Annotated in this window: 96 protein-coding genes (1 of these 96 running past the window's edge); 56 read left to right on the top strand and 40 right to left on the bottom strand. The window is 72.5% G+C overall.

Going from position 1 to position 115,343, the window contains the following annotated elements:
- The 3 genes from ACTG9Q_RS14005 to ACTG9Q_RS13995 form a co-directional block, all read left to right on the top strand.
- A protein-coding gene (locus ACTG9Q_RS14005; RefSeq protein WP_455573182.1) for an LVIVD repeat-containing protein crosses the window boundary here: on the top strand, window positions 1-1,270 show its 3' portion. The gene continues 101 nt to the left of window position 1, outside the view; 1,270 of the gene's 1,371 nt are visible here — the last part of the coding sequence; its start codon lies off the left edge, out of view; its stop codon occupies window positions 1,268-1,270.
- Between the two features lie 172 nt (window positions 1,271-1,442).
- Window positions 1,443-2,087, top strand: a complete 645-nt coding sequence (locus ACTG9Q_RS14000; protein WP_455573181.1) for an FMN-dependent NADH-azoreductase — start codon at window positions 1,443-1,445, stop codon at window positions 2,085-2,087.
- 222 nt (window positions 2,088-2,309) lie between these two features.
- Window positions 2,310-3,689: a helix-turn-helix transcriptional regulator gene (locus ACTG9Q_RS13995; RefSeq protein WP_455573180.1), complete on the top strand. Its 1,380-nt coding sequence runs from the start codon at window positions 2,310-2,312 to the stop codon at window positions 3,687-3,689.
- Window positions 3,690-3,750: 61 nt separating this feature from the next.
- Here ACTG9Q_RS13995 and ACTG9Q_RS13990 read toward each other — a convergent pair whose 3' ends face one another.
- Window positions 3,751-4,284: a hypothetical protein gene (locus ACTG9Q_RS13990; protein WP_455573179.1), complete on the bottom strand. Its 534-nt coding sequence runs from the start codon at window positions 4,282-4,284 to the stop codon at window positions 3,751-3,753.
- Window positions 4,285-4,298: 14 nt separating this feature from the next.
- A complete protein-coding gene (locus ACTG9Q_RS13985) occupies window positions 4,299-12,749 on the bottom strand; it encodes a SpvB/TcaC N-terminal domain-containing protein (RefSeq protein ID WP_455573178.1) in 8,451 nt (2,816 codons plus the stop codon).
- Window positions 12,750-13,066: 317 nt separating this feature from the next.
- Between ACTG9Q_RS13985 and ACTG9Q_RS13980 the strand changes: the two genes are divergently transcribed.
- The 4 genes from ACTG9Q_RS13980 (at window position 13,067) to ACTG9Q_RS13965 (ending at window position 16,771) form a co-directional block, all read left to right on the top strand.
- Window positions 13,067-13,996 carry a DUF5996 family protein gene (locus tag ACTG9Q_RS13980; RefSeq protein ID WP_455573177.1) on the top strand — a complete coding sequence of 310 codons (930 nt, stop codon included), beginning with the start codon at window positions 13,067-13,069 and terminating at the stop codon, window positions 13,994-13,996.
- Window positions 13,997-14,180: 184 nt separating this feature from the next.
- On the top strand, window positions 14,181-15,305 hold the full coding sequence (locus ACTG9Q_RS13975) for a sensor histidine kinase (protein WP_455573176.1): 1,125 nt from the start codon (window positions 14,181-14,183) through the stop codon (window positions 15,303-15,305).
- Complete coding sequence (locus ACTG9Q_RS13970; RefSeq protein WP_455573175.1) at window positions 15,302-15,961, top strand: response regulator transcription factor; 660 nt, start codon at window positions 15,302-15,304, stop codon at window positions 15,959-15,961. The genes ACTG9Q_RS13975 and ACTG9Q_RS13970 overlap by 4 nt, the downstream gene beginning before the upstream one ends.
- 96 nt (window positions 15,962-16,057) lie before the next feature.
- On the top strand, window positions 16,058-16,771 hold the full coding sequence (locus tag ACTG9Q_RS13965) for a DUF2306 domain-containing protein (RefSeq protein WP_455573174.1): 714 nt from the start codon (window positions 16,058-16,060) through the stop codon (window positions 16,769-16,771).
- Between the two features lie 26 nt (window positions 16,772-16,797).
- Here ACTG9Q_RS13965 and ACTG9Q_RS13960 read toward each other — a convergent pair whose 3' ends face one another.
- The 4 genes from ACTG9Q_RS13960 to ACTG9Q_RS13945 all read right to left on the bottom strand — a co-directional run bounded on the left by ACTG9Q_RS13960 (window position 16,798) and on the right by ACTG9Q_RS13945 (window position 25,097).
- Window positions 16,798-19,992: a hypothetical protein gene (locus ACTG9Q_RS13960; protein WP_455573173.1), complete on the bottom strand. Its 3,195-nt coding sequence runs from the start codon at window positions 19,990-19,992 to the stop codon at window positions 16,798-16,800.
- Between the two features lie 65 nt (window positions 19,993-20,057).
- Window positions 20,058-21,395, bottom strand: coding sequence for a hypothetical protein (locus tag ACTG9Q_RS13955; RefSeq protein ID WP_455573172.1), 1,338 nt, complete (start codon window positions 21,393-21,395; stop codon window positions 20,058-20,060).
- Between the two features lie 190 nt (window positions 21,396-21,585).
- A complete protein-coding gene (locus ACTG9Q_RS13950) occupies window positions 21,586-24,444 on the bottom strand; it encodes a hypothetical protein (protein ID WP_455573171.1) in 2,859 nt (952 codons plus the stop codon).
- Between the two features lie 14 nt (window positions 24,445-24,458).
- Window positions 24,459-25,097, bottom strand: coding sequence for a Pvc16 family protein (locus tag ACTG9Q_RS13945; RefSeq protein ID WP_455573170.1), 639 nt, complete (start codon window positions 25,095-25,097; stop codon window positions 24,459-24,461).
- Window positions 25,098-25,282: 185 nt separating this feature from the next.
- Between ACTG9Q_RS13945 and ACTG9Q_RS13940 the strand changes: the two genes are divergently transcribed.
- The 14 genes from ACTG9Q_RS13940 to ACTG9Q_RS13875 are packed head-to-tail and all read left to right on the top strand — an operon-like array spanning window position 25,283 to window position 42,119.
- The gene (locus ACTG9Q_RS13940) at window positions 25,283-26,815 is read left to right on the top strand and encodes a phage tail sheath family protein (RefSeq protein ID WP_455573169.1); all 1,533 of its coding nucleotides are present in this window, start codon (window positions 25,283-25,285) and stop codon (window positions 26,813-26,815) included.
- Between the two features lie 32 nt (window positions 26,816-26,847).
- Window positions 26,848-27,330 carry a phage tail protein gene (locus tag ACTG9Q_RS13935; protein WP_455573168.1) on the top strand — a complete coding sequence of 161 codons (483 nt, stop codon included), beginning with the start codon at window positions 26,848-26,850 and terminating at the stop codon, window positions 27,328-27,330.
- The gene (locus tag ACTG9Q_RS13930) at window positions 27,330-27,725 is read left to right on the top strand and encodes a phage tail assembly protein (RefSeq protein ID WP_455573167.1); all 396 of its coding nucleotides are present in this window, start codon (window positions 27,330-27,332) and stop codon (window positions 27,723-27,725) included. Before ACTG9Q_RS13935 ends, ACTG9Q_RS13930 begins: the two co-directional genes overlap by 1 nt.
- Window positions 27,722-27,892 (top strand): DUF6760 family protein, encoded by a 171-nt coding sequence (locus tag ACTG9Q_RS13925; protein WP_455573166.1) that lies wholly within the window; start codon window positions 27,722-27,724, stop codon window positions 27,890-27,892. Before ACTG9Q_RS13930 ends, ACTG9Q_RS13925 begins: the two co-directional genes overlap by 4 nt.
- Window positions 27,893-27,911: 19 nt before the next feature.
- Window positions 27,912-32,078 carry an eCIS core domain-containing protein gene (locus tag ACTG9Q_RS13920; protein WP_455573165.1) on the top strand — a complete coding sequence of 1,389 codons (4,167 nt, stop codon included), beginning with the start codon at window positions 27,912-27,914 and terminating at the stop codon, window positions 32,076-32,078.
- 11 nt (window positions 32,079-32,089) lie between these two features.
- Complete coding sequence (locus tag ACTG9Q_RS13915) at window positions 32,090-32,554, top strand: phage tail protein (RefSeq protein ID WP_455573164.1); 465 nt, start codon at window positions 32,090-32,092, stop codon at window positions 32,552-32,554.
- Between the two features lie 19 nt (window positions 32,555-32,573).
- A complete protein-coding gene (locus tag ACTG9Q_RS13910; protein WP_455573163.1) occupies window positions 32,574-33,056 on the top strand; it encodes a phage tail protein in 483 nt (160 codons plus the stop codon).
- A 20-nt stretch (window positions 33,057-33,076) separates the two neighbouring features.
- Window positions 33,077-33,973 carry a LysM peptidoglycan-binding domain-containing protein gene (locus ACTG9Q_RS13905; protein ID WP_455573162.1) on the top strand — a complete coding sequence of 299 codons (897 nt, stop codon included), beginning with the start codon at window positions 33,077-33,079 and terminating at the stop codon, window positions 33,971-33,973.
- Window positions 33,970-36,285, top strand: coding sequence for a phage baseplate assembly protein V (locus tag ACTG9Q_RS13900; protein WP_455573161.1), 2,316 nt, complete (start codon window positions 33,970-33,972; stop codon window positions 36,283-36,285). The genes ACTG9Q_RS13905 and ACTG9Q_RS13900 overlap by 4 nt, the downstream gene beginning before the upstream one ends.
- Window positions 36,286-36,295: 10 nt before the next feature.
- Complete coding sequence (locus ACTG9Q_RS13895) at window positions 36,296-36,703, top strand: GPW/gp25 family protein (protein WP_455573160.1); 408 nt, start codon at window positions 36,296-36,298, stop codon at window positions 36,701-36,703.
- Window positions 36,703-38,655, top strand: coding sequence for a putative baseplate assembly protein (locus ACTG9Q_RS13890; RefSeq protein WP_455573159.1), 1,953 nt, complete (start codon window positions 36,703-36,705; stop codon window positions 38,653-38,655). Before ACTG9Q_RS13895 ends, ACTG9Q_RS13890 begins: the two co-directional genes overlap by 1 nt.
- Entirely contained in the window at window positions 38,652-39,185 is a 534-nt protein-coding gene (locus ACTG9Q_RS13885) for a phage tail protein (RefSeq protein ID WP_455573158.1), read from the top strand. The genes ACTG9Q_RS13890 and ACTG9Q_RS13885 overlap by 4 nt, the downstream gene beginning before the upstream one ends.
- Entirely contained in the window at window positions 39,182-40,849 is a 1,668-nt protein-coding gene (locus tag ACTG9Q_RS13880; protein ID WP_455573157.1) for an NADase-type glycan-binding domain-containing protein, read from the top strand. The genes ACTG9Q_RS13885 and ACTG9Q_RS13880 overlap by 4 nt, the downstream gene beginning before the upstream one ends.
- 46 nt (window positions 40,850-40,895) lie before the next feature.
- Entirely contained in the window at window positions 40,896-42,119 is a 1,224-nt protein-coding gene (locus ACTG9Q_RS13875) for a lytic murein transglycosylase (protein ID WP_455573156.1), read from the top strand.
- A gap of 136 nt (window positions 42,120-42,255) precedes the next feature.
- Here the strand turns inward: ACTG9Q_RS13875 and ACTG9Q_RS13870 are convergent, their stop codons facing one another.
- The 3 genes from ACTG9Q_RS13870 to ACTG9Q_RS13860 form a co-directional block, all read right to left on the bottom strand.
- Window positions 42,256-43,866 (bottom strand): PucR family transcriptional regulator, encoded by a 1,611-nt coding sequence (locus ACTG9Q_RS13870; RefSeq protein WP_455573155.1) that lies wholly within the window; start codon window positions 43,864-43,866, stop codon window positions 42,256-42,258.
- A 150-nt stretch (window positions 43,867-44,016) separates the two neighbouring features.
- A complete protein-coding gene (locus tag ACTG9Q_RS13865; RefSeq protein WP_455573154.1) occupies window positions 44,017-44,625 on the bottom strand; it encodes a LuxR C-terminal-related transcriptional regulator in 609 nt (202 codons plus the stop codon).
- A gap of 129 nt (window positions 44,626-44,754) precedes the next feature.
- Window positions 44,755-46,035: a COG1470 family protein gene (locus tag ACTG9Q_RS13860; protein WP_455573153.1), complete on the bottom strand. Its 1,281-nt coding sequence runs from the start codon at window positions 46,033-46,035 to the stop codon at window positions 44,755-44,757.
- Window positions 46,036-46,279: 244 nt separating this feature from the next.
- Between ACTG9Q_RS13860 and ACTG9Q_RS13855 the strand changes: the two genes are divergently transcribed.
- Entirely contained in the window at window positions 46,280-48,988 is a 2,709-nt protein-coding gene (locus ACTG9Q_RS13855) for a BTAD domain-containing putative transcriptional regulator (RefSeq protein WP_455573152.1), read from the top strand.
- An 11-nt stretch (window positions 48,989-48,999) separates the two neighbouring features.
- Here ACTG9Q_RS13855 and ACTG9Q_RS13850 read toward each other — a convergent pair whose 3' ends face one another.
- The gene (locus ACTG9Q_RS13850) at window positions 49,000-49,671 is read right to left on the bottom strand and encodes a thiaminase II/PqqC family protein (protein ID WP_455573151.1); all 672 of its coding nucleotides are present in this window, start codon (window positions 49,669-49,671) and stop codon (window positions 49,000-49,002) included.
- A 355-nt stretch (window positions 49,672-50,026) separates the two neighbouring features.
- Between ACTG9Q_RS13850 and ACTG9Q_RS13845 the strand changes: the two genes are divergently transcribed.
- Together ACTG9Q_RS13845 and ACTG9Q_RS13840 are read left to right on the top strand one after the other, a co-directional pair.
- A complete protein-coding gene (locus ACTG9Q_RS13845) occupies window positions 50,027-52,132 on the top strand; it encodes a diguanylate cyclase (RefSeq protein ID WP_455573150.1) in 2,106 nt (701 codons plus the stop codon).
- A 105-nt stretch (window positions 52,133-52,237) separates the two neighbouring features.
- The gene (locus tag ACTG9Q_RS13840; RefSeq protein ID WP_455573149.1) at window positions 52,238-52,789 is read left to right on the top strand and encodes a C40 family peptidase; all 552 of its coding nucleotides are present in this window, start codon (window positions 52,238-52,240) and stop codon (window positions 52,787-52,789) included.
- Here ACTG9Q_RS13840 and ACTG9Q_RS13835 read toward each other — a convergent pair.
- On the bottom strand, window positions 52,783-53,157 hold the full coding sequence (locus ACTG9Q_RS13835; protein ID WP_455573148.1) for a transcriptional regulator: 375 nt from the start codon (window positions 53,155-53,157) through the stop codon (window positions 52,783-52,785). The two genes, ACTG9Q_RS13840 and ACTG9Q_RS13835, sit on opposite strands and share 7 nt — an antisense overlap.
- A 67-nt stretch (window positions 53,158-53,224) precedes the next feature.
- Between ACTG9Q_RS13835 and ACTG9Q_RS13830 the strand changes: the two genes are divergently transcribed.
- On the top strand, window positions 53,225-53,815 hold the full coding sequence (locus tag ACTG9Q_RS13830; RefSeq protein ID WP_455573147.1) for a hypothetical protein: 591 nt from the start codon (window positions 53,225-53,227) through the stop codon (window positions 53,813-53,815).
- Between the two features lie 51 nt (window positions 53,816-53,866).
- On the opposite strand, the gene ACTG9Q_RS13825 is transcribed toward ACTG9Q_RS13830, so the two are convergent.
- The gene (locus ACTG9Q_RS13825) at window positions 53,867-55,093 is read right to left on the bottom strand and encodes a peptidoglycan DD-metalloendopeptidase family protein (RefSeq protein ID WP_455573146.1); all 1,227 of its coding nucleotides are present in this window, start codon (window positions 55,091-55,093) and stop codon (window positions 53,867-53,869) included.
- 234 nt (window positions 55,094-55,327) lie between these two features.
- Between ACTG9Q_RS13825 and ACTG9Q_RS13820 the strand changes: the two genes are divergently transcribed.
- Entirely contained in the window at window positions 55,328-56,452 is a 1,125-nt protein-coding gene (locus tag ACTG9Q_RS13820; protein ID WP_455573145.1) for an oxygenase MpaB family protein, read from the top strand.
- 183 nt (window positions 56,453-56,635) lie between these two features.
- Window positions 56,636-57,508 carry an NAD(P)-dependent oxidoreductase gene (locus ACTG9Q_RS13815; protein WP_455573144.1) on the top strand — a complete coding sequence of 291 codons (873 nt, stop codon included), beginning with the start codon at window positions 56,636-56,638 and terminating at the stop codon, window positions 57,506-57,508.
- Here the strand turns inward: ACTG9Q_RS13815 and ACTG9Q_RS13810 are convergent.
- Window positions 57,392-58,288, bottom strand: a complete 897-nt coding sequence (locus ACTG9Q_RS13810; RefSeq protein WP_455573143.1) for an AraC family transcriptional regulator — start codon at window positions 58,286-58,288, stop codon at window positions 57,392-57,394. The genes ACTG9Q_RS13815 and ACTG9Q_RS13810 overlap by 117 nt on opposite strands.
- 184 nt (window positions 58,289-58,472) lie before the next feature.
- Between ACTG9Q_RS13810 and ACTG9Q_RS13805 the strand changes: the two genes are divergently transcribed.
- Window positions 58,473-59,912 (top strand): ricin-type beta-trefoil lectin domain protein, encoded by a 1,440-nt coding sequence (locus ACTG9Q_RS13805; protein WP_455573142.1) that lies wholly within the window; start codon window positions 58,473-58,475, stop codon window positions 59,910-59,912.
- Between the two features lie 46 nt (window positions 59,913-59,958).
- Here the strand turns inward: ACTG9Q_RS13805 and ACTG9Q_RS13800 are convergent, their stop codons facing one another.
- The 5 genes from ACTG9Q_RS13800 to ACTG9Q_RS13780 all read right to left on the bottom strand — a co-directional run bounded on the left by ACTG9Q_RS13800 (window position 59,959) and on the right by ACTG9Q_RS13780 (window position 66,244).
- Window positions 59,959-60,834, bottom strand: a complete 876-nt coding sequence (locus ACTG9Q_RS13800; RefSeq protein WP_455573141.1) for a carbohydrate ABC transporter permease — start codon at window positions 60,832-60,834, stop codon at window positions 59,959-59,961.
- Window positions 60,831-61,835, bottom strand: coding sequence for an ABC transporter ATP-binding protein (locus ACTG9Q_RS13795; protein WP_455573140.1), 1,005 nt, complete (start codon window positions 61,833-61,835; stop codon window positions 60,831-60,833). The genes ACTG9Q_RS13800 and ACTG9Q_RS13795 overlap by 4 nt, the downstream gene beginning before the upstream one ends.
- The gene (locus ACTG9Q_RS13790) at window positions 61,832-63,097 is read right to left on the bottom strand and encodes an ABC transporter substrate-binding protein (protein ID WP_455573139.1); all 1,266 of its coding nucleotides are present in this window, start codon (window positions 63,095-63,097) and stop codon (window positions 61,832-61,834) included. The genes ACTG9Q_RS13795 and ACTG9Q_RS13790 overlap by 4 nt, the downstream gene beginning before the upstream one ends.
- The gene (locus ACTG9Q_RS13785) at window positions 63,094-63,870 is read right to left on the bottom strand and encodes a carbohydrate ABC transporter permease (RefSeq protein WP_455573138.1); all 777 of its coding nucleotides are present in this window, start codon (window positions 63,868-63,870) and stop codon (window positions 63,094-63,096) included. The genes ACTG9Q_RS13790 and ACTG9Q_RS13785 overlap by 4 nt, the downstream gene beginning before the upstream one ends.
- Before the next feature lie 73 nt (window positions 63,871-63,943).
- On the bottom strand, window positions 63,944-66,244 hold the full coding sequence (locus ACTG9Q_RS13780; RefSeq protein WP_455573137.1) for a WD40/YVTN/BNR-like repeat-containing protein: 2,301 nt from the start codon (window positions 66,242-66,244) through the stop codon (window positions 63,944-63,946).
- A 228-nt stretch (window positions 66,245-66,472) separates the two neighbouring features.
- Between ACTG9Q_RS13780 and ACTG9Q_RS13775 the strand changes: the two genes are divergently transcribed.
- On the top strand, window positions 66,473-66,940 hold the full coding sequence (locus ACTG9Q_RS13775; RefSeq protein ID WP_455573136.1) for a hypothetical protein: 468 nt from the start codon (window positions 66,473-66,475) through the stop codon (window positions 66,938-66,940).
- A 69-nt stretch (window positions 66,941-67,009) separates the two neighbouring features.
- Here the strand turns inward: ACTG9Q_RS13775 and ACTG9Q_RS13770 are convergent, their stop codons facing one another.
- Window positions 67,010-68,416, bottom strand: coding sequence for a cellulase family glycosylhydrolase (locus ACTG9Q_RS13770; RefSeq protein ID WP_455573135.1), 1,407 nt, complete (start codon window positions 68,414-68,416; stop codon window positions 67,010-67,012).
- A gap of 781 nt (window positions 68,417-69,197) precedes the next feature.
- On the opposite strand from ACTG9Q_RS13770, the gene ACTG9Q_RS13765 reads away from it, so the two are divergent.
- From ACTG9Q_RS13765 to ACTG9Q_RS13755, 3 genes are all read left to right on the top strand, one after another.
- Window positions 69,198-69,842, top strand: coding sequence for a hypothetical protein (locus tag ACTG9Q_RS13765; protein ID WP_455573134.1), 645 nt, complete (start codon window positions 69,198-69,200; stop codon window positions 69,840-69,842).
- Window positions 69,843-69,942: 100 nt separating this feature from the next.
- Entirely contained in the window at window positions 69,943-70,866 is a 924-nt protein-coding gene (locus ACTG9Q_RS13760) for a hypothetical protein (RefSeq protein ID WP_455573133.1), read from the top strand.
- A 157-nt stretch (window positions 70,867-71,023) separates the two neighbouring features.
- On the top strand, window positions 71,024-71,557 hold the full coding sequence (locus tag ACTG9Q_RS13755; RefSeq protein WP_455573132.1) for a hypothetical protein: 534 nt from the start codon (window positions 71,024-71,026) through the stop codon (window positions 71,555-71,557).
- A gap of 108 nt (window positions 71,558-71,665) precedes the next feature.
- Here the strand turns inward: ACTG9Q_RS13755 and ACTG9Q_RS13750 are convergent, their stop codons facing one another.
- From ACTG9Q_RS13750 to ACTG9Q_RS13740, 3 genes are read right to left on the bottom strand one after another with little or no spacing between them, the layout of a single operon-like run.
- Entirely contained in the window at window positions 71,666-72,712 is a 1,047-nt protein-coding gene (locus tag ACTG9Q_RS13750; RefSeq protein WP_455573131.1) for a zinc-dependent alcohol dehydrogenase, read from the bottom strand.
- Window positions 72,700-74,067: an MGH1-like glycoside hydrolase domain-containing protein gene (locus ACTG9Q_RS13745; protein WP_455573130.1), complete on the bottom strand. Its 1,368-nt coding sequence runs from the start codon at window positions 74,065-74,067 to the stop codon at window positions 72,700-72,702. The genes ACTG9Q_RS13750 and ACTG9Q_RS13745 overlap by 13 nt, the downstream gene beginning before the upstream one ends.
- Window positions 74,068-74,811, bottom strand: coding sequence for a TIM barrel protein (locus ACTG9Q_RS13740; protein ID WP_455573129.1), 744 nt, complete (start codon window positions 74,809-74,811; stop codon window positions 74,068-74,070). It abuts the gene before it with no gap.
- Window positions 74,812-75,000: 189 nt separating this feature from the next.
- Between ACTG9Q_RS13740 and ACTG9Q_RS13735 the strand changes: the two genes are divergently transcribed.
- The 6 genes from ACTG9Q_RS13735 to ACTG9Q_RS13710 are packed head-to-tail and all read left to right on the top strand — an operon-like array spanning window position 75,001 to window position 82,673.
- Complete coding sequence (locus tag ACTG9Q_RS13735; RefSeq protein ID WP_455573128.1) at window positions 75,001-76,392, top strand: ABC transporter substrate-binding protein; 1,392 nt, start codon at window positions 75,001-75,003, stop codon at window positions 76,390-76,392.
- Between the two features lie 50 nt (window positions 76,393-76,442).
- Window positions 76,443-77,414 (top strand): carbohydrate ABC transporter permease, encoded by a 972-nt coding sequence (locus ACTG9Q_RS13730; protein WP_455573127.1) that lies wholly within the window; start codon window positions 76,443-76,445, stop codon window positions 77,412-77,414.
- A complete protein-coding gene (locus ACTG9Q_RS13725) occupies window positions 77,411-78,331 on the top strand; it encodes a carbohydrate ABC transporter permease (protein WP_455573126.1) in 921 nt (306 codons plus the stop codon). The genes ACTG9Q_RS13730 and ACTG9Q_RS13725 overlap by 4 nt, the downstream gene beginning before the upstream one ends.
- A gap of 49 nt (window positions 78,332-78,380) precedes the next feature.
- Window positions 78,381-79,574 (top strand): ROK family protein, encoded by a 1,194-nt coding sequence (locus ACTG9Q_RS13720; protein WP_455573125.1) that lies wholly within the window; start codon window positions 78,381-78,383, stop codon window positions 79,572-79,574.
- 37 nt (window positions 79,575-79,611) lie between these two features.
- Window positions 79,612-81,747: an alpha-galactosidase gene (locus ACTG9Q_RS13715; RefSeq protein WP_455573124.1), complete on the top strand. Its 2,136-nt coding sequence runs from the start codon at window positions 79,612-79,614 to the stop codon at window positions 81,745-81,747.
- Window positions 81,744-82,673, top strand: a complete 930-nt coding sequence (locus ACTG9Q_RS13710) for a Gfo/Idh/MocA family protein (RefSeq protein WP_455573123.1) — start codon at window positions 81,744-81,746, stop codon at window positions 82,671-82,673. The genes ACTG9Q_RS13715 and ACTG9Q_RS13710 overlap by 4 nt, the downstream gene beginning before the upstream one ends.
- 108 nt (window positions 82,674-82,781) lie before the next feature.
- Here ACTG9Q_RS13710 and ACTG9Q_RS13705 read toward each other — a convergent pair whose 3' ends face one another.
- Together ACTG9Q_RS13705 and ACTG9Q_RS13700 are read right to left on the bottom strand one after the other, a co-directional pair.
- On the bottom strand, window positions 82,782-84,185 hold the full coding sequence (locus ACTG9Q_RS13705) for a GGDEF domain-containing protein (RefSeq protein ID WP_455573122.1): 1,404 nt from the start codon (window positions 84,183-84,185) through the stop codon (window positions 82,782-82,784).
- 107 nt (window positions 84,186-84,292) lie between these two features.
- A complete protein-coding gene (locus tag ACTG9Q_RS13700; protein WP_455573121.1) occupies window positions 84,293-85,492 on the bottom strand; it encodes an MFS transporter in 1,200 nt (399 codons plus the stop codon).
- A 173-nt stretch (window positions 85,493-85,665) separates the two neighbouring features.
- On the opposite strand from ACTG9Q_RS13700, the gene ACTG9Q_RS13695 reads away from it, so the two are divergent.
- From ACTG9Q_RS13695 to ACTG9Q_RS13670, 6 genes are all read left to right on the top strand, one after another.
- Window positions 85,666-86,097, top strand: coding sequence for a helix-turn-helix domain-containing protein (locus ACTG9Q_RS13695; RefSeq protein ID WP_455573120.1), 432 nt, complete (start codon window positions 85,666-85,668; stop codon window positions 86,095-86,097).
- Entirely contained in the window at window positions 86,090-86,734 is a 645-nt protein-coding gene (locus ACTG9Q_RS13690) for a hypothetical protein (protein ID WP_455573119.1), read from the top strand. The genes ACTG9Q_RS13695 and ACTG9Q_RS13690 overlap by 8 nt, the downstream gene beginning before the upstream one ends.
- Window positions 86,735-86,955: 221 nt before the next feature.
- Complete coding sequence (locus ACTG9Q_RS13685) at window positions 86,956-87,099, top strand: hypothetical protein (protein ID WP_455573118.1); 144 nt, start codon at window positions 86,956-86,958, stop codon at window positions 87,097-87,099.
- Window positions 87,099-87,323, top strand: coding sequence for a hypothetical protein (locus ACTG9Q_RS13680; RefSeq protein WP_455573117.1), 225 nt, complete (start codon window positions 87,099-87,101; stop codon window positions 87,321-87,323). The genes ACTG9Q_RS13685 and ACTG9Q_RS13680 overlap by 1 nt, the downstream gene beginning before the upstream one ends.
- On the top strand, window positions 87,320-88,573 hold the full coding sequence (locus ACTG9Q_RS13675) for an MAB_1171c family putative transporter (protein WP_455573116.1): 1,254 nt from the start codon (window positions 87,320-87,322) through the stop codon (window positions 88,571-88,573). Before ACTG9Q_RS13680 ends, ACTG9Q_RS13675 begins: the two co-directional genes overlap by 4 nt.
- Complete coding sequence (locus ACTG9Q_RS13670) at window positions 88,566-89,411, top strand: oxygenase MpaB family protein (RefSeq protein WP_455573115.1); 846 nt, start codon at window positions 88,566-88,568, stop codon at window positions 89,409-89,411. Before ACTG9Q_RS13675 ends, ACTG9Q_RS13670 begins: the two co-directional genes overlap by 8 nt.
- Here ACTG9Q_RS13670 and ACTG9Q_RS13665 read toward each other — a convergent pair.
- The 8 genes from ACTG9Q_RS13665 to ACTG9Q_RS13630 all read right to left on the bottom strand — a co-directional run bounded on the left by ACTG9Q_RS13665 (window position 89,375) and on the right by ACTG9Q_RS13630 (window position 95,252).
- Window positions 89,375-90,754 (bottom strand): DUF2867 domain-containing protein, encoded by a 1,380-nt coding sequence (locus ACTG9Q_RS13665; RefSeq protein ID WP_455573114.1) that lies wholly within the window; start codon window positions 90,752-90,754, stop codon window positions 89,375-89,377. The genes ACTG9Q_RS13670 and ACTG9Q_RS13665 overlap by 37 nt on opposite strands.
- Window positions 90,755-90,815: 61 nt before the next feature.
- Entirely contained in the window at window positions 90,816-91,361 is a 546-nt protein-coding gene (locus ACTG9Q_RS13660) for a carboxymuconolactone decarboxylase family protein (RefSeq protein WP_455573113.1), read from the bottom strand.
- Between the two features lie 17 nt (window positions 91,362-91,378).
- The gene (locus ACTG9Q_RS13655) at window positions 91,379-91,969 is read right to left on the bottom strand and encodes a DUF6187 family protein (RefSeq protein WP_455573112.1); all 591 of its coding nucleotides are present in this window, start codon (window positions 91,967-91,969) and stop codon (window positions 91,379-91,381) included.
- Window positions 91,966-93,222: an FAD/NAD(P)-binding protein gene (locus tag ACTG9Q_RS13650; protein WP_455573549.1), complete on the bottom strand. Its 1,257-nt coding sequence runs from the start codon at window positions 93,220-93,222 to the stop codon at window positions 91,966-91,968. The genes ACTG9Q_RS13655 and ACTG9Q_RS13650 overlap by 4 nt, the downstream gene beginning before the upstream one ends.
- 106 nt (window positions 93,223-93,328) lie before the next feature.
- Window positions 93,329-93,877 (bottom strand): DUF6423 family protein, encoded by a 549-nt coding sequence (locus tag ACTG9Q_RS13645; RefSeq protein ID WP_455573111.1) that lies wholly within the window; start codon window positions 93,875-93,877, stop codon window positions 93,329-93,331.
- A 158-nt stretch (window positions 93,878-94,035) separates the two neighbouring features.
- A complete protein-coding gene (locus ACTG9Q_RS13640) occupies window positions 94,036-94,335 on the bottom strand; it encodes a DUF6235 family protein (RefSeq protein ID WP_455573110.1) in 300 nt (99 codons plus the stop codon).
- Window positions 94,319-94,645, bottom strand: a complete 327-nt coding sequence (locus tag ACTG9Q_RS13635; protein ID WP_455573109.1) for a hypothetical protein — start codon at window positions 94,643-94,645, stop codon at window positions 94,319-94,321. The genes ACTG9Q_RS13640 and ACTG9Q_RS13635 overlap by 17 nt, the downstream gene beginning before the upstream one ends.
- A gap of 181 nt (window positions 94,646-94,826) precedes the next feature.
- Complete coding sequence (locus ACTG9Q_RS13630; protein ID WP_455573108.1) at window positions 94,827-95,252, bottom strand: hypothetical protein; 426 nt, start codon at window positions 95,250-95,252, stop codon at window positions 94,827-94,829.
- Window positions 95,253-95,331: 79 nt separating this feature from the next.
- Here ACTG9Q_RS13630 and ACTG9Q_RS13625 point away from each other — a divergent pair, with 79 nt between their 5' ends.
- From ACTG9Q_RS13625 to ACTG9Q_RS13615, 3 genes are all read left to right on the top strand, one after another.
- A complete protein-coding gene (locus tag ACTG9Q_RS13625) occupies window positions 95,332-95,718 on the top strand; it encodes a hypothetical protein (RefSeq protein ID WP_455573107.1) in 387 nt (128 codons plus the stop codon).
- Window positions 95,719-96,002: 284 nt separating this feature from the next.
- The gene (locus ACTG9Q_RS13620) at window positions 96,003-96,734 is read left to right on the top strand and encodes an HAD family hydrolase (RefSeq protein WP_455573106.1); all 732 of its coding nucleotides are present in this window, start codon (window positions 96,003-96,005) and stop codon (window positions 96,732-96,734) included.
- Entirely contained in the window at window positions 96,731-99,064 is a 2,334-nt protein-coding gene (locus ACTG9Q_RS13615; protein ID WP_455573105.1) for a glycoside hydrolase family 65 protein, read from the top strand. The genes ACTG9Q_RS13620 and ACTG9Q_RS13615 overlap by 4 nt, the downstream gene beginning before the upstream one ends.
- A 64-nt stretch (window positions 99,065-99,128) precedes the next feature.
- Here ACTG9Q_RS13615 and ACTG9Q_RS13610 read toward each other — a convergent pair whose 3' ends face one another.
- A complete protein-coding gene (locus tag ACTG9Q_RS13610) occupies window positions 99,129-99,425 on the bottom strand; it encodes a hypothetical protein (RefSeq protein ID WP_455573104.1) in 297 nt (98 codons plus the stop codon).
- A gap of 125 nt (window positions 99,426-99,550) precedes the next feature.
- Window positions 99,551-99,898 (bottom strand): hypothetical protein, encoded by a 348-nt coding sequence (locus tag ACTG9Q_RS13605; RefSeq protein ID WP_455573103.1) that lies wholly within the window; start codon window positions 99,896-99,898, stop codon window positions 99,551-99,553.
- Between the two features lie 615 nt (window positions 99,899-100,513).
- Here ACTG9Q_RS13605 and ACTG9Q_RS13600 point away from each other — a divergent pair.
- A complete protein-coding gene (locus ACTG9Q_RS13600) occupies window positions 100,514-100,801 on the top strand; it encodes a hypothetical protein (protein WP_455573102.1) in 288 nt (95 codons plus the stop codon).
- A 160-nt stretch (window positions 100,802-100,961) separates the two neighbouring features.
- Complete coding sequence (locus tag ACTG9Q_RS13595) at window positions 100,962-101,240, top strand: STAS domain-containing protein (RefSeq protein WP_455573101.1); 279 nt, start codon at window positions 100,962-100,964, stop codon at window positions 101,238-101,240.
- Here the strand turns inward: ACTG9Q_RS13595 and ACTG9Q_RS13590 are convergent.
- Window positions 101,229-101,849 (bottom strand): phosphoribosyltransferase, encoded by a 621-nt coding sequence (locus ACTG9Q_RS13590; protein ID WP_455573100.1) that lies wholly within the window; start codon window positions 101,847-101,849, stop codon window positions 101,229-101,231. The genes ACTG9Q_RS13595 and ACTG9Q_RS13590 overlap by 12 nt on opposite strands.
- A 65-nt stretch (window positions 101,850-101,914) precedes the next feature.
- Between ACTG9Q_RS13590 and ACTG9Q_RS13585 the strand changes: the two genes are divergently transcribed.
- On the top strand, window positions 101,915-102,685 hold the full coding sequence (locus ACTG9Q_RS13585) for a helix-turn-helix domain-containing protein (RefSeq protein ID WP_455573099.1): 771 nt from the start codon (window positions 101,915-101,917) through the stop codon (window positions 102,683-102,685).
- A gap of 65 nt (window positions 102,686-102,750) precedes the next feature.
- Here the strand turns inward: ACTG9Q_RS13585 and nudC are convergent, their stop codons facing one another.
- Entirely contained in the window at window positions 102,751-103,572 is an 822-nt protein-coding gene (nudC, locus tag ACTG9Q_RS13580) for an NAD(+) diphosphatase (protein ID WP_455573098.1), read from the bottom strand.
- A gap of 126 nt (window positions 103,573-103,698) precedes the next feature.
- Between nudC and fabG the strand changes: the two genes are divergently transcribed.
- The 5 genes from fabG to ACTG9Q_RS13555 are packed head-to-tail and all read left to right on the top strand — an operon-like array spanning window position 103,699 to window position 107,794.
- Entirely contained in the window at window positions 103,699-104,454 is a 756-nt protein-coding gene (gene fabG / locus ACTG9Q_RS13575) for a 3-oxoacyl-ACP reductase FabG (protein ID WP_455573097.1), read from the top strand.
- On the top strand, window positions 104,454-104,906 hold the full coding sequence (locus tag ACTG9Q_RS13570) for a MaoC family dehydratase (RefSeq protein WP_455573096.1): 453 nt from the start codon (window positions 104,454-104,456) through the stop codon (window positions 104,904-104,906). The genes fabG and ACTG9Q_RS13570 overlap by 1 nt, the downstream gene beginning before the upstream one ends.
- 10 nt (window positions 104,907-104,916) lie before the next feature.
- Window positions 104,917-106,101: an acyl-CoA dehydrogenase family protein gene (locus ACTG9Q_RS13565; RefSeq protein WP_455573095.1), complete on the top strand. Its 1,185-nt coding sequence runs from the start codon at window positions 104,917-104,919 to the stop codon at window positions 106,099-106,101.
- The gene (locus ACTG9Q_RS13560; RefSeq protein WP_455573094.1) at window positions 106,098-107,186 is read left to right on the top strand and encodes an acyl-CoA dehydrogenase family protein; all 1,089 of its coding nucleotides are present in this window, start codon (window positions 106,098-106,100) and stop codon (window positions 107,184-107,186) included. Before ACTG9Q_RS13565 ends, ACTG9Q_RS13560 begins: the two co-directional genes overlap by 4 nt.
- A complete protein-coding gene (locus ACTG9Q_RS13555) occupies window positions 107,183-107,794 on the top strand; it encodes a TetR/AcrR family transcriptional regulator (protein WP_455573093.1) in 612 nt (203 codons plus the stop codon). Before ACTG9Q_RS13560 ends, ACTG9Q_RS13555 begins: the two co-directional genes overlap by 4 nt.
- Window positions 107,795-107,943: 149 nt before the next feature.
- Here the strand turns inward: ACTG9Q_RS13555 and ACTG9Q_RS13550 are convergent, their stop codons facing one another.
- The 4 genes from ACTG9Q_RS13550 to ACTG9Q_RS13535 all read right to left on the bottom strand — a co-directional run bounded on the left by ACTG9Q_RS13550 (window position 107,944) and on the right by ACTG9Q_RS13535 (window position 113,941).
- Complete coding sequence (locus tag ACTG9Q_RS13550) at window positions 107,944-111,708, bottom strand: NPCBM/NEW2 domain-containing protein (protein ID WP_455573092.1); 3,765 nt, start codon at window positions 111,706-111,708, stop codon at window positions 107,944-107,946.
- Window positions 111,709-111,839: 131 nt separating this feature from the next.
- Complete coding sequence (locus tag ACTG9Q_RS13545) at window positions 111,840-112,592, bottom strand: pirin family protein (RefSeq protein WP_455573091.1); 753 nt, start codon at window positions 112,590-112,592, stop codon at window positions 111,840-111,842.
- Entirely contained in the window at window positions 112,589-113,092 is a 504-nt protein-coding gene (locus ACTG9Q_RS13540; protein ID WP_455573090.1) for a VOC family protein, read from the bottom strand. The genes ACTG9Q_RS13545 and ACTG9Q_RS13540 overlap by 4 nt, the downstream gene beginning before the upstream one ends.
- Window positions 113,093-113,158: 66 nt before the next feature.
- Window positions 113,159-113,941 (bottom strand): DeoR/GlpR family DNA-binding transcription regulator, encoded by a 783-nt coding sequence (locus ACTG9Q_RS13535; RefSeq protein WP_455573089.1) that lies wholly within the window; start codon window positions 113,939-113,941, stop codon window positions 113,159-113,161.
- A gap of 171 nt (window positions 113,942-114,112) precedes the next feature.
- On the opposite strand from ACTG9Q_RS13535, the gene ACTG9Q_RS13530 reads away from it, so the two are divergent.
- Window positions 114,113-115,012: an ROK family protein gene (locus tag ACTG9Q_RS13530; RefSeq protein WP_455573088.1), complete on the top strand. Its 900-nt coding sequence runs from the start codon at window positions 114,113-114,115 to the stop codon at window positions 115,010-115,012.
- The last annotated feature ends 331 nt before the right edge of the window (window positions 115,013-115,343 follow it).

Below are 115,343 nucleotides of genomic sequence, written 5' to 3'. Positions count from 1 at the left end.
GGTGGCCACCGTGCCACACGCGGCGCCGCTGCCCGAGAACGGGGGGCGCGGCAGCGATCTCGCGTTCTCCGGCGACTACGCGATCGGGGGCAACTACGCCGGTTTCACGATCTACGACATCGCCAAGCCCCGCGAGCCGCGGATGGTCAGCCAGGTGCTGTGCCCCGGCTCGCAGGGCGACGTCTCGGTGCACGGTGACCTGCTGTTCTACTCCGTCGACGCCCGGCGCAGCGACGACAGCTGCGCCTCGACGGCCCAGAACGACGGGACCCAGGCGTACTGGGAGGGCATCCGGATCTTCGACATCAGCGACAAGGCCAACCCGCGCTACATCAAGTCGGTCGAGACCGACTGCGGCTCGCACACCCACACCCTGGTCCCCGACAAGGCGGGCAAGGACGTCTACCTCTACATCTCCTCCTACGGCCCCTCCACCACCATCGCGCGCTGCCGGCCCCCGCACGACAAGATCTCCATCGTCAAGGTGCCGCTGGCCGACCCGACCTCGGCGGCGGTGATCGCCACGCCCGTGGTGTTCCCCGGCGGCGGCAACGCGGGCAGGCCGGGCAGCGTCGAGAGCGGGTACGTGACCGCGACCGCGGGCTGCCACGACATCACCGCCTTCCCGGAGAAGGACATCGCGGCGGGCGCGTGCATGGGCGACGGCGTGCTGTTCGACATCACCGACCGCGAGCGGCCGACCGTGATCACCACGGTCCAGGACGACGCGAACTTCGCCTTCTGGCACTCGGCGACCTTCAGCAACGACGCGAGCAAGATCGTCTTCACCGACGAGCTCGGCGGCGGCTCGGCGGCCACCTGCCGCCCCGACATCGCCAACACCCGCGGCGCCGACGGCACCTACGACGTCGTCGGGTCCGGCGCTGGCGCCACCCTGCAGTTCCGCTCGTACTTCAAGATCCCCCGCTTCGACACCGAGCGCTGCGTCGCGCACAACGGCTCGTTGATCCCGGTCAAGGGCCGCGACATCATGGTCCAGTCCTGGTACAAGGGCGGGGTGTCCATCTGGGACTTCACCGACTCGGCGAACCCCACCGAGATCGGCTTCTTCAACCCGCTGCCGGAGCGGGAAGGGCCCTCGGGCACCTGGTCGGCCTACTGGTACAACGGCTACATCTTCTCCCTGGACGGCCAGCAGGGCCTTGACGTGCTGGAGATCAAGGACCCGCGCACCAACCAGGCGAAGTCGGTGCACCAGGACGTGTTCAACGCCCAGACGCAGTACAGCCTGAAGCCCGGCAAGAACTGACATCACCACGGCTCTGACCTGACACCGCCGGGGTACCCGCGCCAACGGGTGCCCCGGCGCGTGTAACGCCGCGGGCCCGATCAGCGAACCACTACCCGAGCGGAGCCATCCTCATGATCGCCGGGGCGGCCTGACCCTGGGGACACTCAAACGGCGGCAAGAGGAGAGCGCAATGCGGCTACTGCACATCTCGTGTACCCCCCGTGCCGGCACGTCCAACACGCTGCGCGTTTCCAGCGCGTTCCTGGACACGGTGCGCCGACAGGGTGACGTCGAGATCGACACCCTGGACCTGTTCGACCACGACCTGCCCGCCGTCGCGGGCCAGAACATCGAGTCCAAGTACCAGCTCATGGTCGGCAACCAGATCGATCCGCGCCACGCCGAGTCCTGGGGGCGCGTGGAGCAGCTGATCGCCCAGTTCCTCATCGCCGACGCCTACCTCATCTCCGCGCCCATGTGGAACTTCCACGTCCCGTACGCGCTGAAGTACTACATCGACGCGATCGTGCAGCCCGGCTACCTGTTCAAGTACGACGAGTTCGGCGCTCCCGTGGGCCTGTGCCACGACAAGAGGATGGTCTGCGTGAGCACCCGCGGCGGCGACTACTCCCCCGAGGGCCCCATGGCCGCCTACGACCTGCAGACGCCCTACCTGCGGACGATCTTCGGCTTCGTCGGCATCACCGACATCGAGTTCGTCACCGCCCAGCCCATGGACGTCACGCCCGAACTCCGCGAGTCCGCCATCGCCACCGCGATCGACTCGGCCCGCACCCTGGCGGCCCGGTTCGCGGTGCCGCAGCCCACGGCCTGAGATCAGCCCGACCGGCAAATCGCTCCTCGCACTCGCTGACATAGGCAGCACGATCCACCATGTTGCGGACATAGCCGACCATGGCCGTGGCAGATGGTTGACCCAGCTCACTTCTGTCTCACCTCTGACGCACCACCCACACAACGAAGCCACAGACCCATAACAACGCGCTAGTGTGTGCGTACTGTCCGTATCGCTCGCTGTTGAAGGAGTGCATGAGGAATGCCAGCCCGGCGAGGTGCCTTCACAGCTGCTCGGAAGGCGGCCGGCTACAGCCAAGAGGCATTGGCCGAACGGATGGGTGTTGACCGTTCGACCATCGCCCGCTGGGAGGCGAACGGAGCGGCTCCGCAACCGTGGCATCGGCCGAAGCTCGCCGAGGCGCTTGGCGTGTCGCGTGAGGAATTGGCGGGCTTGATCGAACCAGGGCCACCAATGACCGGCGCGCTCGTGGACAGGCGGCAAGAGGAAATCACGGCCAGTCAGGAGGCGTGGCTGCGGACAAGGCTCGCACCGGGAGTGCGCGGCCGGGAGCTGACCGAGTTGGCGGCGTGGCTTTATCCAGAGGCCCACCGCGCGCCTGGTGGCCATGTGCTGACCGGCCCGGATTGGCTCAAAGGAACACCGGTCGAGCTGGACGCTGTCCGGCTGCACTGGCAAAGCGACGCGCCCGCGTTCACCCCGCCGGAATCAAGGTTGCTGGACGAACTGCTTCCGTTGACAGACACAGGCGTTCGCTATGGCGATTACAGTCGAGCTGTGCGCGACCTCGTCCGCCCGCGCCTGCTGGAGAATCGCACCAGCTATCGACTGACGACTATTGATACTTCACTGTCCGGGCTGCGCCTGAGCTTTGGGCGAACAACTTTCTTCGAGGTGTTCAACCTCAAGCAGATGATAGCCCATGAGTTCAAGAAGGCATGGCTGGCATCGGGTCGGCAGATCCCAAGCCTTGAAGACTTGCCGCTTCGCGCGTCGATAGAGAACCCCTTTGATCCCGGGCAGCTACTCATGTCGCCGGGGATCAACACTCTGACCATTCGGCGCGGGGGCATCGGCGAGGGGCCGAGCTTTGTCCTTCATGAGCGCGACGGCGGCAAGGTGGCAGACGGCGGAGGGCTGTGCCACGTGATGCCTGCCGGTGAGTTCCAGCCGTCATCCGCTGACCCGGCAGACGTGCGGAACGACTTTTCGATCTGGCGCAACATCATGCGAGAGTTTTCCGAGGAGTTTCTTGGAAATCCGGAGCACGATGGTTCCAGCGCGCACCCGATCGACTACAAGGAAGACGAACCGTTTGCGCAGCTCGAACGCGCCCGAAGGCGGGGCACACTCCGACTATGGCATTACGGGCTGGTTGTCGAGCCGTTGGAGCTCGGCGTCATGCAGCTCACGGTGGCGATCGTCGACCCTTGGGAGTTTGACCGGCTTTTCGCGGAGATGGTCGGCGTCAACGACGAAGGTCGGGTCATCGGCAAAGATGGCACTCGATACATTCCGTTCACAGGTGAAGCGATCGACCGACTTGAGCCGCGTTTGTCCGCTAGCGCGCTGACGCTTTTGCGGCTCGCGTGGCGCGATCGGAAGACGCTCCTCGGTTGAGGAGCGGATATCGCCGCGGCGGGCGGACTCGGCGGCCCGTTCGCGGGGCCACGGCCCAGGATCAGCCCGACCAGATCTCGTCGAACTCGGTTCCCGTCAGGTCCGCCGCCGCCGAGGCGACCTCCTCGCTGACGAATAGCGGCCCGCGCGGGAGCTGGGGGACGGTGAACGCCGGGGCGGTCACCGCCCCGGCGTGGAAGGCGTAGGACTCCACGGCGAGGATGCCGCCGTCGTCGAAGCGCACGATCTCGGAGCGGTCCTCGTCCAGCGCGTCGAGGACCGTCAGGGCGTGGAACACGGACAAGTCGGCGTCCGGGCACGCCAGCGGCAGCAGCTCACCCCACGGCCCCAGCAGCGGACCGAGGACGGCGCCCGCGCGCGGGCGCAGGACCAGCACGTGGTCGCTCAGCCATGGCAGGTCCGCCCACGCGCACGGCGCGCCGTCCTCGTCGGCGGTCAGCAGGCTGACGACCACCGGCTGCCAGCCCACCAGCCGCGAGGTGCCGCCCAGGCCCAAGAGGACTTCGTGATCGGTGTCGCGCACCGGGATCACCCACTCGTGGCCGGGATGGACTCGCGGCTGGTAGAGCTTCACTCACTGCCTCCTGGTCACGGGAAACCGCCCGACAGCAGGCGCTGCCGGATGTAGGCCAGCGACTGGACCACCTGTTGCCGGTTCTGCGCCCGGCTGAGCAGGCTGTTCACCGCAGCGTAGTACCGGTCGGTGTGCAGCGTGGAGTGCACGGCCGCGCCCGCCGGGTTGGCCGAGGCGCGCGAGGCCGGGAGGAACACGCCGTTGACCGCGTCGTCGAGGTTGAGGCCGAAGCGCTGCAGGACGCCGCGGGCGACCGCGGACTTGGGGGAGCCACCGGCCACGATGTGGTGGGCGGCGGTCTGGGCGGGCCTGCTGGTTCCCGCCCGGACCAGGTTCGCCCCGAGCACCCGCGAGGAGTAGGACATGGCCGCCGGTGCGGCGACGCGTGGCGCCGTCGCCGCGACCGCCCGGGGCGCCTGGGCGATGCCCGCGGTGCCCAGCGACCCGACGACGGAGATGCCGGAGTCGACCAGTTCGGCGTTGTCCCGGCTCACCCCGGCCGCCTGGAGCGCCTGGCTGGTCAGCGAGCTCTCCTGCTCACCGCTCCAGAGCTGGCGCAGCCCGGAGGCGGTCACGTCCGCGCCGTGGACCACGACGACAGCGCCCGCGACCGCACCCACCCCGGTCCACGAGGTGGCGGCGCCGCCCGCGGCGCCCGCGGCCATCTCCACGACGCCGCCGACGGCCTTCAGCCCGCCCATCACGCGGTTCCAGGTGCTGGCCCCGGTCGGGTCGGTCAGCCGGGCGGGGTTGTTGTTGGCGAAGGTGTAGGAGGACAGGTTGAACGGTTGGAAGACACCGCTGTTGGGCCTGCCGTCCAGGTAGCCCTCCAGCGCCGGGTCCGGGCTCTGCCACTGCGCGGTCTTCGGGTTGTAGTAGCGCGCGCCGTGGTAGTAGAGGCCGGTTTCCTCGTCGAGTTCCTTGCCGCCGAACTGGTAGGGCACCGGGGTCGGCTGGGCGGGGTGCTCGTTGACCCAGGTCTCGCCGAAGGCGAAGTACTGCAGGTGCTCGGTGAGCCTGGCGTGCTCGTCGGTCACGTAGGCCGAGGAGCCGAGGTGGTCGGCGTGGAAGAAGAAGTGGTGGTTCTCGTAGGTGCCCACCGGTTTGACCGTCTTGGTGGCGATCCTGCTGTCGCCGATCCAGATGTGCTTGAAGCCGGTCCCGTTGCGCTCGCTGAAGTTCTGGTTCGGGTAGATGTGCTGCGGACCGGCGTCCTTGACGACCCGGTTGCCCTCGTCGTCGTAGACGTAGCGGACCGTGGCGGGCTGCCGCGGGCTCACGCAGGTGTCGGGGTGCTGCGCGACGGTGGTGTTGCGGGCGTGGTCCTGGTTGCAGGCGAGGCGGTTGTCCTCGTCCCACACCAGCTGCCTGCGCTTGCCGGGCGCGGGCGGCTCGGTGTTGACCGTGTCGACCAGGTTGCCGTTGGCGTCGAACACCTGGTTGACCGGTCCGACCTTGCTCGCCGCGTGCGGCTTGGCCGAGCCGTAGGTGTAGCCGTAGTTGTAGGTGGTCTTCTTCTGGACCTGCGCCTTGCCCAGGGTGGTGCCCGGGTCGAGGGTCTCCTGCAGGGGTTCCTCGGCGGGCTCCTCCACCGGGCCGACCGGGGCCAGCGCCGGGTCGAGGGTGCCCTCGGCCGGGTCGGCGTAGGCGGGGCCGGTCGGCTCGGCGGGCGGCACCGTCTGCGCGTTGACGACGATCTCGTGGCGCTGGTCCTTCAGCGTCACGTTGTGCAGGGTGTCGTACCGCACGGTCAGCGACTGCCGGTCGAGCTTGTTGTCCTTGTTCCGGTACTCACCGGAGGCGGCGGTCACCTGGTAGAGGTCGTCGTAGGTGAACGACTGCACGCTCGGCCCGCCGATGGGCTTGCCGTGCGGCAGGGCCACGGTGTTGCGCACCTGGCGGACGTTGCCGACGTTGTCGTAGGTGTAGGCCAGGTTCTGGAACTCGTGCCCGTCGGGCAGCGCGGCCTTGAGGGTAGCCAGCTGGCGGTCTCGCGGGTCGTAGGTGTAGCTGGTGCGGACGCCGGTCCCGGTCACCATGAACGCGCGCTGGCCGAACTTGTCGTAGTCGAGCCGGTGCAGGTAGGTGTAGTCGTGCCCGCCCTTGTGCCCGGTCGCGCGGTGGACCTGGCCGCCGGAGTCGTACTCGTAGGTGAGCACCTCGCTGTCCGGGAAGGTCAGCTGCAGCACCCGGTTGAACGAGTCGTGCCGGTAGGACGTGGTGTAGGTGCGGGCCGGGCCGTTGATCGCGGTGACCGTCCTGGTCTCCCTGACCAGCTCGCCGAGCGGCCCGTAGGCCCTGGTCGCCGTGCCCGCGGCGTCGCGCACCGAGGCGATCCGGTTGGCGGTGTTGTCCGGCGCGCCGGGTCCGCCGTAGGTGTAGGTGACGTTGTTGCCGGTGAAGGTCGGGTAGCGGATCGCGGTGACCCGGTTGAAGTCGTGGTCGTACTCGACAGCCTTGCCCGCCGCGCGGAGGTTCGCGGTGACCTTGGCGGTGACGTTGCCCGCCAGGTCGAAGCGGGTCTCGGTGCGGCCCGCGTCCGGGCTGTCCACGATGGTCCGGCGGCCGAGGTTGTCGTACTCGGAGGTGGTGGCGTTGTCGCGGTCGTCGACCACCCTGGTGATCTGGCGCAGCGGGTCGTGGACGTAGTTCGTCCAGATCACCGGCTGGCCCGCCGCCGCGTTGAACTCCTTGACCGCGGTGGTCAGGCCGCGCGCGTCGGTGTAGGTGCGGCGCTGCTTGCCGTTGCCGTCGGTGGCGACCGTCTCGAACCGGGTCGCCCCGGAGCGGTCCGGGCCGAACCCGTAGGTGTTCGCCGAGGAGGTGTTGTCCGGGATCACCGTGCGGGTGATGCGGTCGAGGACGTCGAAGGTCTGCCGGGTGGGCGTGATGGTGTCGAAGGCGGCGTTGAACGCCGTGTTGTCGCCCTTGGGCTCGCTGACCGGGTAGTAGTGCTCGATCCCCCGGCCGACGAAGTCGAACACGGTCCGGCCCGAGACGGTCATCACCTGCTGCGGGTCGGCCCCCGGCGTGGGGACGACCGTCGCGTCCTTCTTGGTCTGGACCGTCCTCTTGAGACCGTCCACGTAGAGGACCGTGTCCATGGTGTCCTCGACCGGACCGGCCGCGGTGCGGTCGGCGTGGCGGGTCACCGCGTACGGGACGACGGCCTCGGGGTGGTACTCAAAGTCGATCGTGACCCGGTTCTCCGGCAGTTCGTACGGCCCGGTCACCGAGTCGACCCGGCCGACGCTGTCATAGGCCGTGTTGACCCGCTGGCCGTTGAAGTCGGTCTCGACGGTCGGCAGGCCGTACTTGAGGTTGTAGGCGGTGTCGGACCGGTAGCCGAAGCTGTCGGTGATCGACTCGACGTGCACGCCGACGACGGATTCGTAGGTGTAGTCGAGCCGGTAGCGCTGCCCGGCCTTGTTCGCCGGTTCGGTGACCGAGCGGAAGTTCCCGTCCGGGAAGTACGCGAGGTCGGTCACCGCGGCGGCGCCGTCGGCCAGGTACTCGCGCACCTGCCCGGTGTTGGCGGTGGCGCAGTCGATGTCGGCCTCGCTGCGCCGCATCACCGCGCCCGCGCCGCGGACCTCGCTGGCCACGGGCAGCCCGACGATGTGCTTGGCCGCGCACGCGGGGTCGGCGCCGCTGTAGCGCACCCTGGTGTCCACGTCGTCGGCCGTGCCGGTGTCAGCGGCGTCGACGGTCCTGGTCACGTTGCCGAACGCGTCGTACTCGTTCTCGACGAACGAGGACTTGCCCGGCTCGGCCCGGCCTTCGTAGAAGTGGCGGTCGGTCCTGGCCAGCAGCGGGAAGACCGTCGCGGGGGCGACCTCGCGCAGCTGGTAGGTGTTGACCGTCTCCAGGAACCGGCGGCCCTGGGCGTCGGCGGTGACCGACCGGGTCATCAGGCCGCGGGTGTGGACGCTGTCGGTGCGGAACTCCTGCGTCGACGTGCGGTACACCGCATCGGCCGCGGCGGGGTCGCGCTGCTCGGTGACGACCGAGCCGAACCCGAGGAACTCGCGCTCGAAGCGGTCGTGCTTGCCCTCGGCGTAGCGGAACGTGGACAGGTGGACGTCCTGGCCGTCGCCGGGGTGCCCGTCGTGGACGGTGGTGCGGGAGAGCACCCAGCGCGACTCCGGCGAGTCGTAGGTGTTGCCGTCGCGGGTGTAGTCCAGGTCGATCCGGCCGCCGAGCGGGCGGGCCACCGACTTGAGCAGGTTGGTGCGCCCGGTGCGGTTCTCCGCGACGACCAGCTGGTCGTCCTTGGTGGACTTGACGTGGTCGGCGTAGCCGTCGCCGTTGACGTCGCGCAGGGCGACCTCGGTGCGGCCGACGCCGGTGGACACGTCCGCGCCCGGGTTGAACACGATGCAGCCGAAGACGAAGCAGAACCCGAAGGTGAAGTACACCCCGCCGCCGACCGTGGCGTTGGCGTCGGCGTTGACCCCGGCGAGGCTGCCGTGGAACGGCGTCCGCGCGGCGAACCCGCTGCCGGTGTTGACGGCGACGGAGATGGCGTTGCCCGCGTCGGCGAACACCCGGTCCATCAGGCCGTCGCCGTTCATGTCCATCAGCGTGGCGTCGGTGGACGAGGAGCCGACCCCGGCGGAAACCCCGCCCGCGAAGCCGTAGTAGTCGGTGTTGAAGCCCAGGTTCACACCGGTGTTCCTGGTCTCGCCCGCGTTGAGCGGGCCACCCGGCCACGGTTCGCGCGCGGCGAAGGAGTAGCCGAGGTTGAGCGCGGCGTCGCCGTTGGCGAAGACCTTGTCGGGCAGGCCGTCGCCGTTGATGTCGATCAGGTCGTGGTTGGTGTCGGACTCGCCGCCGCCCAGGGTGCCGCCCACGCCGAGGGTGGGCATCTCGGTGCCCGCCTTCGCGGAGTTGGCCGTGGTGCCGCCGGTGGGGATGTCCTGGCCGCGCGCGCTGGAGCTGGTCCGCGCGGGGCTGCCCGCGTTGGCCGAGACGCTGTAGGCCAGGGACTCGGACTGGCGCACGTCGCCGCCGACGCTGCCGCGGGTGGCGCCCAGGCCGCCGACCATGTCGGAGTACTGCGCGCCCGCCGCGCCGACGACGTCGGGGAAGCGGTCGCCGTTGAGGTCGAGGAAGTCGACCTGGCCGGTGCCGCGGCCCTTGGCGATGCTCGCGCCCCCGCCGATCGGCAGGCCGGGGATGCTCGCGCCGAAGGTCGTGGAGACCTGCTGGGTCCTGGCCCTGCGGGCGACGCCGGTCGCGCCCGCCAGGTCGGCGTCGGTGGTGACGTCGATGGTGTCCGAGCCCAGCCGCGAGCCGGACGCGCCCGCCGCGGCGACCCAGGTGTTGTCGTCGGCGCCTGCCCAGCGGTCCTGGGCGGGCATCGGCGCGAACACGACGATCTTGGGCGTCGTCACCTTCGGGTCGGCGGTGAAGCCGGGCACGTCGGCCTCGGTCGGCCCCTCGGGCAGCGAGTCGCGGAAGTCCTCGTCGATCACCAGGTCGGCCTGGTTGACCGGCGCGGTCGCGCGGGTGCGGTTGCCCTGGTAGCCGATGGCGCCCCAGCCGCGGTACGGCTGGGCGAAGGCGCCCTGCTCGACGGCGGCGTGCAGGGCGCTCGGCACGGCAGCGCCGTCGACCTCGACCGACTGGGCGGTGAGCCTGGCGGGCAGCGTGGTGTCCAGGGTGGAGTAGTCGAAGAACAGCTCGTCGCCCTCGGTGACCGCCACGCTCAGCGGCGCGATGGCGGGGACGACGCCGTCGACGATGTCGATGGCCTGCTTGGCCAGCAGCGCGCCGCGCTTCTTGACGGTGAAGACCACCCGGCTGTCGGGGGTCTGGCCCGCGAAGTCGAAGGCGATGCCCGGCTGGACGCTGAGCGTCCCGGTGGCGGCGGCGGTGTGGGAGCCCTGCGGGGCGCTCAGGGTGGTCGCCGGGTAGACGTCCAGCTCGTACGGCGGGGTGATGGCCAGCGTGGGGTCGCCGTTCTCGTCCACGACGGAGTCGACGCCCTCGGCGGCGGTGTAGTGCGCCCGCGGGACCCAGCGCAGGGTGCCCGCGTCGATCGGCGAGTCGGCCTTGAGCCGCCAGGACAGGGTGTCGTTGGCGGTCACCGGGATGTCGAGGTTGACCGGGGCGGTGCCGCCGGAGCCGCCGGGCAGCGCGCTGGTCAGCACGTCGGTCCCGTTGCGGCTGATGACCACGGTGACGTCGTCGCTGGTGGGGCCGGACTTCACCACGTCACCGGAGAGGCGCAGCGTGCCGGTCAGCGGCGCCTGGACCACCGAGGGGCGCCCGGCCAGGGTGAAGTCGCGGGAGGCGAGGTAGCGGTGGTTGTCCAGGCCGTTGACGTCCTGGCTCGCGGCGAGGCCGACGTAGGTGATGTCCGGGTCCCAGGCGACCTGGTCGAACCGGCCGTCGAGCACGGACTGGACGCGGAAGTAGACCGCGTCGCCGCGCTGGACGGCGATGGAGTCGACGCCGCTCGGCGCGAACTCGATGTGGTCGTCCGGGCCGATGCGCTGGGCCCACAGCTCGGTGTCCTCGTGCTGGATGGCCACCCGGACGCCGTCGGCGCCGCGGTACTCGGCGCGCTCGGGGCCGGTGTCCTCGACCAGCCGGACGCGGCCGTCGACGCGGACGGTGCCGTCGTAGGGGGCGATCCACCTGCGGACGCCGTCCAGCAGGGGGAACTGGTCGACCTGGCGCTCGAACTCGGCGGTCTGGTCGCCGACGATCGGTCCGGACACCGCGCCGGGGCCGACCGGCACCGGGGTGTCGGCGCTGTCGGCGCTGTAGGCCGGGTTGCCGTTCGCGTCCAGGTGTCCGAACAGGACACCGCCGTTGTTGACCAGGTCGGTGATGCCGTCGCCGTTGACGTCGGCGAGGTAGCGGTCGGAGGTGGTCGTGGTGGAGACGTAGTCGAGCTGGGCGGCGACGGCGAAGTAGGACTCGACGCCGACGGTGGTCGAGCGGGTGCGCTCGGAGGAGATCGCCGGGAGGCTGTTCAGCCGGATCGGGGTGTCGCCGAAGCGGGTCTCGCCGTCGGGGCCGGACAGGTTCGGCCGGTAGAAGATGCCGCCGCCGGAGCGGAAGACCTTGTCGGGCAGGTTGTCGCCGTTGACGTCGGCCAGGGCGAGCAGGCCGTCGGCGGAGCCGCCGTTGAAGCCGACCTTCACCCCCGCCGAGTTCGACTTGCGCGGGGCGGTCGGGTTGTAGCCGACGTAGAGGTGCCCGCCCGCGCCCTTGGAGGTGGTCGAGGAGAGCGCGCTGGCGTCGCCGTAGCCGCGCAGGCCCTGCCCGAGGCCGTCGCCCGGGATCGACCAGTCGCTGGACGCGGTGAACGCGTTGTAGGCGCCGGACTGGTCGCGGATGTCGTCGAAGTAGTCGAAGGTGTGGGTGGTGAACAGCCGGTTGTCCTCGCCGAACTGCGAGACCGACACCAGCAGCGTCTTGGCGAAGGCGCCGGTGCGGTAGTTCAGCTCGTAGGCGCGGATGAGCTGGTCGTCGAGCTTGACCTCGACGCGGCGCAGCAGGTCGGCGGTGACCTTCTTGAAGCCGCTGCGGGCCTCGATGCCGACGTCGGGGCGGCGGGGCTCGCCGCGCTCGCGGTCGGTCTGGAAGGTGACCGAGTAGCGGCCGGGAGTGGTGCCGTGGCCGGTGTAATCGATGCGCCGCGGGTAGAGGTTGACGCCGGGGACCGTCGCGTTCGCCACGCCGCCGTCGATCACCTTGGCGTGCTCATAGCGGACGAAGTTGTCGTTGGTGTCGCGGGTCTCGACCAGCGCCCACGTGGCGATGTTGCCCTGGGCGTCGGCGAGGGTGGCCTCGGCGGAGCGGCCGTAGACGTGGCGGGTGCCGTTCTTCTCGGTGACCTCCCACCAGTAGTTCGCCGGGCCGTCACCGTGGCGGACGATCCGCCGGAACTGGCCCTCGACCCGGGTGTGGAAGACCTTCTCCGCGGTGCGCGCCAGCAGCTCGCCGCGGTGCGCGACTGGGGTCAGCTGCTCGCCGTTGAGCAGGTAGGTCTCGGTCTCCAGGCCCGCGTCGTAGCGCGGCACCCCCCACCGGGTGTCCAGCGTGACCGCCGGGGTCGCCAGGTCCCAGCCCATGCCGGTCCAGCCGCCCGACGTGCCGGAGTTGTAGGACAGCGCCAGTGCGGGCTGCATCCCCGCGCGGCCCGTCGGCACCTCGATCGGGTAGCCGAGCCGGGCCTCGCCCTGGTTGTTGGCCGTGGGCGCGTCGATCAGGGCGATCCCGGCGCTGGGGTCGCCCGCCTTCAGGTCCTTGATCTTGTTGGGGTCGAACTGCTTGCCCTCGGGGTACTCGGGCACCTCGACGCCCGCGCCCCCGCTGGACGGCCCGGACGCGAGGGTCACCCCGGGCAGGCCCAGCCCCGAGCCGATCATGGCGAGGATCAGCACGAGCACGGTGCCGCTGCGCCACGATGGGACCCGCGGACGGCCTGGCACACCCCTGGTGATCATGGCGCTCCCTCACTAGACGGCTCCACCACGGAGTCGCTGCGCGGAGCGGGGCGGTTACCTGGCAGATGGCTCAACTAACTGCCGGTCGTCGCCTGGTGATCACCGGCGCATTCCCCCAGTCAGGTATTTGCGCGGCCCGACCAGGTGAGGAGTCCTCGCGTAACCGGCAGTTTCCCGCCCCCGCCATCGCGGGGAAATGCCGGTCAGGGCTGTTCGACGGCGCCGCGCCCACGGCCCCGGGCGATTGGTGGGGCGGTGCCCCGGAGGGCAGGATGGCAACCAGACCGCCAGCCCTGCCGATGACCAAGGATGCCCAGATGAACCGTGAAGCACAGTGGCCGCCGATGCCCTACGACAGCTGGCGGGACTCACTGGCCACCGTGCACCGGTTCACCCAGTTGGTGGGCAAGGTCCGGCTCGCGGCCAGCCCTCGGCGCAACCACTGGTGGAATGTGCCTTTCCACCTGACCGGCCGGGGCATCACCACCCGGCCCATGGGCGCCGACCCCATCTTCTGCGTCGACTTCGACTTCGTGGACCACCGTGCCGAGATCGCCACCGAGGCAGGCGACCGGGTCTCCTTCGCGCTGCCGGGGCTCTCCGTCGCCGACTTCCACCAGCGGCTCACCGACGGGCTGGCCGCCGCGGGGGTCGAGGTCGGCATCGCCCTGCCCCGCCCCTTCGACCTGCCCGACGCCGGGCGGCCCTTCGCCGAGGACACCGAGCACCGCGCCTACGACCCGGCCGCGGTCACCCGCTACTGGCGGGTGCTCGGCCGCGTCAACCTGCTCCTCGAGGAGTTCGCGGGGCGGTTCTCCGGCAAGACAAGCCCAGTGCACCACTTCTGGCACACCTTCGACATCGCCGTCACCCGCTTCGCCGACGCGACGGTCGAGCACGCGCCGACGGTGGACCCGGTCACGCGGGAGGCGTACTCGCGGGAGGTGATCAGCTTCGGCTTCTGGTTCGGCGACGAGTCCTTCCCCGAACCCGCCTTCTACTCCTACACCGCTCCCGAGCCCCGCGATCTCGCCACCGACCCCCTGACCCCGGACACCGCGACGTGGGTGGAGCGCCAGGGCAGCCACCTGGCGGTCCTGCGCTACGACGACGTCCGCGCGCTGCCCGACCCGCGCGCCGCGATCCTCGACTTCTACGAGTCGGCCTACCAGGCAGGCGCCCGTCGCGCGGGCTGGGACATCGCCCGCCTCGCCTGCGCGGACGGCGCCACCGACCCGCACGCCTGATCGGTGGTGATCTGGGACAGGGTTCCCGTCGCAGGACGTCACGTGCCGCCCTCGCGCGGCGGCGCCCGATCGGCGTTCGTGTCGTCGACTCTGCTTGATCATCTTGGGAGTCCGGCCACCTGGCCGACCCGCGGTAGCACTTTCGGCTGATCTGTGCTGGTCCGGGTGCTCGTACGATGGTCGGGTGCGTGAACTGCTCCGCTCGGTGTGGCGTGAACCCCGGCCCGCCCAGCCGCCGCCTCGGATGTGGTGGGACTGGGTGCTGGTGGCCGCGCTGATTCCGCTCGCCGTGGTCGAGGGGGTGACCAAGACCGATCTCCCCTACCGGGGGTACTCCATTGTCATCGTCGCCGGTCTGGCGCTGACCCTGCTGTGGCGGCGGTCCAGCCCACTGGTGATGGTCGCGGTGGCGTTCGGCGTGATGGCGGTGTCCTCTGTGGTCCTGGGGCGCGAGTTCCCCGACCAGGAGGTGACGGTCTATGTGCTGCTGCTTCCGTTCGCGCTGTTCCGGTGGGGGTCCGGGCGGGACGCGGTGCTCGGGGCGGCGATCATGCTGGGCAAGGTCGGGCTGTCGGCGGCCCTGGGCTACCTGGCCCCGCTCGAAGGGCTCGGCGGGGTCACCGTGCTGCTCTTCGCCATGGCCGTGGGCGCGGCGATCCGGTACCGGTCGTGGGCACGGGCGCGGGCGTTGGACCAGGTGAAGAGTATCGAGCGGGAGCGGCTGGCCCGCGACCTGCACGACACCGTCGCCCACCACGTCACGGCGATGGCGATCCGGGCGCAGGCGGGGATGGCCACCGCGGCCACCAATCCGTCCGCGGCCGTCGACGCGCTGCGCCTGATCGACGCCGAGGCGGCCAAGGCCCTCGACGAGATGCGCGGCATCGTCCGCATCCTGCGCGCCGAGCAGCCGATGGACCTCTCGCCCCATCCCCGCGTCGCCGACCTGGGACATCTCGTGTCGCACACCGAGCCTGCCGTCGCCGTGGAGCTGGGGGGCGATGTCGACGACCTCCCGTCGCCGGTCGCGGCCGCCGTCTACCGGCTCGCGCAGGAGGCCGTCACCAACGCCCGGCGGCACGCCCGGCACGCGACCCGCATCGACGTGCGGGTCGTGGCCGACGACACCCTGGTCCGGCTGCGGGTGAGCGACGACGGCGAGCACAGCTCGTCCGGGAACCCCGGCTACGGGCTGATCGGCATGAGCGAGCGCGCGAGCCTGCTGGGCGGCACCTGCGCCGCGGGGCCGAACGCGGGCCGGGGCTGGACGGTCACCGCCGCGCTGCCCAGGACGGGGACGCTCACGTGAGCATCCGCGTGCTGGTCGCCGACGACCAGGAACTCGTCCGGACCGGACTCGCCATGATCCTCGACGCGCAGCCCGGCATCGAGGTCGTCGGCGAGGCCGCGGACGGGCGGGAGGCCATCGAACTGGGCAGGCGGCTGCGGCCCGACGTGTGCCTGTTCGACATCCGGATGCCCGGCGTCGACGGCATCGAGGCCACCCGACTGCTGGCCGGGCCGACCGTCGAAGACCCGCTCGCGGTCGTGGTGATCACCACCTTCGACCTCGACGAGTACGTCTACGCCGCGCTGCGCGCGGGCGCGCGTGGCTTCCTGCTGAAGAACGCCGGGGCGGACCTGCTCACCCGTGCCGTCCACGCGGCCGCCGCGGGGGACGCGCTCATCGCGCCGAGCGTCACCGCGCGGCTGCTGGCGACCTTCGCCGAGAACGGGCCCGCCACCGCCCCGTCCCAGCCCATCGATCCCCTCACCGACCGGGAGGAGCAGATCCTCCTCGCGGTGGCGGGCGGGCGGACCAACAACGAGATCGCCACCGGGTTCCACATCACGCTGAGCACCGTGAAGTCCCATGTGGCCAGTCTGATGGCCAAGCTGGGCGCCCGGAACCGCGTCGAGATCGCCATCTGGGCCTACGAGACCAACCGGGTGCGCTCGCGGTGACGCCGGAAGTACGACGTGGCGACCGCACCATCGGCCACCGGGAAGACCGGCCGAATTCCCGATGATCCGGCCGTCGCGGCTAGGCAAGATCAAGGCATGACAACGCGATCCCCGGCCAGGCGGCAGTGGCGCGTACCCGCCGCGCTGATCCTGCTCAGCACCGTCCCCGTCGTGGCGGGCATGTTCCGCACGGTCGAACTGGTCTCGGGAGCGGAGATCACCGAGGCGAACGCCCGGTTCGTCGCCTCGCCCGTGCCGGTCCTCCTGCACATCGCGGGTGTGACCCTGTACTGCGTGGTCGGCGCCTTCCAGTTCGTCCCCAGCCTGCGCGGCGGACGGTCGCGGTGGCACCGCCTCGCCGGCCGCGCACTTGTCCCCTGTGGACTCGTCGGCGCCCTGTCCGGGATGTGGATGACGCTGTTCTACCCACGTGGCCCCGAGGTGGGCGACCTCCTCACCGCGATCCGCGTCGGATTCGGCACCTTGTGGGTCGTCGCCCTCATCCTCGGCGTCATCGCGATCCGCGCACGTGACTTCACCACCCACCGCGCCTGGATGATCCGCGCCTACGCCGTCGCCCTCGGCGCGGGCAGCCAGGCGGTGGTCCTCGGCACCTGGATGGTCGCCGTGGCCCCGATAACCGAGCTCTCCAACGCCCTGCTGATGGCGGCGGCCTGGCTGCTCAACCTCGCCGTGGCCGAACGCGTCATCCGCAGACCCGCCACCCCTCGCCCGCCCGTGAAGCGATCCGCGGACGCACCGGAAGTCCCCGCACAGTCAGGCGTCTTACCGCGAGGCGTCGTGGACTGAGCTGTCGGTCGCCGGAGTTCTGTCGGTCAGTTGCTGGGCCACCAGCGGGACAGGAAGGTGTCGTCCTGGAACCGGCGGTGTGACGTGGCGGCCAGCGTGAGCGCGCCCAGCAGGAGCAGGCTCAGGCCGAGGCCCAGCGATATCGTGACCGAGCTGCCGGTCTCGGCGAGGTCTTGGCCGGCTTGGCCGCCCCCGCCGCCTGGTGCGCCGCCGGGGGACTCGGAACCGCCGGAGGGGCCGTCGGAGCCGCCACCGCCACCGCCTGTGACCGGGTCGATGCCAGGGGATGGGTCCGGCGGGGCCTGGCCGGGCAGGAGGACGACGGTGGCGTCGTCGGAACCGGCGAGCGGCGGGCCGGTGTCGCCGGTGGCCGTGGTCGGCTGGGCGGTGTAGGCGGCGATGTTGGTGATCTGCTCGGCGGATTCCTCGGTGGGGGCGGTGGCCTTGCACTGCTGGCCGTTCGCCGCGCCGGGGCGCAGGGGTGGGGAGGTGAACGCGAAGTCGCAGTCCGGGGCGGTGTCGTTGGTGACCTGGAGGGTCAGGGGGACATCGCCGATGTTGCGGACCGTGACGCCGAAGTCGATGTCGGCGCCGTGGGGGACCCGCTCCTGCTCAGCGGTGGCGCTGATGGTGAGGACAGGGTTGATCACCGTCACGCGCAGGGGTGCGGCGGCGACCCTCATCTCCCGGTTGAGTTCGTCGATGGCCGAGGCGCCCGCCTGGTTGTCGAAGCTGCGGTCCGGGATGGCGGTGCAGGCTCGTTCCTGGGATTCGCCGGGGGCCAGTGCGGCGATGGGCTCCGGGGCGCAGTCCGGGGGCAGGGTGGGGCTGGCGATGCGGATGTCGGACAGCGTGCCGTCACCGCCGCCGCCGATGTGGGTGGCGGTGAAAGTGATCGTGACTTCGCCGCCGACCCGCACGGTGGGCTTGTCGACGCGCTGGGTCAGTTCCAGCAGGGGGTCGAGCACGGTGATCGTGGTCGGCTCGGCGGACGCGGTCACCGGGCCGCCTGCCACGTCGACGGCGGACGCGGTGGCGACGACGTCGACGGTGCGGGCCGGGGACGCGGTGCAGGTGCGTTCCGCCGACTCGCCGGGCAGGAGTTCGGCGATGGGCTCGGTGGTGCAGCCGGGCAGCGCCTCGGCGGTGACCCGGACGTTGGCGAGGGCGCCGTCGGACTCGCTGCCGGTGTGTTCGACGGTGAAGGTGAAGGTCACCGAGTCGCCCCGGTAGACGGTGTCCTTGTTGGCCGCCTGGGTCACCGTGAGGGTCGGTTCGATGACGCGGACGGTGACCGTCGGACTGGTGATGGTGACCCCCGGGCCAGAGACCGGCGTACCGATCAGCTGTCCGGAACTGGAGAAAGTGGCCTCCTGGGCCGTCGTGGCGCACTCGAACAGCTCGGTCTCGCCCGCGGCCAGGGTGGTGTCGGCGGGGCCGGTGCAGCTCGTGGCCACGCTGTCGGTGTAGGCGATCGAGGTGAGGTCGGCCGCGGTGTTGTTGATCAGCTTGACGGCGAAGGTCACCGTCTCGCCCGCCCTGATGACGAGCCGGTCGGGTACCCGTTCGACGGCGTAGTCGGCCTGTTCGACGGTCACGACCGCGCTCGCCGACGCGGTGACCGTCTCGGGTTCGCCGTCGGGGCCGGTCAGGTAGGCGGCGGTGACGGTCGCGGTGTTGGTGAACCCGGTGGCGCCCGCGGGCTGCACGCAGGTGACCTGGCGGGTCTCGCCCGGCTCGATCGGGGCGATGACCGTGGGCGTGCAGCGGATGGCGTCGGATGGGGGTTCGCTGGTGTCGGCCAGTTCGATGTCGAACAGCGGCAGCGCGCCGTCGTTGCGGATCTCGATGGCGAAGGTCGCCAGGTCGCCCTGGCGGACCGGCTCGATGGGCCCGGTGTTGGTGATCGCCACCGACGGCGCCACCGTCTCGGCGAGCACCACGTTCTGCAGCACGACGAAGTCCACGACGCTGGCCACGCCGATCTCGATGTCGCCGGTGTCGTTGTCGGCCAAGGTGGGCCGCACCGTCTTGGCGTCGACGCTGAGGTTGTTGGTGGGCGTCCGCTCGGGCGAGAGGGGATCGATCGCCCCGCTCGCGCACGAGCGGAAGAAGTCCTCGGCCGAGTCGCCCAGGCAGGGTTCGGTCATCGGCTCGCCGTCCACCATGAACCGCTCGCCGCCCTGTCGCCAGTCGCCGTCGTAGGCCGTCACGCCGATCTCGATGTCCGCGCCCGAGCGCTGGCGGGTGACGCCGGGCAGGATGACGCTGGACCCGGTGAGACCGGGGACCAGGCCGGGCAGCAGGTCGTCGATGATGCTCGGGAAGCCGGGCACCAGCGGCTCGATCAGGCCGGGCACGAGCACGCCGCTGCCGGGCAGGTCGTCGGTGTAGAGGTCGACCACGCGCGGCAGCAGGTACGGCTCGCGCGGCTCGTCGTAGCCGAACACCACCACCAGCGACCAGCCCGCCGCGCAGCCGGGGCCGGTCGGCGCCCACACGTTGCTGACGGTGACCACGACCGGCTCGCCGGTGGCGGGTTCCGCGCCGAACGCGGCGGTGACGTCGGCCCAGTCGGTGTAGATCTGGCTCGGCTCGGTCAGGCCGTCGGTCATGCGCAGGTGGGCCGGGTCGCGGGCGACCAGCGACGGCTCGCCCGCGTCGACGGCGATGCGCACCCGCTGCTCGGCGGGCGTGGGCGCGGCGGGCAGCGGCGGGGGCTCACCCTGCAGCAACAGGGGCCGCACGCAGTTGACCCCGGAGAAGCCCACGAACGTCCCGGTGTGCCCGCCCCAGTGCAACTGAGCGTAGCGCACGGTGGCCCCCGCCGGGATGGCCACGCTCGCCCGGCTGGAGGTGAACGAGTCGGCCCGACCGTCCACATCGGCCAGGTGCATGTAGTAGCCGTTGTTGTTGCCGCTGCTGTCGAGCAGGCCGCCCCCGCCCGCGCTGTTCGTCATGGCGGAGGCGCAGTCGGCGGGGGTGTGGTCGCCCTCGACCTCCCCGTCGACCGGGCAGCGCAGCACGCTGTTGCCCACCAGCCGGAAATCGCCGAACACCGCGGCGCGGTAGTCCGGGGTCACCGTCGGGGCGGGTGGCGCGGGCAGCAGGCCGGGCTGTGCCACCCGCTCCGGCGCCACGCCTGCCGGGGGCGCTTCGAGGTCCAGCGCGGGCGCGAGCACGATGAACAGCAGGACGATCGCAAGCCAGCAGCGGAACACGGCAACTCCCGGTCAGGCAGGAACTTTCGATGGTGGCCCGCCGCCCCCGCGGGCGGCGGGCCGGATCACACGGAGGCTTCGCTCTCGACGAGCACCTGTTCCGCGTCGCGGATTCGCAGCCCGCAGCGCACCTGCTTGGGCTCGTCGCCGACGGTGTTCGCCTTCATGGTGGCGAAGAAGCTCTCGCCGTCGTAGGACTCGAAGACGGGCTCGCTGTCACTGTCCCCATCGAGCCAGGCGGCGACGTCGTACTCCTTGCCGGAGGTGTCCCGCAGCATCCGGCCGTCGCGCGTCCACGCCTCGCGCAGCTCGGCCACCAGGACGTTGTCGAAGTGCTCGCGCGGGTCGGTTTCCCCCGCCTCCTCCGCCGGAGCGCCGAGCCGCTCGGCGGAGACGATCTGGGCGCCCTCGGCCGGGTCGAACCAGATGTAGATGTCGTACTCGGCGCCCGCGTGGTCGGCGCCCTTCGCCGACGAGCCGACGAGGCCCTCCTCGGTGACCTGGTCGGGGTCCCAGGTGTCCCAGTCGACAACGATGCCCGCGCCCTCGAACTCCAGCGGGTCGGCGCCGTAGTAGTCGCTGAGGTAGGCGCTGGTGATGCCGTGGCCCTCGGCGTCGTCGTCGCCTTCGCTCGCCGCTTGGCCGGCGGACAGGGTGGCCTCGGCGATCTGCACACCGATGTCGGGGCCGAACCAAACGTAGAGCTCGTAGCTCGCTCCGCCGCTCGTGGCCCGCGGCCTGCCGCCGACCAGCCCCTCGTCGGTCGTCTGGTCGATGGCCCAGGTCGACCAGTCGATGACGAAGAACTTGTCGTCGAAGGGAAACTCCGAGTCCCCGTAGTACTCGCCGAGGTAGGCACCGTCGATGACGGCGGGCACCGCGGGCTCGTCGGCCCCGGCGTCCACCGGCGCGACGGTGACCCCCCACTGGTAGTCGATGGTGAGCCGCACCTCCACGGCCGCACCCCAGGCGCCCGCGAGCGTTGTCGCGGTGCCGGTGGCGGTCCCGTTGGCCTCGTCGAGGATCTGCGCGGTCGTCCAGTCGATCGACCGGGACTCCCCGCCGACGTCGAAGGCGCCCGCGCCGTGGATCTCGTCGAGCTTGGCGACCATGAGCAGGCGGATCTGCTCGGGGTCGACGCCCTCGACGGTCTTGGCCGCGGTGTCGACCACGACGTCGTAGTCGCCGATCGACAGGAAGTGCCGGTCGCCCTCGCGCCGCTCCCACGCGATCTCCTCCTCCATCGGGAGCAGGTGGATCGTCGGCTGGGCCTCGCTGCTCGCTTTCAGCGCGGCCGTGATCGCATCGATGTCCTCCTGGGTGGGCGCGCCGCCTTCGTCGACAGCGGCGTCGGCGGGAGGCTCGTCGAGGATCTCGTCCTGGTCGATGTCGGGTGCGGTCATGTCCGTCCTCGCTTAGGTCGTGTTCCGATGGGGGTGCGGCAGAGTCGTGATCAGTCCGGTCGCAGGCGGTGCGGCGGGATCGCCCTCATACCGGTGTTGTATTCGGGCGTATCCGGCCGTGCCGCCGGCGACCGGACTGGCGCGGCTATGCCGTGCCCCACAACGGGAACACGACCTGGTCGACAGGTGCTCAGCTGATGGCTTGGGCCAGCGTGATCTTCAGCTTCTGCTTGGGCGCCTTGGCGGCCTTCACCCTCGCCTTCGCCGTGGTCTTGGCCTTGTCGGCCTCGACTTTGTTGGCGGAGGCCAGCACGGACGCCGTCGCCTTCGCGTCCGCGTCGGCCTTCGTCGCGGAGATCGCGGCGTCGGCGTCGGCCTTGGCCTGCGCCGCGGCGGCGACCGCGGCGACCGCGTCCGCCTTGCGCTGGGCGGCTTCCTCGGCCAGGGCGGCCTTGTGCTCCGCCTCCGCGGCGAGCTTGGGGGAATCGGGCGTGGCGTCGGCCTTGGCCCGCGCCGCCTTGGCCGTCGCGTCGGCCTTCACCGCCTCAGCCGTGGTGGTGTCCACGGCCTTCTTCGCCGCGCTCAGCGCCTCACCGGCCTTCTTGGCGTTCTTCGGGGCCTGCTCGGCCGCCGTCTTGGCGGCCTTCGCGGCGATCTTCGCCTCGGCTGCCTGCCCCGCGGCGAGCAGCGCCCGGTCCGCGGTCAGCTTCGCCTGCGCCTCGGGCGTGTTCTGCTTCGCCTCGTTGGCCGCGATGAGTGATCCGGCCGCGGCGAGGTCGTCCTTCACCGACGCGCCGGGGTCGTCGGCGTCGGCCTTGATGGCGCGCAGTGCCTGCTGCGGTGCGTACTCGAGGTGGACCGTCGCGCCGTTGCCCGCGGTGTCGACGCCGCGCATGGTGAACGCCAGGGACGTCCAGTCGGCCGCCGGGGTGAACGTGATCTCGCCTGAGCCGGAGAGGGTGTACTCCGTGGCGCCGAGGGTGACCAGCTGGCCGGCGAACCTGGCCTTGATGTTGTCGGAGCTCAGCGCGGCGAACTTGCCGTCCGCGGGCGGCGCGGCGTTGTACTCCACCACCGCGTCCAAGCCCTCGGGCCGCGGCACGTAGTCCGACTCGATGACCGCGACCTCCTCGAAGTTCAGGTCGACGGCGACCACGAGGTTGACGACCTTGGTCTCGGAGGCCGTGGAGTGCTCGGCTTGGAGCCGCACGTGGAAGGGCGAGTTCATCTTCACACCGAAGTCGAGCTGCCAGCTGTCCCAGATCGGCGTGTAGACGGCGCCGTGGAAGCGCAGGCCGTTGTCGTCGTTCGGCGGCTTCTTGGCCCACTTCCGGGCGTAGCCCAGGATGTCGGCGCTCAGCAGGGCCTCATCGACGATGTGGACGTAGTTGGTCTCCAGGTTGAGGGAGAACCCGACCGCACCGGAGTGGACGTAGACGACCGGGTACTCGATCCGGTCGAGCGTGACCGGCAGGCCGCGGTCGAACAGCTGGAAGCCCTCGTTCTGCGGCGGCGCGTCGATCAGCCCCTCGATCCGCGCCCGGTCCTCGGCGGTGACGCCCTCGCTGTCGACCAGTTCGGAGTGGACCGCCACGTAGAGGGCGGCGACCTCGAAGAACATGCCCGCGGCGCTCTTGGCCGTGCCCAGGTAGGGAACGCCGTCGATCAACAGGTCCACCGGGTCGAAGGAGGGGACGCCCGCCTCTTCCATCGCCACCTCGATCACCGGCGCCAGCAACTCCCCCGCCGTACCCGCGTGCCGGATGACGTCCTCGGTCCGCACCTGGCCCAGCGTGGCGTTGGCGACTTGGCGGACGCCGTCGGCGACGTAGTTCAGCGGCCGGTTGATGGTCGCGTCCTTGATCTTCTCGCCGAACGCGTCGACGGCCTTCTTGGCCTTGTCGGCGCGGTGGAAGAATCCGTCGCGGTACTCGTCGGTGATCTGGAACTCCCGCAGCGCGTACTTCTTCTGCACCTCGGGATCGGAGCGCTGGTACCAGCCGCTCATGGTGATGGTGGCCGTCTGCAGCATCGACAGGGACGTCTGCACCGCGGTGCCGACCGGGCCGAATCCGGGGAACGACGACGCGACGGCGGCACCGGCGAGCGCGATCGTGTTCAGCGCGAAGAAGCCGATCGCCACACCAGGGTAGATCGAGGCGAAGTTCTCCGAGATGAACGCCGCCGTGGTGCGGCGCGCCCATTTGCCGAAGAGCCTGGCGGCCTGGCCCATGCTGTCGGCCATCGCGGCGATGGCGAGGCCGAACTCCAGGATGCTCTCGGTGAGTTCCTCGGCTGCCGTGTCCGGGATGTCCGCGCCGTCGAACTTGGTGATCTGGGCGATCGCCGAGCTCACCCTGCCGTAGGACTGGAACATCGCCGTGCCCGCCGCGCTCAGCGCCTCCAGCGCCTCGGCCTTCTCGGGGCTGGGCTTGGTCGGAGCGTTCGGGGACTCGTCCTCCGGGACGACGTCCCACTTTGCCTCGCCGAAACCGTTGAGCGCGTTGTTGAAATTCTGCAGCGCGGTGGTCTGGAAAGTCTTGAGCTGCAGGCTCGCCACGAGCGCGACGTTGATGTTGCCCAGCGCCGCGCCCTGCTCGGTCATCTGCTTGCGCACGGCCGCCTTGGCCGTCTCGTGGCCCGCCTGCTTGCGGGCGTCGCGATCGCTCGGGACCTTCTCCCCCGCCGTCTTCGCCGCGGCCTTGATCTCCTTCACCCGTGCGGCGACGGCGCTCTGGATGCGGCCGATGTCATAGCGGAACATGCCGTAGGCAACCCGGAACTGGTTGACCAGGTCGGTCCTGCGCTCGGCTTTCGTGCTCGGGAACGAGATTTCCTGGTACTCGGCGAAGACCTTGTCGAAGGGCTCGGTGTCGGAGACGAACTGCGCGTTCGGGATGCCCTCGGTGGCGCCCCGCAGCCACTCGATGAACACCTGCTCCCAGCGGCCTCCGCCGACCCCGCTGACCTTGTCGGGCGGCTCACCGGTCAGCCCGGCGGGGTCGCTGCGCAACCACGGGAAGTTCGTGGGGATGTCCAGGTCGGCCATGGTTCTCCTCGGCGTCAGGGCTCGCTGCTGCGATGCTCGGTGATGGTCGTGCGCTCCCAGCGCCTGCGCGGTGCCGCGACCGGCTGGTGGACGTCGTAGAGCTCCAGGTCGACGGCCTCGACCGGCGGCGCGGCCGCCTTGATCCGCGACGGCAGGGCGGGCGCGGTGACGGTGAGGTCCAGCGCGGTGCGCATCGGCACCCCCAGCGCGCTCCACATGTCCAGGCCCCTGGCGCCCGGCGCCCAGCCGACCCGCACGGGCAGCGCGGTGTCCAGGTCGTGCAGGGAACCGCACAGGAAGTCGGGCCCGAGGCTGTCCTGCTCAGCGTGCGCGCCGATCACCGCGCCGAGCAGCTCGTGCTCCTCGGCGGTGTCCGCCGCCCACGCGGTGATCAGGTAGGACAGGTGGTAGCTGCGCAGGGGGGACAGGGTGCCGGTGACGCGGCCGTCGGTGCCGCGCACGGTCACCCTGGCGGCCGGGACGCCGTCGAGGTTCTCGCGCACCGCGTACAGGAACGCGTTGACGATCGCCGCGCGCCGCGGTCTGCGCTGGATGCCCGCCAGCAGCCCTGGTGGGTCGAACCCGATCTCCGTTCCCGGCGACAGCTCGGCGGCCAGCCAGGCCCGGATCGAGGAGTCAATGTCGGCAAGCACGCCTAGCAGTCTCGGCGGCCCAGGCCGCCGCGACAGCGCGTCCGCGGCCTCACCCGCGGCCCTGTCCCGTTGCCCTGGAGGGCACGTCGGTGTGGCCGTGGCGGTGCGCGCGGGGCAGTCGGCGCGAGGGCATCGCCGGTGCCAGCCTGATCGACGTCGGATCCGCCTCTCAACTGGGAGACTCGATGCCCAACTATCTGGCTCCAGGTGTTTACGTCGAAGAGGTGTCCTCGGGCTCGAAACCCATCGAAGGCGTCGGCACCGCTGTCGCCGGGTTCGTCGGGTTCAGCGAGAAGGGGCCGATCTCCGAACCGACCCTGGTGACGAACTGGACGCACTTCGTCCGGGTGTTCGGCGGTTTCGTGGACAACGCGTACCTGCCGCACTCGGTCTACGGCTTCTTCCTCAACGGCGGCGGCGCCGCCTACATCATGCGGCTGCCCGACGCGCGTGAAGACGGCGCGGCCCCCGCCCGCGTGCACCGCGCGGCGATCCCCGCCGCCGGGGAGGACGGCCGGTTCGCGTTCGCCGTGCAGGCGATCAGCGGTTCGGACACCGACGACATCACCGTCGCGGTGTCCGCGGCAGGCGAGCCCGCCGAGGACAACTTCCGCCTCGACGTGCTGCGCAACGGCAAGGTCGAGGAGACCTTCGACAACGTGACGACCAAGCGCGGCCAGCACAACGTCGCCACGGTCGTCGCCAAGCAGTCCAAGCTGATCGCCTTGGAGGACACCAAGGCGGGCGCGCTCGTGGCGCCGAAGCGGGACACCACCGTCTCGCTGGCGCCGAACGTCCCGCTGCCGAGCAAGCTCACCGCGCAGGACTACCTCGGCGACCCGGTCGAGCGCACCGGCCTCGGCGGGTTCGAGGCGATCGACGAGATCACGATGGTCCTGGTGCCGGACCTGATGTCGGCCTACCAGCGCGGCGTGATCGACGCCGACGGGGTCAAGGGGGTGCAGCTGGCGCTGATCGCGCACTGCGAGCTGCTCTCCGACCGGGTCGCCATCCTCGACCCGCCGCCGGGGCTGAACTCCCAGCAGGTCAAGGAGTGGCGCACGGAGTTCGCGGGCTACGACACCAAGTACGGCGCGCTCTACTGGCCGTGGGTGCAGGTCCTCGACCCGAACTCGGGCAACCGGCTCGCCATCCCGCCGAGCGGGCACATCGCGGGCGTCTGGGCGCGCAACGACGAGACGCGGGGGGTGCACAAGGCTCCCGCGAACGAGGTGCTGCGGGGTGTGGTGTCCCTGCAGACGGTGATCAGCCGCTCCGAGCAGGAGCAGCTCAACCCGATCGGCGTCAACTGCATGCGCGCCTTTCCTGGGCAGGGCATCAGGGTGTGGGGCGCGCGGACGCTGTCCAGCGACCCGGAGTGGCGCTACATCAACGTGCGCAGGCTGTTCAACTTCATCGAGGAGTCGATCCTCAACGGGACGAACTGGGTGGTGTTCGAGCCGAACGACGAGTACCTCTGGGAGTCCGTCCAGCGGGTCGTCGGCGCGTTCCTGCAGCGCATCTGGCGTGGCGGCGCGCTGGTCGGCCGCTCGGCCGCCGAGGCGTTCTACGTCAAGTGCGACGCGGAGAACAACCCGCCGGAGAGCCGCGACGCGGGCAACCTCTACATCGAGATCGGGGTGGCGCCGGTCAAGCCCGCCGAGTTCGTCGTGTTCCGCATCTCGCAGCTCCCGCATGGCGCGGCACTCGAAGAGTGACCGCCGCCCCCAAGTCCGAATTGGAGTGAGCAATGTCGACTTTGCCTCGCGTGTCCATGGCGAGCACGAACACTTCGACCCTGGTGAGCGCGGCCCGCTTCGTGGTCCAGTTCGACGGCGGCTCGGAGATCACCTTCTCGGAGATGTCGGGAATCACCTCCGAGGTCGAGCCCACCGAGTACCTGGCCAGCGGCAAGGCGGGCGTGTCGCTGTCCAAGCAGTTCGGCAAGACCAAGCCCGCGGTGGTGGTGCTCAAGCGCGGTGTCGACCAGGACTTCACGCTGTGGACGTGGCACCAGGAGGTGCTGGCGGGCCAGTCCACCGCGCGCAAGAGCTGTTCGCTGATCCTGCTGGACATGCAGAACGTGCCGAAGCAGACGTACACGCTGCTCAACGCGTGGCCGTCGAAGCTGGAGATCGGCGGCCTCAAGGCGGGCGGCGGTGACGCGGTGATCGCGACCGTCACCCTGACCTGTGAGCAGATCGACCTCAAGAAGCCGACCGGGGGCGGCTGATGACCGCCGCGGTGGCCGAGGCGGGCCTGCGCACCGAGTACCCGTTCGTCCTGCCCCGCGGCTTCGTCGACGAGCACGGCCGCGTGCACCGCGCGGGCACGATCCGCCTCGCCACGGCGAAGGACGAGCTGACCGCGCACGCCGAACCCCTCGTCCGGCAGAACTCCGCGTACCTCTCGATCTACCTGATCATGCGCACGATCACCGGGCTCGGCACGCTCTCGACGGTCGACCGGTTCGTTGTCGAGCACCTGTTCGCCTCGGACCTGGCGTTCCTGCAGGACCTGTACCGGCGGATCAACCAGGCGGGCCACACCGAGGCGGAGGTGGGCTGTCCGGAGTGCGGCCACCAGTTCCTGGTGGACGTGGCAGGTGACACGGCGGTGTCGCCGTGACCGCGCCGACCGACCGGCTGTGGGAGGAGATCGTCTACATCGCCTACTACCTGCACTGGTCGTTCGACTCGATCCTCGAACTCGACCACCTCACCAGGGCTCGGGTGATCGAGGAGATCGGCTCCATCAACTCCCGGATCGACGGATCTGCGGGCGAGTACCAATAACCGGCGGAAAGGCGTGCACATGTTCGGCTGGCCCTTGCGCCGCAAGCGATCCCGCGCCGACTCCGACGCGCCCGCGGTGGCCGACGCCCTCGGCCCGGCTCCGGCGGCCACCGACTCCGACCCGGCGCCGGTCGCCGACGGCCCCGGTCCGCGGCAGCGGCCCGCGTGGCGGTGGCTGCCCGCCCTGCGGCTGACCACGTCGCCGGTCGCTCCCATGACCCTCGACGTCGGCCCAGCAGGGGTGCTGGACAGGCTCCGGCCTGACCCGCCCCCGCTCGGGCGGTCGGGGCAGGCGGGCCAGGTGGCGGGGATCGTGGTGGCCATCCCGGTCGTCGACGACAGTCCGGACGTCGTGGTCGGGGGACCGCGGGTGGCCATGCCGGTGCGCCGACCTGTGGTGCGCGGTCCGAGGCAGGCGGTGGGGCCGTTCACCGAGGCGACCGAGGAGTGGGTGGCGGAGCCGCGAATCCCCGAGAAGCAGTTGCTGCCATCGGAGTTCATGCACAAGGCGTACGGGGAGAAGGACCGGTTCCTGGCCGAGGAGTACACCGAGGCCGCGGGCGAGCCACCCCCGGTCCCCCAGCCCTTGCGTCCCCCGGCGCATTTCGCCGACGTGGACACCCTTTCGCCCACCCCGCCGGTGGTGCGCAGACGCGCCACGCTGGCCGCGAGCAGGCGGCTGGGCCTTGGCGCCGAGGCCGAGACCGAAGGCGCGAACGCCGACGAGCGCATCGAGCGGATGCTGGAGCCGGACAGGCCGTCGGCAACGGCCGTCGAGCCGGACGCCCCGGTGGAGGACGCGTCCCTCAGCGCCGACCCACCCCCCGCTGCCGTGCGTCCGGCGGATCACGCCGTGGCGCCGCACCCGGTGGCGTCTCCCGAGGTCGCCACGCCGGTAGTCGGGCACGTCGGCGACGAGCCACCCGCGCGGCAGGTCCTGCGGCACGCCCCCGCGACCACCGGCGACCGGCCTGCCACGGAACCGCCGCGGGCCGCCCAGCCACGGGCGGGAGATGCCGGTGGCACCGCCGCCGGGGACGTGGACCAGGAACCGGCCGGGCAGGCACAGACCACCGAACACCGCCACCAGCCGCCCATCGCCCCGCCGCGCACCTCTCCCACCCCGAGTGGCGAACCCACCCGACGCGCAGGCGTCGACACGCCACCGGCCGTTCCCCACCCCAGCCCGACGATCAAGCCAATGGCCATCGCGCCGCCGCCGCACCGCGCGCCCACCCCCAGCGTCAACCACAAGCCGACCAGCCACAAGCCGGCCAGCCAGGCCGAGGAACCGCGGGTCACCCCGGCCCTCGGCCCCTCGCCCCTGGTCTCGCCCCTCAGCTCCCCCATCCTGGTCGGCGCCCACGCGGCCGACCAGGACGCCGGACCGCGGGCCGATCCAGCCTCCGCCGTTCAGCCGGTGTCCGGAGCGCCGCTCCCGCACCCGCCTGCCCTCCAGAACAGGCAGGAACCCGACGCCCGACCCGAGAGCGGGGCACCAGACCCGGCAGGCGGGCCACCCCCCGGTCCCGCGCCGCTGACCTCATCGGTCCCCGTCACCGCACTCGGCGACGATCACGGGTCAGCCGCCCATGCCGAAAGCCCGTCCGCGGGCCCAGATCCGACCGGCGGGCCGACCCCCGGCCCTCCGCCCCCGTTCTCGCCCCTCACCTCGCCGGACGAGCACCGACCAGGGACCGTTCCGGACGGCCCGCGGACGAGTCCGAGCCCGACCATCCCGGCGGTCCCTGGCCCGCCGCTGGTGCACGCGCCCCTGACATCGCAGGCTCCGCAGCACGGTCACCGCCCAGACCGGCAGACGGCCACCCCGGACCCGGCCCTCCACCCCGGCGCGGGCCCGCAGCCTCTCCTCTCGCCCCTCACCTCGGCCGCGCCACCGGACAGGCAGCAGGCAGGCTCAGACAGCAGGTCGTCGAGCGGCCCGGACCCAGCCATCCCGACCCCCAGCCACCCGCCGCTCTCCCCCACGGCCTCGGCCACCCGCGCAGACGAGCGGCAGTCCACCCACCCGGACGGGCCACTGGGAAACCCGGACGCAGCCCCCCACCCGGCCCTCAACCATCCGTCGCTCTCACCCTTCACCCCGGCCACACCTCCGGACGAGCAACACGCCCACCCCGACAACAGGCCACTGGGCCCGGACCTGGCCAACCACCCGCTCCTCAACCACCCGCTCCTCAACCATCCGTCGCTCTCACCCTCCGCTCCGGCCGCGCCTCCGGACGAGCAGCACGCCGCCCGCGCGGACAACCGGCCAAGCAGCCCGGAATCAGCCATCCACCCAGCTCCCGCCCGTCCGCCGCTGCTCCCGCCCGCACCAGTGGACGGGCAGCATCCAGCCAACGGGCCGCTGGGCGACCCAGCAGCAGCCGGCCGCCCGGCTCTCAGCCACCCCCCGTTCTCCCCCTCAACCTCGGCCACACCTCCGGACCGGCAGCAGGCCCCCCACGCTGACACCAGGCAGGCGGACGCCCCTGGACCCACCAGCCCCCCACCCTGGTCAGCGGCCCGTCCGGACCCGACCGTCCACCCTGTCCCCGGCCCTCAGCCGCTGCTCTCGCCCCTCACCTCGGTCACACCACTGGACAAGCAGGCCATCCAGGCGGAGAACACGCCACCAGGCAACCTGGAAACCGCCATCTCCCCGGCTCCAGCCCGTCCGTTGCCGCTCGTCCCTCTCAAGCCGTCCTCTCCACAGGACGATCACGAGCCTGCCGCGGGCCGAACAAGCGAACCAGCGGTCGCGGCCACACCGGCCGCCTCCCCGGCGGTCGGTGACCAGCCCGCCGCCCCGGTCCTGCCGCGAGAGGTCCAGCTGATCGCGCCGCTCACCATCGCCCCCCCGCGTTCGCCCGCCACACCGGGCGACCACGAGCCCGCCACTCCCCGTCCCGACGAGCGGTCACCTGCCACCCCAGCGACCGGCCCGGTCCACCTCATCCCGCGCCCGATCAAGCCCGGCAGTCCGCTCACCACGGCCAGCCACGCCACGGCCGAGCACAGTGCCGCCCCGAGCGGCCCACCCGCCGCCGCACTCCCGGTGAGCGGGCTCAACCAGCCGACCCACCGTCCACGGGTGAGCGCCCCCGAGCCCGGCAGCGCCGGAGAGCGACCGGGGATGTCCACTCCGGACTCCCGCCTGGACGCCCCGGCGCCCGCGGGCGGCACTCAACCAGCCCTCTCCGGCATTCAGCTCGCACCCAACCTGGGCCACACCCTCAGCGCACTGACCACCTCGGTGGTCGAGAGCTTCGTGCCTCCCAGCCTCGCCGCACCCCTGCGCCGCGCCCTGTCCATCGACACCTCGGACGTGACCGTCCGCCGCGGTCCGGCCGTCGGCCAGGTGGCGCACCGCATGGGCGCGCGAGGGTTCACCCAGGGCGGGGTCGTGCACGTGCCCGACTCGGCAGGCGCGCTCGACAGCAGCTCAGCCGCGCCACTGCTGGCGCACGAGCTGACCCACGTCGCCCAGCAACGGCGGTTCGGCGCGGCCCTGCCCGAGCCCGGCTCGGCCGAGGGGCAGCGACTGGAGGCCGAGGCGGTCGCGGTCGAGCAGTGGTACGCCCAGGGCGCGAGCGGGGAGCCGCCTGCCCTCGGCCACCTGCCCCAGGTGAAGCGCCGACCGCGATCCCGCACCGAGCACGTTCTCCCCGACCGGCTGCCGGAGGCAGTCGCGCGCCCCGCCCTCACCCTCGCGGCGGCGAAAGACCTCTGGCGCGAGGAGAAAGACGCCGCCACGCCCGACTTCTGGCAGCTTCCCGAGGCGACCGCCCTCCCCGAGGTGTCGATGGACGGCCTCAAACGCCTCTGGCAGGAGAACCAGGACCCCCAGCAGGCCGACTTCTGGGACACCGACGACACCGACGACGCCGACCAGCGGCCCGACGTCTCGATGACCGGCCTCATGAACCTGTTCCAGCAGGGCCGACAGGCGCGAGAACGGGGGTCGCAAGAGGACGGGGAGCCCACCGGGGACGCGCCCCTCTCCATCGAGGACATCAAGGACGAACTCGCCGATGACCCGCCGCTGCGCTGGATGAACCTCGACGACCCCGACGACTTCGACGAGTTGGCCGACCGGCTCTACAACGCCCTGACGAGCAGGCTCCGCTTCGACGTGCTGGTCGAGCGCGAGCGCTCCGGCACGCTGCTGGACTTCGGCTGAGGAAGGACACCATGCCCAAGGAACCTCCCAACAAGCTGGTGCTCGCCCACGGCATGGCGCACCGCTTCGTCGTCACCGCGGGCTCGCGCGAGCTCGGCTCCTGGTCCAAGGTGGCCGGTCTCTCGGTGAAGTGGGACCTGGCCGAGTACCGCGTCGGCCATTCCGACCAGTACTTCAAGTTCGCCGGGGTGCCGAAGTTCGACCGGCTCAAGCTCAGCCGCGCCGCCGACGTGACCGGCACGCCCGCGGTGCAGAAGTGGTTGGACGAGGTGCAGTTCAGCGGCGGCGTCCCCGAGGAGGGCGCGGTGCAGATGCTGACCTCGGCGGGCCAGCCGGTGATCAGCTGGACGCTGCGGGAGATGTTCCCGATCGCCTGGCAGATCAGCGAGTTCGACGCCAGTGCCGGGAAAGTCGCGATGGAGACGCTGGAGATCGTCTACTCCGGGTTCCTCAATGGGAAGCAGAACGGCTCGTGACCGGGAAGGAGGGAACCAGATGGGTGACGGAGGCAAGCCGCTCGCGCTCGGCATGGCGATGCGGTTCAACGTCAAGATCGACGGGGTGAACCTCGGCAACTGGAGCTCGTGCAAGGGGCTCGACCTCAAGTGCAAGATCCACAAGGTGTACGACATGGGCAACCCGGCGTACCAGCGGATTCTGTTCGCCGACGTCGACTACCCGACGGTGAAGCTGGAGCGCGCGATGGAGAAGGCCTCGTCGGCCGTGCTGCGCGAGTGGCTGACCGACAAGCTGAGCCCGTGGAAGCAGCCGGGCTTCACCCCGGACCTGCTCTCCTCGCTGTTCGGCGGGAGCACCGCCAACATCACGCTGCTGGACTCCGCCTGGGAGGAAGTCGCGTCGTGGCGGCTCAGGAACGTCTACCCGGCGGGCTGGTACGGCCCGACCCTCGTCGCCAAGGACACCGCGGTCGCGGTCGAGCGGCTCGAACTCGATCACGAAGGGTTCCTGGACGAATGATCAAGATGCCATCGCTCCCGATGGGCGATTTCAGCAAAGCGGTGAACTACGGCTCGCTGCTGCTCGGTGAGAACGCCAAGCTCATGCTGGTCTCCGACGAGGGCGGCATACCGGTCCGGTTCACGATCAACCCGAAGTCGATCGTGCTGAAGAAGACGAACAAGACCGAGGGCAACCGCGGGGTCGTCGCAGGCAGTTTCAAGGACGCGCTGAAGGCGACCAGCAACGTCAGGCTGACCCTCAAGGGCGCCCACCTCACCGGCGCGGGCACGACCCAGGCATTCATCGACCAGCTCGTCGCCTGGGCGACACCGGTGCAGATCACCGCGGCCGAGGCGATGGCCCTCGAATCGGTCTCCGCCGCGGAGAACCTGATGAAGTCCGCGGCGGACATGGCCCAAGCGAAGATCAAGCAGAAGGCTCGGCAGTTCCTGCTCCCCACGGGGGGCGACAGCGAGAACAGCCTGCCCGCCGAGTCGACCACAAAGGACACCGCGGTCGACAGGATCATGAAGGCCCCGGTCTACTACCGGCTGCCGGTCCTGATGGTCATGTGGGGGGTCGGTGGTCCGCTGCGCAGCGGCGCGAAGGTCAACCTGGAGACGCTCGACATCGAGTACGAGCGCTTCGACTGGACCGGCATCCCGGTGTGGGCGAAGGTGACGATGAACCTGATCGAGTACTCCGCGCCGCTACCCCGGCAGAACCCCACCTCGGGTGGGGCCGCGGGCCGGACCAAGCACGTGGTGTCCCAGGGCGACGGGCTCGTCCAGATCGCGACCCGCGCCTACGGCTCGCCGAAGGCGTGGCGGGCGGTGGCCGAGGCGAACGGCCTCGACGACCCGCTGCGGATCAAGCCCGGCCGCACGCTCTCGCTTCCCGCCGCGGACTCCTTCGGCCAACCGGACCGGCCATGAGCAGGCCGATGGAGACCATCGCCAACGCCGAGGCGACCGCGCGGCCCAGCGTGACCATCGGCGGCGCGCCGCTGACGCCGGGCGTCGCCGCCCGGCTGCTCCGGGTCGTCGTGGACAACGACCTGCACCTGCCCGGCATGTTCGAACTGACCTTCCTCGACCTCGACGGACAGACGCTGGCGATGGCGAACGTGTCCATCGGCGCGCCGGTCACCGTGGTCGGCGCCGGACCGGGCGGCACCCCGGTGCCGATCATCGTCGGCGAGGTCACCGCGATGGAGGCCCTGGTGCAGGGCATCACCATCCGCACCGTCGTGCGCGGGTACACCGCCGCGCACCGGCTGCAGCGGGCCAAGCGCAGCCGCAGCTTCATCAACGTCACCGACGCCGACATCGCGCGCCGGGTCGCCACCGAGGCCGGGCTGAAAGTCGGGTCGGTGGTCGCCACCAGCACCACCCACGCCTACATGGCCCAGGTCAACCAGACCGACTGGGACTTCCTGACCGCGCGGGCGACGGAGATCGGCTTCGAGGTGGGCGTCGTGGGCGGGCTGTTCCACTTCCGCCCGGCCACCGACGGCCTCTCCTCGGCTGGCGGGGGGCTCGAAGGCATGGGCAAGAGCGTGCTCGCCGACTTCGCCGACAGCGCGGCGACCGTCGAGGTGACGTTCCCGGAGAACCTGATCAGCTTCCGGCCCAGGGTGACCGCGGGCAACCTGACCCCGGACGTGGAGCTGCGGGTGTGGGACCCGATGCTGCGCCAGGCGCTGTCCCAGACCTCCCGCACCCCGGCGGGCGCCGAGCCATCGCCCAGCAGCATGGGCGCGCGGTTCACCAACGGCCCGCTCTCGGCGATCACCAACTCGCTGGAGTCCGCGGCGGACTCGCTGCGGGCGATGCGGCCGAGCGGTGTCGTCGACGGCCTGCGCGGCGCCGAGGAGGCCGCGACCAGCGTGCTGTCGGAGGCCACCGGCGGGCTGCTCGGCTCCCCGGTGGGCTTCCTCGGCCTACCGCCGAGCATGACGGCGCGGGTGGTGGTCGACCGGCCCGCGATGGACAGCGTGACGATGGCGACCTCCGGCCCGATGATCGCCGGGGCGCTGGGCGCCGATGTGGGCAGCACGTTCGCCGAGGCGGAGGGCGAGGCCAAGGGCAACGCGGCCATCCAGCCCGGCGCCAAGGTCAGCATCGGCGGGGTGCCCGCCGCGTTCGCGGGCACCTGGCAGGTGTCGCGGGCGCGGCACATCTACGACGAGTCCGAGTTCGGCTACCGCGTCGTGTTCTCCGCGCACGGCAGGCAGGACCGCACGCTGCTCGGCCTGACCTCGCGCAGCCGCTCCTCCGGCGGGTCGGTCCTGGACAGCCTGGTGTGCGGGGTGGTCAGCGACTGCGCCGATCCGCTCGGCAAGGGCCGGGTCAAGGTCACGCTGCCCTGGCTGTCGCCGGACTTCGACACCGACTGGGCGCCGAACACCCAGTTCTGCTCCGGCCCGCGCAGCGGCGCGATGTTCATGCCCGAGGTCGGCGACGAGGTGCTGGTCGCCTTCGAGTTCGGCGACCCGCGCAGGCCGTACGTGGTCGGCGCGATGATGAACAACCTCACCCAGTGGAGCATCGCCTCCGGCGGGCCGATCGTCGCGGGCGGGCTGCCCGGCCTTGGCGACGCCGCGGTCGGGATGGCGGGCCAGGCGGCGGGCGCGGCCCTCGGCTCGTCCTACGGCCCGCTGGGATCGATGGTCGGCGGCCAGATCGGCCAGCGGGTCGCCTCGGAGGCCGTCAACGAGGCCGAGCAGGCCATCGACGGCTCGGTGCTGTCCCCCGGCATGCTCAGCGAGGTCCACCACCGCGGCTTCGTCTCCAGCACCGGCAACGCGCTGCTGTTCTACGACGTCCCCCCGCCCCTGACCCCGCCCACCCCGGCCGACCTGCCGCTGGGCGACCCGACCGCCGACCAGGGCGGGGGCACCGACGGCATGCCCGCGCCGCTGGTGCCGCCGGGCATGGGCGCGCTGGGCTCGGCGATCCGGCTCGGCTCGCAGAACGGCGAGATGGGCCTGACCGTCGACCAGGTCAACGGCGGGGTCAACCTGATGGCCGCCCCGGTGCCGGGGGTGACGGCCATCCCGCTGACCAACATCAACATCCTGGCCCAGAACGGCTTCGTCAACATCGGCGCGGGTGCCGGCGGCACGATGCTGATCGACGGCGGCACGAACCTGGTCATCAAGTCGGCCCAGAGCCTCACGATCCAGAGCAGTGCGATCAACATCATGGGAACGGTGCTGGTCAACGGCAAACCGCTCCCGATCTAGGACGGACACCATGTCTGAAGACGACTTCATCGGCCGCGGCTGGTCGTTCCCCTTCGACGTCACGGCCAACGGCACCATCGCCACCGTCGGCGGCGCGCGCAAGCTGGAGCAGTCCATGACCCTGGTGCTGTCCACCTACCCGGGAGAGCGCCCGTTCCGACCGCGCTTCGGCTCCAAGCTGCGCGACTTCACCTTCGAGACCGCGACCGCGCCGGTGTTCGCCCAGATCGAGGCCGAGGTGCGCGACAGCCTGCTCATGTGGGAGCCGCGCGCCAGTGTCCGGGACGTGACCGTCTTCCCGGCCGATGACCAGGAGAACCTGCTCTACATCGAGATCGCCTACGTCATCAAGGGCGAGAACGACGAGCGCAACCTCGTCTACCCCTTCTACACCATTCCTGATGAGAGGGATCACTGATGGTGCTTCCCGCGCCCAGCCTCGACGACCGGCGCTTCCAGGAGTTCGTGGACGAGGCCAAGCGGTACGTGATGCGGCGCTGTCCTGAATGGACGGACCACAACGTGTCCGACCCCGGGGTGACGCTCATCGAGACGTTCGCGTTCATGACCGAGCAGCTGTGCTACCGGCTCAACCGGGTGCCCGACCGGCTCTACGTCAAGTTCCTCGAACTGCTCGGGCTGCGGATGCTGCCGCCGACGGCCGCGGTCCTGCCGGTCACGTTCTGGCTGTCCACCCCGGCGCGCGCGCCGCTGGTCATCCGCGCGGGCACCAAGGTGTCCACGACCAGGACCGAGAGCGAGGAATCCATCGTGTTCTCCACGGTGGACGACCTGCCGGTGCTGCCGACGGAGATCAGCGTCGTGCGCCGGGTCACCGGCAACAGCGTGGCCAGCGAGAACCAGACGACCGCCTTCGACCTCGGGGAGGAGTTCACCGCGTTCGGCGAGCCGCCGCAGATCGATGACGCGCTGCTGATCGGGCTGCGCGACCCGGCGCCCGCCTGCGCGGTGCGGCTGGACTTCGACGGCGAGAGCAAGGGCGTCGGCGTCAACCCCAAGTACCCGCCGCTGGTGTGGGAGGCGTGGACCGGCGACGGGTGGTCCGGGTGCCAGGTGACGACCGACGAGACCGGCGGGCTCAACAAGTCCGGGCGGATCGTCGTGCACCTGCCGCCCACGCACGAGGCGAGCCTGATCGACGACCAGCGCGCCGCCTGGCTGCGGGTGCGGGTGGTCGAGCCGCTGCCGGGGCAGGCCGCGTACAGCTCGTCCCCTGTCGTGCGGGGCATCGTCGCGGGCACCGTCGGCGCCACCGCGTCGGCCGTGCACGGCGAGATCATCGAGCTGGAGGAGCTGGGCGAATCCGAGGGTGTGCCGGGGCAGCGGTTCGACCTCGGTCGGCGGCCGGTGCTGGGCGGATCGCACCCGGCGGTGCTGCAGGTGGCCACCGAGGACGGGTGGCGGGAGTGGACCAGGGTCGACAACTTCGCCAACAGCGGCCCCGACGACCCGCACTTCGTGCTCGACGGCATGGCGGGCCAGGTCGAGTTCGGCCCGTCGGTCCGGCTGGAGGACCGCCAGTCCCGCCAGTACGGGGCGGTCCCGCCGCGCGACGCGGTCATCCGCATGCGCCGCTACTACGCGGGCGGCGGCGCGCGCGGCAACGTCGCCAGGTACGCCGTGGACACCCTCAAGGGCTCGATCCCCTTCGTCTCGGGCGTGACGAACCTGGGTCCGGCGGCGGGCGGGGTCGACGGCGAGACGCTGGCCGAGGCCAAGGCCCGCGGCCCGATCATGCTGCGCACCCGCAGCCGCGCGGTCACCGCCGAGGACTACGAGGCGATCGCCCGCGAGGCCGCTCCCGAGGTGGCCCGCGTGCACTGCCTGACCGCCGGTGAGGACGACGTCGCCCACGGCGCGGTGAAGGTGCTCGTGGTGCCCGCGGCCGCGCAGCTGAACCGCGAGTTGCTCTTCGCCGACCTGGTGCCCAGTCCGGGCACCCTGGAGCGCATCGCCGAGCGGCTCGACGAGGTCCGGCTGGTCGGCACGCGGGTGCTGGTCGAGGCCGCGCGGTACCGCGGTGTCACCGTGATCGCCCGGCTCGTGGCCCGCACCCGGCTCGATCCCGAGGAGGTCAGGGTACGGGCGCTGGCCCGCCTCTACGCCTTCATCAACCCGCTGACCGGCGGCGACGACGGCACCGGCTGGCCCTTCGGCAGGCGCATCTCGCACGGGGAGGTGTTCGCGCTGCTGCAGTCCGTGCGCGGCGTCGACGTGGTGGAGGACGTGCGCCTCTACGGCGCGAACCCGGTGACCGGCGAGCGCGGCGCCGAGGTCGCGCGGCTGCCGGTGGGGGCGGGCGGTCTGGCGTTCTCCTACGACCACCAGGTGCGGGTGGAGCGGTCATGACCGCGCTCGATCCGATGCCGTCGCCGTATCCGCTGATCGATCACCTGCCCGCGGTGTTCGGCGAGGACCAGTTCGCCGTGCGCTGGACCGCGGCGATGGACGACGTGCTCGCCCCGATCATCAACATGATCGACTGCGTGCACGCCTACATCGACCCGCTCATCGCGCCGGAGGAGTTCGTCCGGTGGCTCTCGGGCTGGTTCGGCGTGCTGCTGGACGAGAGCTGGCCGATGAGCGCGCAGCGGGCGATCGTGGCCGAGGCGGTCGACCTGTTCCGGATGCGCGGCACGATGGCGGGACTGCGCCGCCACCTCGCGGTGGTGGTCGACGGCGAGGTCGAGATCACCGAGAGCGGCGGGACGTCGTGGTCGATCCGGCCGCGGCCGGAGCCGCCCACCGACGTCGAGCACTGGGTGCGGGTCGTGGTCCGCCCGCGCCCCGACTCGGCCGTGTCCGAGGCGGCGGTGGCCGCGGTGATCCGCGCGGCGAAGCCCGTGCACGTCGCGCACTCGCTGGAGGTGCTCACATGATCGTGTGCACGATGTGCGGCAACCACAACGACGAGTCCACCGCGTTCTGCGGCGACTGCGGCAAGTTCCTCGAATGGAACGGGGAGAAGGTGGCGCCGCCGCCGGAGGTCGTGGTGGTGGTCGAGGAGCCGCCACCGCCCGCGCCGGAGAAGCTGACCTGGTGGCAGCGGCTGCGGCGGAAAGTGGCGTCGTGGCTGCCGGACCGGATCTACGTGGAGAAGCGCGAACGCGCCCCGATGACCGCGCTGGCCGTGTGGACCTCGGAGGCCGAGCCGCCGCCGCCACCGAAGCCCGCGGGCGATGAGGAGTCGGCGGACGCGCCGCCGCCGCCGGTGAAGAAGCCACCGCCACCGCCGCCCGGCGCCAAGAAGGCCCCTCCCCCACCACCGGGGAAGGCCCCGCCGCCACCTCCCGGCGCGAAAACACCACCGCCACCTCCCGGCGCCAAGACACCACCACCTCCACCGGGGGCCAAAACGCCACCACCTCCACCCGGCGCGAAAACACCACCACCTCCACCGGGGGCCAAAACGCCACCACCTCCACCCGGCGCGAAAACACCACCACCCCCGCCCGGCGCGAAGACGCCACCGCCGCCGCCCGGCGGCACGAGCGCGGCACCGTCCACTGGCGGCACGGCGACGTCGGCAGGCAAGGCTCCTCCCCCGCCTCCCGGCAAGGCGCCACCGCCACCACCCGGAAGCGGGAACCAGGGCGCGGCGGCGGCATCGTCAGAGGACGCCGCCGTGCCGGCCGGGCCGGACCCCGACCTGGTGGCCGCCTTGGCGCAGCCGGTCAGCGGGGTCGCGGAGTATCGCGGCCTCGACCAGCCGCCCGAGCTGGCCCCGGCGCCCGCGATCGTCCGCACCAGGGCGATCGTCAAGACCAAGTCCACCCGGCGGCTCGAACTGGGTGACCTGGTGTGCGCGGCCTGCGGTGAGGGCAACGCGCCCACCCGCAACTTCTGCAGCCGCTGCGGCGAGTCGCTGGCGGACGCGGGCGTGGTCAAGCCGACGTGGTGGCGCAGGCTGTTCCGGCGGCGCGCCAAGCGGTACCCGGCGGGCACCCGGCCGGGTCAGAAGGGCACGCGGGAGCACCGGTCGTGGCTGGCGTCGCTGTCGCTGCGGCGGCTGCGCGCGGGGCTCGTGCTGCTCGCGGTCGTCCTCGGCCTGGTCTACGCCGTCTACCCGCCGTTTCGCACCACGGTGATCGACAACGTGCGGGCGCTCTACCGGAAGGTCGCCCCGAACCTCGAACCCATCCGCCCCGCGACGGTGTCCTCGGCGACCGCGCTGCCCGAGCACGAGCCCAACCTGGTGTCCGACACCTACAACAACACCTACTGGATGGCCCAGGTGGGCGGCGGCGTCCGCCCCAAGATCACCTTCCGGTTCTCCGAGAGCTATCTGCTGCGCAGCGTCATCATGCACTCGGGGTCGAGCGACTCGTTCGCCGACGACGGGCGGCCCTCGATCCTGCGGATCACCTACAACACCGGCAAGACGGAGAACATCCTGCCGCAGGACAGTTCGCGCGGGCAGACCATCGATCTCAAGAACACCACGCTCGTCACCTCGGTCACGATCGAGGTGGCTGATGTCTACACCGGAGCGAAACGGCAGACGGTGGCCATCAGCGAGATCGAGTTCTTCGCGTTGAAATGACCCGCGGACGACCGCGGTGGTCCCGTCGCCTGGCCGAGGAGCTCTGGTGGACCGCAAAGCCGTACCCGCATCGCAGACCGCCGCGGCGGTGCCGATCCCCCGGCCCCGCGTCGCGCTCGTGTTCGCCGTGCTGCTCACCGCCGCGTCGATGGGCAGCACGGCGTCCACGCCGGAACCCGCCGAACCGGCGCGTGCCGTGGCGATCCCGCCGCCAACCGTCCCTTCAGGACAACTGCCTGACGACTCCCCGTTCGGGGCAGGCGGCGACACCTCACCGACCGCCGCCCCGCCGCCGGTGCTCAACACCGGCCGGGTCGAGCGCGCCACCCCGGTCGCGCGCGCGGTCGGCATCCCCGGCACGGTGTTGTCGGCCTACCAGGAAGCCGCCGCGTCCCTTCGGTCCACCCAGCCCCGCTGCCGCCTGCCGATGACGCTGCTGGCCGCGATCGGCAAGGTCGAGTCCGGCCACGCCCGAGGCGGCCAGGTGGACGCGCGCGGCACCACGCCGCACCCCATCCTCGGCCCCGTCCTCGACGGCGGCCCCGGCTTCGCCTCGATCCGCGACACCGACGGGGGCAGGCTGGACGGCGACGCGGTGTGGGACCGGGCGGTCGGCCCGATGCAGTTCATCCCGAGCACCTGGGCCCACTGGGGCGTCGACGCCGACGCCGACGGCTTCCGGAACCCGCACAACATCCGCGACGCGAGCACGGCGAGCGGGGAGTACCTGTGCGCGAACGGCCGTGACCTGTCCACACCGGATGGTTTGCGCTCGGCCATCCTCAGCTACAACCACTCCGAGGCCTACCTACAGCTGGTCCTGGCCTGGATGGCCACCTACAACGCCGGAACCGCCGCCCTCCCCGTCACCATCACCGGCCCCGGCGGCGCCGTCGTGGCGATGCCCGCCCCACAGGACCCACCCACCACGCCACCGTCCGGCCCCACCCCGCGCCCGGCGCCCCCCGGCCCCACTCCGGGCTCACCGCCCGGAACCACACCGCCGAGGCCGGGCGCCCCCACCACTCCGCCCACCACCAACCCACCCGCGACCGAGCCGCCGACGACGACACCGGGCGCGCCGGTCCCGAGTGTTCCTCCCGCGAGTCCCCTGAACCCGATAGCCGACGTGGTGTGCCTCGTGGACGGCGTCATCGACACCGGCGTCGGCCTGATCGGCGCGATCGGCGGCATCCTGCTCCCCATCGCCCCGCCGCCGCCCCAACCGGGTTGCCCGGCACCGACCGAGCCAACCTCGACACCGCGCTAGGTCGTGTTTCAGATGTGGGGTGCGGCTATGCCGTGCTCCACATCTGAAACACGACCTGACGCACCGATGATGTCGCCGAGGGGGAAACCGCGTCCACCCCTCGGACGCGGCGTGGACCTTCACAGGCGTCCCGCCGCTAGCGCTCGTCGTCCGGTCGGGCGGCCTGCCCCGGCGGGGCGCTCTGGACGAGGCGGACGGCCAGGTGCAGGGCCAGGCGGTCGTCGGCGTTGGTGAGGTCGACGGCGAGCACGGCGCGGATGCGGTCGAGGCGTTGCAGGACGGTGTTGCGGTGCACGCCGAGGACGGTGGCCGTCGCCGTGGTCGAGGCGTTGTGGTCGAAATAGGACGACAGGGTCTGCATGAGCTGGCCGGAGGCATCGGCCTCGATGAGCGGACCGAGCAGCTGGTGGGCCAGGGTGTGCTGCAGGTTCGTGACGTAGCGGTCGGCGAGGAGCCGCTTGACGTTGTCGCCGCCGACCCTCTCCACCGCTCCGGGGATGTTGCGGGCACTGGCCAGCACCGACGCCTGCCGCGCTTCCCGCAGGGTGGCCCGCAGCCCGGCGATCCCCTCGGCGGTGACGCCGATCCCCGCGCAGAGCCGCACTCCCCCGCACTCGCGTTCGGCGTTGATCAGGGCGCGCTGGACGCAGTTGAGCAGGCCCGAGTCCGCGTCGGCCGGTGGCCGGGTCGGCCGGGTGATCCACAGCGACCAGCCGTCGCCGTCGCCGATGGGGTTGGCGCGGACCCCGTCGGCGCGCAGGCAGTCGCGCAGCCGGTCGCGCACCATCGCCGGGTCCACCCCACCGCGGGAGGCCACGTGGATGCCGGTGTGCCAGCCGCCGAGCCGCCAGCCCGCGGCGGTGGCCTGTTCGAGCAGGCCCCTCGACGGCGCGTCGGCGTCCTCCATCAGGCGGGTGAGCAGTTCCTCGCGGTGCTTGACCCGGCGCTCCACGCGCAGCGCGGTCGTGGCCAGGTAGGCGACGAACGCCCAGGTGGCGATGCCCAGCGCCTGACTGGCCAGGTGCACCCTCGCCGATGACGTCCCCGGGACGGTCGCCACCAGCCACAGGTTCGCCGGAGCGCCGACGGCCAGCTGAACCGCTTGGGCGACAACGAGTTCATGGCCGTCATCGCTGGCCGAGCACACCCACGACATCGGGTGCACGGCGGAGAGCCTGCCGCGCGCCCCGCTCAGCCGGTAGGCCGCCGCGGGGGGCAGGACGCCCGCGAGCACCCGCCCCTCCGGGTCGACCAGCGCGACCGGGTGGCGCAGCGTCCGAGCGAGGACGTCGACCATCTCCTCGGGATCGACGCGGACCGACCGCAGTCGGTGCGCGAGCACGCTCAGCACCCGGAAGTCGGTGACGTCCGGGGTGCGGACGAAGCTGTCCATGGCGGGCACGAGCCGGTCGGGCTCCTCGTGGTCGACCAGGATCAGCGCCACGCCCGCCTCCTCCGCGAGCAGCCTGGTCTCCCGTGCCAGCAGGCCCGGTGGCCGTTGGAGCAGCAGCCCGGCGGCCCCGCGCTGCCCGGCGAGGCGGATCGCCACCCCGGTACCCGAGTCCTCGGCGCGCAGGCGGGAGCGGTCGAACACCGCGAGCGCGGACGGCGCCACCTCGGCCACCGCGAGCGGCCCCGGCGGGGACGTCACCGAGGTGACCGGTGTGGTCAGACCGCGGTCGGGGGCGATGAGCAGGGGGTCCGGGAAGAAGCCCACAGCCAACAGGTGGCTGAGCATGACGGACATGCCACACTCCGTTCTACCCGGAATCCCCTGGCGCGTACCGAAGCCGCGCTCGGTGAGTCGGTGAGTGGATGGTCCGCCGGGGCACGATCCGGCGATCCACGCTGTTCAACGACGCGCGACCCCGAGTGGTGCGGACGATCCGAACAGTATTCAGATCATCCCTTCGCGCAGGGCAAACCCCACCGCGTGTGCCCGGTTGCGCAATTGGTAGCGCATGACCACCGCGTGCAGGGTGTTCTTGATCGTCCGCTCCGAGTACGACAGCTCCGCGGCGATCTCGCGCACCTCCATGCCCTGGGCGATCATGCGCAGCACCGCCACCTCGCGCTCGGTCAGGCCGGTGAACCGCAGCCCTTTCGGGGCGAGCACCTGGTTCTGCAGCCGGTTGACCTGGTCGAGCAGCCTGCCGAGCAGTTTCGGGGAGAGCACCCCGCCCATCCCTGATGCCTGCCGCACCGCCGTCACCAGCCGTTCGGCGGTCGCTTCCGCCCGGGGGAGCAGTCCGCAGGCGCCCGCCTCGATCGCGGCGAGCAGCCCTTTGTCGTCGACCGTCGACAGCACCAGGATGACCTGTCTCATGCCCTGGCCGCGCAGCTCACGGACCATCCGCAGCGCGCATTCGTCGACGACGTCGCTCACCACGACGCACACCATGTTGTCGACGGGCGTGGGCTGGGCGACGACGGTGATCTCGGGGCGGGCGTGCAGCTGCGCGCTGACGCCGGATTCCAGGATGGGGTCGGTCGCAATGACATACACGGGGATGCGATACGTCATCTTCGCCTCGATCTCGTGTGAGGTGCGTGATGACGTCAGTGTCGGCGGGCGACTCAACGCGAACTCAACGCCACCGCGGCGAGCGGCAGATCACCGGCACATCCCTTCCCGTCACCGCACCAGAGCGGCGGTGAACACTCCGAACGGAGTACACGCGTCGCGCGCGTTCCCGCACGTCACCGCGAGGGTCATGGACTCCCCCGGCGCGAGCAGCGGGGCCTGGCTGGGCCGGAACGCCACCGCGTCCCCGCCGTCGCGGTCGATGTCGGCGAGATCGACCACGGCGAGCACCTCGTCACCGTGCCCGACCCGCAGCTCGCCGACGTCGGCGGCCGGGTTGCGCAGGACCACGGAGGTGACCCGGTGCCGGGGACCGGGCGGCACCACGTAGGAGAACAGCTGCGGCCCGCCGCCCACCCCTGGGAAGGCCTGGGTGCGGATCGTGAAGGTGGTGGTGACGGCCTGCCCTCCTCCTCCTCCGCCGCCTCCGCCCGCGGTGCTCGTGCGCCTGACCACCCCGCCGGTCGGGGCGGGCGGGCGCGTGGTCGACGCCGCGGTGCGGCTCGCGGTGGTCCGGGCCGCGGTCGTGGTCGAGACCGCGGTGGTGCTCGGGGTCGGCAGGGCCGTCGGGGCGGGACCGGCGATGGACACCGGCCGCTGGCGCAGCAGCGCGGTCACGATGACCACCAGCAGCAGCGCGATCGCGAGCAAGATCGAGAACAGCCAGAAGAACCGGCTCGGGATCAGCGGCCCCTGGTCGACCCCGGCTTCGAGCTCAATGGGATCACTCCCCGGCACGATCACCTTGACCTGGAACGGCAGCAGCCGGTTCTGCCCCTTCCAGAAGTACCGCTTGGGCCGGGCGAGGATCTTGACGAAAGTCGCGGTGCCAGGGTCCAGCCGGGGCGCGTGCGGGCGGACCTTGAAGGTGAGCTTGGCGTCCGGGTCGGTCGCGGTGACCTCCACGCCGTGGACGTGGTTGCCATGGTTGTCGACGGCCAGGGTGTGCCTGCCCTTGCGCCGGGTGGTCGAGGTCACCGGGACGAGCCCCGCGTCGACGTCGACGAAGGGCTCGACGGTGACCAGGCCCTCCTGCACCACCGATCCCGCCGCGTCCTCGCGGGAGGACACCTGCAGCGCGAACGCGTGCTCACCGGCGAGCACGTCGGACGTGCGCCGCGGGGTGAAGGTCAACTCGACGGTGACTTCCTGGTGCGGCATCAGGTTGACCCGCGCGGGCTTGACCTCGGTCCAGTCCCGCACGTCCCCCCGGACCGCGAAGACGAACTGGTCGACGACCGCCGAGTTGTTGCGGACCAGGACGTGGCACCGGGCCGCGCCCCCTGGCGCGACCGTCACCCCGGTCGTTCGCAGTGTCGCGCTGACGGCCATGCCATCAGCGTGGCGCGGCTCGGCCCGCCCGTCAGCGCGGGCGGAGCCAGTCTCTCGGCCACCGGAGAATGACCTGACGGGCACCGCCGCTGCCCCGGCCGCTGTGCGAAGTGCCCATCCGGGCAAGCCGTGATGTGCAATCCGCACGATGACACGGAGCCCGCCGATGGCAAGACTGCGACAAATGTCCCATCATCCGGTGAGAAATGCGCGTGCGGCCTTCCGAGATCGCCGCCACACGGCCGTGCGCCGAAAACATGTGGTCGCCGTCCTCGACGCCGAGTGGTTCGCGCGCCTGCGACTGGTGGTGGGCCCGGCGGGCTCGGGGAAGTCCGTGCTGCTGCGCCAGCTCACCGCGCCGGGCAGGGACCTGCCCGAGCACATCGCCGTCACCTGCCAGGTCGGGGCGGAGCCGTTCGACAGCGCGCTCGTCGCCGCGTTCCGGCCCGTCCTCGACGCCGACGACATCGATGACCTCCTGGGGAGGCTGGCGCGCGACCGCCGCGAGTTCACCGTCTACGTCGACGACGCCCACCGCCTGGCGGACGGCCCTGGGGCAGCGGTGCTGGCCAGGATGCTCCAGGACGCTCCGCCCACCGTGCGGTTCACCGTGGCGACGCGGGACGGGCGGCTGCCCGGCACGGACGCGCTGCGCGGCGACGTGTGCCACATCGGCTACGACGAGCTCCGGCTGCGGCCCTGGGAGGTCGAGGAGCTGTTCGAGGACGTCTACCAGACCCCGCTCGGACCGGAGGCCGCCGCGGAGCTGTGCGCCAGGGTGGAGGGGCTGGCCGTGGCGGTGCGGCTGCTCCACCTGGAGACCAAGGCGCTGGCGCCCGCCGAGCGGCGCGCCGTGCTGGAGGCGCCGCCGAGGCACTCCCGGCGGCTCACCGAGTTCCTGGACCGCGAGATCCTCGGCGCCCTGCCCCGCGCGACGCGGGACTTCATGGTGGACGCGAGTCCGCTCGGGGTGCTCGACACCGCGCTGTGCGACGCGATGGTGGGCCGCACCGACAGCGCGGCCCTGCTCAACGACCTCGTCACCCGCCAGGCGCTGACCTTCCGCACCGGTTCCAGCTCCACCTTCCGGTTCCACGTGCTGCTGCAGCAGCACCTTGAGCGGACCTTCGCCGAGCGGCGCGGCAGCCACCTCAACCGGCAGGCGTACCACTCCGCGGCGACGTACCTGGTCGGTGGCGGACGCTGGGCGGAGGCATACCGCTGCTACGCCCGCGCCGAGGACTGGAGCGCCGCGGCAGGCGTCCTGCACCGGTTCGGCGCGCACGCCGAGGGCCTGCGCGCCTCGGCGTCGGTGCCCGACATCCTCTTCGCCGACGACCCGTGGCTGACGCTCGCCGAGGCGCGGCGGCTGCGCGGAGAAGGCAGGCTGGCCGAGGCGTACGACTGCTACCTGCGCGCCGAGAACGGCATGAGCGATCCCCGGCCGCGCTGGCAGTGCACCCTGGAGCGCTCGGGAATCGCCACCTGGATCACCGACGAGGTCCGAGAGGCCGACCCCCTGGTCGACGGCGTGGCCACCTACGTCGCGGCGGCCATGCGCGGCGAGCCCTCCCGGCTGCTGGGGCACGCGGTGCCCGCGGCGAGTCCGGAGTGGACGCTGGGCCGGGCGATCGGGGCGGTGTTGGGCGCCCGCGCCGACGAGGCCATCGCGCTGGCCGAGCCGCTGGCGATGGCGCCGTCGTCGTTCGTCTCGCTGGCGGGCAGGCTGGTCGTCGCCGTCGTGGAGGCCACCATGCGCCGCCGGGGCGCCGCCGCCACGTTCGCCCGGCTGGCCGCCGACGCCGAGGACGCGGGCTGGCTGTGGCTGGCGCGCGCCGCCAGGGCCTCGGTCGCCTTGCTGGTGCCCGAGGCCTGCGCCGACGCCCAGGCGGTCGCCGACGAGTGCGCGCGGATCGGCGACGACTGGGGCGAGCTGATCGCGACCCTCATGCTCACGATCGGCCTGCTGCGCGCGGACGCCCCACCGCGGGACGCGGCCCGCCATGGCGCCGCCCTCGCCCGCAGGCTCGGCGCGCTGGTGCCGGAGGTCTGGCTGCGGTTCATGCTCGTCAGCGAGCTGGAGCGCCGAAGGCACCCGGACGCGCGGGGCGAGCGCGCCGAGGTGGACCGGCTCGCCGCCACCATGCCCCGCGCCGCGCTGGCCACCATTGGCGAGCTGGTCGCCCAGCTCTGCGTCCCCACCCGAGCGGTCAGGCCGCAGCTCACCCTCGCCGAGCCGATCCCCGAGCCGCCGGTCTCCGTGCGCTGTCTGGGCAGCTACGAGCTGGCCGTCGATGGCAAGCCCGTCGACCTCGACTCCCTGCGCGCGCAGGCCCGCCGCGTCCTGCGGGTGCTGTCCATGCACTACGGCCACCCCCTGCACGAGGAGCGGCTGGTGGCCGCGCTCTGGCCGGACGCGCCGCTCGCGCCCGCCAAGCACCGGCTGCAGGTGGCGATCTCCAGCCTCCGCGCGCTGTTGCGCGGGCACAGCACCGAGGCGGGCCCGCTGAGCATCGACCGGCTCGGCAGTGCCTACCTGCTGCGCCTCCCGGCGGGCAGCACGGTGGACGTCGTCGAGTTCGCCGAGGCCGTCCGCCAGTGGCGCGCGGCCCGCCACGTCCTGGACGCGGTCGAGGTCCGCACCCTCGGCCACCGCGTGCTCGACCTCTACCGCGGCGAACTGCTCTCCGAGGAGGGCCCGGCCGAGTGGGTCCTGGCCCGCCGGGAGGCGACCAGGGGCGAGGCCGCCGGGGTCGCCGCCGCCCTGGCCCGGTACGAGCTGGACCGCGGCAACGCCCCTGCCGCCGCGGAGATCTGCGAACGCGCCCTGACGATCGACGAACTCGACAACCGCCTCTGGACCCTGCTTGCCGAAGCCCGCCACCGCTGCGGCAACGCCGCCGCCGCCCAGCGCGCCAGCTACGCCTACAACGCCCTCTTGGCCGAGGGCTGAGCCCCCTGTTGTCAGCCCTCGGCGGGTGCGTTGAGATCGGCGAGGGTGTGCCAGAACATCAGCTCATAGCCGTGGAGCAGTCGGGCCAGGACGACGGCGGGCTGGGGGTCCCATTTGGCGTCCAGGGCCTCCTGCAGGGCGGCCAAGCCGACTCGGTCGAGTTCCGGCGCGGGCTCAGCGAAGAAATCGAAGAACGCGGTGGCTTCGGCGTCCATTCCGTAGTGCTCGCGCAATCCGCGTGAGATCGCCGCGCAGTACTGGCCCCATTCGGCGAAATTCGTCAGAATGGCCAGCTGCGCGTCCCTGGGGTTTCCGTTGACGACGAGCCACGCGAGGTAGGACGGGTACGCCTGGGCGCCCGGCTGGGGCTGGTAGTCCGCCAGGTCCTCCTCGCTCAGGCCGCAGGCGGCGGCGAAGCGCAGCAGGTGCCCCGCCGCGATGGCCTCGCCACCGGCCACGGAAGTGAAGAACTCGCGGGCCGAGGGGTCGACGGCCTGACCGGCCAACATGAGAAATGTTCGCCAATCGCTCCGGATGATCCGGTGCTGCTCCGCGGCGAGCGCGCCGAGCGAGGTCAGGGACGCCTGACCCGCCTCGACCATGGCGACCATCCGGTTCTCCACCGGCACCGGGGTCACCTGCCGCCGTACGTCGGCGAGGACCTGGTCGGCTTGGCGTGTCATCTTGGCTGCTCCGTTGTCCGAGAGAAGGGCGTTGATCACCGTATCAAGTGGTTTCGCGGCTCTGCTACCGTCGCGCCTCTGTTCGCGACGAGCGGATGTCGCGCGCGAACAACAAGCATCCCTACTGCAGAGCGGTGACATCCGGATCGCGGGTATTGACCTCTGGTTCTCGCACCATGTCATATGGTGGCCGGACGCCTCAATGTCCGGCACGGCACGGCGATCGACATCCGCAGAGAGACCGTGGAACGAGCGTGACAGCAACGATGGAACCGTTCGGCGGCCCCACCCCCGGTCTGCCAGAGCACCAGAAGGACGCCGTGATCGTTGTCCACCAAGCGGGGCGCTGCCAGTCGTGAAAAACTCCCACTGGGCCTCCTACCTCGGCTTCGGCGCTCTCCTCATCTGCGTGTACTACGCGGCTCCGGTCTGGCACGGGACCGTCCCGACGCGGGTGGTCATCTACTGCGCGGTGAGCGCATCGGCCGCGGGCGCGCTGCTCTGGGGCCTGCTGAGGTACCGGCCCCGACCGGTGCTGCCGTGGGTGCTGCTCGGTCTGAGCCAGGGCGTGTACGCGCTCGCGGACCTCACGTTCTACCTGTCGCACTACGTCTTCGGGAACACGACCTACCCGTCCTTCGCCGACATCGGCTACATCGGGCACTACCCGCTGGCCGTGGCGGGCCTGGTGCTGCTGATCCGCGGCAGGCTGAGCGGCCGGGACCTGCCCGGCCTGCTCGACGCGCTGTCGCTGACCGCGGTGGCCGCCCTGCTGTCCTGGGTCGTGATCATCGGCCCGCAGACGCGGTCCGACACCTCGATGCTGGTCAAGCTCACCTCGCTGGCCTACCCGGTGATGGACCTGGCGCTGCTGCTGGTCGCGTTGCGGTTCATCTTCGCGGGCGGGCGCCGCGGCGGGGCCTTCGTCCTGCTCGTCGGGTGGCTGGCCGCGATCATGGCGGCGGACACGATCTACGTCCTGCAGCGGCTCTCCGGCGACTACGCCGCGGGCAACTTCCTCGACGCGATCTGGCTCGCCGGGAACCTCGCCCTCGGCGCCAGCGCGCTGCACCCGTCGATGGGCAGGCTGGTCAGCCGCTCGGCCAACCCGCCGACGAGCCTGGGCTGGACGCGCCTGGCCATCCTGTCCACGGGCGCGCTGGTGGCCCCCGCCCTGCTCCTGATCCAGGACGCGCGCGGGGAACTCCGCGACGTGCCCGCCTACGCGATCGCCTGCGCCGTCCTGTTCGGACTGGTGGTGGTCCGGCTGGCCGCCATCGCCGTCGACCAGCGCAGGCTCGCCGACACCGACGGGCTCACCCAGCTCTACACGCGCCGGTTCTTCGAGACGAAGCTGGAGCGCGACGTCGAGACCGCGCGCCGGGAGGACGGCGCGCTCGCCGTGCTGATGATCGATGTCGACCACTTCAAGGCGATCAACGACACCTACGGCCACCCGGTGGGCGACCGCGTGCTCGCCGAGATCGCCGTGCGCCTGCGCAGGACCGTGCGCTCCGGGGAGTTGCTGGCCCGCTACGGGGGCGAGGAGTTCGCCCTCGTGGCCTACCGCATCAGCTCGGAGGACCTCCCCCTGCTCGCCGAACGCCTGCGCCGCGCGGTGGCGGAGACCAAGGTCGTCATCGGGCCCCGCCAGCACGTCAGCGTCACGGTGTCCATCGGCGCCGTGGTCATGTCGCCGTCCTGCAACACCTGCGCCGACCTCGTCGCCGCCGCCGACTCCGCGCTGTACACCGCGAAGGCGAACGGGCGGAACCAGGTGGTCGTCAACGGCGGCGGCGGGAATCTCCCCGTCCGGACGAGCCACGGCATCACCGCGGATTTCCTCTACCAGATCGCCGATCTCGTCGAGCGCAGGATGGACCGCTGCGGGCACGGCTCGGTCATCGCCGAGTGGTCCAAGACCATGGCCGACGAACTCGGCCTCGGCAGGTGCGCGGCCGAGTGCGCCCAGCGGGCCGCGCGGCTGTCCCGCATCGGCGCGATCATGACCCCGCCCGACGTGCTGCTCAAGTCCGCTCCGCTGACCCAGGAAGACCGGTGGCTGCTGCGCCAGGAGCCCACCGCGGGCTGCCAGCTGGCGCGGGTCGTGCTCGACCACGCCGACGTGGCGCAGGTGATCCGCCAGCACCGCGAACACTGGGACGGCAGCGGCTACCCCGACGGCGCGGCGGGCGGCGGCATCCGGATGGAGGCCCGCATCGTCGCCGTCTGCGAGGGCTGGGCCGCGGCGGTGTCCCCGCCGGGCCGGGTCGACGACGCCGTCGAGCACCTCATGGCGGGCCGGGGGACGCGCTACGACCCGGCGATCGTCGACCTGTTCCTGCGGCTCCGCCAGGCCAACCGGGTCGGGCGGCTGCCCGAGCACCTGGCCGGGGTCCGGCGGATGCCGCTCGACCCGGTCGAGCCGTCGGGCCTGCGCACGAGAACGACGCTCACGTAGCGCGCGTGGGGTGCGCACTTCCCCCCAATCGGACCTGTTGCACCACCACCTCCCCTGTCACAGTGAATTCACTTTGCAGCGCAAAGTTGATGGCGAGGAGGGACAATGGCGCTCCGCAAGTTCTTCACAGTGCTGGTCGCGCTGGCCGCCGCGGCGGTCACCGTGACCCCGGCGACCGCGGCACCGTCGGCACCGTCGGCGGCGGCGACGGCCGACACCGTGGCGGCATCGCAGGTCCGCGACGCGGTGGTCAACGCCGCCAAGAACCGGGTGGGCAGGCCGTACCTGCTGGAGTACGGCTGGACGTGCCGGGAGACCGCCATGGACTGCGAGTGCCTCAACCGCAACGCGATCTGGCACGGGACCAAGAACGCCACGGGCCGCGGCCTGCAGCTGAACTACTGGCTCCAGGGGCAGATCAACCAGGGCCGCCGCGTCAGCACGCCCCGGCCCGGCGACCTCGTCTTCTGGGACACCAACCCCAATGACGGCATCCGCTACGGCGGCGACCTCGACCACACCGGCGTCTACATCGGCAACAACCAGGTGATCAACGCCAACGCCTACTACGGCAAGGTCGTCTACCAGAGCGTCACCCTCGGCGGCACCGAGCGCGACCCCCTGTTCGTCGACGTCCTCGCCCCCAACGGCTACTGACCGCCCGGCCGCCCGCCACCCGCAGGCGGCGCGGCCAACCGGTTGAGCTGGGCCAGTTCCGCGTCGAAGGCGGCCCGCCCGGCATCGGTGATGAAGACCGTGGTGCGCCGGTGCCGGGGGGCGGGGCCGGGCCGCTCCGCCTTGGCGGTGCTCACGTAGCCCGCTTCCGCGAGGACGTTGAGGTGCCGGTTGAGGTTGCCGTCGGTCAGCTCCAGCACCTCTTTGAGGTAGCCGAACTCCGCGGCGTCCGTGCCGCGCAGGACCGCGAGGATGCCGAGCCGGACCCGCTGGTGGACGACGTCGTCCAACTCCACAGCCGGGTGCCGTTCCCGCTCCGGCATGCTGACCCCTAGATCGAGAAGCGTCACTCGCGGTAATGTTATCCCAGCGCCCCGATCACGGGCGCCGCTCACCCCCGCCAGGCGGACACCAGCCGTGACAGCCCCGAGGTCCAGGACCGAGGCCGCCGACGCGTTCGCGGAGATCACCAGGCTCCAGGCCCTCGCCCGCGCGGCGGGCGTCAGCTTCGCGTTCCCCCTGCGCCTCTACGGAGCCGCGGGGATCATCAGCGCCGCCCTGCTGGCCACGCTGCCGATCCAGGTCTACAACCTCTGGTGGCTGACCGTCGCCGCCACCGCCCCGGTCCTGGTGGCCCACCACTACCACCGCCGCCTGAGCCTGCGCGGCGTCGGCATCTCCCGGGGACGCGCAGGCCGCTACGCCGCGGGCACCGAACTCCTGGCCGCCGCCCTCTGGTTCGCCCAGCCCCTGTACCCCATCCCGATCAGCGCCCCCTGGCTCGCCTTCGCCCTCGGCGCCACCCTCGTCGCCCGCGCCTGGCACGACCGCCCCCTGGCAGTCATCGCCGCGGCCGTCGCGGCGACCGTCACCATCGCCGCGGCCGCCCACTGGCCCATGCCCGCGACCGACCTCCTGATCGGAACCCTGCTGTGCCTCGGCAGCACGTGCCCATCGCACCACCGACGCCGGATCAGAGCCATGCTCCCGCCGGCCTGGCCGACCTGAGCACCGACGGTGTCAGGCTCGCGCAGCGGTTGTCCACCACCGTGTCCACTGTCAGCAGGAGCCGTTGACCGGGCCGCTCACTCCTGTGTAGACGAAGGCGTCGCTGATCCAGGTGCCGTCGGCCAGCTGGTTCCAGAGGGCTGTGGCGCCCCAGCGGCCGGTGTGGGAGGTGCCGGGAGAGGAACAGCGGATGTCGACGGTGGCGCCGTCGGTCAGCTGGCCCACGGTGGCGAAGCCGGTTCCCGGGCCGGAGCGGCGGTTGACGGTGGTGCCGCCGTTGGCGTCGACGATGCCCTGGGTGCGGCCGAGGGGCCCGTAGTTGTGCAGGGGGCCGCCGACGTTCACGCGGGCGCTGCCGTGCAGGGCATACCCCCCGTACTGGGCGCTCCCGTTGCCGAAGACCCACTTGCCGATGATGTGACCGGCGATGCCGATGAAGGACCCGTTGTGCATCAACGAGAAGTGCACGTGCCGGGCGCGGGCGGAGCCGCCGCAGCCGGTCTCGGTGCCGGTGTCGCCGAGGAAGGTGCCCGCCGACACCCGCAGGCCGTCGGCCTGGAGGTGGTTCCAGAGGTGGTAATAGCGGCTGGCGTAGCCATCGGGGTGGATCACCCGGATCATGCCGACGCAGGTGGTGTAGGCCAGCCCCTCCTTCACGGCCAGCACGCGCTGGTCGCCGCCCGCGAGGTCCAGCGAGCTCCACGGGCCGGTGCCCGCGTCGTAGGCGTGGGGGCCGCCGAGCATCGACCAGCTCTGGTTCAGCGCCCACGGCAGCCGCATGCCGGTGCGGTAGTCGCCGTCGACCTGGGCGCTCGCCCGGCCGTCGTGCTCGGCGAACACGGTCTTCTCCGCGCTGGACAGCACCGCCGAGCTCGCCGACAGGTCGGCGAAGACCTGCTGGCCGTCCAGGCCGACGCGCCAGTGGCCGTCCCGGTGTTCGGCGACGAACAGCCAGTCCAGCGGCTTGGCGTCCGCCTCTCGCGGGGCGACCAGGACGACGGTGCCGAAGGCCCACCGCCCGGCCTCGGCGCGCAGCACCCGCACCCGGGTGTCCACCCACCGCGTCCCGCTCGGCCCCCGCTCCCGCGCGGCGTCGGCGACGAGCCGAGTGAGCGCGCCACGGGTGTCGGCGGCCGCGGAACCCGGGGCCGCGAAATCCGGGGCCGCGGAACCCGGGGCCACCGTGCCCGCGCCTGCCACGCCGGGCAGCACGCCCGCCATCACCACGGCGGCGACCAGCGCCCCGAACCGCGTACCCATACCTGTCGAGGAAGCCATGGCGGTCTCCTGTCAGCCCGGCGGGCGGCCACGGCAGGGCCACCGTTGTCAGAAGATTACGGTTCACCGAGCTACCCGGTAAAGGCGCGACAATTGCCAGGGTGTAGACCGTTCGGATGGCAGGCGTGCCCATTCAGGGGATGACACCGCAGTGCCCTAGCCACACCGCCATTGCACCGTTTAGCTGTACGCACCCATGACGTGCCAGGTGAAGGCGGCAGCGACGTGATCGACATGACCACAGTGAACGCGCTGAAACACCAGGGCGACCCGCTCGCGGACGGTGTGATCGCCGATCTCGTGGCCACCGACCAGGTGGGCGCCGTCAACGCGGTGCTCGCCCAGTTCCGGGCCAACGACCAGCCCATCCCCGAGGACCTGCCGGAGTCGGTGCGCGCCTACCTCATCGCCACCGACAACCCACCCGCCTGGGCCGACCTCGACCGGGTCGCGGCCGCCTACGACTTCTTCGTCGACGACGGCGTGCACGTCGCCTCTGTGCTGTCCTTCGGCGCCATGGTGAACTGCTACGCACAGCCGCGGCCGTCGCGGGTGCTCGCGCTCACGCACCGGCTGAACCAGCCCCACCGGCGGCTGTCGGAGACCTCGCAGTTCGTGCTGAACATGATGGGCCCTGACCCGTTCGGCTCCGGCGGGGCGTTCGTGCCGACCATCCAGAAGACCAGGCTGATCCACGCGGCCGTGCGCCACTTCATCACCGGCTCGGGGACGTGGGACGTCGAGGCCGACGGGGTCCCGGTGTGCCAGCAGGACCTGCTCGGCGCCCTGCTGATCTTCTCGGTGCAGGTGATCGACGGGATGCGCCGCATCGGCATCTCGGTGACCGAGGAGGAGGCCCGGCAGTACTACTACGTCTGGCGCGTGACCGGCGCCCTGCTCGGCATCCCGGCCGAGGCGATGCCGGAGACGGTCGAGGAGGCGCGCGAGCTCAACGCCGCCCTGGTCGAGGTCTCCTACGGCCCGTCCCCCGAGGGCGTCGAGCTCACCCGCGACCTGCTCGACCTCTACGAGAAGATGGTGCCCGGCACGCTGTTCGACGGCGTCGTCGCCGCCATGGTCCGCCAGACCGTCGACCCGCGCGTCGCCGACTGGATGGACGTGCCGAGCAGCCGCGGCTGGGAGAGCACGGTGCGCGCGGGCTCCCGGCTGATGCGGGCCCTGGAGCGCTCCGAGGACGGCGGCGCGGTGGCCAGGACGGTCCTCGACAAGGCGGGCAGCCTGTTGCTCGGCGCCAGTGTCCGCACCCTCACCGACGGTCAATCCACCACCCTGGACATCCCCGGCGGCCTGCGGGAGAAGTGGCTGGCCGCGGGCATGTGCCCAGTCGCCCGGACCTGACCGACACACGGGCCGGGCACGCGGGCCCGCACACGGGCCTGCACGCGAGCCGGGCACACCAGTCGGTCCGCTCCCTCGCGGGTCCTCCGCGTACGCCTGCCAACGGGGTGCGCGCGCACAAGCGTTCAAGCCCGGGGGTGCCCGCTGCGGTAGAACGCGGGCACAGACTTGGAGGAGGAACGCGTGAGCGTGGTCGGATTCATCGGGCTGGGCGTGATGGGGACACCGATGGCGGTCAACCTGGCCCGGGCGGGAACGCCGCTGGTGGTGTGGAACCGGACGGCCGCCAAGTGCGCGCCGGTGGTCGCCGCGGGGGCGGAGCAGGCCGCGAGCATCGACGAGGTGTTCGGCAAAGCCGGTGTCGTCATGCTGATGCTGGCCGACGAGGGCGCCACCGACGCCGTCCTCGGGCGCGGCGGGCCGGCCTTCGCCCCGCGGGTCCACGGGCGCACGGTCGTGCAGATGGGGACGTTGTCCGCGGAGTACTCGCGGGCGCTGGAGACCGACATCGCGGCGGCGGGCGGCGGCTACGTCGAGGCCCCGGTGTCCGGGTCGCGCGGGCCCGCGGAGAACGGGTCGCTGGTGGCGATGGTCTCCGGCCGCGACGCCGAGCGGGTCGGGCCGCTGCTCGCGCCGATGTGCGCGCGGGTGGTCGACTGCGGGCCGGTGCCGGGGGCGCTGCTGATGAAGTTCGCGGTCAACCTGTACCTGATCACGATGGTGACCGGCCTGGCCGAGGCCTTCCACTTCGCCGAGGGGCACGGCCTGGACCTGGCGAGGATGGCCGACATCCTCGACGTCGGGCCGATGGCGTCGCCGGTGTCGCGGACCAAGGCGGACAAGCTGGTGGCCGGGGACTTCGCCGTGCAGGCGGCGTGCGCGGACGTGCTGAAGAACAACCGCCTCATCGCCGAGGCGGCCCGCGCCCGCGGCGTCGCCTCACCGCTGCTCGACGTCTGCCACGCGCTGTTCGGCGAGGCGGTCGGGCTCGGGCACGGCGGCGAGGACATGGCCGCGGTCGTCACGGCCATCCGGCACCGCACCGCCCTGGGCTGAGAGCCACGCGGCCGGGGTCAGGCCGTGGGCGCCCTTGAACATCCGGGTCAGGTGGCTCTGGTCGGCGAACCCGGCGGTCGCGGCCACCTCGCCGAGCGGGAGTCCCGCCCGCATCAGCCGCTGGGCGGTGGCGAGCCTGCGGGTCGTCCGGAACCGCGTGGGGCTGGTCCCGAACGCCGCCCGGAACTGGCGCGCCACCGACCAGCGGTCCCAGCCCGCGACCCGCTCCAGCTCGGCGACGCCGTGCGGGGTGCTCGGGTCGTCGGCCAGCAGCGCCCGGACGCGGCGCATCGCGGCGAGGTCGAGCGCCTGGCGCCCCTGGCGGGGTTCGGCGTGCGCGCGCAGGAAGTCCGCGATCGCGGCCGTCACCTCCACCGCCGCCACCTCGTCGAGGTCGGACCCGAGGTCGGTCAGGTACGCGGTCAGCAGCGGGTCGGCCCGCTCGCCCGCGATGACCGGGTCGGCGACGAACGGCAGGGGCGCGCCGCCGAGCGCGGCGTGGACCAGCGCCGGGTCGAGGTAGAAGATGCGGTACCCGAACCCGTCGTCGGTCCCGGCCGCGCCGTCGTGCACCTCGTCCGGGTGCAGGACGTGCCACTGCCCCGGCAGGCAGTGCCGCGCCTCGCCCCGGTACCGGAAGGTCTGCACGCCGGACAGGGTCAGCCCGACGGCGTAGGTGTCGTGCCGGTGCGGGGCGAACGACGTCCCCCGCAGCGACGCGGCGAGCCGCTCGATCCCGGGCGCGCCGCCCCCGAACAGCAGCGTGCAGCCCGTCCGCATCACGTGTCCTCACCCGTCGACTGCCCGCGAGTCTGCCCGCACCGCGGCTGAGGAATCTCCGGGATCGCATGAGACCGCTCTCTTGACGTGGTCCAGACCAAATGGGAGGCTCCGACCGAGAGCTCTCACACCTCTCCTCCCTGCGTAAGGAGCTGTAGTGAGAAGGCTGACAACTCAATGCTGCGTGGCCCTGGCGGCCGCCGCGCTGGTTACTGTCCCGGTGACCGCGCAGGCCGCGCCCGCGCCCGACCAGCTGCACGCCGCGCTCGCGCGGGACCTGGGCTGGAATCCCGCGGAGGCCGCCGTGCGGCAGGCCGACGAGACCGCGTCGGTGCCCGTGGCGGGCGCGCTGCGGCTGCGGCTGGGCGCGCGCTTCGGCGGCGCCTGGTATGACGGCGGGCTCAAGGTCGGGGTGCTCGACCAGGCCGACGCCGCGGTGGTCCGGGCCGCGGGCGCCGACCCGGTCGTGGTGGCCCGCGCCGAACAGGCCCTGACCGCGGACAAGGCGCGGATGGACCGCCTCTCCCCCGACGCCGGGGTCTACTCCTGGTACGTCGACCCGATCGCCAACTCGGTGGTCGTCGAGGGCCGCACCGCCGCGGCCGCGTCGGCGTTCGCCACGCGGGCCGGGGTCAGCGCGCGGGCGGTCGCCGGGCAGGCGCCGCGCCCGCTGTACAACATCCGCGGCGGCGACCAGTACGTGATCAACGGCAACACGCTCTGCTCGGTCGGGTTCTCCGTCAACAACGGCGGGTTCGTCACCGCCGGGCACTGCGGCGGGACCGGCAGCCCCACCCTCGGCTACAACAACGTCGCCCAGGGCACGTTCGCGGGCTCGTCCTTCCCGGAGAACGACTACGGCTGGGTGCGCACCAACGGCAACTGGACGCCGACGCCGTACGTGAACAACTACTCCGGCGGCAGCGCCTCCGTCGCGGGCTCGCAGGAGGCGGGGATCGGCGCGTCGGTGTGCCGCTCCGGGCGCACCACCGGCTGGCGCTGCGGCACCGTCCAGGCCAAGAACGTCACCGTGAACTACTCCGGGCGGCTCGTCCACGGCCTGACCTCCACCACGGCCTGCGCCGAGGGCGGGGACTCCGGCGGCGCGTGGCTGGCGGGCACCCAGGCCCAGGGCGTGACCTCCGGCGGGTCGGGCAACTGCTCCACCGGCGGCACCACGCTCTTCCAGCCGCTCAACGAGATCCTCAGCGTCTACGGGCTGCAGCTGACCACGGTCGGTGGTGGCGGCACGAGCCGGATCATCGGCTGGCAGGACAAGTGCATCGACGTGCCCAACAGCAACGGCGTCGAGGGCCAGCGCCTGCAGCTGTGGGACTGCAACGGCACCAACGCCCAGAACTGGACCTTCCCCGGCGACGGCACCATCCGCGCGTTCGGGCTGTGCATGGACGTGGCGTGGGGCTCCCGGGACAACGGCGCGGCCATCCAGCTGGCCCGCTGCTCGGGCAACCCCGCCCAGCAGTTCGTCCTCAGCGGCGCGGGCGACCTGGTGAACCCGCAGGCCAACAAGTGCGTCGACGTCACCTCCTGGGGCGGCACCGGCACCCCGCTGCAGCAGTGGGAGTGCCTGGGCGGCGCCAACCAGAAGTGGCGGCGCGGCTGAGCCACCACCGGGCAGGCCGCGAGGTGCTCGCGGCCTGCCCACCGCCTCAGGCGCGGGTGCGCTGGCGGGCGGCGAGCCGGGCGGCCAGCCACAGCGGCAGTGCCGCGGCGACGCCGGTGAGCACGAGCAGGGTCACCGACAGCGTGCTCGCGTAGCCGAGTTCGCCGTACTCGAAGGCCCGGCGGTAGATCAGCAGGGGCGCGGTGAGGGTCGCGTTCGCCGGGCCGCCGCCGGTCACGAGCAGGGCGGGCACGAACGCGTTCTGCACGACGACCACGACGTCGCGCACAGCCAGGACGAGCACGATGGGCGCCATGAGCGGCAGCGTCACCCTGGTCATCGCGAACCAGGCGGACCCGCCCTCGACCTCGATCGCCTCGTGCAGCCGCGCCGGGATCGCGGTGCGCGCGGCGAGGGCGACGATGAACGCCTCCCCCACCTGGAACGCCATGACGAGCACCAGGCCGAGCCGCGCGCCCCACGGCGTGGTGAGGAAGCCGGGGTCCGGCACGCCGAACGCCCCGAGCAGCGCGGGCAGCGGGCCGTAGAGCGGGTTGAGCACCCACAGCCACAGCAGCGCCCACGCCGCGTCCGGGATGACCGAGGGCAGGTACGTCGCCGCCCGGCCGATCGCCGTCCGCGCCCCGCGCCGCCGGGCCAGCAGCAGCGCCGCGCCGACCGCGAGCAGCAGCCGCAGCGGCACGACGACCGCGGCGACGAGCGCGCTGACGCCCACGGCGCCCCAGAAGGTGTCGTCACCCGCCAGGCGGGCGAGGTTGTCACCGCCGGTGAACTCCGGCGCCCGGAACCCGAAGTAGTCGGTGAACGCGAGGGCCGCGGCCAGGGCGAGCGGGACGAGGACGAGCAGCGCCGACCCCAGGAGGTAGGGCAGCGCCAGCGGCAACCGGCGTCCACCCCTCATCGACGTCCGCCCGTCGCGGCGTCGAAGGGGTGCTCGTCCTCGGGCCGCCACGACACCGACACCCGGTCCCCGACGCGCGGGGCGTCGGCGGCGGGCAGCCGGGCGAGCAGCTCGGCCCCCGCGCCGTCGGGCAGCACCCGGACGAGGCACTCCTCCCCCGCGGGCTCGACCGCGACCACCGACGCCGCCCGGACGCCGTCACCGGCCCGGCCCACCAGCACCCGCTCGGGGCGCACCCCGACGACGACGCCCCCGGCGGCGGGCAGCAGGTTCATCGGCAGCGGGCCGAAGCCGCGCGCCACCGCGGTCGTCGCGGGCCGCGCGTACAGCTCGGCGGGGGTGCCGCACTGCAGCACCCGGCCCGCGTCCATGACCGCGACCCGGTCCCCCATCGCCATCGCCTCGACCTGGTCGTGGGTGACGTGCACCATCGGCACGCCCAGCGCGCGCTGCACCGCCCGGATCTCCCCGCGCATCCGCAGCCGCAGCTCGGCGTCGACGGAGGCCAGCGGCTCATCGAGCAGGCAGACCCTGGGCGAGCGGATCATGGCCCGCGCGAGCGCCACCCGCTGCCGCTCCCCGCCGCTGAGCTCACCGGGCATCCGCCGCAGGAGGTGCTCGACGTCGAGGGTGCGGGCCACCTCGCGCACGCGCGCCTCGAGCGCGCCGCGCCGCGCCCCCCTGGCCCGCTCCCCGATCCCGATGTTCGCCGCCACCCCCAGGTGCGGGAAGAGCGCGGCCTCCTGGAACACCATCGCGACGTCGCGCCCGCCCGCCCGCACGGCGGTGACGTCGCGGTCGTCGATGAGGACGCGCCCGGCGTCGAGCGCCTCCAGCCCGGCGACCGCGCGCAGGAGCGTCGACTTGCCCGACCCCGACGGCCCCACGATGACGAGCAGTTCGCCGTCCGCGACCTCGACGTCGACCCCGTCGAGGGCCACGACGCGCGCGCCCCGGTGGGCCCGGAAGACCTTGTGCGCGCCAAGGACCCGCAGGCTCATCGGCGCTGAAGCAGTGGGTCGGCCTGCTCGCGGATCTCGGCGAGGGCGTCGTCGAGCGGGACGCCGTCCTCGAAGGCCCGCCGCAGCTGGGTGCCGATGATGTCCTCGACCTCCGGCCACGACGGCGTGACCGGCGTGTGCCGCAGGTGCGGGATGGCGTCGAGGAACACCTGCGACGACGCGGGCGCGCGGGCCGGGCTCAGGAACGCGGGCGAGGCCGCGACCGAGCGCAGCGACGGCACGGTGCGCCCGCCGAGGGCGGTGATGGTCTGGCCCTGCTGCCCCACGGCGTAGGCGATGAACCTCGCCGCCGCCTCCTGGTTCTCGGAGCTGCTCGCGACGCAGTAGGCGTCGGAGTGCAGCACCGACGCGGACCTGCCCAGGACGGGCAGGGCGGCGACGTCGAAGTCGAGGCCGCGCTGCTCCCGGAGCGCGGGCACCTCCACCCGCGAACTCAGGAACATCGCCACCTTGCCGGTCATGAACTGCTCCTCCAGCCCCTGCGCGGCGAGCTGGTCCCGGCTCGGCGTCGCGCCGGTGCCGATGAGGTCGACGACGGCCTGGAGCGCGGCGCGGGCGCCGGGCTCGTGCAGGGTGGTGCGGGTGGGGTTCTCGTCGGAGTCGACGATGGCGCCGCCGCTGCTCCAGATGAACGGCGCCACGCGGGTCACCGACGGGTCGATGCCGACCCCCTTGACCCCGCCCGAGGCCAGCGCGCGGGCGGTCGCCACGAACTCGTCCCAGGACCAGCCCGCCTTCGGCGCGTCGACACCGGCGGCGGTGAACAGCCCGCGGTTCCAGTAGACGACGAGGGAGGAGATGTTCTGCGGCATGCACTGCAGAGCGCCGTCATAGGTGAACGCGCGCAGCGGCTGCTCGTAGTAGTCGGCCATGGGCACCCCCTGCCGCTCAAGCAGCGGCCCGACCGGCTCCACGGCGCCGCGCTGCGCGAACGGGGCGTACTCGCGGTAGTTGATGAGGAAGACGTCCGGCGCGTCCCCGGACGCGAAGGCGGTGGAGAGCCGGGTGAGGTGGTCCTCGCGGCCCACCGTGACGAGCTCGACCTCGCCGCCGCCCGCCTCCCGGTACCCGGTGACGAGGCTGCGGTAGACCGCCGCCTCCTCCGGCTCGGCCTTGACCTGGACGGTGATCCGCGCGGGCGCGGCGGCGGTGTCCTCGCCCGCGTCCGTCCCACCGGAACAGGCGCTCGCGGCGAACAGCGCCGAGAGCGCCAGCAGGGTCATCGGCAGCCGGGTGTTCATGTGCGCTCCACAGAGGAAAAGAAGGACCGTTGGCCGATGGCGAACGCGATCAGCGCGGGCGCTGTCACGATCACCGCGGCGGCGAGGTAGATCGGGTACAGGGCGGCCTCCATCTCGCTCAGGCCGCGCAGCCCCAGGGCGACCGGCCAGTTGCGCGGCGAGGACACGAGGGTCAACGGGTCCATGAACGTCGACCAGTAGTAGAGACCGGACAGCGCCGCGACGGCCACCGCCGCCGGGCGGGCGAGCGGGAGCGCGACCCGGCGCCACACCGCGTACGGGCTCAGGCCCTCCAGCGTGGCCGCCTCGAGCAGCGACGCCGGGATGCGCGAGTAGGCGAGCGCGAACAGCAGCACGTAGAAGGGCGTCGTGCCCGCGAGCGCGAGCACGGCGACCGTGAGCGGCGTGTCGGCCAGGCCGACGCCGCGCAGCAGCACCACCCGCGGCACCCAGAGCGCGGCGGCGGGCACGAGCAGCATGAGCACCGAGACGCCGAGGAGCAGGCGCCGCGACCGGCCGCGCGCGGTGACGATGGCGAGCCCGGCCATGGAGGTGACCACCACGGTGACCGGGACCGCCACGGCGACGAGCAGCAGGGAGTTCAGCAACAGCCGGGCCAGCGGCATGAACCCCGCCACCGCCGAGTAGTTCGACCACTCGGCGGTGGCGGGCCAGAGGTCCAGTCCGTCCGGGGGTGGCTGGAGCGGGCGCTGCAGCGAGCCGAGCACCATGACCGCGAGCGGCGCGAGGAACACGACGCACAGCACGAGCACCCCGACGGTCCACCATGGAGTGGACCGTCGGGGCGCTCGGGTGCCGCGTCGCCGGGTCAGGACTCGGCTGGCCTCAGGAGGCGTCGGCGAGCGAGGTCGTCCAGATGCTGCGGCCGTAGGTCGCGGCGTAGAGCGTCTCGCTGCCCGCGGGCAGGTCGATGTCGTTGATCGGCACGAGCGGGAGGTTAGCGCCGACCTTGAGCCACGTCTTGCCGAGGTTCGTCGTGCGGTAGACGCCGACGTCGGTGGCGATGAACAGCCAGTTCTTCTTGGCCGGGTGCCGGATGACGTCGTTGACCGGCGCCTGCGGGATGCGCTTGCCCGCGATGTCGGCCCAGGTGTTGCCGCCGTCCCTGGTCATGACCAGGTGCGGGTACCCGTCGCCGGAGCGCCAGCCGGAGAAGCTGGCCCACGCCACCTTCGAGTTCTGCGGGTCGACGGTGATGCGGGTGACCCAGCGGCCGGGGAAGACCGGGCTCTGCAGCTTCTGCCACGTCACCTGATCGGGTGCGGCCATCGCGTTGCGGCTGACCCACATCAGGCCGCTGTCGGTGCCCGCGTAGACCAGGTTGGGGTCGGCCGCCGTCGTGCCGAGCGCGGTGACGGTGCCGAAGCCGGGCGCGCGGGGCTCGGTGCCCTCGGTGAGGTCCGGGCTGATCCGCTGCCACACGCGCTGGCCCGCGTCGGTGTTGATCCGGCTGACGTACTCGCTGGCGCCGAACATGACGCGCGGGTCGGCGCTGAACTCCAGCGGGGCGACCCAGTTCTTGCGCGCGCCGGGGATCGTCATGGTGAAGCCCGCGCCGTCGACGAAGCCGCGGCAGCCGCCGTTCTGCGAGCAGCCGTAGTACTTGCGGTCGTTCGTCGGGTCGATGCGGTTCATCATCCCGTCGCCGCCGACGAAGCCGAACCAGTCGCCGTTGACGGTGTTGTCACCCGCCCACGACTTCAGCGAGCCGTTGTCCTGGGAGCCCGCGTTGAGCCGCGTGCCGTCCTGGTGGGAGACGTCCATCGAGTAGAACTGCGTCACCGGCAGGTGCGGGGTCTTGGCCCAGCGGCCGCGGGCGGCGCCGTTCTCGGTCGACCAGTAGAAGCCGCCGTCGTTGCCGAGGAAGACCTTGCCCGGGGTGAAGGGGTCCCATTCGAGGCCGTGCTGGTCGGCGTGCGGGGTCTGCGAGGTCGTCCAGGTGAGGCCGCCGTCGCGGCTCTCGGCGAGGCTGACGCCCGCGACGAAGACGTGCTTGGGGTCCACCGGGTCGACGTAGACGCGGCCGAACCACCAGGCGAACCCGCCGCTGATGCTCTGCAGGGTGCCACCGCTGGTGGGCCCGACGGCGGTCCAGGTCGCGCCCGCGTCCGCGCTGGTGAAGAAGCCGTTGAAGTTGCCGCCCGCCGTGCTGGAGATGAGGTACGCGCGGTTGGGGTCGCTGTCGCTGAAGTCGACGCCCATGCGCCCGACGTAGGTCGCGGTGACGGGCTGTCCCTCGACGTCGGCGCTCTGCGGCAGCGGCGCCTGGTGGACGTTCGCCCACGTGCGGCCCGCGTCGGTGGAGCGGTAGACGAAGGAGTTCTTGCCGTAGATGCGCGACTTCTCGTCCCGGATCTTGTCCCAGGTCGTGGCGAGCATGATGTCGGGGTTGTTCTTGTTGACGCTGACGTCGATCACGCCGGTGGAGGCGCTGTCGGGAACGATGACGCGGGTCCAGCTGGACCCGCCGTCCTCGGTCATGAACAGCCCGCGGGTCGGCTGGGTGTCGTGCAGCGCGCCCATGACGGCGACGAAGACCCGGTCGTCGTCGCGCGGGTCGATGACGATCTGGCCGATCGTGTCGCCTGCGGCCAGGCCCATGCTGGCCCAGGTCGCGCCGTCGTCGGTCGACTTGAAGACGCCCTTGCCGTAGTAGGCCGAGCCGCCGCCGTGGTCGGGCTCGCCGGTGCCCGCCCACACCACGCCCCGGGAGTCGACCGCGACGGCGCCCATCGACTGGGGCATCTGGTCGTCCCACGCCGGGGCGAAGGTCGCGCCCGCGTCGGCGGTCCGCCAGAGGCCGCCCGTGCCGGTGGCGATGTAGGCGACGTCCTTGGCGGTGGGGTCGGCCGCGATGTCGCGGATGCGCCCGCCGATGTTGCCGGGGCCGATGCCGGTCCACACCTGGTCGGTGCTCGGCGAGCCCATGCTCGCCACGCCCATGGTGCTCGCCTGCGCGACCGCCTCGGCGACGGCGGCCTCCGGGATCGAGCCGTCGGCGTCGGCCCGCTGGAGGTACATCCAGTCCTCTGCGCCCAACGGGTCGGCCGTGGCCTGCGGCTCCGCGCTGTGGTCGTCCTCGGACTGGGCCACGGTGATGGCGCCGGCGCCCAGGAGGACTGCCATGGCCAGGATCGAGACTTGCGTTCTTGTTCTGCGCATCGCCACGCATTCCTCCAGAGTTCAAGCGGGGGGCGCCCGCTCGCGCCCACCCCACCGCGCCGATCGCCCCTCCTGGTTGTTCGGCCTGGGATGGCGCACCCGCGCGGCGGGGGCACCGTAACACCCTGAGTAGTCCAAATCACCCGTTCGCGGCCCGTGCGAATTTGCCAGGGCTTACTTACAGTGGCCCCCATGCCCCGACACCGACCGCTGGTGGCCGCGGCGCTGGTCGTCCTGGCATCGTGCTCGGCCTGCTCGGACGGCGACGCCGCCGCCTGCCCCGCGCCGAGCCCCGCGCCCGCGGCCGAGGCCGCGCTCCTGCCAGCCGGGCTGTCCTTCGACCAGGTCGGCACGATCACCAACGTCGTGAGCACGGCGGGGCACCTGACGGTCACGGCGGTCACGGCCAAGCCCATCGACGAGGTCACGGTGCTGATCCAGGACGCGGTGACCGCCGCGGGCTACCGTCCGGCCGGGATGGACAACGAGGGCTTCGAGGCGGAGGTCTTCTTCACCTCGGGCGCCTACGCCGCGGGGCAGGCCCTCGTCCGCCGCTCGGACTGCGAGGGCCAGTGGGACATCGACCTCGTCCTGATCGACCCCGACGCCGCACCGGCGACGTCCGCGCCCCCGGGAAGTAGCGCGTCACCCGGTCGGTGATCATCAGACGGGTGACGGACGTGCCGGAGCCCCGTCCATCGGGACGGGGCTCCGGGTTCGCGGCTTCGGCTAGCTGGTGGGGAAGTTGTCCGGTGTGCTGATCCGGCTCCTGATGTACGCGCCGGATTCGGTGAGGACGCCGGTGCCGGTGTAGGTGCTGCCGTTGCAGGTGCCCGGCCGGAAGGCGGCGCTGCTCTCGCCCGCGTCGGAGTAGGTCCAGTTGACGTAGCTGATCTTGAGCTGGTCGAGCAGGTCGAGCCACGCCGCGGTGCTGGCGCGGTCGTAGGTGCCGCCGCCGGTGGCGGTCACGGTGCCGAACTCACTGACGAACAGCGGCAGCCTGCCGGCGGCGCGGCTCACCGTGGCGCGGTAGTTGTCCTTGTGGGAGGCGGCGTAGAAGTGGAACGTGTACATGATGTTCGTGGCGTTGACCGGGTTGTTGATGATCTCGGTCTCGTTCGACCCCTCCGAGACGCCCAGTGACGACCAGGCGCGGGTGCCGACGAGGATGACCGCGTCGGGGTCGGCGGCGCGGATCACCGGGATGACCTGCTCGGCGTAGCTCTTGATCCCGGCCCAGCTCACGCCGTTGGGCTCGTTGGCGATCTCGTAGATGACGTTCTTCTTGTTCGCGTTGCGGGCGGCGACCGAGGCGAAGAAGGTCTTGGCGCGGGCGAGGTTGTGGTTCGGGTCGCCCGGCGTCAGCGTGTGGAAGTCGATCACCGCGTAGAGCCCGCGCGCCTCGGCCATGTCGACCAGGTTGTTGACCTGGCTGGTGAAGCCGGACGGGTTGGTCTCGTAGCCGCCTTCCTGCACGTACATCGCGATGCGGAACAGGTCGGCCTTCCAGTCCGTCGCCAGGGCGTCAAGCGAGGCGTTGTTGTGGCACTTGGCGAACCACTGGAGGCCGTGCGTGCTCATGCCGCGCAGCTGGATCGGCCGGTTGTACTGGTTGCACAGGTTCACCCCGCAGACCCGCAGCTGCCCGTTGATGTCCACGGGGGTGCGGCCGGGCGGCGGCGGCGTGGTGGTCGTGGTGGTGGTCGTCGTGTTCGTCGTCGTGGTCGGGACGGAGCCGGTGCAGACCACGCCGTTGAGCGTGAACGACGTCGGCACGGGGTTGCTCCCCGACCACGACGCGACGAACCCGAGGTCGACCACCGCGCCGGTGCCCAGCGTCCGGTTCCAGTCGACGTTGGCGGCGGTGGCCGTCGCCCCGGACTGCGTCCAGGCCGCGTTCCAGCCCTGCTGGACCCGCTGCCCCGAGTTGGGGAAGTCGAAGCGCAGCGACCAGCCGGTGACCGGTTCCCCGAGGTTGGTGAGCTTCACGCCCCCCTGGAACGCACCCTGCCACTGGCTGGTGACCGTGTAGTCGACCCGGCACCCCTGGGCCGCGGCCGCCGCGTGCGGCAGGACCACCGCCGCAGCGCCGACGACCACCGAACATGCCGCTAGAGCGGCGGTGGAGCGCTTCACTGGGCCCCTCCTCATCGTCTCGACCTCGATTTGGGAGCGCTCCCAAATCGTCGATCGGACCGTACACCGAGAGATGCGCGCCTGTACACATCCAGCGAGTCCGGTAACGCTGAGTAGCGGTCATGCTGAGGAAGATCCCCCTGTTCGCCACGCCGCAGGCCGCCGTATCCGTCGCGGTTCACGCGCTGGGACTACGAAACACCGAAATCGAAGCCGGTCGGAATTCGGCGGGTTCGGAGTCGCACAACCTGGGCCGCTCGGGTGCGGTCAAGGCTCCACACGGTCGACCTTTCCGCCTGTCGCCCACACCCAGCGTGTCATTCGAGGGATGGGCATAGCGTCTATTGCGAATATCCTGACCGATGTGCACGCGGGGGTCATAGTGGCCGATCTCACAGGTGGACGGCCTGGTGTGATGACCCCTCCCTTGACGCGGCAGATGCACTCACCCACCGCTTGACCTGCGTCTACATCACGGCGGCCACCATTTCACGTCTTGTTGTGAGGTGGTCCGGGACGATGTCGGAAATCGACGCACCCGTCGCACTCGGAGTCAGTTCTGCACTCGACCGTCGAGGTCGCCCACTGCCGACCACCCGCCGATTGGCGGCTGATACTCGCCCTTCCCCTGTGGAATGCTCGAATGACACTGCCGCGCGGGTTCCGGTGGTCGGCAGTGCCCGGACCACGTGGTGGCAGGACCCGGGCGCGCCGCCTTCGCGTGCGGTGCCGGGTTATCGGAAAGGGTCCGACCATGGTTTCTCCGCATCGTGCTGTCACGGTGTTGCTCTTGGCGCTCGCTTCCGCGGGTGTGGCGCCACCCGCCCAGGCGGACGTGTCGCGGCACGTGGTGTCCATCGCCCAGGCACGGACCTTGCCGCAGGACACGGTGGTCACGGTCGAGGGCACGGCCACGACCCCGTCGGGTGTGTTCGAGTCCAGCTTCTTCGACGAGGGCTTCGCCATCCAGGACCGCGGTGCCGGGATCTACGTCAGCGTCGCGGTCGACCCGGGGGTCACGCCCCGAGATCGGGTGCGGGTGACCGGCACGCTGCGCGACAGCTCCGGGCTGCGCATCCTCGTGCCCACCGACCCGACCGCACTGCACGTGCGCGGCAAGGGACCGAAGGTCCACCCGAAGCCGCTCACGACCGGCATCGTCGGCGAGGCCACCGAAGGACTGCTGGTGCGCGTGACCGCCACCATCACCAGGGCGCCGGAGTCGGACCTGCCCTACGGGTTCAAGTTCTTCGTCGACGACGGCTCCGGCGAACTGACGATCTTCGTCAACACCCAGACCGGCATCGACCTCACCGGCCTCGCCGTGGGCCAGGTCGTCCGCGTGACCGGCTTCAGCAGCCAGTACGACACCCACTACGAGATCGACCCGAGGTCCCCGGCCGACATCGTCGTCGGGCGACCGTAGGACACGAGGACGAGGGCAGAAGCTGCTGGGCACAAGTCCGCGGGCCCCGACCACGCTGGTCATCACCGAGGAGTACCTCAGCCACAGCCACAGGGTCTATGTGGCCGACGACGCGTCGGACACCGGCGCCGACAACGTCTGGGTGATCGACGCGGCCACCAACGCGGTGACCACCACGATCTCCGGGATCACCGCCCCCAGGGGCATCGCGGTAGACGCACTCGGGGCCTTCGCCTACGCGCCCGTCAGCGGCGGCAACGTCGCGGTGATCGACCTCGCCACGAACGCGCTCGTGCACACGATCCCCGGCTTCGGCACTCCGCTGGACATCGCGCTCAACGGAGGGCCCGAGCCTGCCGGTGCGGACGTGTCGGTCGGCTCGTCGGCACCGACCCCGGTGGCGTTGGGCGGCAGCTACACGGTCACCCTGACCGCCGCCAACGCCGGCCCCCAGGACGCGACCGGCGTCACGACCACCACCGCGTTCAGCGGCGCGGCCCGGGCGATCACCGGCGCCGTGGCGAGCCAGGGCTCGTGCACGATCGGCACCGGCGTGTCGTGCAACCTCGGCGCCATCGCCGACGACGCCTCGGCCACGGTGACCATCACCGTGGAGCCCCAGGCGACCGGCACCGTCACCGCGACCTCGACGATCGCCGCGACCCAGTCCGACCCCGACACCACCAACAACACCACCGCGTCCAACACGACCGTCAACAACGGGCTCGGCTGCACGATCACCGGCACTGCGGGCAACGACACGCTGAACGGCACCAACGGCGCGGACGTGATCTGCGGCCTGGGCGGCAACGACACCATCAACGGCGGCCCCGGCAACGACACCCTCGACGGCCAGAACGGCAACGACACCCTCATCGACCACGACGGCACCGACACCATGTCCGGCAGCCTCGGCAACGACACCATCCACGTCCAGGACGGCATCGGCGGCGACACCGCCAACGGCGGCCTCGGCACCGACACCTGCACCACCGACACAGGCGACACCACCAGCAGCTGCTGACACCAGCCGAGTGCGGTCCGGTGGCGCACAGCGGTCCCTCGCCACCGGACCGCCTTCGACATCCCGGATCGCCGAGCCGAAGCGCCGGAACCGCTCGATCGACGAACCCTGGAAGTGGTCCCGGAATGTGCAAGCCGACACCCGAAACGGAGTTCTCATGCGCCTACGCCACGCCCTCATCGCCGCTGTCGTCTGCCTCACCGCACCACTGCTGACCGCCACCCCAGCCTCAGCCGGTCTCCTGGACGTCAGCTGCATCCCACCAAGCAACCAGCTCAACACCTACACACCACCGCTGACCGCCACCCCGCAGACCACCGTCGTCAACTCCGCGGCCCAATACACCTGCGTCTCAGCCACCATGCCCGCCCTGACCTCCGGCACCCGCACCGTCGAGGTCAACTCCCCCGGCCGATCCTGCCTGGACCTGCTCACCGGCTTCCCCATCACCCTGACCATCACCTGGAACACCGGCCAAACCAGCACCCTGTCCGGCAACTCCACCGTCGCCACCCTCGGCGCGGCCCACATCGTCACCATGACCGGCACCGTCACCACCGGACTCTTCACCGGCGACACCGTCGCATCAACCGCCATCAGCCCGTCCGCCCCAATCCTGCTGTGCACCCTCGGACTGGGCACCGTCACCAACACCACCTCCTCCCTCCTCCTCGAAATCACCTCGACGTAACCGGTCACGCCGCGGACGCGGATTTGTCCGCCGCCTATCAGTCCGCCGAGGGCGACCCCCGCGTCAAGCGGTCCTGTATGGACGTCCGAACAGGCCAGTCCTGCTCGGTCAGCCCTCCGGGCACACGAAGGCGAAGACGACCTGAGTGGCCTCGTGGGGGCGGGTGGTCAGCAGCTCGTAGGCCTCGGCCGCGCGCTCGACCGGGAGCACGTGGGACACCAGGCAGCGCAGGGACAGCCTGCCGGTCACCGCCAGGTCGATGACGGTGGCCGCCAGGCGCGTGCGGTCCCAGCGGGGGGCCAGGGCGGGGGCGACGTTGGAGATCTGGGAGCACACCAGCTGGACCCGGTTGTGGTGGAACTCCTCGCCGAGGAACAGCCCCGCCGCCTCGCCCTGGTAGAAGCCCGCGGCCACCACCCGGGAGTTGTAGGCGACCGAGCGGATGGCCTCGTGGAGGGCCTGGTGGCTGCCGGTGACCTCCAGGACGACGTCGGCGCCGCGGCCGTCGGTGAGGTCGCGGACGCGCTCGGCCACCTCGCCGTCGCGGGCGTCCAGGGCCACGTCGGCGCCGAGGCGGGTGGCCAGCTCCAGCCGCGCGGGGATGGCGTCGACGGCGATGACGCGGGCGCCGTTGCGGCGGGCGAGCTGGGCGGCGATCTGGCCGAGCACGCCGAGGCCGAACACCGCGACGGTCTCCCCGACGTGGATGTCGGCGTCGAGGACGATGTTGAGGGCGACCGAGCCGATGTGGCTGAAGATGCCCAGCATCGGATCGGCGCCGGGCGCCAGGACCCGCTCGGCGGCGTAGGACTCCTCGACGACGGCGGTGGAGCGGTGGCCCCAGACGCCCCACACGGTCTGCCCGAGGCTGACCCCGGTGACGTCGGCGCCGGTCTCGATGACCACCCCGACCTCCTCGTAGCCGACCACCGCCGGGTAGGTCACGGTCGGGGCGCCGGGGACGAACAGCCGCCGCCGCGCGTCCCAGGTCTTGCGGAAGTGCGCGCTGGTGCCCTGGAACTGGGTCAGCTCGGTGCCCGCCGAGATCCCGGAGTACAGGGTGCGCAGCCGCACCTCGGTCGGGCCGAGGGCCGGGTCCGGCTCCTCGGCGAAGGAGACGGCGCCCGGGCCGTCCAGCCGGACTATCGTTCCCATGGTTCCCCCTGGGCTCGGTGGGTGAGGACGTCGAGCGCGAGCGCCGCGCTCCAGCTGAACCCGTCGGCGCCGAGGCCGTCGCCGGTGGTCGGGTCGAAGTACTCCCGGAAGCCCGCCCCGGCGACCAGGCCGACCAGGTCGGCGGCGAGCCGCTCGGCGTGCGCGGTCTCGCCCTGCCCGCGCAGCGCGGTCCACAGCAGCCAGTTGGTGTTGATCCAGGTCGGGCCGCGCCAGTAGCGGTGCGGGTCGACGTCCGCGGCGGTGAGGTCGTAGCTCGGCACCCCGCGCACGCCGGGCGCGCCCAGCGCGAACGCCGGTCCGGTCAGTGTGGACAGCAGCGCCTCGCGGTGGCCGGGCGGCAGGCTGGGCAGCAGCAGCGGCATCAGGCCCGCGACCGTCCGCCGGGCGACGCGCCGCCCGGTGCGGACGTCGAGCGCGGTGTAGCAGCCCAGGTCGGGGTCGAACAGGCGGGAGTGGACCTGGTGGGCCAGCTCCCGGGACCGCTCGGCGTGCCTGCCCGGGTCCGCGCCGACGCGGCGGGCCACCGTGGCCAGCGCGTCCTCCGACCAGGCCAGCACGGCGCAGAACAGCGGGTCGACGACGCAGAACGGCAGGCCGGGGAGGTCGTCGTCGGTGTAGCCGCGGTCGCGGTAGGCGGTGACGATGGTCAGGTAGCGCAGGTAGTCGGCGTCGGTGGGGCGGTGGCGGGCGTCGGCGTGGCGCAGGTCGCGCCGCAGGGCGGTGATGTCCTCGGCGTGGCGGGGGTCTACCGCGCGCAGCGGCTCGTCCCACGCCGGGCTGTTGTCCATCCCGGACTCCCACGGGTGCGCGATCGCCACCAGGCCGTCCAGGACCCGGCGGCGCTCGAACAGGTAGTCGTGGGAACGCGCCAGCCGGGGGTACAGCAGGCGCAGTGCCGCGTCGGTGGCCTCCCCGGGGTGGTGGTCGGCGACGGCGAGCGCGGCGGCGGCGTGCACGGGCGGCTGCACCAGGCCGGTGGTGGCGACCCCCGGTGCCGGGCCGTGCGCGGGCAGGGGCCGCCACACGGCGGGGCCGGGGAAGTAGGCGTCGTCGGGCACGGCGGCGTTGAACACGATCTGCGGCACCCGCCCGTCGCCCCACTGCGCGCTGTGCAGGGTGATCAGCTCGGTGAACGCCCGGCGCGGGCTCAGCCGGGCCAAGCCCACGGCGATGAACGCCGAGTCCCAGCTCCACTGGTGCGGGTAGAGCGTCGCGGTGGGCACGGTGGAGTGGCCGCGCCAGTTGCGCAGCAGCGTGGCCGCGGCCCGGCGGCCCAGGTCGGTGTCCGGCGGGTCCGCCTCGCGGGCGGCGGTGACCGGCTCGGCGCGCGCCACTCAGCCACCGGCCTGCCGCAGCAGGCTGAGCGCGGCGGGCAGCGCCGACCCGGCGGGGCCGCTCGGCCTGCCGGTGACGACGAGCCAGCCCGGGTAGCCCGCGGCGGCGAGGGCGGCGAGGGCGGCCCACCAGTCCAGATGCCCGGCGCCCGGCACGCCCGCGTTGGAGTCGGCGAGGTGCACCTTTCCCAGCCACGGCCCGGCTTCCAGGAGGGCGCGCGGCGGGTCGGCCTCCTCGATGTTCATGTCGAACGTGCAGGCCGCCACCCGCAGGGCCGGGTGGTCGACGGCGCGGCAGAGCGCCACCGCCTGGTCGAGGGTGTGGAGCAGCCTGCCCTCGTAGCGGTTGAGCGGGCGCAGGCACACCAGCGCGCCCTCCCGGCCCGCCGCCTCCGCCAGCTCGCGCAGCCCGCCGACCAGGGCCGGGTCGCCGACGCCTGCGTGGTCGGGCGCCACGGCCTCGACCGGCAGCGTCACCGCGATCCCGGTGCCGAGCGCCGCGATCGCGGCCAGGTCCCCGCTCACGCGCGCGAGCGCGTCCACACCGCCCGCGCCCGCCTCGATCGACACGCCGGAGACCACGGCGCCGTCGGCCGCGGCGGTCGCCAGCTCGGGCAGCCGGGCGCCGAGAGCACCGTCCAGCTCGATGCCGTCGAAACCCAGGGCCTGGGCGAGGCTCCACTTCTCGGCGAGCGACGCCGCGGGCAGGAGCTGCTCGTGACAGGCGATGGTCCAGCGGGGCACGGCCGCCATGTTAATCCGATGATCACGCAAAACAAGACCCCATCCGGACCAGCATCCACACCGGATGTCCACAGAACATCTGTGCGCCAGGGAGTGTCCGAGTTGAACAAATTATCGAGTTGGGTCTTGCTACCGGACAAACTCGGGTGTTCCATGGCGCCACCTGTTGACTGCCGGAAGGAGCGACCCATGACCGGCCGAGGTGCGCGGGCCCTTGCCGCCGCGCTGCCAGTCGTCCTGGCACTGACCGCCTGCGGCGGAGGTGAGGCGGGGTCGGGCGAGAGCGGTCCGCTCGTGTTCTGGACCATCGAGGACACCGCCGACCGCGTGCGGGCCCAGGAGCGGCTGCTGGCGACGTTCACCGAGCGCACGGGCATCCAGACCCGGCTCGTCGCCGTCGCCGAGAACCAGCTGACCACGGTGCTGACCTCGGCCGCGGCCGCCGAGGAGCTGCCGGACGTCATCGGCGCGGTCTCGCTGCCGATCATGAGCCAGCTGCGCACCGACAACCTGCTCGACACCGGCGCGGCCACCGGCATCGTCGCGGGCCTCGGCCGGGAGACCTTCGCCCAGCAGGCGCTGGAACTGACCAGCGAGGGCGACACCCAGCTCGTCGTGCCCAGTGACGGCTGGGCCCAGTTGCTGTTCTACCGCAAGGACCTCTTCGCCGAGGCCGGGCTGGAGCCGCCGACGTCGTTCGCGGCGATCAAGGCCGCCGCCGAGCGCCTCGACGAGGGCGAGCGGGCGGGCATCACCGCCAGCACGACCCCCGCGGACGTGTTCACCCACCAGACCTTCGAGCACCTGGCCCTGGCCAACGGCTGCCAGCTCGTCGACGACGGCGGGCAGATCGCCCTGGGCAGTCCCGAGTGCACGGCCACGATGGACTTCTACGGCCGGCTCATCCGCGAGCACTCCGTGGCGGGCAACCAGGACGTCGACACCACCCGCGCCACCTACTTCGCGGGCCGCTCGGCCATGGTGGTCTGGTCGTCCTTCCTGCTCGACGAACTCGCGGGCCTGCGCGCCGACGCCCTGCCGACCTGCCCGGAATGCCGCGCGGACCCGGCGTTCCTGGCCAAGAACACCGGGGTGGTCGCCGGGCTCACCGGCCCCGACGGCAGCGAGCCGACGACCTTCGGCGAGACCACCTCCTTCGCCGTGCTCGACGGGGCGGCGACCGAGGACGCCAAGCGGCTGGTGGAGTTCCTGATGAGCGAGGGCTACGCGGACTGGCTCTCGGTCGCCCCTGAGGGCAAGATCCCGGTCCGCACGGGCACCAAGGACAGCCCGGAGTCCTATTTGGAGGCCTGGCGCGGGCTGGACGCCGGGGTGGACACCAAGGCGCCGCTGTCGAAGTTCTACGACGCGGAGACGCTGCGCGTGGTCGAGCAGAGCCCGGCCAGCTTCAGCCGCTGGGGCTTCCGCCAGGGAAAGGCCGAGCTGGCGGGCGCGGTCGCCGGGCAGCTGGTCGTGCCGAAGGCGCTGGCCGAGGTGATCAGCGGCGGCGGCGACGCCAAGACAGCGGCGACGCAGGCGGGTGAGCGGGCCGCCGCCATCGCCGAGGAAATCGGCGGCTAGCCCGTCCTGGCCAGGAATGGACCACGCCCAGCGAACGACGGAGACCAGCCATGACGCGGACCCCGGCGGACGCGCCGCCCCGGCGCCGGTCGCCGCTGAAGCGACAGGACGCGCGCACAGCGGCGCTGCTCATCAGCCCGACCCTGGTGATCATCCTGGCGGTGGTCATCGTGCCGCTGGCCTGGTCGGTGATCATCGCCTTCCAGTCGGTCAAGCTGATCAACATCGGTAGGACCGGGCTGTTCGAGAACCTCACGCTGGACAACTTCGCCAGGGTGTTCGCCTCGGACGCGCTGTGGGAGAGCCTGCGCACGACGGTGCTCTACACCGCGGGCTCGACCGCGCTGGCCATCGGGCTCGGCCTGATGGCGGCGCTGGCGCTGCGCAAGCCGTTCCCCGGCCGCGGGTTCGTCCGCGCGGTCATGCTGATCCCGTACGTCGCCCCGGTCGTGGCGGTCACCTTCGTCTGGAAGATCCTGCTCAACCCGGAGTTCGGCATCGTCAACAGCTGGGGCCGGGACCTGTTCGGGTGGGATGACCCGATCGCGTTCCTGTCCCAGGCGCGGACCGAGGTCTCGCTGTTCGGGCTGGACGTCCCGGTGCCCACCGCGCTGCTGACGGTCATCGCCTTCGAGGGCTGGCGGTACTTCCCGTTCGCCTTCCTGTTCCTGCTGGCCCGGCTCTCGGCGATCCCGAACGACCTCGAGGAGGCGGCCACCGTCGACGGCGCCACCCCGCTGCAGCGGTTCCGCCACATCGTGGCGCCGCAGCTCATGCCGATCATCGCCGTGCTCGTGGTGCTGCGCACCATCTGGACGTTCAACGAGTTCGACGACATCTTCCTGCTCACCGGCGGCGCCGCGGGCACGGAGGTCGTCAGCGTCCGGGTCTACGAGCTGCTCACCGTGCAGCGCAACGTCGGCGCGGCCGCGGCGCAGTCGGTCCTGCTCGCCGCCGTGCTCGTCGTGCTGCTCGCCGCGTACCTCTGGCTGCTGCGGCGGCGGGAAGGGGTCAAGCCGTGACCACGACCACCGGGCGGGCCGCCACCCGCGCACCCCGCGCCGAGCCGTCGTGGCGGCGCGACCGCGTCGAGCGGGCCGTCTTCGGCGTGCTGCGCTGGGTGGTGATCGCGTTCTTCCTGGTCGCCACGCTGCTGCCCTTCTACTACATGCTCCTGCTGGCGCTGCGGCCGATCGAGGACCTGCTGCTGCGCCCGGACTCGCTGCTCCCCGACCTCGGCGAGCTGACCTTCGCCACCTTCGCCGAGGTGCTGCGGCCCGTCGGGCTGGGCGGGCAGGGGTTCCTCGACCTGCTGAAGAACAGCGCCATCGTCGCGTCGGCGTCGGTGCTCGTCGCCCTGGCCATCGCCATCCCGGGGGCGTACGCGGTGAGCAGGCTGGACTTCTTCGGCAGGCGGCAGGTCAGCTCCCTGTTCCTGGTGGTCTACCTGTTCCCGAGCATCGTGCTGGCGATCCCGCTGTTCGTGCTGCTCACCCGGATGCAGCTGCGCGGCTCGCTGGTCGGCCTGGTGCTGGTCTACATCGCCCAGACCGTGCCGGTGGCCATCTACATGCTCAAGAACTACTTCGAGACGATCCCGGAGAGCGTCGAGGAGGCGGGCATGGTCGACGGGCTCACCCGGGTGGGGGTGATCCGGCGGATCAGCCTGCCGCTGGCCATGCCCTCGATCATCGCCACTGGCGTCTTCGTGTTCATGATCGCCTGGAACGAGTTCCTGTTCGCGCTGCTGTTCCTGGTCGAGCGGCGCGACCAGTGGACGGTCTCGCTGGGCCTGGCGCAGCTCTCGGGCAGCATCGAGGTCTCCACGACGGTGCTCATGGCCGGGTCGGTGGTGATCACAGTGCCCATCGTGGCGCTGTTCTTCCTCACCGAGCGGTTACTCTCGCAGGGGTTGACCAGCGGCGCGGAGAAGGGCTAGCGCCGCCGTGGACCTGACCCCGCAGCCCTGGGAGAGGAGGGACCCGTCGGTGGCGCGCAGCGGGTTCACCGCCTCCCCCGGGCAGGTCCTCGCGCTGATCCGCTCCGGCCGGGTCAAGACCCGCCGCGACCTGCAGGAGCTGACCGGGCTCTCCCGCTCCACCGTGGCGCTGCGGCTCAGCCAGCTCGGTTCCGCGGGCTACATCCGCACCGTCGAGCAGCGCCTGGGCGCCACCGGCAGGCCCGCTGAGCTGGTGTCCTTCGAGGAGTCCGACAAGCTCGTGCTGGCCGCCGACCTCGGCGTCACGCACGCCCGGTTCGCCCTCACCGACGCGGGCGGGCGGATGCTGGCCGAGCGCACCGAGGACCTGCCGGTGCGGCAGGACCCGGACGTGGTGCTCAAGACCGTGATCCGGCGCTTCCGCGACCTGCTGCGCGGCGCGGGCCACGACCGGGCGCGGCTGGCCGGGGTGGGCGTCGGCCTGCCCGCGCCGGTGGACTTCCCGACCGGGCGGCCGGTCCGGCCGCCGATCATGCCCGACTGGCACGGCCACCCCGTCGCCCAGCGGCTGGCCGAGGCGATGGGCTGCCCGGCCTTCGTCGACAACGACGCCAACCTGCTGGGTCTCGGCGAGGTCCGCGAGCGCTATCCCGACGTCGACAACCTGCTGTTCGTCAAGGTGGGCACCGGCATCGGCGCCGGGGTGATCCTCGGCGGACGCCCGGAGCGGGGGGCCACCGGGCAGGGCGGCGACATCGGCCACATCCGCATCGCCCAGCCGAGCGGGGGCGCCCGCTGCCGGTGCGGGTCCACCGACTGCCTGGCCGCGCACGCCAGCGGGGCCGCCCTGGCCCGCGCCCTCACCGAGCGCGGCTTCCCCGCGGGCACCACCCGCGACGTGGTGCGCCTGGTCGCCGAGGCCGAGCCCGCCGCCGTCGCCCTCGTGCGCGAGGCGGGCCTGCTGCTGGGCGAGGTGCTGGCCACCGCGGTCGCGCTGCTGAACCCCACGGTCGTGGTGGTCGGCGGGGACCTGGCGCTGACCCGCGAGCACCTGCTGGTCGGCATCCGCGAACGGCTGCACGAGCGCACCGTGCCCGCGCTGGCCAACAGCCTGGCCGTGGTGGAGAGCCAGCTCGGCGACCGGGCGGGCGTGCACGGCGCCCGGCACATGGTCATCGACCAGGTCTTCTCGGCCGAGGCGGTCGACGCCCGGCTGTTCCCGGAGTCGGCGCGCAACGCCTGAACCGGCCCCACCTCCGATGAGTTCCCCGAGGAGAACCATGCCCGCGATCACGCGGACGCGCTGCGCCCACCGGCCCGCGTGGCTGCTGCGCACCGCTGGCAGCGCGATGCTGCTGTCGGTGCGCGACGGCAGCGCGCTGCTGCTCGACCACTGGGGCGGTGACGGCGGCGGCCTCTCCGGTGACGCCTACCTGCCGGACATCCCGTGGAACCGCCCCTCCCAGGCGGGGTTCCTCGACGGTGTCCCCGTCGCCTACACCGTCCACGGCGACCCGGCGTTCAAGGAGCCGGGGCTCGTGGTGTCCCGCCAGGACGGCACGTCGGTCACCCAACTGTCCTTTCGGGACGACCACATCGACGGCGACACGCTCACGCTGTCCTTCACCGACGCCGCGACGGGCCTGCTCGTCGAGCACCGGTTCACCGTCCTGCCCGGACACGACGTCATCGAGCGCGACACGCGCGTGGTCAACGAGGGGGCCGCGCCGCTGCGGGTGGAGCGCGTCGCCAGCGCCGTGCTGGGCCTGCCACCGGACCGGTACGCGGCGTGGACGCTGCGCGGGCGGTGGGGCGAGGAGTACCAGCCGACCCGGCGGGAGCTGGCGGCGGGCAAGCTCGTCGTGGACAGCAGGCGCGGGTTCACCAGCCACGAGGCCAACCCCTGGTTCGCCATCACCCGCGCCGAGGACGACGACGCGGTGTGGTTCGGCGCCCTGGCCTGGAGCGGCAACTGGTCCATCGTCATCGAGGCCGAGCGCAACGAGGCCGTGCACGTCGTCGCGGGCGTCAACCCGTTCGACTTCGCCTGGCGCCTGGACCCCGGCGAGGACTTCCGCACCCCGGTCCTGGTCTGCGGCCACACCGGCGGCGGGCTCGACGCCGCCGCCCGCGTGCTGCACCGCTACCAGCGGGAGCGGGTGCTCCCCGCCCGCCACCGCGCCACCCCGCCGCCGGTGCACTTCAACACCTGGCTGTCCACGGCCTTCGACATCGAGGTGGCCCACCAGGTCACCCTCGCCGAGCGCGCCGCCGAGCTGGGCGCCGAGCTGTTCGTGGTGGACGACGGCTGGTTCGGCGCCCGGGTCGACGACCGCGCGGGCCTCGGCGACTGGGTGGTGGACCCGGCGAAGTTCCCGCGGGGCCTCGGCGAGCTGATCGGGGCGGTGAACCGGCTCGGGATGCGGTTCGGGATCTGGCTGGAGCCGGAGATGGTCAACCCGGACAGCGACCTGTACCGGGCGCACCCGGACTGGGTGCTGCACCTGGCCGACCGCGAGCCGACGCTCTCGCGCAACCAGCTGGTGCTCAACTTCGGGCGGCCCGAGGTGCGCGACGGCGTCCACGCCCAGCTGCGGGCGCTACTGGGCGAGCACCGCGTCGACTTCGTCAAGTGGGACCACAACCGGCCCTACACCGAGGTCGGCTGGCCGCAGGCGCCCGAACCGCGCGAGGTGTGGGTGCGCCACGTGCGCGGGGTGTACGAGGTGCTGGCCCGGCTGCGCGCGGAGTTCCCCGACCTGCTGATCGAGACCTGCGCGGGCGGCGGCGGGCGCGTCGACATGGGCGTCCTCGGCCTGGCGGACATGGCGCAGGTCAGCGACAACACCGACCCCTCCGACCGGCTGCGCATCCAGTACGGCTACAGCCGCGCCTACCCGCCCCGGACGATGGTCGGCTGGGTGAGCGACACCCCGGAGCCCACCACGGGCCGCGTCACGCCGCTGGCCTTCCGGTTCCACGTCGCCATGCAGGGGGTGCTGGGCATCTCCGGGGACATCCTGTCGTGGAGCGGCGAGGAGCGGGCCCAGGCCCGCGAGCTGATCGCCGAGTACAAGCGCCTGCGGCCCACGATCGCCGACGGTGAGCAGCACTGGCTGCTCCCGCCCTCGGACACCCAGCCCTGCGCGGTGCAGTACGTCGCGCCCGATCGGCGCGAGACCGTCCTGTTCGTCTACCAGGTGCGCGGCGTCGCGGGCGAGGGGTCGCGGCGGCTGCGGCTGCGCGGGCTGGTCCCGGAACGCCGCTACCGCAGGGAGTCCGACGGCCTGCTCAGCACCGGGGCGGCCCTGATGGCGGCGGGCGTCCCCGCGGCGTTCCCGCCGCCACCGGCCCCCCGGCACACCGAGGACTGGCGAAGCCGCATCGAGGTATGGACCACGGAGGAGACGGCATGAGGGCCGCGATCATCGGCACGGGCTACATCGCGGGCAGGCACGCCGAGGCCCTGACCGGCCTCGGGGTGGAGCTCACCGGCCACGTCGGCTCCGGCGCGGGGGCCGCCGCCGCGCGGTGGGGTGGCCGCGCCTACGCCACCACCGCGGAGCTGCTGGCCGCCGAGGACATCGATGCGGCCTGGGTGTGCGTTCCCCCAGCCGCCCACGGCGAGGTCGAACACGCCCTGATCGACCGGGGCGTCCCGTTCTACGTCGAGAAACCCGTCAGCGACGGCCTCGACACCCCGCGCGGCGTCGAGGCCGCGCTCAGGGCCGGTGGCCCGATGGCCTGCGTGGGCTACTACTGGCGCTGCATGGAGGTCATCCCCGAGCTCCAGGCGATGCTCGCCGAGACCCCGCCGCGCCTCGTCCGCGCCGCCTGGCACGGCCTGGTGCCGCCCCCGCCCTGGTGGCGGGTCGAGGCGGGCAGCGGCGGGCAGGTCGTCGAGCAGGCCACCCACCTGGTCGACGTGGCCCGCTTCCTCCTGGGCGAGGCCGAGGTCTGCCACGCCGCCGCCGAGCGCACCCCGCAGCCCGCCTACCCGGACCTGGACGTGGCCACCGTCAGCACGGCCACGCTGCGCTTCGCCTCCGGCCCGCTGGCCGTGTTCACCGCGACCTGCGTCCTGCACGCCACAGTGGACGCGGGCATCGAGTTCCACTGCGACGGGCGCAAGCTCACCCTCACGGCCAAGTCGCTGCGCAGGGAGGACGCCTCGGGCGTGCACGAGACCCCGGTCGGGCGCGACCCGCTGTCCATCGCCGACGAGCGCTTCCTCTCCGCCGTCTGGGAGCAGGACCGCGCCCAGCTGGTCTGCGACTACAGCGACGCGCTGCGGACCCAGGAGCTCTGCTGCCGCATCCGCGAGGCCGCGGCCACCGGGTAGGTCCCGCCAGCGAGGTGGGCCTGGCAGCGGGCAGGTCCCGCCAACGAGGTGGACCTGCCAACGGGGTGGACCTGTCAGCGGGGTGGCGCCTGGCAGCGGGGTGGGGTCTCAGGCGGGTTCCGAGCGGGCGGGCCTGCGGTGCTGTGCGGGCAGGCGCGGCCGTCCGGCCAGTTCCACCCGGTCGCGCCCGGCCCACTTCGCCGTCCGCAGCGCCTGGTCGGCGACGTCCTGCAAGTCCACCAGGGTGCTCCCGTGCTCGGGCGCCACGGCGACGCCGATGGAGATCGTGCACGGCGGCAGCCCGCCGCGCCCCAGCCGCACCGCCTTTCCCCCGGCGGGCGTGCTGATCTCGGTGTCGAGGTCCCGGACCGCCACCCTGATCCGCTGGGCGATCTCCACCGCCTCGCGCGCGGTGGTGCCCGGCAGGACGACCGCCAGCTCCTCCCCGCCCCACCGCGAGACGATGTCCCCCCGGCGCACGCACCCCCGCAGCCGCTCGGCCACCGCCCGCAGCACCTGGTCGCCGCCGAAGTGCCCCAGCCGCGTGTTCCAGTCCTTGAAGTGATCGATGTCGAGCATCAGCACCGCGGTCGGGTGCCCGCCGGAGCGGTCCACCTCCAGCGCCGTGCCCGCGACCAGCTCGAACCCGCGCCGGTTGGGCAGCGTCGTCAGCGAGTCGGTCAACGCGTCCACGGCCAGCTGCTCGCGCTCGGCCTCCAGCCCGGCGATCTTCCCGACGTTCAGCGTCTCCCGCACGGCCACGGCGAGCACGCCCACCAGGCCCACCGGCGCCACCACCGCGACGATCGCCGCCCCGGCCGCCAGCAGCAGCGTGTGCACGATCAGCCAGTTGTCACCCGGGGTGCCCAGCAGCGTGACCAGGCGCCAGTCCTGGAACCGCACCCCCCGGTACACCGCGATCGGCAGCGCCTGGGCCACGAAGTACACCGCGATCGCCACCAGCAGCACCGAGGCGGTGTGCAGGCCCGTGGCCGGGTCGACCACGTCCCAGTCCAGCAGGTGCCGCACCAGCCCGACCCCGTGCACCGACAGCAGCACGGTCCCCGACGTGGCGATCCACAGCGCGGGCGGCTTGCGGGCGATGCGGTACCGGGCCGCGCGCACGGCGACCACCAGCGGCACCACCAGCGGCACCGGGATCACCAGCGCGGCACCGCAGAACCAGATGCTGGACTGGTCGACGAACTCCACCGCGCCGCGCTGAAGCCGCCGCCCCCGCCGCCGCTCCTCGGCCAGCCGCGTCAGCCCGACGTGGATGACGGCGCAGCCGCAGAACAGGGCCAGCAGCGCCCAGTCCCGCGCGACCGGCGCCGGGGACAGCAGCACCCCGCCCACGGTCGCCGCCAGCGCCGCCAGGTCGATGGCCAGCACGGCGAGCACCGCGGGCACCCCGAGCGACCACAGCGCCCAGCCGCGCGGGCGCAGCGCGGAGATGCGCGATCGGAGTTGGAGTTTCCCCCGGCCTGTCGCGCGTGTGATCGCACGTGCCACCCTGACCATGGTCGAATCGGCGCCGCGCTCGGCGGGACGGGCGCGACGCCGGTGCCGTGAAGGGAGGAACTGCCATGTGCGGCGACCGCGACATGTGATCCGGTCGGTCATGCCGACACCCCCAGGCAGTGCCGGGCCCGTTCGGGCCGGTGGCGGTGCCAGGCCGCCGCGCAGGCGAGCGCGGCGGCCGTGCCGATCGCCCCGGCCACGGCGATCGCCGCGCTCGTGGTGAGCAGGTCGGCCAGCACACCGCCGAGCAGCACGCCGATCCCCTGGCCCGCGCGCAGCCCGGTGCGCATCCAGCCGACGGTGCGCCCCCGCGCCGCGTCGGGCACCAGTGCGAGCACCGTGGCCCGCACGGCGGGGATGTGCGCGGCGCCGACGCCGGAGAGCACCAGCAGCACCGCGGCGGGCACCGGCCCGGGGTCCAGGGCGAACAGCGTCAGCGGGAGCACGCTCAGCACGACCAGCGGGCCGATCAGCGCGCGGCGGTCGGCGTCGTCGCGGCGGTCGAGCAGCACCGAGGCGATGAGGAACCCGACGACGTCGGCGGCCAGCAGCGGGCCGATGACCCAGTCCGGGGCGCCCATGTCCATCACCAGCGGCACCATCACCGCGTCGGGCAGGATCGCCAGCGTGCCGATGAGGACCAGGCCGTTGAGCACGCGTAACCGCCGGTCCTCCCACAGCAGCCGCAGCCCGGTGCCGCGCACCCGCGCGGCGGGGGCCGCGGCCGGGGCGGGAAGTGCGGGCACGTGGGCCAGGACCAGGACCGCCACGAGCACGAACGAGGCGGCGTTGAGCAGGAACGCCGGGCCCGCGCCGACCAGCCCGACGAGACCGGCGGCGACGCCGAGCCCGACCAGCTGGCCCACCTCGCGCACCATGCCCAGCCGGGCGTGCCCGCGCCCGTGCAGGCTCGGAGGCAGCGCCGCGCTGACGGTGACCGCCTGCGCGGCCCGGAACGGCGCCGCCGCCGCCGCGATGCCCGCCACCGCGGCCACGACGAGGGCGACCGGGGTGCCTGGCACGGCCAGCAGCAGGGAGAACCCGGCCTGGGCCAGCGCGCAGACGACCATGACCTGGCGCCGCGGGTGGCGGTCGACCAGCGGGACCAGCAGCGGGCCCGCGACCAGGTCGGGCAGCAGGGTGGCGGCGTAGGTCAGCGCGGCGACCGCGGCGGAGCCGGTCGCCTGGTAGACCAGCATGGCGACGGCGACCCTGGCCAACTGGTCGCCGAGGGTCGACACCCCCTCGCCGACCGCCAGCGCCCGGAAGACCGTGCCAGGCCGCGACGTCTGCCCCACCTCCCCCACGAGACGCCCCCCATGTCCGCCGCGACGCTACCGATTAACTGATATGGCGGCTATCTTCCCGGCTGAGGTTATGACAGTTTGGCGGCACGGTCTGGTCGTTGGTGGTGTTCCACCCGATCAGATCAAAGACCGGCACCGAGGGTGAGCGAGAGAGTGGAACGAGCGTGACTGACATCGGCGGCGTGAGCGCGGGGGGCGACCCCACGCTGGCGGCCAAGCTGAACACCCTGTTCGCCTCGATCCGCCCGGACGCCGAGCGCCAGTACACCAACAAGGAGGTCGCCGCCGCGGTCGGCTGCACGCCGGTCATGATCGGCTACCTGCGCTCGGGCCAGCGCAGCAACCCCAGCATCAACCTCCTGCGCAGCCTGGAGGCGTTCTTCGGCGTCCCGCACGGCTACCTCTACCTCGACGACCCCGGGCTCACGCGCAGGGTCGACGACCAGCTGGCCATGCTGGAGCGCATGACCGACTCCGGGGTGCTGCGGATCGCCCAGCGCGCGTCGATGGTCTCGGCGGAGGGGCTCGCGGCGGTGACCAAGATGCTCGACGCGGTGATCGAGCTGGAGCGGGCCCGCGGCGAGCGTGATGCCTGAACCGCGTCCGCTGTCCCTGCGCCGGGCCCGCCGCCAGGTCTCCGACGCGGTCGACGCCGTGGTGGCGGGCATCCCCGCCGAGCCGGGGACGCCCTTCGACATCGCCGAGTTCTGCGCCCGCCTCGCCGAGCTGCGCGGACGGCCGATCGAGCTGCTGGCGATGGGGCCGCTGCTGGACGGGCGCCCGGTCCCGATGACCGGCCTGCTCGTGACCCTGCCCGCGGCGGACTACCTGTTCTACGACGACAGCACCTCCCCGTCCTTCCGGGAGAACGCGATCATGCACGAGCTGGGCCACCTGGTGCTCGGCCACAGCGCGGGCGGCGCGCCCGCCGGCGATCCCACTAGTTCCCCTGCCGATGACCCTGCCGGTGACAACGTCGACCTGCTGTCGCTGCTGCTGCCCGACCTCGACCCCGCGATGGTTCGCCGGATGCTGTCCACCGCGCTGGGCAGGCGCGGCTACAGCAACCGCCAGGAGGTGGAGGCGGAGATGTTCGCGTCACTGCTCTGGCGCCGCCGCGGCGTCGACGGCCATGCCCTGATCCGCCCGACCGTGCGCCTCGACCCGGCCGACAAACGCGTGGTGGACCGCCTCGCCCAGGTCCTGGGCACCGGCGACCGGGACCCCCGATGACCACCGCGCCCCCGCCCACCTCGCCCCCTGCCGGCCCCGTCGGCCCCGTCAACACTGCCAGCCCTGTCGGCCCTGCCAGGCCCGTCAACACTGCCAGCCCCGCCAGCCCTGTCGGCACTGTCAACACTGCCAGCCCTGTCGGCCCTGCCAGGCCCGTCAACACTGCCAGCCCCGCCAGCCCTGTCGGCACTGTCGGCACTGTCCTGTTCGCCGTGCCGTCGATGCGCACCGACTCGTCGCACCCCCTGACCTCCTCCCGCCACGGCGTGGACGGCCGCATCCCGGCCCACCCGCTGCACCGCCCTGGCGCCGACCGTCCCGACCGCCTGACCCACGCCCTGGGCGCCACCGAACCGGAGTCCTGATGAGCGCCGAAGCCCTCCTCGCCATCGCCATCGTCAGCGGCATCGCCGCCATGACCAGGGCGCGGCTGCGCACCCCCAGCGCCGACACCCCGTTCCTGGGGGCCGCCCGGCCGCAGCCGGTCAGCACCCGGCCCGCCCGCCGCCACCCCGACGGGCGGCCGCGGCTGCGCCCGTGCGACCGCCTCGCCCAGGCGTGGGGCGCCAGCGATCCGGAGCGGCGGTGAGCGCGGCGACCCTGCTCGTCATCGCCGTCGTGGCCGGGATGGCGGCGAGCGCGGTCAAGTTCCGCCACTTCCTGCGCGACTCGGCCAATCCCGCGATGCGGGCGCTCGCCCTGGGCTGCCTGGCGCTGGCCATGGGCGTGGCCGTGCAGCTGCCGGTCGTCTACCCGCTGCTCAACGCCGGGGCCGGGTTCAACGCCGCCTGGCCGGTGCAGCACGTGCTCGTGGTCGTCGCCGCGCACCTGGTGGTCGTCTTCTTCCTGCACTCCACCGAGGACGATCCCGCAGCGCACCGCCGCGACGCCAGGGCACTCGCCGTGGTGGCCTCGCTGGTGATGGTGGCGCTGTTCGCCGCCGACCCCGGCGCGCGGGACTTCGTGCACGGGCCGGGCGGGCTCAACGACAGCGGGGGCCAGGCGAGCACCGCTGGGGCGTGGGCGTTCATCACCTTCAGCCTCTACCTGGGCGCCGCGATCGTCGTCATCTCCCGGCTCTCGGCCCGCTGGGCGCGCAAGGCGCGGCACATCCGCTGGCTCAGCGTGGGCCTGGCGCTGGTCTCGGCGGGCACGGTGCTCGGCTTCGCCTACAGCGCCCACAAGCTCGGCTACCAGCTGGCCCTGCTGGCCGGGCTCACCCCGGGCTGGACGGTCTCGTCGGTGGAGGGCTGGCTGATGCCCGCGGCCGCCGCCCTCGCGCTCTCCGGCGTCGTGCTCGCCGCCTCCGGGGCCCACCTCGTCCGTCGCCCGCGCGGCCCGGTGCGGCTGTGGTGGGAGCACTACCGGGCCCGGCGCGCGCTGTACCCGCTGTGGCACCGCTTCCGCACGGCCATGCCGGAGATCGGCCTGATCCCGCCGGGCCGTCTGGTGCCCGACTGGCTGCTGCTGGACAACGCCGCGTTCCGCCTGCACCGCGCCGTGGTGGAGACCTGGGACGGCGCCCGCCACATCCGCTCCCTCGTCCCCCCGGACGACCCCCACGCCGTCCGCGCCCGCGAGCTGGGCGAGCGCGCGGGCCTGACCGGCGACGCCCTCGCCGCGGTGATCACCGCGGCCACGATCGAGGTCGGCCTGCGCCGCCGCGCCGAGCACCCCGGCGCCGAGGTCCTGGGCGCGGGCCCCGGCTTCGGTGGCGGCGACCTCGCCGACGAGGTCGACTGGTGGCGCGCGGTGGCCCGCGCCCACCGCGCCAGCCCCATCCCCCGCGCCGTCCTGGCCGAGTACCCGAACCCGAGGAAAACCACCGCAGATGCGTGATCGCACCCGCCACCTCGACACGATCCGCCGCCTCGACCCCGAGGTCGACTACCTGCGGATCTACCAGCTCACCTCGCTGCACGAGTTCCCGTTCGACGTGATGCTCGCCCTGCAGATGAGCTTCTACCGCACCTACGCGATCCCCTCCATCAGCGCGACGCTGGCCAGGAGCGGCGAGATCGCCGCCCGCCCGATCAAGCGCGGCGAGGACACCGGCCTGATGGTCTTCGAGGTCGTCGCCCACGGCTTCGAGCACGAGCGCTCGCAGCTGGTGCTGCGCGCCATGAACGCCATGCACAAGCGCTGGGACATCTCCCGCGAGGAGTTCCTCTACGTCCTGGGCGTGTTCCTGGTCCCGCCCATGCGCTGGCTGGAGACCTACGGCTACCGCAGGCCCTGCTGCCACGAGTACCGGGCCGCGCACCGCTTCTACAGCGAACTGGGCACGCGCATGGGCATCACCGGCATCCCCGCCACCTACGCCGAGTTCCGCGCCTGGTTCGACGACTACGAGCGCGAGCACCTCAAGCCCACCCCCGACGGCCGCGACCTGCTCGCCGCGTCGCACCGGCTCTTCGTCAACCGGTTCCCGGCCTGGCTGGGCTTCCTCGGCGTCACCCTGGGCAACGCGCTGCTCGACGACGTCGTCCGCGACGCGCTGGGCGTGAGCGGCCCGCCCGCGCCGGTGCGCGGCGCCATCCGCGGCGCGTTCCGCCTGCGCGGGCGGCTGCTGCGGTTCGCGGGCGCGCGCCCGGAGTCGGCGTTCACCCCCGGCGGGGTGACCCCCGGCTACCCGCAGGGCTACACCATGGACCGGCTCGGCCCGCCCCGCGACTGATTCAGCGCCGCGCGGGCGATGCCGTGGGCCATCGTGCCGAAGACCAGCTCGTGCGCCGGTTTCTGCAGGTGCCAGTAGAGGCGCCCGCGCAGCCCGTCCGGGGCGAAGGTGACCGTCTGCTCCAGCACGCTCGCCTCCGGAGTCGGCCCGGGGAGCGCGGCCAGCCGCAGCCACGCCGTGCCGGGCATCCGCAGGTCGGCGACCAGGGTCAGCGCGTGCTCGGCACGGGCGACGACGGTCCAGGAGTCGACGGTGTCGCCCGGCGCCAGCTCCTCGGGGCGGCCCCGGTGCAGCCCGACACCGCCGAGCACGTGGTCCAGCGCGCCGCGGGCGGTGAAGGCCCCCGGGATCGTGTGCCACCCGTGCTGACCGCCCAGTTCGGTGATGACCCGCCACAGCGCGTCGGGCTCGGCGCGGACCGGCAGGCGGCGCACGGAGGTGATCACGCCGGGGGTGTCCGCCGCGGGCGGGCCGGGCGGCTCGTCCAGTCCCATCGCCTCGCGCAGCGCCCGGTCCAGCGACGTCCCGCCGCCGGGCGGGGGCGGCAGCACCGTCTCGGGCACCAGATCGTGCCGCAGCGACGCGAGCAGCGCCTTGACCAGCGGCTCGGGCAGCGAGCTCACCGCGGCGGCGGCAGCGGCCACCGGCGCGTCGGGCATCCCGACGACCGGCACCGGGACCCGCCACGGCAGCCCGGCTACCCGCGCGCAGCGCTGGATCAGCTCCAGGTAGGACACCGTCTCCGGGCCCGCGACGTCCACCGCGGCGTTGACCGGCTCGGACACCGCGGCCCGCACCAGGTGGAACAGCACGTCCCGCACGGCGATCGGGCGGCTGCGGTTGTCCATCCAGGACGGACGCAGGACGAACGGCGCGGCGTGGGCGGCCTTGGCCAGCAGCGCGAAACTGGCCGACCCCGAGCCGACCACCATCGCCGCGCGCAGCACGAGGGCGGGCACCGGGCCGTCGAGGAACACCTGCCCGACCTCGGCGCGCGACGCCAGGTGCTCCGACAGCGGGCGGTCCACAGGGGACGGTCCGCCGAGGTAGACCAGCTGCCGCACCCCGGCCCGCTCGGCCGCGGCGGCGACCCTGTGGGCGATCTCGGCGTCGGCCTCGGCGTAGTCGGCGCGGTCCATCGAGTGCACCAGGTGGTACACGACGTCCACACCGGACATCGCCGCGGCCAGCGCCTCGGGGTCGGCGACGTCGCCGCGCACCGAGTCCGGCCCCGGCACGGCCGAGCGCGACATCGTCCGCACGGCGTGGCCCGCGGCGGCCAGGGCGGGGGCCAGCAGCGTGCCGATGTAGCCGCGGGCGCCGAGCACCAGGCAGCGGACCACGTCGGGACTCCTCTCGTCCGGGGTACTCCTCCCACTATGGCAGCGGGTCCCGGACGCCGCTCTAGTCCGACAAGAGCCGCGCTAGACCGTCGTAGCCGATGTCGTGCAGCCGCTTGCCGGACTCCGCGTAGTACGCCGAGTCGGCCGCGATCCCGTGCCCCTCGACCATGCGGTTCATGAAGTTGAACAGCGCGCACACCATCACCGCGTCGTGCAGGGCCTTCTCGTCCCAGCCCGCGGCGAACACCGCCCGCGCGTCGTCCGGGGTCACCCGCGACGGGGTGCGGGTGAGCTTGCCGACGTAGCGCAGCACGGGCTTGAGCTTGTCGTCGACCGCGGAGGCGTCCAGGTCGGACAGCGCGTCGGCCAGCAGGCCCTCGGGCACGCCGAAGGACTGCGCGGTCTGGGTGTGCACGCCGTGGCAGTAGGCGCAGGCGTTGACCCCGGAGACGTAGGCGGCGATCAGCTCGCGCTCACCGAGGGTGAACGGGGACGGCCCGCGCATGACGGTCTCGTGGTAGGACAGCAGCGGGAACGACGTCTCCGGGTACCGCGTGAAGACGTCGACCAGGCGGGCGTCCTCGGGCAGCGACGGCAGGTGGGGCACGCGGAATTCCTCTCGACTCAAACGCCCGCGATCGAGTCGACCTCGGCGCGGCGCAGCCAGCAGACGGTCAGGTAGACGCGGGTGGCCAGGCCGATCGGGCCCAGCGCCGGGGTGCCGAGCGCGCGGAAGGCCCGGGTGAAGGACTGGCGCACCGAGGCGGAGAACGCGGGCTCCGGGTACGCGGCGGCCACCTCGGCCCGCATGGCCCGCCAGTAGCCCGCCCCCGCGCTGACCATGCCGTCGACGTCGAGGCGCCGGTGGCGCAGCAGGTCGACGGCGATCGCGACCCGGCCGGGGTCCTCGGCGGCCGAGGCCATTCCCAGCCCGGCCAGCAGCCGGTCGGCGTCCAGGGCCAGCAGGATGATCCCGACCTCGGTCTCCGCCGGGTCCTCGACCGCGGGCATGTCGAACCGGGTGTCCGCCACCGCCCCGACCCCAGCAGGCCCGACCCCAGCAGGCCCGACCCCAGCAGGCCCGACCCCAGCAGGCCCGACCCCAGCAGGCCCGGTCCCCGCCGGCCCGGTCCCAGCCGACCCAGGCCCGGTCGGTCCGGCCCCGGTCGGCCTGGTGTCGGTCAGCCTGGTCTCGGTCAGCCTGGTCTCGGTCACGTCCCCACCCCCGTGCGGGCGCCCAGACCGGCGGCGACCGCGCCCGCGACGCGGGCCGTGGCGACCCGGTGGCCGTCGATGTTGCGGGCCGCGGGGCCCAGGGCCATGGCCGCGGCCGCCCCGACGGCGAAGACCCGCGGCGCGCGGGCGTAGGACAGGGTGCGCGGGTCGAGGTCCGGCCAGCCGTCGACCGCGTCGACCACCGCGTCGGGCAGCAGCCCGGCCCCGATGGACGGCGTGGTGCCCAGGCACAGCGCCACGTGGTCGCCGGTGACGACGTGGCCGTCGGCGAGGCGCACCTTGCCGTGGTCCACCGCGTCGACGGCCGTGCCGCGGTGCACCCGCAGCCGCCCGTCGGCCTCGGCCGCGGCCAGCAGCGGGCGGAACTCCCACATCACCGAGGCGCGGCGGTGCTGGGCCATCAGGTCCAGGCGGCGCTGCCAGGGCGTGTCCTGGAAGCGGGCGCGGCCCTCGGGGCGGAAGAAGGAGGCGTTGACGTCGGCGCACTGGTAGCGCTCCTGGGTCTCGCGCAGCACCCAGTGCGTCTCCCGGCCCGCGGCCAGCGAGTCGGCCAGCAGGTGCGCGGCGCTCAGCCCCGCGCCCACCACCACCAGCGGCCCGGTGTCGTCGGGGATCGGCTCGTCCCAGTAGGCGCCCTGCCAGCCCTCGGGGGCGGCGCGGCGCTCCTCGCCCAGGCACAGCACGGCGAACCGGGCGTGCACCTCGCCGCCGTCGGTGCTCAGGGTGACGCCGTCGGCGCGGGCGTCGACGGCCCGCACGGTGGTCCGCCAGGTCCGCTCGGCCACGCCGTGGGCGTCGGCGACGTGCTCGCAGAACGCCTCGAACACATCCAGCGGCACCACGGAGCGGTGCCCGGCCTGGGCCATGCGGACTTCCCGGCGCTCGATGGCGGTCAGCAGGCCCCAGTGCAGCCGGGCGAAGTCGAGCAGCTCGCAGTCGCGGTAGCCCTCGACGCCGGGGTGGTGCTCGTACGGGGAGCGCAGCACCCGCTGTTTGAGGGTGTCGACCCGGTCGAAGAACCGCCCGCAGGAGCGGTCGGCGGCGTCGAGCAGGGCCACGTCCGGGACCCCGAGGTGCCACAGCGCCGAGGCGACCGCGAGGCCCGCGGGCCCGGCGCCGACCACGGCGACCGAGACCTGTCCCGGCGGGCTGTCCTCGCGGTGCGGGCGCGCGGGGACGCGCCCCGGCCACTGCCGCCGCCGCGGGGAGTCGAGCAGGTGCGGCTCGGGCATGAAGACGGACGACACCGATCCCCCAGTACGCAAGGCACGTGGACGCGGCGGCGGGAGCGCACCCCGCCGCCGCGGTTTCACGAGGTTCTCAGCCGATCGGCGCTGCTCAGCCGATCACGGTGACCGGGACGATCATCTCCAACATCGGCCGCTGGGAGATGCCGTCGGCCACCACGCGCTCCAGGCTCGCGGCGATCTGCGCGGGGCTCTCCCCGTCGGCGGGGACGTAGCGGGCGTGGGCGTAGGCGGGCTTGCGGGTGGTGGCCTCGATGTCGAAGGCCATGAGCACGGCCTCGCCGGGGCGGACCTCGCCGTCGAAGAAGGTGAGCCTGCTCAGGTCCGGGGTCAGGAAGGTGCGGGTGAACTGCCGCGACAGGATCAGGGTCTCCTGGCTGTCGACGAAGTTGGTGTCGTCGTCGGTGGTGACCTGCATGGCCAGCCACGTCTGGTCGGTCAGGTTGGTCTCGGACTTGATGACCTGCCAGCGCCCCGGCTCGGGCAGGTTGATCGACATGGACACGTCGTGCCCGGTGACGTCGACCGCGCCGGAGATCATCAGGACTCGGCGGCGCACGTCGGCGACCGCGGCCATCTGGATGTCGCGGGCCCGGACCCGACCGGACACGTCCAGCCCGGGAACGTCCAAAGATGACACAGGTTCCTCCTTGAAAAACGCCTGGAATGACGGAAGACGCGACGGCCGTGCCCTCGTGGCCAGGCTGGCACAGGGGGACGCGCAAGCTCAACAATGCGGGAACTGGTTGGGCTGATCAGCGGCAGGAGCACCGCCCGAGAAGCCCCTTGACAAACGCGTCACGCGGCTTCCACGTCGCGGAACGGGCCCTCGGCGGGCGAGCCGATGTAGAGGACGCCGAAAGTCCCCGGCCGGGGGAAGGACACCTTGACAACGAGGTCCTCGCGCACCAGCACGAAGAACTCACCGACCATCTGCACGTCGTCGAGCACCTTGTAGGTTCGGAACACCGAACCGTCGGCCACCGCGAACAGCATTTTGTACAGGGCGTTCTTGTCGGCCTGGCCCGCGGTGGCCGCCCACTCCTCCAAGTGGGTCATCCCCAGGGAGAGCCGCAGTCGCTTACGTTCCCGAGTCACGGTCGTGGGCCTCCAGCCTCGCCACAACGTCCCCCACATCGAGGTCCGTCTCGGAGTGTGACCGAGTGGCGATGGCTTCGGCATATCCCGGCGTGCGGACCATCCGGGCGGTGAGGACGAGGCTTTCCAGGAAGTGCCGGACGACAGTGGTGTCGCCGGTGCGCTGCTGGTTGGCCAGAGCCAGCGCGAGCCTGCGCATGGCGATGCGGCGGCCCTTGGCTGGCAGCGCGGACAGCGCCACGGTGATCATGTCCGCCGCGCTGCGGTCCGCCTTGCTGCGGGGTAAGCCCGACCGGGCAATCGCGGTCATGTCGCACTCCCGTCGCCGTGGGATGGACGGCGACGCGGGCGCCGCCGAGTCCTCAGTGTGCGTCCGGGCAGGCAGGGCGGCCAGTGCTTCGCGCACCGGCCCACCGGGCCGAGGTCACGGCGAAGTCGTTACCGCGTCATGGATGCCAGGTCGGCGCCGGGATCAGCGGACGTCCTGTCCACTAGGGACGGACGTCGCGCACCTTCGGAGTGGACGACTGGCCCGCGGGGCGCACGGGCGGGGTGTTCTGCGAACCGTAGTGCTGCTTGGTCTTGTTCTCGGAGTCGAGCCGGTCACGCATCCGGGTGAGAATCCTGATCGTGATGCCGTGCGCGATCGCCACCAGGATGAGCACGATGCCCAGGCGCAGCACGATCGCCTGCGCGGCGGTGTCGCCGCCGATGTCCACCGCGGAGACCAGGGCCAGCACGCCCAGCACGGCGATGGCGAACAGCGAGGCCACCAGCCGGGCCATGGACTTGGCGGTGCCCGCCTCGGCGTAGGAGTTGCCCAGATAGCGCAGCCCGCCCCGGTAGATGATCATCGCGTCCGCCACCACCACGACAATTCCGACCAGTAGAAAAGCGATATAGGTGCCGTCGTCCACGAGCGGTCTCCCTCCAGGGCATGGTGAGCATAGGAGAGATACCCGGTTCGGCGAACGGCGAAACGGGTACAGCCCGGCCATGACCAGCGATCGCAGCCAGGCCGAGAGCCTGGACGAAGAAGCCCTCGACCTCGACCCCCTGGAGGCGGGCATCGAGCCCCCGGAACGCTGGGCCGGGGCCGACCGCTTCGGCACCACGCCGCAGGAGCAGCGCGTCGGCGACGACCTCGACCACCGCCTCGCCGAGGAGGAGCCGGACGTCACCGCGGCCATCGAGGCCGAGCGCGCCGAGCGCCCGGTGGACGACATCCCCGACGACGAGGACCGCTACGCGAACCTCCCCGAGGAGACACCCCCCGTCGACCGCCTGCACCGGCCCCCGACCGAGGCCGCGGGCCGCGGCCAGTCCGCCGACGAGGCAGGCGGCTCGGTGGCCAAGTCCCTCCGGGAAGACCACCCGGAGTAACCCCGAACGACCGGTCGCCTCAGGCGGACGCCGGGAGCGCGATGCCGCCGACCGGACCTTGGGGGGATGGGTCCGATCGGCGGCGGGGTCGCCGGCGCACCGGGCCGACGTGCGTCCGGGCAGGACGGGGGTGGGACCTGCCCGGGAAACGTCGGCCGGCCCTGCTTCAGGCGGCGACACCCCCATAACGTCCGACCATCCGCTGACGTTCCCCGGCAAGAGATCACTTGCCGTGGCGTCGCTCACGTTCTGCCAGGTCAGCGCCACGACGGTAGCGTCAGGGAATGATCGGACTGCCCGACGCCATCACCGCCTGCCTGTTCGACCTCGACGGTGTGCTGACCGGCACCGCGGCCCAGCACGAGGCCTCCTGGCAGAAGACCTTCGACGACGTCCTCGCCGACCGGCCGGAAGGGGACCGCCGCCCCTTCACTCACGGGGACTACCTCGCCCACGTCGACGGCCGCCCCCGCGCTGACGGCGTGCGCGCCTTCCTCACCGCCCGCGGCATCACCCTCCCCGAGGGCACCCCGGACGACCCGCCCGACATGGCGACGGTGCACGGCGTTGGCAACCGCAAGAACGAGATGCTGCTGGACATCCTCGCCGACCAGGGCGTCGAGCCGTACGCGGGATCGGTGGCCTACCTCAAGGCCGCCCGTGAGGCGGGACTGGCCATCGGGGTGGTCACCTCCTCGGCCAACGGCGCCACGGTGCTGGCCGCGGCCCACCTCGACGAGTACGTCCAGGCCCGCGTCGACGGCGTGGTCATCGCCCGCGACGGCCTGGCGGGCAAGCCCGCCCCCGACTCGTTCCTGGCGGGCGCCGCCGCGCTGGGCGTGGCCCCCGCCAACGCCGCGGTGTTCGAGGACGCGCTCTCCGGCGTCGCCGCGGGCAAGGCGGGCGGGTTCGGCTACATCGTGGGCGTCGACCGCACCGGCCAGGGCGACGCGCTGCGGGCCCAGGGCGCCGACATCGTGGTGACCGACCTCGCCGACCTGCTGGTGGCCCCGTGACGCCGGGCTTCGAGTGCGCCCCGTGGCACCTGCGCTGGAACGGCCTCGCCGTGGGAGACCTGCACCGCACCGAGTCGACCTTCGCCCTCGGCAACGGCCACATCGGCCTGCGGGGCACCCTGGACGAGGGCGAGCCCGTCGGCCTGCCCGGCACCTACCTCAACGGCTTCTACGAGGAGCACGAACTCCTCTACGCCGAAGCCGGGTACGGCTACCCCGAGGCCGGGCAGACCATCGTCAACGTCACCGACGGCAAGATCATCCGCCTGCTGGTCGAGGACGAGCCCCTGGACATGCGCTACGGCAGGGCCACCGCCCACCAGCGCACCCTCGACTTCCGCACCGGCGTCCTGAGCCGCGAGACCGACTGGGAGTCCCCCACCGGCGCGCGCATCCGGGTGCGCTCACAGCGGCTGGTGTCCTTCACCCAGCGCGCGGTGGCCGCGATCCGCTACGAGGTCGAGCCGCTCGAGCGCCCGCTGCAGCTCGTGGTGCAGTCCGACCTGCTGGCCAACGAGCCCATCGGCACCGAGACGCGGGACCCGAGGGTGGCCGCCGCCCTGCGCGACCCGCTGGTCGCCGACCACCAGCACGGCGGGGACACCCGGGCGATCCTGGTGCACCACACCCGCGAGTCCGGCCTGCGCGTCGCCGCGGGCATGGACCACGACCTCGCGGCCCCGGACAACCTGCGCAGCGCCATGAGCATCGAACCCGACCTGGCCCGCCTCACCGCCGCGGTGGACGTCAGGCCGGGGGAAAGCCTGCGCCTGACCAAGTACCTCGGCTACGGCTGGTCCGGCGCGCGGTCGGCGCCCGCGCTGCGCGCGCAGGTGGAGGCGGCGCTGGCAGGCGCGCGGCAGACCGGCTGGGACGGGCTGCTGGCCGAGCAGCGCGCGTTCCTCGACGACTTCTGGGAGGTCGCCGACGTCGAGGTCGACGGCGACCCGCACCTGCAGCAGGCGCTGCGCTTCGCCCTGTTCCACATCGTGCAGGCAGGCGTGCGCGGGGAGAACCGGGCCATCCCCGGCAAGGGCCTGACCGGCCCCGGCTACGACGGGCACGCCTTCTGGGACTCCGAGACCTTCGTGCTGCCCGTGCTGACCTACACCGTTCCCGACGCCGCCCGCGACGCCCTGCGCTGGCGGTACAACACGCTGCCCAAGGCCAGGGAGCGCGCCCGGGTGCTGGGCAAGAAGGGCGCGGCGTTCCCGTGGCGCTCCATCAACGGCGCCGAGGGCTCGGCGTACTGGCCCGCCGGGACCGCGGCCTTCCACGTCTCCTCGGCCATCGCCGCCGCGGTGGCGCGCTACACCGCCGCCACCGAGGACACCGAGTTCGACGCGCGGGAGGGCGTCGAACTGCTGGTGGAGACCGCGCGGCTGTGGATGTCGCTGGGCCACCACGACCCGCACGACGGCTTCCGCATCGACGGCATCACCGGGCCGGACGAGTACAGCGCCGTGGTGGACAACAACATCTACACCAACGTCATGGCCCAGAAGAACCTCACCGAGGCGGTGGCGGCCTGTCGGCGCAACCCCGGCGCCGCCGAGCGCCTGGAGGTCGGCGAGGACGAGACCTCGGCGTGGACGGCCGCCGCCGAGCGCATGTGCGTCCCCTACGACGACATGCTGGGGGTGCACCCGCAGTCGGAAGGCTTCACCTCGCACGAGGAGTGGGACTTCGCGGGCACTCCCGAGGACCACTACCCGCTGATGCTGCACTACCCCTACTTCGACCTCTACCGCAGGCAAGTGGTCAAGCAGGCGGACCTGGTGCTGGCCCTGCACCTGCGCGGCGACCTCTTCACGCTGGAGCAGAAGGCGGCGGACTTCGCCTACTACGAGGCGCGCACGGTCCGGGACTCGTCCCTGTCGGCGGGCACGCAGGCCGTGGTCGCCGCCGAGTGCGGCCACCTCGACCTCGCCTACGACTACCTCGTCGAGGCCGCCATGACCGACTTGCGGGACCTGCACGGGAACGTCCGCCACGGGCTGCACATGGCCTCGCTGGCCGGGGCGTGGACGGGGGTCGTCGCGGGCATCGGCGGGATGCGCGACCACGGCGGCGAGCTGACCTTCGCGCCCCGGCTGCCCGCGAAGCTGGCCAGGGTGTCGTTCCGGATGTGCTGGCGGGGCAGCAGGATCAGGGTCGAGGTCGTCCGGGACACCGCCTGCTACCGCCTGGTCTCCGGGCCGCCGGTGACGGTGAGCCACCACGGCACGCCGGTGGAGATGGGCGAGGAGCCGGTGACGCTGAACATCCCGCCCGGGCCCGTCTTCCCCACCCCGACCCCACCGCCGGGGCGGGAGCCGAGGCCGCACTGAAACGAAACAGCGCGGCTGCCCACACCAGGGCAGCCGCGCTGATCAACCAGAGAAGACCGGACCGCTATGAACGACGCGCCAGCAGCGACAACGCGGTGGTGAGGGCGGTGTGCGCCGCCTCGACCCGACGGGCCCGCAGGTGCCCGCGGGCCGCGCCCACGGCCTCGGCGGCGGGCAGGACCACGCACGTGTCACCGATCGCCGCGGTGCGGGCCAGGGCGCCGAGCAGGTCGTCGGCCACGGCGTCGCAGCCGGGGGCCGGGCCGTCCAGGCCCGCCAGCGCGGCCTCGACGGCGCGGCGCAGGTCCAAGCCGGGTGATGGCGATCCGAACACGGGTGGTGCGTCCAACTGGCGGGTCATCGGTGGCTCCTGGAATGGCGGCCCGCGCCGTTGCGGGTCGGTGTAAGGGGAGCGTGCATCGCACCCGAGCGGACTGCCGCTCGGGCCACCCGGAGGGGTGACACCAGATGATAGTCCCGAGTGGACTAAGGAAGATCAGGCAGGTCGCCGCGGGCGGCCTCAAGGGCGTTCGCCGCGGCGCCCACGTCACCCGCGCGCAGCGCCGCGATCCCGCGGCGGACGTCGGTGACAGCGGCGCTGAGCAGGCACGTCTCGCCAAGGGCCGCGGCCCAGGCCAGACCTGCGGTCAGTTCGGCGACCGCCGCCGGGGCGCTCAGGTCGGCCAGTGCCCGGTCCACCGAGAGGGCCAGGCGCAGGCCGGGACGCGCGTGCCGTGACCCGCCCGGCCGAGCGGCGGCGGTGAAGCGCGTGCGCGGGGCGGCGATGTCCGCGTCGGTCGGGCGCACGTTGAGCGTTGGGTCTGTTGTGGACATAAGGGTCATGAGGGGCGGCCTCGATTCGTCTGGGGGCGGCGGCACCATCGTTTACCCTACTGCGGTTGAGGTGAAACTCACCGACTCGGTTATCGACGACTTGGTTAAGTCGTCGCTTCGTCGCACAGGCGTTCGAATTCGCGTTGCCGTCGGCACCTTTGCGGCGCTCCCCGCTCGACGGTACCGGTGATCCGGAACTGGCTCCGCTGACCGGAATCCGCCGTGTCTCCCCTGTCCACCACCGCCCGGGTCGACCCGCTCCCGGGCTGACTCCCCGGCGCCGATGAGCTATTCGCCGACCTTCCCGAATCGGTTCCGTAAGGCCAGACGCCGCCGGTTTGGCATCCGGTTCCACCCGCTCGTCATCCAATGCCCACCCTTCCCTCTCCTTGCGCTTTTGACGTCCCGAGGACGCGACCACGACCACCTTGTCGTTTCACCCACCCATCACCCCTATGACTGCTCGTCAAGCCCGAACCCGCACGAGCGCCGCCTGTCGAATAAAGCACATTATCTTGATAGTTGTATGCCTAAATTGCCCTCTTGGTTGCCAGCCGACACCGCCGCCGCTATCTTGAAACTGGATAGGATGTTGCGAGGTCAGGAGCGCCGACGATGGACGCGGGAGATGTGGGCAGGCTGCTGTTCGGCAGGCCGAGCAGGCTGCGCCTGGCCCTGTGGATTCACCAGCACGCGGGGCCGCGCTTCTACCAGTCCGAGCCGCCCAAGACGGTGATCGCGCAGAGCGCCACCGGGGTCGAGCTGACCCGCCTCGTCGACCTCGGCATGCTCACCGAGTACCGCGAGCCCGCCAACCGCCGCGTCTACTACGAACGCACCCGCAGCCCGCTGTGGTCGATCATCTCCGCGGCGTCGAAGGTGGTCGACCCGGTCGACAAGTAGCCACCGCGCGGACCAGCGCTGAGGAACCCTCGGGTGGGGACTTTCGACCCGGTTCCCTGGCCGCCCGCTCCGCGTACGCTTTCGCCACTCGGTTGACCGAAACCGCGCCGGAGGGGCACGCCGTGGCCGCATCGACACCCGTCCGCCGGTACCCGCTGCCGTGACCGAACCGGACCCCCGGCGCCTGTCCGGGCCCGCCGACCTGCGCAATCGGCCCGATTTCGCCGAACTGCTGCGCACCCTGTGCCGCCAGGCCGCGGGCGATGTCCACCTCGACCTGTCCGAGATGGACTTCGTCGACGTCTGGGCCGCGGCGGCGCTGGTGGAGGCCGCGTCGACGCTGGCCGGTGGCGAGCTGGTGTTGCACAACCCGCCCGCGGCGCTGCGCAGGCTGCTGGAGGTGCTGGGCACACCACCCGGGCTGCGGTTAGACCCCTAGAGCCGCGCGGACCTCGTCGTCGGTCACCTGGGAGAAGTCGGCGTACCACTGGCCGACGGCGGAGAAGCGCCTGGGCGCGCGGACGCAGACGAAGTCGTCGGCGTCGAGCGCCTCGCCGGTCCCGGCGGGCGCGACCGGGGTGGCGACCACGACCCGCGCCGCGCCGCGGCCGCGGACCACCCGCACCGCGGCGGCCATCGTCGCGCCGGTGGCGATCCCGTCGTCGACGAGGATGGCCACCCGGCCGGTCAGGTCGCGCGGGGCGGCGGCACCGCGCAGCGCCGCGGCGCGGCGGGCCACGGCGGCGCGCTCGCGCTCGGCGACGGGTTCCACCTCGGCCCACTCGATGCCCAGGTCGGCCAGGACGTGGTCCATCCGGACCGTGACCCCCTGCTCGCCGACGGCCCCCACGGCCAGTTCGGCCCGGCCGGGGGCGCCCACCTTGCGCACGACGACGACGTCGAGTTCGGCGCGCAGGGCCGCGGCCACCTCGGCGGCCACCGGCACTCCCCCGCGCGGCAGCCCCAGCACGATGGGGTCGTCCAAGCCCAGCCGGGCCAGGGACCGGGCCAGCACCCGGCCCGCTTCAGCCCGGTCGGCGAACCGCATCCGCCCAGTCTGCATGACCTCCCGCGTAATGGCTTGATCAGCGGACCATCCCTACCGTCTCAACCATGACGACCGCACAGGTTCCCGTGGGCGCGCTGCTGCGGCAGTGGCGAGAGCACCGCAGGCTCAGCCAGCTCGACCTGTCGCTGCAGGCCGACGTCTCCACCCGGCACCTCAGCTTCGTGGAGACCGGCAGGGCCCTGCCGAGCCGGGACATGGTCCTGATCCTCGGCGAGAGCCTGGACCTGCCGCTGCGCGACCGCAACCGCATGCTGCTGGCCGCCGGTTACGCCCCCCTGTTCAGCCAGACCCCGCTGGACGACCCCGGGATGTCCGCCATCCGCCGCGCCGCCCGGCACGCCCTCGCCGGGCACGACCCGTTCCCGGCGGTGATGGTCGACGGCGGGTGGCGCGTGGTCGAGTCCAACGCAGGCCTCGACGCCCTGCTCGTCGGCGTGGCCCCCGGCCTGCTGACCCCGCCGATCAACGCGCTGCGCGTCAGCCTGCACCCGGACGGGCTGGCGGGGCGCATCGTGAACCTGGCCCAGTGGCGCGACCACGTCCTCAACCGGCTGCGCCGCAAGATCGCCCTCACCGCCGACGAGTCCCTCGGCGAGCTCTACGACGAGCTGTGCGCCTACCCCGGCGACATCCCCCGCGCGGGCCCGAACGACGACGTCGTCGTGCCGCTGCGTCTGCGCCACGACGACAGCGTGCTCACCTTCCTCGGCACCGTGACCACCTTCGGCGGCGCCACCGACGTCACCGTCTCGGAACTGTCGATCGAGGCCCTGTTCCCCGCCGACGCCACCACGGCGCAGGCGTTCCGCAGCTAATCGGTCATGCCCGTGTCGTGCCGGCGGCGCAGTCGGGCCCCCCGGCGCTGGATCGCCCCGGCGCCCTAAGCGGCCAGCCAGGAGGCGATCAGGAACGCGTCGATGGAGTCCGGGCGGGTGGGCAGGTCGGCGATTTCCGCGCGGGTGAACCAGCGGGCGTCGGTGAGTTCCCTGCCGTCGACGGCGATGTGGTCGGAGAGCGCCACGGCGCGGAAGCCGACCATGAGGCCGGCGGGGAACGGCCAGGACTGCGAGCCGAGGTAGCCGACCTCGCCGACCGAGACCCCCGCCTCCTCGGCGACCTCGCGGCGCACCGCGTCCTCCAGGCTCTCGCCGATCTCCACGAAACCGGCGAGGGTCGAGTAGCCCGCCGCGGCGGTGTGGCGGGCGAGCAGGCAGCGGTCGCCGTGCTCGACCAGGGCGATGACGGCGGGCTCGATGCGCGGGAACAGCTCGCGCGCGCAGCCGGCGCACACCCGCCGGTGCCCGCCGTCGCGGACCTCGGCCGGGTGCCCGCAGGCGCCGCAGTGGCGCTGGGTGCGGTGCCAGTGCAGGAGTCCGCGGGCGTAGGCCAGGCGGGTGGCGTCCTCGCGGGAGACGGTGCCGTACAGCGCCCGGATGTCCACGCTGCCCGGGTCGTCCACATCGGACAGGTCGGCGGCGAACAGGGGCGCGTGGTCGCGGCCGAGGAACACCGCGTCCACAGGGGCCGCGGTGGTGCGCGGGAGGCCGTCGGCGGCGACGACGCAGCGGTCGCGCCAGAAGAGGAGGCAGCGGGCGCCGGGGGCGCCGCGCGCGGCGGCCAGCCACCGCGGGTCGGCGCGGTGGGCGCCCGCGCGGTCGAGGGTCAGTCCGGTGTACGGCAGGGCGTGAGCGTCACTGATCACCCGTCCAGCCTAGGCGGCGGATGACCGGTCGTGCCTGTCCCGTGAAGACGAGGATCTGGACAACGGACCGAACCGGCGAGTAGGTTGCTAAGCGCTTGCTTAGTTCCGTTTGATCGGAGGAGTGCCGTGCCCGAGTCCCGCACCGCCATCGTCACCGGGTCCGCCCGGGGGATCGGGGCCGCCGTGGCCCTGCGCCTGGCCAAGGACGGACACGCGGTGGCCGTGGTCGACCTCGATGAGGCGGCCTGCGCGAACACCGTCGAGGCGATCACGGCCGCGGGCGGGCGGGCGCTCGCCGTGGGCGCCGATGTCGGGGACGCCGAGGCGGTGCGGGCCGCGGTGGCGCGGGTGGCCGCCGAGCTGGGCGCGCCGACCGTGCTGGTCAACAACGCGGGCGTGCTCAGGGACAACCTGCTGTTCAAGATGACCGACGACGACTGGGACACGGTCATGACCGTGCACCTGCGCGGCTCGTTCCTCATGGCCCGCGAGGTGCAGAAGCACCAGGTCGAGCAGAAGTTCGGCCGGGTCGTGAACCTCTCGAGCACCTCGGCGCTCGGCAACCGCGGCCAGGCCAACTACGCCACCGCCAAGGCCGGGTTGCAGGGGCTGACCAAGACCCTGGCCATCGAGCTGGGCAAGTTCGGCGTGACGGCGAACGCGATCGCGCCGGGGTTCATCGAGACCGAGATGACCGCCGCCACCGCCGCCCGCGTCGGCGTGCCGTTCGAGGACTTCAAGGCCGCCGCCGCGGCCGCCATCCCGGTCGGGCGCACCGGCAAGCCCGAGGACATCGCCGCGCTGGCGTCGTTCCTGTGCGGGCCGGAGTCCGGGTTCATCTCCGGGCAGGTCATCTACGTCGCGGGCGGGCCGAGGAACTGATGCGCGTCTTCACCGGGATCGACGACCTCACCGCCGCCGTCGGCGAGCACCTCGGCCACGGCGACTGGCTGGAGGTCACCCAGGAGCGGGTGCAGGAGTTCGCCGACGCCACCGGCGACCACCAGTGGATTCACCTGGACATCGATCGTGCCGCCGCGGGCCCCTTCGGTGGCACGATCGCCCACGGCTACCTGACGCTGTCGCTGGTGCCGCTGCTGGGACGCGGCATCTACCGGTTCGAGGGGTTCCAGGCCGGGATCAACTACGGTTTGAACAAGGTCCGCTTCCCGACCGCGGTCAAGGTCGGCGCGCGGGTGCGGATGGGCTCGGAGCTGCTGGAGGTCACGGCGGCCAAGTTCGGCGTGCAGGCGGTGTTCCGGCAGACCGTCGACATCGACGGCGAGGCCAAGCCCGGCTGCGTGGCCGACACCGTCGTGCTGCTGGTGCCGTGAGGGGACAACGATGACCTGGACGACCGAGGCGCTGCGCGAGCGCGTCGCCGACTTCCTGGCCGAGCACGACCCGGCCACCACCGACCGGCTGGAGTTCCTGCGCGCCCGCTTCGACGCGGGCCTGGCGTGGGTGCACTTCCCCGAGGGCCTCGGCGGCCTCGGCGCGCCGATCGCCCTGCACCCCGTGGTCGAGTCCGCGCTGGCCGACGCGGGCGCGCCGGACAACGACCCGCGGCGCATCGGGATCGGCCTGGGCATGGCCGCCCCGACGATCCTCAAGCACGGCACCGACGAGCAGCGGGCCCGGTTCCTGCGTCCGCTGTGGACCGGTGAGGAGGTGTGGTGCCAGCTGTTCTCCGAGCCCGGCGCGGGTTCCGACCTCGCGGGCCTGGCCACCCGCGCCCGCCGCGACGGCGATGACTGGGTGGTGACCGGGCAGAAGGTGTGGACCTCGAGCGCGCACACCGCCCGCTGGGCCATCCTCGTCACCCGCACCGATCCCGACGTGCCCAAGCACGCGGGCATGACCTACTTCGTGTGCGACATGACCGCGCCGGGCGTGGACGTGCGACCGCTGCGCCAGATCACCGGCGAGGCGGAGTTCAACGAGGTCTTCCTCACCGACGTCCGCGTCCCCGACGCCCACCGCCTCGGCGCGGTCGGCGACGGCTGGCGGGTCGCGCAGACCACGCTGATGAACGAGCGCGTCGCCATCGGCTCGCGGCCGATGCCCCGCGAGGGCGGCATGGTCGGCGTCGTCGCCAAGACCTGGCGGGACAACCCATCGCTGCGCACGCCGGAACTGCACGAGCGGCTGCTGGCGCTGTGGGTGGAGAGCGAGGCCCTGCGGCTGGCCGGGCAGCGGCTGCGCGAGGGCCTGGCCGCAGGCTCGCCGGGGCCGGAGGGCTCGGCGATGAAGCTGGCCTTCGCCCGGCTCGCGCAGCGGCTCTCGGGCCTGGAGGTCGAGCTGCTGGCCGAGGACGGCCTGCGCTACGGCGACTGGGCGCTGCGCCGCCCGGACACCGTGGACTTCACCGGCGGTGACGCCGGCTACCGCTACCTGCGCGCCAAGGGCAACTCCATCGAGGGCGGCACGTCGGAGATCCTGCGCGGGATCATCGCCGAGCGCGTGCTCGGGCTGCCCGCCGAGGCCAGGGTGGACAAGGACGTGCCGTGGAAGGACCTGCCCCGATGAGCCTGCTGGACACCGACGTCGAGACCCAGCTGCGGGCCGCGGTCGCCGAGCTGCTGGCCGACCGCGCCACCGCGGTCGCGGTGCTGGACCGGATCGAGGGCGACGGCCCCGACCCGACCCCATGGTCGGCCCCGTGGCCAGCCCTGTGGTCGGCCCTCGCCAGGGACATGGGCGTCACGTCGCTGCCGGTCCCGGAGTCGCTCGGCGGGCAGGGCGCGGGCTGGCGCGAGGCGGCCGTGGTGGCCGAGGAGCTGGGCCGCGCCGTGGCGCCGGTCCCGTTCCTGGGCAGCGCCGTGCTGGCCACCGCCGCGCTGCTGCACCTGCGGGAGGACCCGGCCGCGGCGGCGGCGCTGCGGGCGCTGGCCGCGGGTGAGGCCACCGCGGCGCTGGTGGTTCCGCTGTCGTCCTGGGCGGACGGGCCCCTGCCGTCGGTGCGGGTCGACGGGGACAGGCTGACCGGGACCGTGCGCAGCGTGGCGGACGCGGGCATGGCGTCGCTGTTCCTCGTTCCCGCCGACGGCGCCCTGTGGCTGGCCGAGCACGCCGAGGTCACCGCGGTGAGCTCGCTGGACCTGACCCGCCCGGTCGCCGACGTGACCTTCGCCGGGGTGCCCGCCACCCGCCTGCGGGGCTCGGGCGCGGTGCCGCACGCGCTGCGGGTGGGCGCGGCCGTCCTGGCGGCCGAGCAGGTGGGGATCGCCGAGTGGTGTCTGACGACGACGGTGGCGTACCTGAAGCAGCGCTACCAGTTCGGGCGCCCGGTCGGGTCGTTCCAGGCGCTCAAGCACCGCCTCGCCGACCTGTGGCAGGAGATCGTCCTGGCCCGCGCCACCGCCAAGGCCGCCGCGGACGCGCTGGACTCCGGTGTGGACAGTGCCCTGCTGGCGCACAGCGCGCAGTCGCTGTGCGCGGAGGTCGCGGTGCGCGCCGCCGAGGAATGCCTCCAGCTGCACGGCGGCATCGGGATGACGTGGGAGCACCCGGTCCACCTGTACCTCAAGCGCGCCAAGGCCGACGAGATCGCCCTCGGCACGCCCGGCCGCCACCGCGCCGCGCTGGCCCCGCTCGTGGACCTGCCGGGATGACCGACCCGCTGCCCGTCGAGCTGTGGCCGGACGTCCGACCGGACGCGGCGCGCAGGCTCATGGCCGCCGCCGTGGCCGCCTTCGGCGAGCGCGGCTTCCACGCCACGACGACGCGGGACATCGCCATGGCGGCGGGGATGAGCCCGGCGGCGCTGTACGTGCACTTCCCGTCCAAGGCGGCGGTGTTGTCGGCGATCAGCCGCAGTGGGCACGAGAAGGCGCTGGCCATGGTGACCTCGGCGGCGGGCGGTCCCGGCCTGCCCGCCGCGCGGATGCGGACGCTGGTGGCGGAGTTCGTCGCCTGGCACGCGCGGCGGCACCGGGTGGCGCGGATCGTGCAGTACGAGCTGTCGGCCCTGCCCCAGCCGGATTACGACGTGGTGGTGGATCTGCGCAGGCAGACGGAACGAGTGGTGCGCGGGCTGATCGAGGAGGGCGTGGCGGCGGGGGCGTTCACCACCCCCGACATCCGCTCCGCCGCGCGTGCCGTGCTGTCCCTGGGCATCGACGTCGCCCGCTGGTACACCCCGGACGCCAAACCGGACCCGGAGACGCTGGGCGAGCAGTACGCCGCCCTGGTCCTCTCGATGCTGGGCGCGGCAGCCTGACCACTACTTCGGGGTGCGAAAACGTCTGGAAAGTGGGCAGCTCCACGGGAACGCGGCCGCCCGGCCGAGCCGGGCGGGCGGACCAGGTGCTCAGACGAACCGAGAAGGCAGGGGATGAGCCCTGGTGGGCCGACCCCCTGCCTTCCGGACTAGGGCGCGCAGGCCAGCTTGGCTGAGGCCCAGTCGCCGTGGTCGCTGCCGATGCCGTCGCCGCCGTCGGCCAGGACGAGGTCGAGGGTGTCGACCCCGGTGACGTCGACCTCGACCGGCAGCGCGGCCGAGGTGCCGCGCAGGACCGGGGAGGCGTACTTCTCCGTGCCGTCGCCGATGACCGTGAACACCACCGAGCCGCGCCCGGCCATCTCGTCGTCGACGCCGAGGACCGCGGTGAGGCGGGTGCACCGGCGGCCGAGGTTGACCGTCACCGTGGACGGGGCGTGGGCGCCCAGCCCCTTCGCGTGCACCAGGCCGTCGACGGTGAGCGGGTTGCCGTCGCCGCCCGCGCTCTCGTTGTTGCTGCGGTCGCGCTCGACCGGGCCCCAGCCGTTCGTCGCGTCGATCCACTCCAGGTCGCTGACCCACGCCTGGCCGCGCGGGGCGGGCGGGCGGGGCCGGTCGTGGACCGTCGCGGCGAAGAACCCGATGGTGGACCCGGCGGGCAGCCGGACCGCCGCCGCGCTCTTGCCGGGTGTCAGCTCGACGGTGGTGTAGAAGACCCGGTAGTCGACGTCGGTGTTGGCCAGGCCGCTCGGGGTGTGCCTGCCCTTGACCGAGACGGCGAGCTTCGCCCCGCCGGTGCCCGGGTCCTGGAACGACCAGTTCGGGACCTGCAGGGCGTGGCTGGACTCGGTGCCGTCGGTGTAGCGGACGACGACCGTGCCGGTGGCGTTGGTGCTCGACCCGGAGGCCAGGAACGCCAGGTGGCTGCCCTGGCCCTCGACCAGGATCGGGGCCGAGGCGCCGCGCACCATGTTCGGGGTGCCGGGCGCGCCGCTCGGCCAGGTGAAGGCGGCGCCGTTGGCGGTCACCTCGGCGCCCGGGGTGTAGCCCGCCGCCGCCAGCGCTTCGGCCGGGAAGCTGTTGCCGTCGCTGTCGAAGCGGCCCGCGGCCACGGTCGCGGCGTCGGTCACGCCGACGGTGTTGGCCGCGGCGGACATCGACGCGAAGGGCAGCAGGGCGTTGGCCGCGGTGCTGACCGTGCGCCGCTGGTTGGCGCGGCCCAGGTAGGTGGCGTCGAGGCGCAGGGTGCGGTCACCGGGCTCCGCGGTCGCGGCGGGGGTGACGGCCAGGGTGGCGCTGACCCGCTGACCGGGCGCGACCTGGGCGAAAGCGGGACGCGCCGTGGTCGTCCAGCCCGCGGGCAGGGCCGGGGTCAGCCGCACGTCGCGCAGGGTGGCGGTGCCGTTGTTGGTGAAGGTGGCCTCGACCTCGGTGGGCGTGCCCGGCGCGTTCCACAGGGCCGGTCCCGTCAGTCCCGCGGTGGCGAAGCCGTCGGCGACGTGCGGGCCGCCGCCGATCGAACTGGCCCCACGCAGGGTCACCGTGGCGGCGGTGTCGGTGCCCACGGGGGCGGTCTTGACGCGCACCACTCCCCCGCGGTCCTCCGCGTCGTAGAACCAGCCGGTGGCGGCGGCGTCGTGGGCGGCCCGGGTGGGGTGCCGGGTCAGCTTGCCCGCCATGTCGACGTGGTTCGGCGCCCGTCCGGTGTGGACTGTCAGCTCGTACGGGCGGCTGGCCGCTTTCCCGTTGTAGGAGCCGACGCTCGCACCGATGCGGACGCTGACGTCGCCGCGGTCGGACTCCGGGGCGGTGACGTCGAAGCGCTGGGTGGCCGCGGCGCCGTCGCGGTGGGCGCGAGTGAGCCGGTCGTCCTCGTAGAGGGTGAACGAGGAGCGACCCCGCGGGTAGACGTCCAGGGTCAGCCGGTCGCCAGGGGCCTGCTGGGCGTGCCCGGTGATGCCCGCCCGCCACATCGGCACGACCGCGCCCGCCTTGACGAACAGCGGCAGCCGCTCCAGCGGGGCGTGGTAGCCGTCCACTGTGGTCGGACCATGGTGGACGCGGCCGCTCCAGTAGTCGACCCACTGCCCCTCGGGCAGGTAGATCCCGTTCTTCACCTCGCCGGTGTCCCACATCGGGGCGACCAGGAACTCCTGCCCGGCGAGGAACTGGTGCTTGGTGGTGTCGTCCCAGGTCTTCGGGTCCTCGGGGTACTCCAGGATCAGCGAGCGGTTGATGGGCGCGCCGGTGCGGTGGGCCTCGGCGGCGTAGCTGTAGAGGTAGGGCAGCAGGCGCTCGCGCAGCTGCAGGTACTCCCGGTTGATGCCGGTGTACGGGTCGCCGTAGGCCCACGGCTGCTTGAACTTCGGCGTCGACCAGCCGCTCATCGTCATCAGGGCCGGGGTGAACGCCTTCCACTGCAGGTCGCGCGCGTAGCTGACGGCCGAGCCGCCGAAGATGCCGTCGATGTCGCCCGCGGCGTAGGCGATGCCGGAGTTGCCCGAGCCGTGGATGGCCGGGATCTGCCAGGGGATGTTGGCCAGGGTGCCGCTGTGGTCGCCGGTCCACTGCACGGCGCAGCGCTGCGCGCCCGCCCAGCCCTCGACCATCCAGGAGTACCCGCGCGCGTCGCTGTGCGCCTCGATGCCGCCGTGCGCGGTGTCGCAGGCGCTCAGGGCGTGCCGGTAGCCGGGGCCGACCCAGGCGACGTCGAGCTTGCGCACGCGCACCCCGGCCGCGCCGACCTCCTCGGGCTGGCGGTCGAGGCTGGCCTCGGTCCACAGTCCCATCTGGATTCCGCGCTCTCGCAGACCCTCGCCGGTCTCGACGAGCGCGGGCAGGTCGCGGGTGCCGACGTAGCGCTCCACGCCGCCGGGGTTCGGGTTGGGGACGTAGGCGTCGCGGTCGGCGGAGTAGCCGCAGCCGTAGTCGTCGTTGACCAGCATCCAGCCCGCGGGCATCCGCTCGTCGCGGAACCGCTGGGCGATCGCGACCGCGTCGGTGGTGATCTCCTTGTCCGGGTGGTACTTCCAGTCGTTGTTCGGGTCGGGGTCGAGGCCAGGGCGGTAGTGGCCGCGGTTGTAGCAGTCGGAGTCGCCGTACTCCATGCCGTAGATCGGCGGGAGGAAGGGGCGCCCGGTCAGCTCGGTGTAGCGGTCCAGGGAGGTCTTGAGGTCGCCGACGAAGAAGTAGGCGTCGAAGCGGCGCTCGTCGTGGGTGGTGGCGACGGGGTCGGTGAAGGCGTAGCGGCCGGGGGCGAAGGTGTTGCGCAGGACGCCGTAGCCCGCGGTGCTCATGTAGTAGGGCGAGGCGTTGGGGTTGCCGCCGTCGTCCCAGTCGAAGTCGCGGGTGATGCGGATGCTCTGGCCGCGGTGGGAGAACCGGCCGTTCTGCATCCCGCCGCCGACGTACTGCTCCAGCGGCTGGCGGGTCAGCGTCTGGGTGGCGGCGTTGTCGGTCCAGGACAGCGGCGCGGTCTCCGCCCAGATCTGCCTGCCGCCCTGGTGCAGGGCGAAGCGCAGCGGGTTCTTGTAGGCGCGGACCTCGGCTTTGGCGGTGCTGATCGAGTAGTGGTCGCCCCTGTCCTCGGTCGTGACCGCGGGCGTGGGGTAGTCCCGCTTGACCACGATGGCCGAGGCGGGCGCCTCCGGGTCCCGCGGCGGCGTGCTCGCGGGGTCGGTGAACTCGCCGTCGGGCGCCAGCCACAGGCGGAACACGTCGTCCTTGAGGAACACGACCCGCACGGCCGCCTTCCCGGCGGTGAGCGTGACGGTCCCCTGGTCGACGCCGAACCCGGTCACCGCGCCGAGCCGGTCGGCGTCCTGGGCGGCGGCGGGCGTCCCGACCAGGGGGATGGCCAGAGCAACAGCGGCGAGCCCGGCGATCCACCGCTTCCGATGTATGAAGATGCTCATTACGGCCCCTTAGCGAGCAATGGCGAACAGTTGTCGCCATTCTTAGCGCATGAGGCGACCGCTGTCACTACCCCGGGCAGCACTGAGCCGGAGCAGCCGTGACAGGCGGCTCCGGCTCGGCGGGGTGGGCCTCAGCCCAGGCGCACGGTCGCGTGCATCTCCCAGACCAGGACCTCCGCGCCGTCGTGACCAGCGGTGATCCGCTGGCCGCCGGTCGCGGTGACGCGCGCGGCGTCGCCGGTGGAGAGCGCGTCGCCGCCCTCCAGGGTGGCGGAGCCGACCGGGACGAAGACGTGCGTGAACGGCGCGTCGGGGACGGTGGCCGATTCGCCCGGCTGGAGGCGGGCGGCGTGGAGGGTGGCGTGGCGCTGCCCGATCGCGATGGCCGCCTCCCGCGCCGGGTCGCCGGAGGCGATCGGGACGAAGCCGCCGCCGAGCAGGTCCGCGTCGATCTCGCGCTGCTCGTAGCCCGGCGCGCCGCCGGCCTCGTCCGGGACCACCCACATCTGGACGAAGTGGACCGGCTCCTCGTGCGCGGGCGCGCCGGTCAGGCGCCAGGAGTCGTTCTTCTCCGAGTGCAGAATCCCCTTGCCCGCACTCATCCGCTGCGCCAGTCCCGGGTGGATGACCCCGTTGTGCCCCTCGGAATCCTGGTGCACCAGGGCTCCGCGCAGAACCCAGGTGATGATTTCCATGTCGCGGTGCGGATGGGTGTCGAAACCGGCGCCGGGCGCGACGATGTCGTCGTTGTTGACCAGCAGCAGGCCGAAGTGGGTGTTGTCGGCGGAGTGATGGCGGCCGAAGGAGAACGAGTGCTTGGAGTCGAGCCAGCCGATGCGGGTCGCGAAGCGCTCGTCGGCGCGGCGGATGTCGATGCCGGTCATACCACTGCCTCTCCGTACATCTCGCCGAGCGGGTCGGCGATCAACTCGACGCGGGCGCCGTCGGGGTCCTTGAAGTACACCGACGTGCCGCTCTCCTCGGCGTACTCCACCCCCGCGGCCGAGAGCCGCGCCTTGGCGGCGGCCCACTGCTCGGCGGTGACCGAGATGGCCAGGTGGTGCAGCCCGCCCAGCACCTCGGCGTAGGGGCCGAGGTCGAGGCCGGGCAGGTCGAAGAAGGCCAACGCGTTGCCGTTGCCGACGTCGAAGAAGAAGTGCGTCGAGCCCGGGTAGTCGCGGTTCTCGAACATCTCGGTCAGCGGGAAGCCGAGGACGTCCTGGTAGAACTCGACGGTCCGCCGGACGTCGCCGGAGATCAGCGCGGTGTGGTGGATGCCGCGGGCCGCCGCGGCGGGCCGCTCGGCCTTCTCCAGCATCAGCTCGGCGCGCAGCCGGTCGCGGATCGCGTCGTACTCGGCCACTTGGGTCTCGGTCAGTGCCATCACGGCCCCCTCTCACTAGTTCACACGTCAACTACAGTACCAGCACTGGTTGACATGTCAACTAGGTCAGATCACGTGCACCTCCACCCCCTCGGCCTGGAAGGCGGCGATGGCCTCCGGCGAGGCGCCCGCGTCGGTGATGAGCAGGTGCATCGCGGTGGTCGGGCAGATCTGGGCGAAGGCGTGCATCCCGATCTTGGAGCTGTCGGCGATCACCGCGACCCGGCGGGCCCGGTCGGCCATCAGCCGGTTGATGCTGGCCTCGCCCTCGTTGTGGGCGTAGGCGCCGTCGGCGGGGTCGACCGCGTCCACGCCGAGGAACACCAGGTCCAGGGTGATCTCGTCGAGGATGCGGGTGGCCAGCGGGCCGATCAGCTCGAAGGACTGCGGGCGGGCCACCCCCCCGGTCACCACGATCTTGACGTGCGGGCGCACCGCCAGCTCGTTGGCGATGTTGAGCGCGTTGGTCACCACCGTCAGCGCGGGCTCCTCCGACGCGCTCAGGTCGGGGCGGATGGCCAGGGCGCGGGCGATCTCGGTGGTCGTCGTGCCGCCGTTGAGGCCGACCACCGAGCCGCGGGCGACCAGCGCGGCGGCGGCCTTGCCGATGCGCTCCTTCTCGGTGGCGTGGCGGGCGGTCTTGTAGCGCAGGGGCAGGTCGTAGGCGACGTTGTTGGCGACCGCGCCGCCGCGGGTGCGGGTGAGCAGCTGCTGCTCGGCGAGGTGGTCGAGGTCCCGGCGGATCGTGGCGGCGGACACACCCAGCTCCTCGGCCAGATCGTCCACATCGACCTTGCCGCGCTGCCCCAGGATGTCGAGCAGCGTGCTGAGACGCTCGTACCGGTCCACCGTCACCTCCACTTGTGCGCATCACCGCCGCGCGATCATGCGCGGTGCTGCAAAGTATCGTCCACTCCGGGCGGGGACAACGCCGAACCGCTTGGCATCGCCTGCGTCTTCGCGCAAGATTCCCCCCGGGTGCGAGCGCGAGCGCGCACAGTCGACCTGGGAAGGACGGGCATGGCAGCCGAGTCGCACGTGGTGGCGGTGGACGTGGGCGGGACGTCGGTGAAGGCGGCGCTCGTCGACCGGGACCTGACGCCGGTCGAGGTGCTGCGCGAGCCGACCAGGCGCGTCGACGGGGCGGTGGACACCGCCCACCTCGCCGACCTGATCGGCAGGCTGGCCGCGTCCGCCCGGGTGGTCGGCGTGGGCGTCGCGGTGCCCGGGATCGTGGACGACGCCACCGGGCACGTGCACACCGCGGTGAACCTCGGCTGGCGCGATGTCCCCCTGCGCGCGGAGCTGGCCGGGCTGACCGGCTTGCCGCTGCTGGTCCGCCACGACGTGCGCACCGGCGGCCTGGCCGAGTTCACCGTCGGCGCGGCCGCGGGCGAGGCCGACGCGGTGTTCCTGCCCATCGGCACCGGCATCGCCGCCGCGTTCCAGGTCGACGGCCACTCCCTGGCGGCGGGCGGCTACGCGGGCGAGATCGGGCACATGGTGGTCGACCCGGCGGGACTGCCGTGCAACTGCGGCGCCCGGGGCTGCCTGGAGACGCTGGCCGCGGCCCCGGCGGTGTCCCGCCGCTACGCCGAGCGCACCGGCCGGGCGGCCGAGGCCGCCGAGGTCGCGGCCCTGCTGCCCACCGGCGACCCGGACGCCGCCGCGGTGTGGGCCGACGCCGTCGCCGCCCTCGGCACCGCGCTGGCCGCGGCCGTCACCGTGGTCGGCTCCTCGGTCGTCGTCCTGGGCGGCGGCCTCGCCGAGGCGGGGGCGGCGCTGATCGATCCCGTGCGGGAGGACCTGCACGCCCGGCTGACCTTCCAGCGCAGGCCCCGGGTGGTGCGGGCGGCCTTCGGCCAGGACGCCGGCCGCGCGGGCGCCGCCCTCCTGGGCTGGCAGGCCGCAGCCGAGTGATCCCGGCCAGCGGAGGCAACCTTCGACCGAACACTCGCCGCCTGGGCGCGGCCCTACTGGGCAGGCAAGCCGCGACCAAGTAATCCCCGGCCAGTGGGCGGCCCTTCGGCCAAGACACCGGATGCGTGGGGCGCCAACCTGCCGGGCAGGCAGGCAGCAGCCGAATAACCTCCCGGCCAGCGCGGACAGCCTCTGACCAGATACTCGCCGCCTAGACGAGTAATGCGTAAGTCGAGGCGGTGGCTGGAGACGGGCGAAGGGTGTTCAAGATCAGTTTGTGACGACCGACCTGAACACCCTTCTCACCGCACTCTACGTCAAGATCGACGAC

The organism is Actinokineospora lacus (genome assembly GCF_053813445.1).
Note: the sequence above shows the minus strand (reverse complement) of the source record. Positions and strands in the feature narration are given on the sequence as shown.

Bases quoted from the DNA above. Each gene is read 5' to 3' on its own strand.
- ACTG9Q_RS14000 (WP_455573181.1), top strand. From the start codon at position 1,443: ATGCGGCTACTGCACATCTCGTGTACCCCCCGTGCCGGCACGTCCAAC.
- ACTG9Q_RS13995 (WP_455573180.1), top strand. From the start codon at position 2,310: ATGCCAGCCCGGCGAGGTGCCTTCACAGCTGCTCGGAAGGCGGCCGGC.
- ACTG9Q_RS13985 (WP_455573178.1), bottom strand. From the start codon at position 12,749: ATGATCACCAGGGGTGTGCCAGGCCGTCCGCGGGTCCCATCGTGGCGC.
- ACTG9Q_RS13980 (WP_455573177.1), top strand. From the start codon at position 13,067: ATGAACCGTGAAGCACAGTGGCCGCCGATGCCCTACGACAGCTGGCGG.
- ACTG9Q_RS13965 (WP_455573174.1), top strand. From the start codon at position 16,058: ATGACAACGCGATCCCCGGCCAGGCGGCAGTGGCGCGTACCCGCCGCG.
- ACTG9Q_RS13955 (WP_455573172.1), bottom strand. From the start codon at position 21,395: ATGACCGCACCCGACATCGACCAGGACGAGATCCTCGACGAGCCTCCC.
- ACTG9Q_RS13950 (WP_455573171.1), bottom strand. From the start codon at position 24,444: ATGGCCGACCTGGACATCCCCACGAACTTCCCGTGGTTGCGCAGCGAC.
- ACTG9Q_RS13940 (WP_455573169.1), top strand. From the start codon at position 25,283: ATGCCCAACTATCTGGCTCCAGGTGTTTACGTCGAAGAGGTGTCCTCG.
- ACTG9Q_RS13935 (WP_455573168.1), top strand. From the start codon at position 26,848: ATGTCGACTTTGCCTCGCGTGTCCATGGCGAGCACGAACACTTCGACC.
- ACTG9Q_RS13930 (WP_455573167.1), top strand. From the start codon at position 27,330: ATGACCGCCGCGGTGGCCGAGGCGGGCCTGCGCACCGAGTACCCGTTC.
- ACTG9Q_RS13920 (WP_455573165.1), top strand. From the start codon at position 27,912: ATGTTCGGCTGGCCCTTGCGCCGCAAGCGATCCCGCGCCGACTCCGAC.
- ACTG9Q_RS13915 (WP_455573164.1), top strand. From the start codon at position 32,090: ATGCCCAAGGAACCTCCCAACAAGCTGGTGCTCGCCCACGGCATGGCG.
- ACTG9Q_RS13910 (WP_455573163.1), top strand. From the start codon at position 32,574: ATGGGTGACGGAGGCAAGCCGCTCGCGCTCGGCATGGCGATGCGGTTC.
- ACTG9Q_RS13905 (WP_455573162.1), top strand. From the start codon at position 33,077: ATGGGCGATTTCAGCAAAGCGGTGAACTACGGCTCGCTGCTGCTCGGT.
- ACTG9Q_RS13900 (WP_455573161.1), top strand. From the start codon at position 33,970: ATGAGCAGGCCGATGGAGACCATCGCCAACGCCGAGGCGACCGCGCGG.
- ACTG9Q_RS13895 (WP_455573160.1), top strand. From the start codon at position 36,296: ATGTCTGAAGACGACTTCATCGGCCGCGGCTGGTCGTTCCCCTTCGAC.
- ACTG9Q_RS13890 (WP_455573159.1), top strand. From the start codon at position 36,703: ATGGTGCTTCCCGCGCCCAGCCTCGACGACCGGCGCTTCCAGGAGTTC.
- ACTG9Q_RS13885 (WP_455573158.1), top strand. From the start codon at position 38,652: ATGACCGCGCTCGATCCGATGCCGTCGCCGTATCCGCTGATCGATCAC.
- ACTG9Q_RS13880 (WP_455573157.1), top strand. From the start codon at position 39,182: ATGATCGTGTGCACGATGTGCGGCAACCACAACGACGAGTCCACCGCG.
- ACTG9Q_RS13870 (WP_455573155.1), bottom strand. From the start codon at position 43,866: ATGTCCGTCATGCTCAGCCACCTGTTGGCTGTGGGCTTCTTCCCGGAC.
- ACTG9Q_RS13860 (WP_455573153.1), bottom strand. From the start codon at position 46,035: ATGGCCGTCAGCGCGACACTGCGAACGACCGGGGTGACGGTCGCGCCA.
- ACTG9Q_RS13850 (WP_455573151.1), bottom strand. From the start codon at position 49,671: ATGACACGCCAAGCCGACCAGGTCCTCGCCGACGTACGGCGGCAGGTG.
- ACTG9Q_RS13840 (WP_455573149.1), top strand. From the start codon at position 52,238: ATGGCGCTCCGCAAGTTCTTCACAGTGCTGGTCGCGCTGGCCGCCGCG.
- ACTG9Q_RS13825 (WP_455573146.1), bottom strand. From the start codon at position 55,093: ATGGCTTCCTCGACAGGTATGGGTACGCGGTTCGGGGCGCTGGTCGCC.
- ACTG9Q_RS13820 (WP_455573145.1), top strand. From the start codon at position 55,328: ATGACCACAGTGAACGCGCTGAAACACCAGGGCGACCCGCTCGCGGAC.
- ACTG9Q_RS13810 (WP_455573143.1), bottom strand. From the start codon at position 58,288: ATGCGGACGGGCTGCACGCTGCTGTTCGGGGGCGGCGCGCCCGGGATC.
- ACTG9Q_RS13800 (WP_455573141.1), bottom strand. From the start codon at position 60,834: ATGAGGGGTGGACGCCGGTTGCCGCTGGCGCTGCCCTACCTCCTGGGG.
- ACTG9Q_RS13795 (WP_455573140.1), bottom strand. From the start codon at position 61,835: ATGAGCCTGCGGGTCCTTGGCGCGCACAAGGTCTTCCGGGCCCACCGG.
- ACTG9Q_RS13790 (WP_455573139.1), bottom strand. From the start codon at position 63,097: ATGAACACCCGGCTGCCGATGACCCTGCTGGCGCTCTCGGCGCTGTTC.
- ACTG9Q_RS13780 (WP_455573137.1), bottom strand. From the start codon at position 66,244: ATGGCAGTCCTCCTGGGCGCCGGCGCCATCACCGTGGCCCAGTCCGAG.
- ACTG9Q_RS13775 (WP_455573136.1), top strand. From the start codon at position 66,473: ATGCCCCGACACCGACCGCTGGTGGCCGCGGCGCTGGTCGTCCTGGCA.
- ACTG9Q_RS13755 (WP_455573132.1), top strand. From the start codon at position 71,024: ATGCGCCTACGCCACGCCCTCATCGCCGCTGTCGTCTGCCTCACCGCA.
- ACTG9Q_RS13750 (WP_455573131.1), bottom strand. From the start codon at position 72,712: ATGGGAACGATAGTCCGGCTGGACGGCCCGGGCGCCGTCTCCTTCGCC.
- ACTG9Q_RS13735 (WP_455573128.1), top strand. From the start codon at position 75,001: ATGACCGGCCGAGGTGCGCGGGCCCTTGCCGCCGCGCTGCCAGTCGTC.
- ACTG9Q_RS13730 (WP_455573127.1), top strand. From the start codon at position 76,443: ATGACGCGGACCCCGGCGGACGCGCCGCCCCGGCGCCGGTCGCCGCTG.
- ACTG9Q_RS13715 (WP_455573124.1), top strand. From the start codon at position 79,612: ATGCCCGCGATCACGCGGACGCGCTGCGCCCACCGGCCCGCGTGGCTG.
- ACTG9Q_RS13710 (WP_455573123.1), top strand. From the start codon at position 81,744: ATGAGGGCCGCGATCATCGGCACGGGCTACATCGCGGGCAGGCACGCC.
- ACTG9Q_RS13690 (WP_455573119.1), top strand. From the start codon at position 86,090: ATGCCTGAACCGCGTCCGCTGTCCCTGCGCCGGGCCCGCCGCCAGGTC.
- ACTG9Q_RS13685 (WP_455573118.1), top strand. From the start codon at position 86,956: ATGCGCACCGACTCGTCGCACCCCCTGACCTCCTCCCGCCACGGCGTG.
- ACTG9Q_RS13680 (WP_455573117.1), top strand. From the start codon at position 87,099: ATGAGCGCCGAAGCCCTCCTCGCCATCGCCATCGTCAGCGGCATCGCC.
- ACTG9Q_RS13670 (WP_455573115.1), top strand. From the start codon at position 88,566: ATGCGTGATCGCACCCGCCACCTCGACACGATCCGCCGCCTCGACCCC.
- ACTG9Q_RS13650 (WP_455573549.1), bottom strand. From the start codon at position 93,222: ATGCCCGAGCCGCACCTGCTCGACTCCCCGCGGCGGCGGCAGTGGCCG.
- ACTG9Q_RS13635 (WP_455573109.1), bottom strand. From the start codon at position 94,645: ATGACCGCGATTGCCCGGTCGGGCTTACCCCGCAGCAAGGCGGACCGC.
- ACTG9Q_RS13625 (WP_455573107.1), top strand. From the start codon at position 95,332: ATGACCAGCGATCGCAGCCAGGCCGAGAGCCTGGACGAAGAAGCCCTC.
- ACTG9Q_RS13620 (WP_455573106.1), top strand. From the start codon at position 96,003: ATGATCGGACTGCCCGACGCCATCACCGCCTGCCTGTTCGACCTCGAC.
- ACTG9Q_RS13610 (WP_455573104.1), bottom strand. From the start codon at position 99,425: ATGACCCGCCAGTTGGACGCACCACCCGTGTTCGGATCGCCATCACCC.
- ACTG9Q_RS13605 (WP_455573103.1), bottom strand. From the start codon at position 99,898: ATGTCCACAACAGACCCAACGCTCAACGTGCGCCCGACCGACGCGGAC.
- ACTG9Q_RS13600 (WP_455573102.1), top strand. From the start codon at position 100,514: ATGGACGCGGGAGATGTGGGCAGGCTGCTGTTCGGCAGGCCGAGCAGG.
- ACTG9Q_RS13590 (WP_455573100.1), bottom strand. From the start codon at position 101,849: ATGCGGTTCGCCGACCGGGCTGAAGCGGGCCGGGTGCTGGCCCGGTCC.
- ACTG9Q_RS13585 (WP_455573099.1), top strand. From the start codon at position 101,915: ATGACGACCGCACAGGTTCCCGTGGGCGCGCTGCTGCGGCAGTGGCGA.
- ACTG9Q_RS13570 (WP_455573096.1), top strand. From the start codon at position 104,454: ATGCGCGTCTTCACCGGGATCGACGACCTCACCGCCGCCGTCGGCGAG.
- ACTG9Q_RS13565 (WP_455573095.1), top strand. From the start codon at position 104,917: ATGACCTGGACGACCGAGGCGCTGCGCGAGCGCGTCGCCGACTTCCTG.
- ACTG9Q_RS13560 (WP_455573094.1), top strand. From the start codon at position 106,098: ATGAGCCTGCTGGACACCGACGTCGAGACCCAGCTGCGGGCCGCGGTC.
- ACTG9Q_RS13555 (WP_455573093.1), top strand. From the start codon at position 107,183: ATGACCGACCCGCTGCCCGTCGAGCTGTGGCCGGACGTCCGACCGGAC.
- ACTG9Q_RS13550 (WP_455573092.1), bottom strand. From the start codon at position 111,708: ATGAGCATCTTCATACATCGGAAGCGGTGGATCGCCGGGCTCGCCGCT.
- ACTG9Q_RS13545 (WP_455573091.1), bottom strand. From the start codon at position 112,592: ATGACCGGCATCGACATCCGCCGCGCCGACGAGCGCTTCGCGACCCGC.
- ACTG9Q_RS13540 (WP_455573090.1), bottom strand. From the start codon at position 113,092: ATGGCACTGACCGAGACCCAAGTGGCCGAGTACGACGCGATCCGCGAC.
- ACTG9Q_RS13530 (WP_455573088.1), top strand. From the start codon at position 114,113: ATGGCAGCCGAGTCGCACGTGGTGGCGGTGGACGTGGGCGGGACGTCG.